Here is a 114,314-nt window from a genome sequence, read left to right as displayed (position 1 = left end):
TCGGCCAAGGTAACGCACCCGAAGAGCGCGAGCCCCAACAGCGTGAGAAAGAAGATCCCGGCGAACGCCAGATCAGGCCGCATGTTGCCGGTGACGATCTGGATGTAAAATCCGAGTCCCTCGTCTGATCCGATGAATTCGGCAATGGCCGCCCCGACCGTCGCGTTGATCGCAGCATACTTAAAGCCGACGAAGCACTGCGGCATGGCGGCCGGCAGGCGGATCTTGAAGAAGGTCGTCCAGGCTCCCGCTCCGGTCGAGCGGCAGAAGCGCGTGAGTTCTTCGCTCAAGGAATTGAAGGCGAGGATCGCGTTCAATACGACCGGGAAGAAACACACCAAAAACACGATGATAACCTTCGGGAGCAAACCGAAACCGAGCCAGGAAATAAACAACGGCGCAAAAGCGATCTTCGGCACCATCTCTATACAGACGAAAAAGGGATAGATCGTGCGCCGCAGGATAGAGGAAAAGGATATTGCGAGACCGAGCGGCAATCCCACAAGCAACGCGACGACGTAGCCGATCACGGTCTCGAGCCCCGTGACGTAAGTGTAGTAAATCAGCCGATCGATATCCGCCCAGCCCTTCGCGACGATCAGCGACGGCGGCGTCAGGATGTAGCGCGGGATGTCGAAGAGCTCCACCGACCATTCCCAGAACAGAAAAAAGCCGACGAAAAAGGCAATGAACATCCAGGAGCGCTGGACCCAGGCTCCGGTACGCTCGAATAGTCCCGGACGGTCAGATGACGCCATAGCCACGGAAAATCTCCTGGATATCGCGCACGTAGCGCGCAAATTCACTTGAGTTTTTGACGTCGAGATCGCGGGGAAACGGGAGGTCGATGGGAATGACCTCCTCAATACGTCCGGGACGTGGTGTTATGACTGCAACACGGCTGGAAAGCTGGACCGCCTCCTCGATCGAATGGGTCACGAAAACTACGGTCGGACGCTGCTGCATCCAGAGTGCCTGGAGATCCTTGCGGATACTCTCGCGGGTCATGGCGTCGAGTTTCCCAAGCGGTTCATCCAACAGCATGGTCTTAGGATCATGGACCATGGCCTGACAGAAGGCCGCACGCTGCTGCATGCCGCCCGACAGCTCGTAGGGGTGCCGTTCCGCAAAGTCTTTGAGATGTACGGAATCCAGCAGCATGTCGATACGCGCGCCGTGCTTGCTCACCGGCATGCCACGCATCTCGAGCTGCAATTCGATATTCCCCTGGACAGTCCGCCAGGGCACCAGGGTGTTATCCTGGAACATGATGCCGATGTCGGTTCGCGGGCCTGCGACTGTCTGGCCGGCGAGCCTGATGTCACCTTCGCTGACCTCCAGCAGACCGGCGATCATCAGCATCAGGGTCGATTTTCCGCACCCCGAAGGGCCAAGAAAAGAGATGAACTCTCCGTCCTCAATTGCCAGATCGACGGGTCCGAAGGCGTGCACGGCATCGGCGCCCGATCCGAAAGTCTTGGACACGGCCGTTAGTTCGATAAGAGAAGTCATTTTGGCTTCAGAACTCCGACGGCCGGAGGCACAACCCGCGTCCGGTCGTCATAGGCACAGTTATTTGACGAAGCTGTTGTCGTAGAATGACGCGGGTTCGGCCTTGGGATCGAGGTCATTGTACTTCTTCATTAGATCGACCATGTCATCCCAGTCGGAGGCAACATTGAGCCCCAGCTTCTTATCGCTGTTGGCCGAGGAGTAGAGGACACTCAGGGTCACGTCGAGCACGGCGCGTGCCTGTGCCTTTCCCTGTTCTTCCGCCATGGTTCCCCCGACGATGTCAGCCATGGAGTTGACAGCGGCATCGGGATCCTTCTCCGCCTCTTTGTAGGACTTCACGGTCGCTTCGACGAACCGTTTCACCAGGTCCGGATTGTTCTTGAGCGTGTCCGTGTGAGTCGAGATGCAGTATCCGACCTGATTCACGCCGAAGTCCGAATAGGGAAAGGTGATTGGCGTATCGCCGCCATTGGCCTTGATCTCGGCCGGTTTGTCATCGAGGCCGCCAAGGATTCCGATGGCATCTCCCGCCCCCTGCAGATAACTGGAGACCAAGGCACCGTCCGGGACGTTAGTCAGATTGATGTCGCTCGCCGAAAGGCCCGCATTTTCCAAAACGATCGGGAAGAAGGTGTTCACTCCGGCATTCGCTGTCGTCAGCAGCTTCTTGCCCTTCAGGTCTTTGATCTCTTTAATTCCGGCGTCGGGCCGGACGATGACGGCTTCCGTGCCCATGGCATCGATCACCGCGACAGAGACCAGCGGCGCACCTTGCGACGCCAAGTTGACCATGGCGCCACAGGAGCCGTAGGCGAAGTCGCTATCGCCATTTGCCACGAGACGATGTGCCGAGCTGGAACCGTTACCGGAGCGGATATCGATATTGATGCCCGCGTCCTTGTAGTTCCCCGTATCCTTACCGAGAGCGAAACCGGCGTGGGAGCCGTAGTACATCCAATTCAGGCGCAAGCGGACATCGTCCTGCGCGGCGGCGGTCGAAGCCAGCCCGATCAAGGCGGCCGTGGCCGTTCCGGTTATGAGGATTCTTAGATCTTTCATAGCTGCTCTCCCTTTCTTCTTTTTTTGCGCGGCTTTAAGGCGGCCGCCGGAAATTCGCTCCATATCTCGCTAGCTGCCGGAAGTCGGGATGGCCTGTTCCCACTTCCAGTTCGCTTCCTTGGCGGTTACGCCGCCGCCATCAGGCGCGGCACGCCGATCTGCTTCATCATTGCCAGCGTCTCTGTCCGATAGAGCTCCCGAATGTCCCGGGTTGGCGGTCGGCAGCGGCTGGACGGAAGACCCACCAACTCCATGCAGAGCTTGTCGAGGTAACCGTCACCGCTGGTGTAGTTCTGCTCAATCGAGAGCCAAAGCTTATAAAATGGCATGGCCTCATTTATGAGCATCCGCGCGATTTCGGGATAGTTACCGGCCCGCACCTCGTCGATCAGCTTGATTCCCCACTCCGGCCAAAAGTTACAGTTGTGCACTTCGAAGGCACGGGCACCGAGCGTCGGCATGGCGCTGTAGGGAAAAAGCAGATTGTTGTCGATGATGGTGAAGCGGTTTGAAAAGTGCGAGGTCACATCCTCGAACTCCATGGCATCCGAACGCGGCGTCGCCCACTTGAGGCCGACAATGCTGGGAATCTCCGCCAGGCGTTCAACCATTTCGAAGGAGATATTCTGGCTGGTCCAGAAGGTGTTGTAGATGATGATACCGATGTCCGGCTCCGCCTCTGCCGCCGCACGCACAAAGGCTTCAAAATCGCCCTCGGTGTGAGTGAAGTAAAACGGGCAGGAAACCTGAATAAACTGTGCCCCAAGCTCCTTCGCGGCGCGGGCGAGCCGCTTAAGTTCGAGCGTGCTCGTCGTCTGCGCGCCCATCGCGACGGGCACTCTGCCCCCGACCTCGTCAACTACGACAGACGCCACCTGAAGCCGTTCGTCGAAACTCATGGTCGAAAAGTCGCCCGCGGCACCGCCTGCCAGAAAGGTCGCGTAGTCCGCTGTCAAACCGGCGTCGAGCAGGAATCTTACATGTGTGCGGATAGCAGCCTCGTCGACAGGAAAGTCCGGACCATCCTGAAAGGCCGTGGGGATGGTGACATAACAGCCCTCGAGTGCGGACTTCAGTTGTTCTGGATTCACTTTCTACCTCGCTGCCACACCGCAGAACTTCCCTGTTTCCCGCCGGATGGACAGCGGAATTGGGCCGCTTCCGCGGCATAGAAATATCGGATCTAAATGCTGAGGACTGCGCTTGGGCCGTCCTTGATGCTGTCATAGTCTTGCATTGGAACAGCAACATAAATTGATTTTTTAAGCCATAATATATATAATTTCAGCCAGACTGCGCAGGTATTTACCTATGGACTCGCTCGAAGCGTCAAATTCCGGAGCCCCACCGCGATTCAATTTCCTGCTCCAGCCGGAGTTTCCACTCAATGCTCTGATCCTCGCCAGCGACGCCTTGCGGATTGCTAACCAGAACTCCGGGCGTCAGCTCTTCGACTGGTCGTTCATTTCGGAATCAGGTGAGCCTGTCCGTGCAAGCAACGGCATGTGGTTCGACGTCGATTCCGCGATTCAGGACATGCCCGTGGCCGACGTTTATCTGCTATTCGAAGGCAATCTGCCGACCCAGCGCAATTCGCAACGCCTCCTTGGACACCTCAGAGCCGCGGCACGCTTTGGCGCGATAGTCGGCGGTGTTGATACCGGCGCCTTCGCCCTGGCCCAGGCCGGCCTGGTGGGTGGTAGCGGGAACAACGAACTCGTGCTGCATTGGGAGGCCGTTCCCGCCTTTCAGGAGCGCTTCCCCACAGCCACCCTGAAAAACCAGATCTATCTGATCAATGACAATCAGGTACATTGCGCAGGTGGGGTCGCAACGCTCGACATGGTTCTGGATCTTATCGCCCGCTTTAACGGCGACGCCCTGGCAAATGAGGTCGCCAATGCCCTGGTACACAGCCGCCGCGAACCGATGGCGCAACAGCGCGACGACGGACAACTGGAATCGGAACAGAATTCGCCATCGGAGCGGATTGTTTCCCTGATGGAACGGAACCTCGATTTCCCACTTGGGCTCAACGAGCTCGCAAGCGAGCTTGGGCTTTCCCAGCGCTCACTCTCACGCCTTTGCAAGCGTACATTCGGAGAATCGCCAATGCGGCTCTACCTCCATGTCCGCCTGCAGGCCGCTCGCAATTTCCTCTTCTACGAAGAGTTCTCCATCAAGGACGTCGCCATTGCCTGCGGTTTTTCCTACCCGGCCGTCTTCTCCCGCGTCTTCAAGGCCCAGTTCGGACAGACTCCCAGAGCGTTCCGCGCAGCGCTACGCGAAAGCCAAAGCCTCGCCATGCGCCCGGAGATCCGCCGTCTGATATCAGCGCCGACTGCAGGAAGCCGGTTTGCGTGAAATCATCGTGCTCACCGCGGCGCAATCCGACGCGTGAGCTCGAAGGACGCGAGTGCCTCGCGCAGACTTCCTGTAATGAGATAATGAAGGCCAAAGCTCGCACCGGCAAAAATCGACGCCAGGGCGAGCGGCGCCGAGAGCGAGAGGGTGGCCATGCCGGAGATCCCCTGCCCGACGGTGCAACCCAGCGCCGTAACGCCGCCGACGCCCATCAGGCAGGCACCGATCAGATAGCGGCGCATCTCACGGGCGTCATCGAAGGCCTCTAAACGTAGCTCCCGCTTTTTGGCGGCCACGAGAAAAGCCCCCAGGATCGTTCCCGGCACGACGCCAATCCCGAAGTTGGCTGTCGCGCCGGTAAAGGTAATCAGATAAACGATCGCTTCGCCCGGCGGCAGAACATAGGTCAGGGATTCGATCTGCTGGGGATCGAAAGGATCCTGCCCCCAAATACCCGTTGCGGCAAAGCCGGCAGCCACGGCGAGACCGATCAGGCTGCCCGCAAGAACATCGGTAGGGGATGCGCGAAAGGCCGCATCACGAAAACACCAGAACAGAATAGCGCCGACGACGACCAGGCAACACCAAAAGCTCGCCGTTGCCTGAGAGGTTTCCAAGGACCAGGCAACAAGGTGGAAGAGCCCCTGTCCTCCGATCGCGCTCAGATCGAGACTGAGCGGTTCGATGACCGCTTCGCGCAACACACCTGTCAAGCCGCGGGCGGTCATGTAGGCGCTTAACCCAATGATCAGAGTGACCACGAAAGCGCGCAGGTCGCCGCCGCCGAGCCGAATCAGAGAGCCGTAACCACAGGTGCCGATCAGGGCCATACCAAAGCCGAACAGCAGTCCACCCACTATCGCCCCGGCCCAGCCGAAATCCGCCGAGAGATAAAAGCTCTCCTCGATGGGAACGATCCCAAAAACGTTGAGCAGTTGGACGACGGCCATTGCAACGGCAATCGCCAAACCCCAGGCCCGCACCCGCCGCGAGTCCTCCATCAGCACCCGGTCTTCGATCGCACCGAAGGTGCAAAAGCGCGCCGACCGCGCTACGGCACCGACAATAACGCCGATGGCCAGGCCGCAAATCGCCAGGAGCGTCGGGGTCGGCAGGCTATCCATGCAACAAGGTTACACCCCGCGACCGGCAATCACCAGACATCGGCCGTACCGCCCTCCGCTTCGATCCGCGCGAATTTATCCTGGAGATAGCGCTGAAAGGACTGGTCGGCGTAGCGCCCGTCCCGGACATATTCGAACATCGACAAAAAGTGGAACGGCTTAAAATAGCCGGGCATGCGTGCGACCTCGGCTTCGCGGCCGTTCTTACCCGCAACGGCGCCGGAATCCCTGGGAAAGAAAGAGATCGTCGGCGTGAAGTTGATTTGCCACTTGCGGGCGAGCGCACGCTCCTCCAACTCCTCGCCGTCGAAATCCGTGACCGCCCGGCTGCCCCAGAGATCGAGCTGAAGCACTTCGAAATTTTCCTTGAGATAGCGCACCAGCGTGGGGCGCATCAGGTTGACGGCATGTAGTTCCCGGCAATAGGGGCAGCCGGCCTGTTCCCACAACACCGCAAAGTGCTTGCCGCCGCTTTCCGCATCGCCCAGATCTTCCTGAAGGTCCAGAAAAGACTGGAGAAACCAGTCCTGGCTGTGCAGGCCGTTGTCCGCGAGTTCCGGCTCTGCTGCGGCCAAAGCCTGGCCTGGTCCGGCCCCAAGCCCGACAGCCGCCAAAGATCCAATGAGCACTGCTCTTCGATCCAACATCACGACATCCCTCCCCGGCTCGTGTTTTGTGTTCCTTGAGCCTTATTACATTCAATATTTTATATATATAACCACGCCCCGACAACCGGTAACTGCGGTTCTCTGAGCTTGTGGATTTCCAGAGGCGGAAATCCAACACTTGTATATTCAATTTTCTGAATATAATGTTTTGCCAAACAATCCGGGGTGAACTCAATGCGTCCTATCGGTTTCGCGGCAGTTGCTAAATTTCTTCTTCCGGCTCTCCTCTTTACGGCGCCCGCCACCTTCGCCAGTGAAGACATTCCCGATCAGTATCCACAGTCCCTGCTCTACGCCAAACCCGTCGAAATCATCCCCGGCGTCTGGTCTGCAATCGGCGCAACGGCGCCGCCGGGCTACGAAAACTCGGGCCACAACAATAATCTTTCCTTCATCGTGACCGGCGATGGTGTCGTGGTGATCAACGGCAGCGCCGCCTACCTGCTGGCCAAGGCGCTCCACGATGAAATCAAGGTCGTCACCGATCAGCCGGTCAAACTGGTGGTCAACGAGAACGGCCAGGGCCACGCCATGCTCGGCAATTCCTATTGGGCCGAGATAGGCGTTCCCATCCTCGCTCACGTCGAGGCTGCCGAGGAATTCGACGACCGTAGCGCACAGATCCTCGCCACCATGCAGCGCTACAACAAAGAGAAAGCCGACAAGACGACCCTGCAAGGCCCCAGCGAAACCTTTGAAGATGAAAAGCTGATCGAGATGGGTCGCTTCAAGATTGAGATTCGGAACCTTGGCCCGGCACATTCGCCGGGCGACATCGCGGTCTGGCTGCCCGAACAGAAACTGGTGATCGCCGGTGACATGGCCTTCCACGAGCGCATGCTGCCGATCTTCGACGACACCGACACCGCCGCCTGGCTGGAGAGCTGGGAAAACTTCGAGGCCCTGGGCGCGCACTATGTCATTCCCGGCCACGGCCATCCCACCAACATGGATCAGGTCCGCCGCTACACCAAAGACTATCTGGTTTATCTGCGAGGCAAGATCCAGGAGCATCTGGATAACGGCGGCGAACTGGACAAGGCCTATTACGTCGACCAGAGCCCTTATGCGCACCTGGACACCTACGAGCAACTGGCCACGCGGAATGCGGGACGGGTGTTCGAGCAGATGGAATTTGAATAGACACAGTCAGTTTGTTTCGGCCGAAAGCTATTCCGTAACAAACTCAACCACCAGATCTGCGGCGTCTTCGGCGTAAAAATCCAAAAAGAAATGATCGGCGTCCTCGACGACTTCGAGGCGAATCTTTTCGCCGTCGGCAATTGGCCCGATCTGCGCAGGCACCTGGGGCACTACCTCGTCGAGGGAACCTGCGATTACAAGAACCGGCATCTTGATTTTCCGGACAAGCCCGGCCGTGTCCCGCCGCGGCTCAACCGCGTAGTTCGAGACGAAACTCACCGCCGCAACTTCGGTCTTCCCACAGTAGATAAATCCGGGCACGGAAAGAAGCTGATCGCCCTTTCCCGCGGCGAGCAATTTTTCCGCTTCTCCCATAACGGGTGACAGCTGGGCACCATATCGCTTGGCGTAGTTGGCCTCGACGGCTTCCGGACCGGTCCACATGGCGGGCGCCAGGAGAACGGCCTTGGCCACGCCGTCTCCCGCCGCTGCTGCGGCAAACCAGGCCACCTGATTGCCACCACGGCTGTGCCCCATCAGCGTGACCGGTCCCGTCCCCTCGGATTTCAGCCAGTCGATCCAGGCAGCGAGCTCATTCTGCGCGTCTTCGTAGCGGTACCTGTGCGGTGTACCGCAGTCGTACATGCCCCGGCGACTGTCGATGGCGTGGGAGAGTGTCGGTGCGAGGCTGGCCACACCGCGCTCGGCCAAGGCGACCTGCAGCGTCTCGATCAGCTCCATGTCCTTGTGCGCCAAGGTACCATGCAGCAGCAGAACGGCGCCATCGCTGAGACTGCCATCATCAGGCATGACCAGATCGCCGAGCAGCGTAAGCCCGTCATGTTTCAGTTCGACCTCACGTGTCTCTTGTGCAAATGAAGAGGACGGCATAGCGGTCGCAAATCCCGCCAAAGCGAGGGCACAAGCGAAAAGATTCGATAACCTCATGGCGCGACTCCCCGGGACTAATTGGGTGGATAAGGTTTAGTCGAGCGCAGAGCCGGCGCTCTCGTCTTCCGGCGTCACGTCGATGATGCGGGCGCGGGCCGTGATCTCCACCTCGGCCTTGCAATCGGTCATGCAGGGTTCCTGCTGTGCCACCTTGGCCGTATCAGGGCGGGCATCCTCGACGAAATTCGCTTCGTTGGGCAGGCGAACCTCGGTGAAGTTGGCTTTCGAAAGTTCGAATTCCTCATCCTCGACGATGTCGTTCAGATAGAGCAGATAGGCAACGACCGCGTAGGTCTCGTCCGGCGTCAGCGATTGGGCATCACCGAAAGGCATGGCCCGGTTGACGTAGTCGTACACTGTTGAGAGATAGGGCCAATAGGAGCCGATGGTTTTCACCGGATCTTCCGTTGCCAGGGTTTCGAAACCGCCGGCCAGTACCGGCCAACGCCCCGTGCCCTCACCGAACTCGCCGTGACAATTTGCACAGCGTTCCTGAAAGACCTCCTCGCCTTCGGTCACAGTCCCACGGCCTTCAGGCAGGCCCTGCCCGTCGGGCCGCACGTCGATGTCCCAGGCGGCAATTTCCTCTGCCGTAGCCGGGCGGCCCAGCCCGAGAGACTCGGCCTGCGCAGACAGCGCAACTGGCGCGGACAGGATCAACGCAACGGCAAGAATTTTAACTGATCTCAACATTCTCGACCTCGCCGTTCTCGCGGATGTGCCAGGTCTGGATCCCGTTGTTGTGGTAGATCGAGTTGGTTCCGCGCACTGCTCGAAGCTCGTCCTTGGTGGGTTGCACGTAGCCGGTGGAATCGATCGCCCGCGATTGGACCAGCAAGGGTTCGCCGTTCCAGTCGAATTCGTAATAGAAGCGATGCACAGCCTTATCGAAGCTGGGTCCGTCAATCCGTGCATTGCGCCAGTTCTTGCCGCCGTCCAGAGTGACATCCACTCGATCTACCGTGCCGCGCCCCGACCAGGCAAGTCCGCTCAGGATATTATGGCCCTTGTGCAACAGCGGCGCCTGCGGGCTTGGATTGGTGACGATCGACTTGCAGTCCATGGCCCAGGTAAAGCGCCGGGACTGGCCGTTTTCCAGCAGATCGGTGTATTTCGACGTCTCTTCACGGGCATGCCAGGGTTGATCGCCGACTTCAATCCGGCGCAGCCACTTGACCCACATGTTCCCTTCCCACCCGGGCACCACCAGGCGCAGGGGATAGCCTTGTTCTGGCCGCAGCGCTTCGCCATTCATCTTGAAGGCAACAAGGCAGTCGTCGAGCGCTTTTTCCAGGGGGATAGAACGGTTCATGGCCGAAGCGTCTCCGCCCTCCGGCATGATCCATTTGGCGTTGGTCTTCAGCCCTGCTTCTTCCAGGATGAACTTCAGTGGCACACCGGTGTACATCACACAGTGGATCATACCGTGGGTGAACTGACAGCCGTTGAGCTGCGCCCCGCGCCACTCCATGCCCGAGTTCGCCGCGCATTCCAGAAAGTAGAGTTTGTTGGTGCGCGGGAAGCGTTTTATGTCATCCATGGTGAAGATGAGGGGCTTGTCGACCAGTCCATTGATCATCAACCGGAAGTCACTGGGATCGACCTCTGCGATCCCGCCGTGATGGCGTTCAAAGCACAGACCATTCGGTGTGATAATGCCGTCGAGTTCGTGAAGCGGCGTAAAATTGACCGAGCTCTCGGTCGAAGCGGTCAGCCAGGCGACGTTGCGCCGGACCACATGCTCTTCGAATTCCGAAGGCATGCCGTAGGGCCGTGCGTCAACGCCCTCGCCAAGATAGCGGGACCAGTCGGCAACATTGGGCGGCAGGTTTTCCGGGTCGCTCTCCGCAGCCGCAGGCCGGACCAGCCCGGCCGTCGCCAGCGTTCCACCGACCGCGGCCGCACCTGATAGAAATCCGCGGCGCGTTGTCCGGCCTTTTGCCTTCCCCGACTCACTCATAACGCTTCCTCTGACAGCAGCATTCTTCTGCAGGAATAATATTCGTTTTTTTGAATATGTAAAGTCGAGCCATGACAGGCGACTCTGATTCCAACTGTAATTTGTGGATTGGCCTCAGACACCGACGACCTTCACCGCATCGTTTGGTGCCACGGAAACGGCCTTATGCTTGGTGACGTAGGACTCCACCACATCCCAGATCGGCGGCCCTTCGGTTCCCTCGTTCACACTCGCCCAGCCGGTGACGGCATAGCTCTTGACCGGATCGATCGGCGCGCCGCTGGAGAGTAATGTCATGTTGGAAATGCGGCTGCCGATGCTCTCGGTCGGATCGATGGTGTAGCCGAAGCCGCCGACGCGGACCATGTCCCCGCCCTGCTGGTAGTAGGGATCGGGATTGAAGAGATTGTCGGCCACGTCCTCCATAACGGTCTTCAGGAACGCGCCCGTCATCTCGGTCCGATAGGCCGCCGGATAGGTGATGGAGGTCGCATTATGAACGTCTTCCATCGTGATCTCCTGGCCCGGCAGAAGGGACGCCCCCCAACGGAAACCAGGCGACAATGCGATCTCGGCGTCGCGCTCTTCCAGCAAAGCCTGACAGATCAGATCATCGAAGGTGCCGTTGAAATTGCCGCGGCGGAAAAGCAGCGAATCCGTTGTCCCCACCACCTTTTCCAGAAGCGCTTTATGGGGTGCCCGGATGTCTTCGACGAGCGCCGTCATTTCCGGGTCCGGTGCAATCACATCGGAAAAGACCGGCATCAACTTGTATCGAAAGCCCTTCAGTTCACCATCGCGTACGTCCAGATCCAGACGAGACAGAAACTTTCCATGCGACCCGCTGGCAACCAGGACCGTCTTACCGACCATGACCACTTCCGGCAGGGCGTCGTGCGTATGCCCGGTGAGGATCACGTCGATCCCCTTTACGCGGCTGGCAAGCTTCCGGTCAACATCGAAGCCGTTATGAGACAACAGCACCACCAGATCCGCCCCTGCAGCACGCACCTCTTCGACCCGTTCCTGGATGGCCTCTTCGCGGATACCGAACGACCAGGTCGGCACCTTGTAGCGGGGATTGGCTACCGGGGTATAGGGGAACGCCTGACCGATCACGGCGATCTTGGCCCCGCCCCGCTCGAACGTGCTGACACCCTCGAAAACGGATTCTTCCCATTCTGTGTCGCGCACGTTGTTCGCCAGGAAGGGAAACTCGATCATCTCGATCAGCTCCTCCACCCGGTCGCTGCCGTAGGTGAACTCCCAATGGGCGGTCATGGCATCGGTGCCCAGCGCGTTCATCACGCGCACCATGTCCCCGCCCTGAGATTCATGAGAGGTGTAGGAGCCCTGCCAGGTGTCTCCGCCGTCAAAGAAGAGAGTCTGATTCGGGCGCTCGGCCCGTACCGCCTTGATCAGCGTTGCCAGACGGTCGATACCACCGACCTTGCCATAGGCCTGTGCCAGCGCGCCAAAGTCCTGATCGGTCAGCGCATAAGCCGACGCGCTGCCACCCGAAAGGCCGTATTTTTTCAGAAAAGCTTCGCCGGTCACGTGCGGCGGTAATCCCTGCGCTTCACCAACGCCGATGTTGACGCTGGGCTCGCGAAAATAGACCGGCACGAGCTGGGCGTGAATATCTGTGATATGCAGCAGGGTCACATTGCCCAGAGGCTCGAATGCCAGGAGGTCGTCCTGAGTCAGTTTCTGCTGCGCCGCAGCCCGCGCCCAGGGAATGCCCGCACCCCAGACAGCTCCGGCCGCTAGACTGACCTGCAGAAAATCGCGCCTCGACAACATCCTTGTTCTCCTCCGGCAAAGCTGACGCCACCGCTCCGCCGAAGCAATCTGGCGCGCGCTGCCCTTGCAACCAAAATCAAATTGTTTTCAGGACTGCGCAGAAACGGGTGGCGCTCCTGCACACCACCCGTTCTCCGCATTCGTTCTACTGCCTCACGGCAGGTGCCTCGACCGGGAGCCCTTGCCCCCGCCAGGCAGTATAGAGTTCGAGTGCCAGGAACTCGTCGGACCCGACCTTATAAGGTGTCGCCCGGATGTTCTTCATACAGCCTTTGAAACGGCGGTGGAGCGAACCGATTTTCTGCCACTTGAAGCGATAGGTCGGAAAGCCGTTGGTCTGCCCCTGACTGAGCCGGTCGGCTCGGATCTGCTGACCGTAATAACCTTCGTGACAGGACGAGCAGGCCATATCCAGTTGGCCGACCCGGGTGTAGTAGATGTCCTTGCCCTTTTCGAACCAGGGCTTCATCGGGCCGTCGGTCTGAACCGCCACCGGCTCGCCGCGCGACTGATTCCGGACGTAGGCCGTCATGGCCAAGAGTTGCGTCGACTCCCACTTCCAGGCATCTGCTTCCATGCGCTCGGTACGGCAGTGATTGATCTGCTGCTCCAGGTTCACCGGCTTGCCCAGAGCTTCGTTCCACTTGGGCATATTCGCGCCCGCGGTGGCCATGGTCTCGGACGCATCGTCATGACAGCTCGAACAGGACTTGTTCGCGGCGCCTTCGACAGTCGACCAGAGTTCCTCACCCTGCTCGACCCAGAGAAACGCCGGATTTTCGAAGTCGTCTTCCTGAAGTGCCTGGGTTTCCGGCGAACGGAAGTGCCAGCCCGACAGAATCTCGTCGAGCGGATGATCTTTGGATGTCGGCGCGACCTTCACCGTCTCAATGCCTTCAGGCAAAGCCAGCGCTTCACCACCGGCCAGCAAGCCCGGCACCAGCAGGGCAGCAAAGGCAACCCCAAGCGCAGAAACCGTCGCTTTGTTCTTCAGTTCCATCTCATTCCTCCCCGTGCAGTTCCGCGATTGTTTTTGTTTGTCGCGGTAGAGCAGGTCTTATCCGACCTTTAGTTTTTGTTTTTTCGTGTAGACCGAGCCGTCATCATCATTCCAGATGAACTCGAACTCGCCCGGCTCGTCGACCCGCATCTTGAATTGCAGATAGGGGTTCGCCGAAATCGCCGGCTCGATATCCACCTCGAAGACCACCTCGCCGTTAAACTTGGCAGTAAAGTGGTTGATGATGCTGCGGGGAATCACGTTGCCCTGCTTATCCTTGCGCTGGCCCGATTCCATCTTGTGCGAGATCAGGGTCTTGATCGTGATCACCTCGCCCTTGGATGCAGACTTGGGCGCCTTCACGCGCGGCTTTGATTTTGCCATCGCTATAGTCTCCTTAACTCTTCGCTCAGCCGCCGCAGCCGCCGATCGTGACCTTGACCGTTGACTTCGTCATGTGGAACGAACCATCCGAAAGCTCGGCAACGGCTACGACATTCTGGGTGGTGGCGAGACGCATCCGCGTGGAAGCCTCCGCGACACCGCTTCTGGCAGTGAAGTGGAAGGTGGCAACTCCTGGATTTGGGTTCTTCTCCGCCAGCAGAATGACCCGTTTGACGTAGTTGTCCGCCGTCATGGGGCTGTCCACGGAAACCGAAAGCGGCACGGTGTTGCCGTTCTCAGCAATCTCCGGCACTTCCAGTTTGATGATCGCACTTTCGGCCGCCTCGGCGCCGCCGGTGAACTTCTTGATGTCTTCGTTCACTTCTTCGATCGACGCAGTGGCCGGCAGGGGTAACAGGGTGATGGCCACCAGCCCCGAACCCAGCGCAAGCGCTTGTCGACGTGACATTTCCTTCATAGTTTTTCTCCTAACAACCGGTGGCCCTTGGATCCGATGTGGCGTGCCGGTTCAACGCAGATTTCGATCTATTCGCCAAGCGTCTTCAGATAGGCGACCACATCCTCGACCTGCTCGGCCGAGAGGATGGTCTTATCCTTGAACGACTTCGCGATGCGGTGCCCAAAGTTGGCACGATAAAAGCTCGGCATGATCGTCTCGCCGCCGAACACCGCTTTGGAGTTTACCAGGATGGCGCGCAGCTGGCCTTCCGAATAGCGGCCGGCAACGCCGTCCAGCGAGGGGCCGATTTCACCATGAAAGGCTTCGCTCGCCATATCGCTGTTTTCGTGACAAGCCAGACAATTGCCGGCCTTGCGTCCCTTGAACCATTTTTTGCCGGCTTCGACATTGCCGGCAGCCCCGGTCAGCGATGCGTCGATCTTATGATCGACGATCTTGACATCCTGGGGCGCAATCGGCGCGGCAACGGCACCGGCCGCAAACCCGATCGATACGGCCAAAGCCCCGAGGCTAGCAAAAAGCTTGAGTCCTGTTGTGTGTCTGCTTTGCACAGCGTCCACCTCTCCCTGTCAGTTTGATCGGGCGCTTAGGTCTCGTCGGGTTGTCCCGCTCGCCTTGGCCCATTCGTTCTTTTTTCAACCGCGCTACTTCGCGACAGGTTGATAATGACCAGACATCGCTTCTTAAATCAAGAAACATATTGCAATATTTGAATGCGATGAGATTTAGACAGCTTTAACCGCTGCTGCCCAAACCCGGAAAAGTCTCCAATAACCAATAGGCTATCCAATTCATTGAACCCGTCATGATCAGAACACCGGTCAGGACCAGCAGCAGCCCACTGATCTTCTCGACCAATCCCAGATGACGCCGGAATCGGGACATCAGCTGCACGAATTGGCTGGCAAACAGGGCCGCCAGCAGGAAAGGCACGCCGATTCCCAGTGAGTAGACGGACAGAAGGCTTGCTCCTTGGACGACCGTATCCTCACTGCCGGCGATGAAGAGAATGGCCGCCAGCACCGGACCGACGCAGGGCGTCCAACCAAACGCAAAGGTCAGGCCGATGACAAAGGCACCAATCAGTCCCACCGGCTTACGCTCCAGGTGAAGCCGCGCCTCGCGGTACAGGAATGCAATGCGAAAGAGCCCCAGGAAATGGAGCCCCATTACGATAATCACCGCCCCCGCAAGGTAGCTGAGGACATCGACGTAGCTCGCAAAAAGCTGACCGATGGCGCTGGCACTCGCGCCCAAAGCCACGAACACGACAGAAAACCCGAGAACAAAAGCCAGCGCCGACCGCGCTGCACGGCCGGCAATCCCCTGTCCGCTGCCGTCCGCCAATTCTTCGTAGGACACACCTGAGATAAAACAGATGTAGGGCGGGACCAGCGGAAGGACGCACGGCGAGAGAAACGAGAGCAGGCCGGCAACAAAGGCTCCACCAAAGGTGACGTCGAAGCTCACGAAGATCGGTCTCCAATTCCATCACGGGGCCCGATTGCCATCATTCCGCCAACTGCGAAAACCGGCAGGACCCTGGGTTAACTTCTTTCCACAACCGCGGTCGCCCGCGATGCGTCCCGCCTTGTGGCGAGCAACGATCCCAGGCCGGATAAAACGATAATTGTGAGGCCGAGGAGCGAATAGATATCGGGCCAGTCACCAAACACCAGAATGCCCAGGAGCGTCGCCGAAATAAGCTGTGTGTAGACCAGTGGCGCAATCAGACTGGCTTCCGCTTTGCGATGTGCGATCACAAGCAGGTAATTGCCCAGGGTGGAACCGAAGGCGCTTCCCGCGATCAGCAGAGATACAGTGACATCGAGTTGCGGCAGTTCCGCAGATAGCGCTGCAGGCGTGAGAAGGATTGAACCGACCAGCAGCTGCGAGAACAAAAGCAAGCGCGGTCTGTAATCGCCCGCCGTCATCTTGGTTGTTACGAGATATGCCCCATAGCATACCCCGGCAACCAGTGCGAAGACGATGCCGGGTGTCACGCCGAAGCCGGGTTTAACAACCAGCATGACGCCAATAAACCCGAACCCGAGCAAAAATCCCCTGGTCTGCGAAGGTTTTTCACCAAGAAAGAGGATTGCCAAAAGATAAGACACGACCGGGCCGATAAAGAATGCACCGAAGACGTTGGCAATGGGTTCGGTCTTCAGCGCAGTCAGGATTGAGCAGATTCCGCCTGCAATAAAGGCTGCGCGCAGAAGAACTCTCCAATCCTTGAGACAAGACAGCTCTCCCAGCTTCAAACCACTGAAAGGCAGAAAGAAGACAGCCGCCAGCGCAAATCTCGTCCAGGCAATGATAAAAGGATCGACGCCGTCCGCCGTCAGCAATTTGCCGGCAGTGTCCCCCAACACAACAAAGGTCACCGCGGCGAACACAATCGAGATCACACGAAACAAATCTGAAGCCGACATAGGAGAAACAACCCGGTCATAAAGGGGAACAGGCGGATACATTATGCAGGTTTCCAACACAAGACCATGACCGGCACAAATGGTTTCCCGTTGCTTTCTATGATACTCTTTTGACTTCGAATCTGATGGACAGTCCTGATGGCTCAGAAGGCATGTTCTGATCGTCTGACGCACCTCGACCAGTATTCACTGGCACTCGCCTTCATATTCCATTTATCATATGTTTTATGATATGCATAGAAAACAGAAAGCCACAAGGATCGGCGGAATGAGGCTCCTTCAGGCACTTTGCTTGAGCTTCGCAGCTCTTTTTCTGATGCCAGCTGCTCCAGCAGGTGCGGCGCAATTGATCATGTTCGAGCAGGCCGGCTGCGAATGGTGCGAGGTCTGGGACGAGGAAATCTCTGAGATCTATCCCAAGACAACAGAAGGCAAGCGAGCCCCGCTGCGCCGTGTCGACCTTCACGCCACGCGGCCGGAAGACCTGCGCGACGTAAAAGCCGTGCGCTTCACCCCGACCTTTGTTCTGGTCGACGAGGGCCGCGAAATCGGACGCATCCAAGGTTACCCGGGCGAAGATTTTTTCTGGGGTCTCCTCGCCGAGCTCATCGACCGCCTGCCGAAAGAACAGGCCGCGGTAAAGTAAATGTGGCTGGTTCCTTAGGAGTCGTGAATGTGTTTTGCCGCATAGGCGATGGCATCCACGGTCTGCGAAATATCTTCATCGGTGAGCGCGAGCGAGGGATAGATCTTGCCGTCCGGTTTGAAGATGCCTTTTTGCCGCAACAGCTTGTTGAAGTTCTTCCCCAGGCTTGCCTCGCCACGTAACACACCGCGATAGCCGGTGATCTTGTCAGACGCGAAAACCACATCGAAAAGCACGGGGTCTCCCACAATCTGATGTTCGACACCCACCGCCGACAAGTGCTCGGCGAGCGCCGCCATGATGGCTTTGCCGTGCGCTCTCAAGCGATCGTAACTGCCCGGACGCCGGAGAATTTCCATGGTCTTCAAGCCCGCCGCAGAGGCAACTGGATTGCCGCTCAGTGTTCCGATCTGAAGCGTGAAGCCATCCTCCCCCACTTTAGCCTTGTCGAAGTGGGCCATGACCTCGGCCTTACCGGCGATGGCGGCCAGGGGAAGCCCGCCACCGATGATCTTGCCGAGGCTGCAGAGATCCGGCGTAACGCCGTAGAGTTCCTGCGCGCCACCGTAAGCCAGACGGAAACCGGTCACTACCTCGTCGAAGATCAGGAGGATGCCGTGCTTTTCGGTTTCCTCGCGCAGGGCCTCCAGAAAACCCGGCTCCGGCGGAATTAGCCGCTGCAAGGGTTCGGCGATCACCGCTGCAATCTCTCCGGCGTGTTCCGCGAGAAGCTGCCGGATAAACTCAATGTCGTTGAAGGGCGCGATCAGCATATGGTCCCGCACTGAATCGGGAATCCCCGCCGAATCGGGCACGGCCATGGGAAAGTTCGCCAGCCGCGTGGGCGCTAGGCTCATCAGAGCTTCCGCCGACATTCCGTGGTAGCCGCCCTCAAACTTCACGATCTTATCACGACCGGTATGAGCGCGCGCCAGGCGCATGGCGTACATATCCGCTTCGCCGCCGGTGCTGACAAAACGCACCTGGTCGGCGCAAGCAACCGCGCTGCAGATTTCCTCCGCCAGTTCGATGCCACGGGCATTGTTGGCAAAAAAGGTCATGCCCTTGGCGAGCTGTTCCTGCACCGCCTCGAGCACCTCGGGATGGCCATGTCCCAGCAGCATGGGGCCTGAGCCGATCAGATAATCGATATACTCGTTGCCATCCTCGTCCCAGACCCGCGAGCCGCGGCCTTCACGGATGACGATGCCCGGTTCGAAATTCCCAAAACCGCCTCCGGGCAGCACTTTTTGCGCACGGGTGATCCAGTCCTGCTGGGAAATATGGGCGTCCATGGGCGTGTTCCTCTTAATCAAAAACCCGGCAAGGTTCGCCGAGCGCATCCAGTTCGGGCGCGACACCGAGACCCAGCCCGTCCGGCGGCGCAATCCGGCCATTCTTCCTCACCGGCGCCGCCGGGTCCAGGCGCGGCGATACATAACCGGAAAGATCACAGACGTTGAGAACGGCATCCGGCGGGGTTGCGGCTGCGAGATGCAGGGCGGCCGCCGTGCAGATATCCGAACCCCAGGTATCCTCGATACAGAGCTTCGCGCCGAGATGCAGGCAGAGGTCCCGGGCGCGCCTCAACGCGCTCAGGCCGCCGAACTTGGAGAGCTTGAGCGCGACCGCATCCATACAGCCGAGCGCATGGGCTTTTAGCAGCGATTCTGTATCATGCGCGTTCTCGTCGATCTTCATGGGCAGGCCTGTCGCCGCCCGCACCGAGGCGCAATCCTCGAGCGTCGCGCAGGGTTGTTCCAACATGATGTCGAGATCCGCCACGGCCCGACCGACCCGTGTAGCCTCCAGGCGCTTGGCGCCGCAATTCCAATCACCATAGACCAGCGGCCCCGACCCGACCGCCTCACGCACCAGCCGCAGCCGGGCGACATCTGCCTGCCAATCCTTGTCGGCGCCCAGTTTCACTTGAAACTGTTTGATCCCAGTCCCCCGGGCTTCCTGCGCGATTTCCGCCATAACCTCAGGTTCGACGCAGGTGATCGAATGATAGAGTGGCAGGTCCTCCGCTTGCCGCCCGCCGAGAAGACGGTAGAGCGGCAGCTCTGCGGCCTTGGCGGTGAGATCCCAGAGTGCGATATCGATCGCGGACTTGGCGTAGGGATGCCCCTGTAAATGAGCATCCAGGCGTGTCATCAACGCTTCAGGACCGATGGGATCGGCACCCAACAACACCGGCGCCATTTCCTCGATTGCCGGTTCCACGCCACGCGCATAGGCCGGAAGGTAATGCGGGATCGGACAGACTTCCCCCCAGCCACTCAAACCCGAATCGCAGTCCAGGCGAACCACAACGGTCTCGATCGTCGCGCAGGCTTTGCCCGCCGCCATGTAGTAGGTCTCGTGGCTGGTCAGGGGCACGCGCCAGAGCGTGACACGAGTGATCTTCATGTCACGCCTCGTAAATCGCCACCGGCATGCCCAATAGATCGGGATCGGGCACAACGCCAAGCCCCGGAGCAACGGGCAGCGTGACAAAGCCATCCTGATTCCGTACGCCCTGACCGGGCACCGGATCGACGGCCAGATGATCATGGCAGAGCCAGCTCGCCAGTCGGTGTTCGTCGGGAGTCGAGGCCGCCAGATGAAGCGCAGCCGTATCGGCCAGTGCCGAGCCGCCGACGTCCTCGATGTGCATCTGCCAGCCGACCGAAATTCCGAAGTCTCTAATCTGCCGCGCTTTTGTGAGACCGCCAACCCGGTTCGGCTTCACCTTCACGCCCTCGCAGGCGCCGCGTCTCCAGGCTTCTAGATGGTTCTGAAAGGTCTGAAGGCATTCATCCAGCATGATCGGTTGGGGAACACGTTTGGCGACTTGGGCGCAGAGATCGAGGGTTTCGCAGGGCTGTTCGATCCAATCGCGTGCCGCGACAGAGTTCAGAACCTGAATGGCGACACCAGGCGTCCAGGCGCGGTTAACGTCGAAGGTCAGCTTTTCCACCGCCGGGAGAGCCGCAGAGATGGCCTCGATCCGGGCGATGTCCGCATGGGTATCACTGCCGCCGATCTTAGCGGAATGAGTACGATATCCCTTGGCGCTCGCTTTTTGGATGAGGCTTATCATCTCCTCGGGCGTGCCGGTCGAGATCGAGGAATTGACCGCGACCGGCGCGGCCTTCTGCGCGCCCATCAGCCGCCAGAGCGGCATGCCCGCGGCTTTGCCGAGAAGATCCCAACAGGCCACATCCAGCGCTGATTTGACGTACAAATGCCCCGGCAAAGTGATGTCCATCAGGCGATTGATGTGATCGAGCGCGCAGGGATCTTCGCCAAGCAACACCGGGGCCAGAATTTCCAGCCCGGCTCGGATACCCCGGCCGTGCGCCGGCAGGTAGGTCTCGCCCCAGGGACAGCCTTCTCCCCAACCGGAAAGACCTTGGTCAGTATCAAGGCGGACGAAGGTGGAATCCAGCTCTTCGAATTTCAGCCGCCCGCCCGAGAGCCAATAGGGCGCGGAAAGCGGGAGGTCCATCTGCCAGACGGTGATGCGCGTGATCTTCACGGCATTTACTCCAAGGTCACGACGATATTGCCGGTGTGCCTCTTGTCGATGAAAGCCTGTTGGGCCTCGACGAGCTTTTCCAGGGGATAACTAGCCGCCAGCAGCGGTTTGATTTCACCGCGCGCGATGTAACCGACCAGATCGGCGAAGACACCAGGCGGGACGACGGTGGCGCCGGTAAAGGTAAGGTCACGCAGATAGAAGGTGCGCAGATCCATGGTCACCATCGGTCCAGCAATAGCACCCGCACAGGTGTAGCGCCCGCCGCGCGCCAGAGCATCAATCAGGGCCGGCCAGCCTTCGCCGCCGACCACATCCGCGACCACCGTGACGCTTTCGCTTCCGATCGCCTTTTTCAACGCCGCCTTCAAATTTTCCGGCGCACGCGGCAACAAGGCATCGGCGCCCACGGCTTTAACAGAGTCCCACTTGGCTTCACTGGCCATAGCGATCGCGGTCGCACCCCGGCGTTTCGCGAGCTGGATGAGCGCGGAGCCGACGCCACCGGACGCCCCGGGAATCAGCACACTATCGCCCTGCCCCACCCGGGCCCGGTTCAGCATATTCTCCGCAGTCACATATGACGTCGCAAATGTTGCCAGCTCTGCATGACTCAGATTGCTCTCGACCGGATGCACGTTGCGCTGATCGGCCTTGGTAAACTCGGCAAAGCCGCCATCGCACTCCGAGCCGAAATAACCGCATTTGTCCTTGTTCAGGGGATCGACCCAATCCCGCAGCCAGACGTCGATAAGAACCCGCTTGCCGATCAGGCCGGCATCCGCGCCCTCGCCGGCGGCAACAACCGTGCCTGCCGCATCGGCGCCCTGAATGCGTGGAAAGGTGATCGCCGCCCCGCCCCAGGTCGCATCTTCCTCTTCGGCGGTTTCGAAAGCGCCACCGGTCGTCTCGTCGGTGACGCTCTTGGAGTACCAGGCCGTGCGGGTGTTGACATCAGTGTTGTTGAGGCCGCAGGCCTGCACCTTGATGAGCAGCTCTCCAGGGCCGGGCTGCGGTGTCGGCCAGTCCTCGCGGTAAACCAGCTTGTCGAAACCACCGTGGCCGGTCAGCACGACTGCGCGCATGGTTTCGGGAATTTGGGAACTGTCGGCCATCAGGCATCGCTCCGTGGCAGGAGGTTTTCCGGGTCGTAGGCCGCCGTCCCGAGCACCCGCGCCTTGCGGGCTTCGCCCATGATCACCACCTCGAGGTCCGTTTCCGTGTCGGCGGCTTCCGGCTTTACGTAAGCAAAGGCCAGAATGCTGCCGACCGAATGTCCGTAGGCGACGGAACTGGTCGTGCCCACGACCGCGCCATTCAACAAGACCGCCTCGCCACCGTGTCCGTCAGTCCGGTCGTCCGCTTCGATGGCCAGATAGGCACAGACCCACGGCAGAGCACTTCCGAGACTCACTTCCGTCTCAGCTTTACCCAGGAAGTCCTTGTCCAACTTCACAAAACGCATCACGTCAGCCTCTGGCAGGGTCACTTCGTTGGTCAGCTCGCTTGCCCCCTTGAAGCCCTTCTCCATGCGCAGGACATTCATGGCGAAGGAACCATAGTCAGCTATGCCGTGCGCTTCGCCCGCAGCCCAGAGAGCGTCGTAGACGGCCAGCATGTCTTCACGCGGACCATGAATCTCCCATCCCAACTCACCGGCATAAGACATTCTGAAGGCCCACATTTCTTTGCCTGCGATTTCGATCTCCCGGGCGCAGAGCCAACGGAAATTCGCATTGTTGAGCAGTGCCGGGGTGGCAGCCGCGAGCACATCACGGGATCTCGGCCCCTGGATCGTGATGGCCGCCCAATCGTCGGAACGTTTGATGATTTCCACCGTCTCGCCATCGCGCTGCTGCGCCAGATGATCGAGCAGGCGTTGTTCGAAAAAGGCCGCGCAGACCAGATAGAAACGATCCTCCACCAGACGCACGACGGTCAGTTCGATTTCAATGCGCCCGCGCCGGTTCAACAGGTGCGTCAGCGCAATCCCGCCAACTTTCTTCGGCAATCGGTTGGGCACCAGGCGATCGAGGAAGCTCTCAGCCTCAGGCCCCGATACCTCGACCTTCGTGAAGGCGGAAATATCCATAATTCCAACAGCTTCACGCACGACCTTCACCTCGGCCGCCACCATGTCGTGAACTACATTCCGGCGGAAGGAGTAGTGGTCTTCCTGCGCCGTACTCTCGCGCGCAAACCAGCGCGGACGTTCATGTCCATAGACCTCCTCATAGACCGCACCCTTTGCCTTAAGACGCTCGTAGAGTGGACTGGGTTTGACCGGCCGGCCCGCGAGGCGGTTGAAGTGCGGAAAGGGAATCTCGTGACGCAGACAGTAATCTTCCTCCGCCTTGATCACCTGCCAGTCCTTGTCGGCGTAATCGCCGAAACGGCGCGGATCGAACTCCCGCATGGAGATATCCGCGGCCCCGTGAACCATCCAGCGGGCCAGTTCGCGGGTCAGGCCCGGACCCCAGCCAATTCCGATCTGGGTGCCGCAGCAGCACCAGTAGTTCTTCACACCCGGCGCGGGACCGATCAGCGGATTGCCGTCCGGCGGATGGGAGATCGCGCCATGCACTTCGCGCTTGATCCCTAGCTCGGTGAAGATCGGCATGCGGTCGATGGCATTTTCCAGCCATGGCATGACCCGGTCGTAGTCCGCCTCGAAGAGTTCGTTCTCGGCCTCCCAGGGGCATTCGTCGAGCCAGACGGCGTTGGGGTTTTCTTTTTCGTAGATCCCGATCAGGCCTGACTTCTGCTCCATGCGGATGTAGCCGGAAACCAGTTTGTCATCGCGGATCACCGGCAGCTCCCTTTTCAGTTCCAGGAACTGGGGCACGGTGTCGGTCACGAAGTAGTGGTGGGTCATGGAGGTCATGGGGAGTTGGAGCCCGCTCCATTCGCCCATCTGGCGGGCATAGGTTCCGCCGGCGTTCACAACATGCTCGCAGGTGACGTCGCCCAGCTCTGTAGTGACTTTCCACTCGCCGCTCGGGAGTTGCTTGATATCGGTGGTCCGGCAGCGGCGGACGATCTTCACGCCCTGCTGCCGCGCACCGGTGGCCAGCGCCTGAGTGATGCCGGAGGGATCGGCATGGCCGTCGTCCGGCGTATGAAGCGCGCCCTGAACGCCCTCCAGGTTATAGAAGGGATGCAGTTCCCGGATACGTTCCGGACCGACCAGCTCAATGTTGAAGCCCAGTGCCCGGCCCACGCTTAGGGTATGACGCAGCCAGTCCATCTCATCGTCGCTGTAGGCAAGCCGGAAGGAACCGCAACCGTGCCAGGTCACCGATTGGCCGGTCTCCTGCTCCAGCTTTCCGGCATAGAGTCCGATGTTGTAGTCGACGCAGCGCCCGAGGCCGAAGCTGGAGGTGGAGTGGGTGATCTGCCCTGCCGCGTGCCAGGTGGAGCCCGAGGTCAGTTCTGCCTTTTCCAGCAACAGGATATCGCGCCAGCCTTCATGTGCCAGATGATAGGCCAGGCCGCAGCCCATGATGCCTCCGCCGACGATCACCACGCGGGCCGTAGACGGCAAATTCGAGGATTGATCTGACGGCACGCTGACTGTTCCCTGACCTGACAAAAAGACGCGAATTTCGATAGACAGGCTAAATGTATATTTGTACCATCGTCAATCATGAATAATACGAACGTACCATTTTCAGAACTTCCGACGCCCCGGGACCTGTTGCGCGAACTGGCCGTGGAGTTGGAGAGCCTGACGCCGGAGACCCGCAAGGCTGCCGCCTATGTGCTGGAAAATCCGAACGACGTCGGCGTGTCTTCTATCCGCGAGATCGCCGAGGCTGCGCAAGTCAAACCCAACACCTTCGTGCGCATGGCCCGCTCGGTCGGCTTCGAGGGTTACGACGATTTCCGTGAGCCCTTCCGCGAAGAGATCCGCAACGGACGGGCCGACTTCCCGGACCGCGCGCGCTGGCTGCAGTCCCTCTCCAAGGGCGGTAAACTCGGCGGCCTTTATGCGGATATGGCCGCCAGTGCCATCGCCAACATCGAGGAGAGTTTCGCCACCACCGACGCAGCGCACGTCCAGGCCGCAGCCGACATGATTGTGCAGGCGCGGCGCACTTATGTTCTCGGCGTCGGTGTAAACAACGCGCTGGCGCGCAATTTCGCCTATCTCGCAGGCATGGCGGTGGACACCATCGAGGCCATTCCGCGTAGCGGCAGCGTCGCCATCGACGACATCGCCCGCGCCGGACCCGACGACGTGCTGCTGGCCATGACCTTCAAACCCTACCGAAGCGAAGTCGTCGACGCGGTTGAAGTGGCACGGGAACAGGGCGTCACCATTATCGGCATTTCGGACAGCCCGGCCTCCCCCATTGTTGCCGGCAGCGACCACGGCTTCGTGGTGCAATCGGATACGCCGCAGTTCTTTCCCTCAACCGTCGCTACGGTGGCGCTTTTGGAAACCCTGATGGCCTTCGTCATCGCGGATGCGAGCCCCGAGGTGATCGCCAACATCGAAGCCTTTCACGAACGCCGCCACGCGCTGGGCATTTACCGGGAAGATCCGAGCGCTGAGCGGGCCGAACCAAAAGGAAACGGGAAGTGAGCGAGGCCGTCGACATCGTGCACTCACTTGACGCGCGCTATTACACCGACCCGGAGGTCTTCCGGATCGAACAGCAGGGCCTGCTGGCAAAGACCTGGCAGTTCGCAGGGCACAGTTCGCAACTGGAAAAGCGCGGCGACTACTTCGCCTTCGAAGTCGGTGGACAGAACCTTTTCTGCGTGCGCGGCCGGGACGACGAAATCCGCGCCTTCTACAACGTCTGTCAGCACCGCGCCCACGAACTGGTCGCCGGCTCGGGCAATGCGCGCAGCATCGTCTGTCCCTACCACGCCTGGACCTATGAGCTCACGGGCCAACTCAAAGCCGGACCCAACATCCGCGCAGTGCCCGGCTTCGACAAAGAGAAGGTCTGCCTGAGTTCCGTCCTAATCGAAGACTTCTGCGGCTTTCTTTTCGTCAACCTGGATCCCGGCGCGGCGCCCATGGACGAATGGTTCCCTGAAGCGCGCGAACAGCTTTCAGCCTTCGTGCCGGACATCGAGCGCCTGAAGCCGCTCGAGTGGGTCGAGATCCAGGAAAACTGCAATTGGAAAGTCTCGATCGAGAACTATTCCGAATGCTATCACTGCCAGCTCAACCACCCGACCTTCGCAACCGGCGTGGTCAAGCCGGAGACCTACGACATCCAGCCGCGGGGTTACTGCCTGCGCCATACCACCGAGTGCCAGAACCTGGATCAGATGAGCTACCCCATCGACCTCGAAGCCAACGAACATGCAGGTGACTATTCCTCCTGGTTTCTCTGGCCGATGTTTTCCTTCCAGGTCTATCCCGGCAACGTGCTGAACACCTATCACTGGCGTGCGCTCGACGAAGAGCACGTCGTGGTCTGGCGCGGCTGGTACAGCATCAACGGCGTGGACTCGGAGGTTGTCCGCCGCCTCGCCGTCCAGGATCGGGCCACCACGGTCGAGGAAGATATTCATCTGGTGGAATCGGTACAGCGCGGTCTCAAGAATCGCGGCTACCGCCCCGGTCCCCTGGTGCTGGACCCTAACCACGGTGTGCGATCGGAACATTCCTTAAAGTATCTGCAGAGCTGGATACGCGAAGCCATTGATGGTTAGAGATTTTTCCGTTTGCGTCGAGCCGGCATTGGTTGGCAGCCACACGAATGCATCCGAGTTGCGCGGAAGGTGCTGGAGGACAAGAAGGCATTGAGCGTATGAGGCGCGTGCGAAATCCAAAGACTACTTCGACGCTTTCGACGGCGGCAGGCTGTAGTTCCCCTGCTTTGTGCCGATGCCTTGGACGAAGCCTTCCCTGATCGGCTTTAGCGGACTGGTGCGGATTTCAAAGACCCCACTCAAATCCGTGTACTTACCAGTACCGCCAAGCCATTTGCCGGTTCCCACGCGAAGTGAGTCGAGAGGCTGAACATCGAAATCGGCCTTCTCGAAAACGGTGTCGCCGTCAGCATCGATGTAGTTGCAGTGACCGTGGAATTCATAAGACGCGCTGCTCTTGTAAACGATGAACCAGCCAATGCAGCGTCCCGTCAGATTGTGCAAGAGACCTTTGCCGCTGGCGTTGGTCGCGGTCATGAAATTCTCGGCAATGCCCATGTGACGATCATCGGACAGCGAGACCGGCGGCGTGGGACTGATCGCAATCGACGTGAAATTGACGGTAAATGGCCCTTCCCCCGAGATGTCCTCTGCCACGGCGTGACCTGCGCCGATTGCTCCTGCAGTCAAGATTGCCGCGACAAAGGCCAACCGGATTAGACCGTAATTTCGCGCGAACGATTTTGTCATGATCAGCACCCCGCTGGATAGAGATAAGCGTAATCGGGATCCAGTTGAAGCGCCCGCGAGATGGCTTCCCCCGCCGTGATCCGCTGGGCACTTCCGATCCTGGAAATCTCCGCCGAACGATTTGAAAAAACTGCGCTGCGTGTCTGTGGATAAGCTTCCGCCGCTCCCGTGCCCACCCAGGCAAGTGGAGCCGGCTCCTGTCGCGACACCGTCACTTTTGATTCATCTCTCAGAAATGCACCGGCAAAAATCGAGGCACTGAAGACGGCAACAACGGACAAAGCCACAGCACTGATATGCAAGTTAGCGGCAGGTTTCCCTGGCACCGCCACAGGGGGGAGCCGCCGCCCTGGAGTTGGCCGAAATTGATGAGGATCGGATTGACAACCGCGCCGGTCCAGCGCACGGGCCATTGCCGCGTGAACGCTTTCATCCGGCACCTCACCAAGCTCCCGTTGAAACAGATCGATACAACGGCGATAGGCCTTTCGGGCCGGGCCGGGCCAACCACGTTGCCCGTAAAGGTCGATCAGATCGGCATGCACCGAGTCGTCGAATGGATTGAGCGCAACGCAGCGCTGTGCTGCCTCGACGGCGGCTTCGAAGCGGCCGACGGACGCCTCTAAATTGGCGATGCGCCTGAAACCAATGGCGGCCAGTTCGTCCAATCGGGCACGTTCGCTGAGCAGCCAGCATTCGAAGGGTTCCGCACCCACATCCAGTCCGTCGCAGAAGGATCCGCGCCAGAGGCCGCAGGCACCGACCAAGCCACCATCATCCCCTGAGCGAAACGCATCTTTGAACTGCAGTAAGTCGACGTCGACGACATCCAGGCGCAGCTGCAGGCTCGTACGGTCCGACTTCAACAGGCTGTCCGCGTGATTGCCCAATTGAGTCCGAAGCGTCAGCAGCGCCTGACGTAGAGCATGTCGCGCCTCTGCCTGTGGGCGTGAATCCCAGAGCAGATTTGCCAGCAGGTCACGGTCCGCATTGCCGTGCGGCTGCATCGCCAGGTAAGCCAGGAGTGCTTTGGCTTTCACGCCGAGACGTCCGACACCTTTTCCGTCGGCGGTCTCCAGACGCACCGGCCCGAGGATCAGGAGCTTGAGATCAGCCATGACGTCTCACCCGTCGTCCTTTCACAGGAACAACTTGTTTGCAAGCATACATGACCGCGATGATTGTGTCGATTCACGTTCTTTCTCGCTGAAATCAGCATTCGTCTCGAACTGAACTGAAACCGTCAGAAAAACACCTCCGAATCGCGAGCCTGACGCTTCAAATGACGCTGTCGTGACGCTTGATGCGAAACACTCCCCAGGTCGCTGCGTGCCTTCTTGGCGCAGATCGACCGAATAAATCACGGGAGGAGTCCAAATGACCTATCGACAGATCTTGCTTGCCGCCGCAGTGGCTCTTGGCAGCCTTGCGACTGCACCCTTGGTATTGGCAACGCCGCAAGAAAAACTGATGGCCCTGAACGGCACAAAGTTGACCTATGTCGAAGAAGGAACCGGCACTCCGGTCGTTTTTGTCCATGGCGCGATTTCCGACATGCGTGCCTGGGATCCCTATCGGCCGGAGATCGCCAGCGAACGGCGTTTCATCGCATACACCCAACGCTACTTCGGGACCGCCGCCTGGTCTGACAAGGCGGAGCACTTTTCGCGCGAAACCCATATCGACGACCTGATTGCCTTTATCGAAGGACTCGACGCAGGACCGGTGCACCTCGTCACCTGGTCCTATAGCGGGGGGATCGGCACTTATGCATCACTCAGGCGGCCGGATCTGTTTCGCTCGATCATTCACTACGAACCCTCCGCGCGGGCTCTGCTTTCAGGCCTGCCCGGAAGCTCGGCAGCCCGCACCGAGATGTTCAAGAATTTTGGCCCCGCGATTACAGCCATGAAAGCGGGTAAGGCCGAGGACGCGGCACTCAGATTCATCGAAGCGGTCTTCAAGCTGCCCGAGGGCAACGCAGCCACTGAACCCGAGCCCTGGCCGAGTTACTGGCGCGCGAACGGACGCACCATTCCACCGTTTCTCGCCATGGCCCCGGGTGGCCCGATCTCGTGCGATCAGCTGGGCGCAATGACGGTTCCTACGCTCATCGTCCAGGGAAAGAACACCTACACACGCTATTCGATGATGGCGGAACGCCTCGCCAACTGCCAGGCAAACGCGTTGCTGATCACGTTATCGGGGGCTAACCATGACGGCCCCTACCGCAAACCCCGCGAGTTTACGACACTGATCAAAAACTTCCTCGCACTGGTGGAGTAAGCGAGGGGCCTGAAGTTTATGACGCCTCAGAAACCTGGTTGCTGATCTCCAGCAGATTGCCGTCAGGATCGCGCAGATAGATTGAGCGGATCGGCCCGGTTGCGCCGGTGCGGGCGACCGGGCCTTCCTCGATTGCGATCTTAAGCCCTTCCAGGTGCGCAATGACCTCCTCCAGGGGGACAGCCGTAAGCATGCAGAAGTCACCGCTGCCCGGGGTTGGGCGGTCCGCCTTGGGCAGGAACTCGGCCCCGGCCTGATGCAGATTGATCTTCTGCGCACCGAATGTCAGCGCCTTACGGCCTTCGCCGAAGGTCACGACCTCCATACCAAGCGCGCTGACATAAAACTCGCATGTCGCCTCGATTGAAGCGACCGTCAGAACGAAGTGGTCGACCCGGTCTATCTGCACCGGCCTCTCCTGAAAGCTGTGGGCGGCTATGATGCATTGTTTTCTTCCAAAAGAAAGCTGCCTGCCTTGGTGTTTGGTCGACGGTAATGAAAGTTGATCTCCAGATAGTGCGGAGAGAATTTTGTGACACCGGCATCGGAAATTGGGGTCAGACACTCGCGGAAAGGGTCAGGGCCAGGGAACGGGAGCCGTTCCGGAACGAAGGAACGCCGACTGCACCGCCTGTAGACGTGCGGTTGGAAAACAGCGATATAGGAGGCATGAACAAGTCAGCCCCGACCTCCGGCGATGTCGCCAAGCTGGCCAAGGTGTCACAGTCGGCCGTCAGCCGTACCTTCACACCCGGTGCCAGCGTATCCGCCGAAACCCGAGAGAAGGTCCTAAAGGCGGCAAGGGAACTCGGTTATCGCCCCAACGCCCTGGCACGCGCCATGATCAGCGGCAGATCGCGCCTGATTGCCATGATGGTTGCCTATCTGGACAATCAGTTCTATCCGATCGTGCTGGAAAAGCTCTCGCGAGCGCTGCAGGACCAGGGTTATCAGGTGCTGCTCTTCATGACCGAGACCGGCAAGCAGGACCGGGTCGTCCAACGGATCCTGGAGTATCAGGTGGAAGGCGTGGTCATGGCCTCCGCAACTCTCTCCTCCACCCTAGCACGCGAATGCGCGAAGACCGGCATCCCGGTGGTGCTCTTCAACCGCTACGTCCCCTCCTCGCCTGCCAGCAGCGTGACCTCGGACAATATCGAAGGTGGCCGACTACTTGCCAGATTCCTGGTGGAGGGTGGACACGAGCGCATTGCCTTCATCGCCGGCGCCGAAGACTCCTCGACCAACCGCGATAGGGAAGCTGGATTTTTCAAGGGGCTGGCGGAACACGGCATGACCGTCTGGGCGCGCGCGGTCGGCGGCTACAACTTCGAAGGCGCCGCAGCGGCCGCCCGCGAACTCTTTTCCAGGAAAGACCGGCCAGACGCGGTCTTCGTCGCCAATGACCACATGGCCTTTTCGGTCATGGACGTCCTGCGCGGTGAGTTGGATTTGCGCATTCCCGAGGATGTTTCCGTCGTAGGGTATGACGACGTCCCCGAAGCGGCCTGGAAGGGTTACGATCTTACGACAATCTCGCAGTCGTCGCAGAACATGATTGAGGCGACTGTGTCGATCCTGCTTGAGCAGATCGAGAAGCGCGTGGTCAAGAAACGTGCCGCCGTCGTGCCGTCGGAACTTATCGTCCGCAGTTCGGCCAGAAAACCGAAGAACTCCTAGATTCCGCCAATCCTACCAGGCGCCAAAGCTGACATCTATGGCACTGAACACAAGGCTGTGCTTGCGAAAATTTTTGCATGCGTATGCAAAAAGAGCTTGCGATTTCTACTTAGATGAGGTTGCATGCGTATGCACGATAAAAGAATTGAGACAGCGGCCGGCTGCGCTTCAGGTTATCCTGCCCCGGACCGCCATCCGATAATGAGTGGGAGGAAAAAAGATGAAACTGACCAGACGTGAGTTGATGGTATCGGCGGCTGGTGCCGCACTGGCTGCCGGCTTGCCCGCCAGTCTTGCGGGAACAGCGCAGGCAGCCGGCCAGATCAAGTACGGCCTGCTGGAAGGCAAGCCCTTCGCCGGAACCAAGCTGAACATTCTTTCGGTCGTGACGCCGCAGTTTGACGGCCTGATGCTGCGGGCCGGTGAGTTCAAGGAGCTCACAGGCATCGAAACGGAATGGACCTTCATTCCCTTCGGCTCCCTGCAGGAAAAGGTCGCTACCGAAGGCATCGCCGCGAACGGCCAGTTCGACGTGATCAATTATCTCGATTCCTGGGGGCCGCCCAATGCCCATTGGCTGACGCCGATCGACGAGATGATGGCGCGTGACGGAATCTCCATGGAGCGTTACCCGGCGGCCTTTGCCCGTTCTGCACAGTTCGAGGGCAAGACACTCGGCTTCCCGCTGCGTGCCCACGCCCAGCTGATGTTCCGCCGCCAGGATCTCATTCCCGAGGCGCCCAAGACCTGGGACGAACTGGTCGAGATCGGCAATAAGCTCAAGGTCGATCATCCGGATGTCGCGCCGCTGGCCCTCTACTACAACAACGACGGCAACCGGCAGAACCTCTTCATCTGGCTGAATTTCCTCTGGGCCGCCGGCGCGGATGTCTTCGACGAGGGCTTCAAGGCCGCTTGGGCCAGCGAAGCGGGACTGAAGGCGACCGAGGACTACATCGGCCTGCACACCAAGCACAAGGTCACCAACCCCTCCTCCCTCTCCTTCGTGGAGCAGGATGCACGCCAGTCCTTCATGCAAGGCAAATCAGCCATGATTCCGGTCTGGTGGTGGGCTTACTCGGGCTTCACCAATCCCAAGTCCTCGACCCTTACCAAGGAGCAGGTCGCCTTCTCCGGCATGCCGTCCTATCTGGGCAAAACCAAAACCTACGCGATCTCCATGCCCTTCTCGATCTCGAACTATTCGAAGCATCAGGATGCAGCCTGGGAATTCATGAAGTGGCTCTCCAATCCGGAAATGGACAAAGCCAACGCGACCGTCCGCAAGGTCGGCGACAAGGACATCGTGAACAACGTCGTTACCCATGTCTCGAGTCTTCAGGATCCGGAGGTCAATGCCGCCAACGACGGTATCCAGGCCGCCGCATGGGAGTCGCTCAAAGAGTCCGACATCATGCCGCAAATTCCGGAATGGCCGGAGGTAGGTGATCTGCTCTCCGCGGCCATCGCCAAGGCTGCAGCCGGCGGCGATACCCGCGAACTGATGATGGCGGCTGCCAAGCAGTCGGACAAAGTCCTGAAACGGGCTGGCCGCATCAAGTAGTTTTCCCTGTAGACTACAACTTACCGGGATGGGCCTAACGCTCATCCCGGACTTTACGCCCTCGGCAAAAATCTGTGCCCTGTTTGACTCAAACTGCTCTAGCAAGGCGGAGTCCTGAATGCGGGATCGACATCTCAAATACCTGCTGGTGCTGCCGGCGGTCATCGTGGTTTTCGCGACCGCGATCTGGCCACTGGTCGAGTCGCTGCGCCTTTCCTTCTATGAAGGCCGGCTCTCGCGCCCCGCCTTCCCGCAGAGTTTTCTGGGAGTGGAGAACTACACCTGGGCCTTCCTGGAGGAACCTGCCTTCTGGAACTCAGTATGGGTGACCGCAACCTATACTTTCTGGACCGTCCTGCTGACCACCCTGCTCGCCCTGGGCCTGGCACTTCTGCTCGCACCCGGCGGCCGGTTGCGGGTGACGGTTCAGTCTCTGCTGATCATTCCCTTCGCCATGAGCCCGGCGCTGATCGGCGTTTCCTTCCGCTTCATGTTCAATCCGGAGTTCGGCCTGTTCGATGCTTTTTTCGGCATCGTCTTCCCGCCTCTTGCCACCATCTCCTGGCTCTCCGATCCGACGCTGGCCTTCTGGGTCTGCATCATGGCCGATGTCTGGGGCTGGATTCCCTTCCTGACGCTGGTTCTGATCGGCGGTCTCGCCTCCATCCCGCGCGACACCATCGAAGCCGCCCAGGTCGACGGCGCCTCCGGCTGGCGCGTACTGAAGGACGTCACCCTGCCCCAGCTCGTACCTGTGCTCGCGGTGGTGCTGATCCTAAAGGCGATCTTCTCGCTCAAGACCTTCGATCAGGTCTATATGCTGACAAATGGCGGGCCGGGAACCGCAACCCAGACCCTCTCGCACTACGTCTACTTCAACGGCTTGAAGTACTCCCAGATCGGTTACTCCGCCGCCGTGGCCTGGCTGATGGTGATCCCGATGATCTTCCTCACCTACGCCTACGCCAAGTTCGTGTTTCAGAAGAAGTGACAGCGTCATGGCCCTGACCGGAAAACAGAAAAAGCAAAGCTGGAACGCGCTTCAGATCGTCTTGATCCTGATCGCGGCTTTCATCATGCTGGTGCCGATTGTCTGGATCGCCATGGCGGCCTTTAAGACCCATGTGGACGTCTACCAGCTCAAGCTCTTCTTTGCGCCGACTCTGGAGAATTTCAAGACGGTGTTCCAGGCGCCGTACCATCTTGAACAGAAGCTCTTCAACTCCACCATCGTCGCCTTCGTCACCGTGGTGCTCGCAATCCCGATCGCGACCTGCGCCGCCTATTCCTTCTCCCGCTTCACATTGAGGGGACAAACGGTCTTGCTTGTGATGATCCTGGCAACGCAGTTTGTGCCGGCGGTGGTCATCGTGCTGCCCTTCTTCGTGATGTTCCGGGATATCGGTCTGCTGGACACGCGGCTCGGTCTGATCCTGGTGAACCTGTCCATCGTCATGCCCTTCGCTATCTGGATGATCAAGGGCTTCATCGACGGCATTCCCATGGACACCGAAGAAGCGGCTCTGGTGGACGGTTCGACCCGCATGCAGGTCATCCGCAACATCGTTCTGCCCATGGCCGCGCCGGGCATCGTCACGGCCGCAATCTTCTGTTTCATAATCGGTTGGAACGAGTTTCTCTTCGCGCTCATTCTCACCTCCAAGGACGCCGTCACGCTGCCCATCGGACTGGCGCTTTTCAAGGCCGAGGAAGGCGATCTCTGGAACCTGCTGGCCGCCGCCGGGATTATCATCATGGTGCCCATGTTTGTGCTCGCCCTCATCATTCAGAAACACTTCGTACAAGGCATGACCATGGGAGCGGTACGCTAATGGCCAAGGTCGTTCTGACAAATCTGACCAAGCGCTGGGGCGATTTCGTCGGCGTGGACAACCAGTCCCTGGAAATTCACGACAAGGAATTCCTGGTGCTGCTCGGCCCGTCCGGCTGTGGCAAAACCACCACCATGCGCATGATCGCAGGCCTGGAGGATCCCACGGCAGGCGAGATCCGGATCGGCGATCGCGTGGTCAACGATGCCCTGCCCAAGGACCGGGACATCGCGATGGTGTTCCAGAACTACGGCCTCTACCCGCACATGACCATCTACGACAACATTGCCTATCCGCTGAAGGTCCGCGGCACCCCCAAGCCGGAGATCGAGCCCCGCGTTCAAAAAGCCGCCGAACAGGTAGAACTGACCGAATTTCTGCATCGTAAACCCAAAGCACTCTCCGGCGGACAGCGGCAGCGTGTGGCTCTGGCCCGCGCCATTGTGCGTCATCCCCAGGTCTTCCTGATGGACGAGCCGCTGTCGAACCTGGACGCCAAACTGCGGGTCTCCATGCGCGCGGAACTCAAACACCTCTCGCACATGCTGCAGGTCACCACGGTCTACGTGACCCACGACCAGATTGAGGCTATGACCCTGGCCGACCGGGTCGCCGTTATGAAAAACGGACGCATCCAGCAACTCGGCACACCCGATGAGATCTACAACGATCCGGCCAACCTCTTCGTCGCGGGCTTTATCGGCTCACCGGCGATGAACCTGATCGAGGGGCGGATCGAAAACGGTGTCTTCGTGACCCAGGGCGGGTTCGCCGTCACGAAGGTCGAGGCGCCGAACCGGAGCGGTCTGGTTCTGGGGGTCCGTCCGGAAGACCTGACCATCGTCGAGCCCGGCACGGGCGATTTCGACGTGCCGGTCTACGCCTTCGAAAACACTGGCGAGAGTGTTCAGATCACCGGTCAGTTCAACCGCCAGCGCGTGATCGCCAAGGGCGATCGCTACCTGAAGCGGGAGATCGAGGAGATGACCGGAATGTCGGTCGATCAAAAGCACCTCTATCTCTTCGATCAAAGCTCGGGAGAGCGAATCCGAAACTAGAAAGCGTCGTGAGATTCTATGGCAATAAACACCATCGGTTCTGAATACGTATGCATTGACCGGCAAGCAGAGAACAGAATTGAGTCATCGGAAAACGCCACCCAGATTGGAACGAAAGGTTTAACATGGCACGCCATCTGAAAACGGCGAAACCTCTTGAAGAACGGGCAGAAGATGACGCAAAGATCCGCGCCATCGTGGAAGGCATTCTGGCCGACATCGGCGGACGCGGCGACGCGGCGATCCGGGAGCTGTCGGAGAAGTTCGACGGCTACAGTCCGGAAAACTTCCGTCTCAGCGAACAGGAGATTGAGAACGCGCTCTCCAAGGTCTCGAAACGCGATCGCGACGACATCCGCTTTGCCCACACTCAGGTGCGTAACTTTGCGGAACATCAGAAAGCGGCCCTGCAGGACATCGAGGTCGAAACCCTTCCCGGCGTCATCCTTGGCCATAAGAACATCCCGGTGAATTCGGTCGGCTGCTACGTACCGGGCGGCAAGTACCCCATGGTCGCCTCTGCCCACATGAGTGTGGTGACGGCGAAGGTGGCGGGCGTAAAGCGCATCATCGCCTCCGCCCCGCCACATGAGGGTGCCCCTCACCCGGCCATCGTCACGGCCATGCATATGGGTGGCGCCGACGAGATCTACTGCCTCGGCGGCGTACAGGCGGTCGGCGCGATGGCAATCGGCACAGAGTCCATCGAACCGGTCGCCATGCTGGTAGGACCCGGTAATGCCTTCGTGGCGGAAGCCAAACGCCAGCTCTTCGGCAAGGTCGGGATCGATCTCTTCGCCGGTCCGACCGAAACCATGGTGATCGCCGACGAGACCGTGGATGCCGAGATCTGTGCCACCGACCTGCTGGGACAGGCCGAACACGGCCCGACCTCCCCCGCCGTGCTGCTGACCAACTCCGAAAAACTGGCGCGCGAAACCATTGCGGAGGTAGAGCGCCTGCTTTCCATCCTGCCGACCGCCGATATTGCGGCCAAAGCCTGGGAAGACTACGGCGAAGTGATCCTCTGCGAGACCTACGAAGAGATGCTGGAACAATCAGAATTCATCGCGTCCGAGCATGTCCAGGTCATGACCGACCGGGACGACTGGTTCCTGGAGAACATGACCGACTACGGCGCGCTCTTCCTCGGCCCCCGCACCAACGTTTCCTATGGCGACAAGGTGATCGGCACCAACCACACCCTGCCGACGAAGAAGGCGGGCCGCTACACCGGCGGCCTCTGGGTCGGTAAGTTCATCAAGACCCACAGCTACCAGAAGATCCTCACCGATCAGGCCTCCGCCATGGTCGGCGAATACTGCTCGCGACTCTGCATGCTGGAGGGCTTCGTCGGTCATGCCGAGCAGGCCAACGTGCGGGTGCGGCGTTACGGCGGCCGCAACATCCCTTACGGTGCAGCAGCGGAGCCACGGGAGGTGGCGGAGTAGTGCACCTTCCCCGCACTCCCTCCTTCCGGCTGGATGGCAAGCGGGCGCTGGTAACAGGCGCTTCGCGGGGCATCGGTTTGGGTTGCGCGGTGGCGCTCGCGGAAGCCGGTGCCCATGTGGTCTGCGCTGCCCGTGGTAAAACAGCTCTGAACGAGACGGTGAAGCAGCTGCACGCAGAAGATTGGAGCGCCGAGGCGCTGGTAATGGATGTCGCCGACCTTGCGGGCATGACAAACGCGCTGAAGACGCAGGCCGCATTCGACATAGTCGTAAATTCCGCAGGGATCGCCCGGCACGCACCGGCGCTCGAGACTGCGCCGGAGGACTATGATGCGGTGATGGACGTCAATCTGCGGGGCGCCTATTTCCTCTCGGTCGAGGCAGCGCGCGGTATGCAGCGCGAAAACAAACCCGGCTCAATCATCCAGATCTCCTCGCAGATGGGTCACGTCGGCGGCATCGACCGCTCGGTCTACTGTGCCTCCAAGCACGCCATCGAAGGCATGGTGAAGGCCATGGCGATCGAATGGGGTCCTAAGAAGATCCGCATTAACAGCATCTGTCCGACTTTCATCCGCACGCCCTTCACCGAAGCCACCTTTGCCGACCCGGAGCGGGTCGCCTGGATCGAGTCCAAGATCAAGCTGGGGCGCGTCGGCGAGGTTGAAGACGTCATGGGCGCGGTCGTCTATCTGGCCAGCGATGCCTCGGCCATGGTCACCGGCAGTTCGCTGCTGATCGACGGCGGCTGGACCGCAGGTTAAGGGAGCGGCGTCAATGTCACTCAAGGGCTTCGATCCCAAATGGAAGGATTTTCCCGACTACATCATCGGGATCACCCGGGAGATCTGGGAAGAGCGCGGTATCGCATCCCTCCACCACTACTACGCCAAAGACATTCCCATGCGTTTTCCTTCGGGTCTCGTGCAGGGCAATGAAGCTGTCATCGAAGGTACGCTGGCGACGCTGGCCGAATTTCCCGACCGCCAGCTTCTGGGCGAGGATGTGATCTGGTCAGGGAATGAGGACGAGGGTTTTCTTTCATCGCATCGGATCCTCTCGACGGGCACACATTTGGGCGATGGTTACTTCGGACCGGCCACGGGTAAGCGCTTCACGGCCCGCGCCATCGCGGATTGTGCCGCGCGGAACAATACGATCTACGACGAATGGCTGATCCGGGATTCTGGTGCGATTGTGCGTCAACTCGGAATGGAGCCGATGAACTTCGCCGGCGACCTGATCGCGCGCGAGGGCGGTCCCGAAAACTGCGTGAGGCCCTTCATGCCGGACCAGGACATTGACGGCGGCTACCACGGGCGTGGCAATGACAACGAATACGGTCTGCGCCTTGCGGAAATCCTGACACGTATCAGCAAGGCCGACGTCGCGGTCATCCGGTCGCATTACGACCGCGCTTGCCGGATCGAACATCCGGGCGGCCATGGCGGACATTCCTGGGACGCTGCCGAGAAGTTCTGGATGAGCCTGCGTTCGTCCTTCCCCTCCGCCGACTTTGAAATCCATCATCAGATCGGGCGCGAGGATCCTATGATGCCGCCGCGAGCCGCAATCCGCTGGTCCCTGACCGGCAAACACGACGGCTTTGGCCTCTTCGGTGCCCCGAGCGGCGCGCAGGTGCATGTGATGGGCTTCAGTCACGCCGAATTCGGGCCCTGGGGCCTGCGCCGCGAGTTCACGCTCTTTGATGAAATTTCGATCTGGAAGCAGATCCTCCTACACACCGGGTAATCAGGTATGACACCGCAAGATATGGAACGGCACATCGTTCGCTACGGCGATCTGAAACCCTGCAGGACGGCGTTCATCGACGCGCACACGCCCGGCTCGGATCAGAAGGAAAACTTCACCATCATCGGCGGCGGTGTCTCGGAGAGTCCCGACCAGCACGTGCACATCAAGGATACCCCCGGCTTTAACATCGGCGCCGCCGGGCAACCGCCCAAGTGCAAGAACTCCCTGCACACCCATCGCACTGCCGAGGTCTTCTTCGTGCTCAAAGGGCGTTGGCGCTTTTTTTGGGGCCGCTGGGGCACGGCGGGCGAAGTGGTGCTGGAAGAAGGCGATATCTTCAACATCCCGACAGGTGTCTTCCGCGGTTTCGAAAACGTCGGCACCGACTACGGTATGATTATGTCAATCCTGGGCGGCGACGATTCCGGCGGCGGCGTGATCTGGGCGCCGCAAGTGATTGAAGAAGCCAAAGACCACGGCCTGATCCTGGGTGAGAACGGGATCCTCTACGACAGCAAAAAAGGCGAAGGCCCGCCCGACAACGTAAAGCCCATGCCGCTTCTCACCGACGAAGAGCTGCAGGCTTTCCCGGAGGTTCCCGCCAGCAAGGTCGTACCGAACTTCGTACAGCGCTACTGGAACCTGATGGCAATGGCGTCCGGCGCCCCAGTCAAGGTCATCGGAGCAGAGGGGATCATCGCTGACCGCCCCGGTTTCGAGGTCGAGCTGCTGACCCGCGGCTCGATCCCGGAAACGCCCTACAGCAGTAACCGGCACGAAGTCCTGATGGTCATGCGCGGTCACTGGCGGCTGACCTGGAACGGCCGCGAAACCGTGCTCGCACCGGGCGACACCTGCTCATTGCCGCCAGGATTCGACAGAAGCCTGGTTCCATCCATGACCGGCGAAGCCAGTCTCTACCGCGTCGTAAACACAGACGATCCCGCCGGCCCCACCCACGCCCTGATGTGATCTTCGAGAGAGCTTTTACATGACCAAAATAACGACTACCCATGTGGGTTCACTCCCCCGGACGCAAGACGTCGTCGACTTCATCTTTGCGCGTGAACGCGGCGAGGAATTCGATCAGTCGGCCTTCGACTCGGCCATGACCGCAGCCGCTGACGAAACGGTCCGCAGGCAGGTGGAGGCCGGTGTCGACATTGTCTCGGATGGGGAAACCTCCAAGATCTCCTACGCGACCTACGTCAAGGATCGCTACAGCGGCTTTTCGGGCGACAGTCCGCGCAACGCGCCGGCCGACCTGAAGCTCTACCCAACCTTTCTGGAGCGGCTCGCCAAAGCAGGCGGCACACCGCAATATGCCCGCCCCATGTGCACCGGTGACGTCACGTCTAAGGGGCAGGACGAACTCAACAAAGATATCGCCAATCTCAAGGCCGCTATGGTCAAGCACGGTGCGGCGCGCGGATTTATGAACGCCGCCTCTCCCGGCGTGATCTCGCTGTTTCTGCAGAACCAGCACTATGCGTCGCGCGAAGACTATCTGGCTGCTCTCGCCGAGGCCATGAAGATGGAATACGAAACCATCGTGGCATCCGGACTGGACTTGCAACTGGATTGTCCGGACCTGGCGCTGTCCCGCCACATGCTCTTCGCCGATCTCTCCGATGAAGACTTCGTCAAAATCGCCGAGAGCCACGTCGAGGCTCTCAATCACGCCCTGCGCGACGTGCCACAGGAGCGTGTTCGGATCCATATCTGCTGGGGCAACTACGAAGGTCCCCATGTCTGCGATATCGATATGGCGAAAGTCTTTCCTGTGCTGATGAAGACGCGCGCGCGCTATGTTCTCTTCGAGACCTCGAACCCGCGCCACGCCCACGAATGGACCGTTTTCCGGGACCGCAAATCTGAAATCCCCGACGACAAAGTCCTTGTGCCGGGCGTGGTCGACACCACCACCAACTTCGTGGAGCATCCGGAACTGGTCGCTCAGCGTATTCAGCGCTTCACAAACATCGTCGGACCGGATCGCGTAATTGCCGGCTCCGACTGCGGCTTCGGAACCTTCGCCGGCTTCGGCGCCGTCGATCCCGAAATCGCCTATGCCAAGCTCAAAGCGCTATCCGACGGAGCCGCCATCGCAGGGCAGTGAGCTGAACCGAGCCCTCATCATGATAAACAATTCATGAAACGCCCGTCATGAAACCCGGCCTCGTCCTCCTGCCCGGCATGATGTGCGACGCACGTTTGTTCGAACCACAGATAGCTCACTTCGAACAGCGGTTCGACCTGCACGTCGCCAGCCTCGCGGACGGCGACACAATGGAGGCTCTTGTCGAAGCGGCGTTGAAGCGGATTCGGTTCGAGCGCTTCTCGCTCGCGGGTCTCTCGATGGGCGGGATCGCCGCCATGGAGATGATGTCCCAGGCCCCCGCGCGGATCGAACGGGTGATCATCCTGGACAGCAATCATCTCGCTGACACCGCCGAACGCCGCACCATTCGCGAACGCCAGATCGCCGACGTGCGGGCCGGACACCTCAGACAGATCATCGTCAAGGAGATGAAACCGCACTACCTCGCCGAAGGTAACCGAGGCGATCACGGGTTGCTCGATCAGCTGGTCGAGATGGCGATGGATCTCGGTGAAGAGGTTTTCATCGCACAGTCCCGAGCGCTGATGACGCGCCGGGATTACAGCGATGTCTTATCCCGTTGGCCGCAGCCGGTTCTGCTTCTCTGCGGTGCGGAAGACGCGCTTTGTCCACCCGCCCGTCACCAGGCCATGGCCGGCCTGCTGAAGGCAGCCACGCTCCATGTCGTTCATGGCGCCGGTCACATCTCAACGCTCGAACAAGCCGACTCCGTCACGCGCTTGATGGATGAATTTTTAACGAGCATATAAATAAGGAAAACAAAAGGATGTCGGATATTTCGGAGACATTGATCGAGCTTCTGCAACAGGTCGATACGCCCACGGTCTGTAACGCGATCGAGGTCGCCGAAGGCAAGCGCGGCTTTGACCGTTTCACCCGCGGCACGCTGCTCGCCGCAGATCCCGCCCTGCCCGCGATCTGCGGCTTCGCCCGCACGGCCCGTATCCGCGCCTTGGCGCCTCCCGATGACGCCCCCGAGGCTGTGCGGGAGCGGCGTATGAACTATTACCGCTACATGGCCGAGGGACCGCGGCCGGCGGTCGCCGTGATCGAGGACCTCGACCATCCGGATTGCATCGGTGCCTATTGGGGCGAGATCAACACCCAGGTGCACAAAGGGTTTGGATTGTCCGGTGCCTTCACCAACGGCGTGATGCGCGACCTGGGTGATCTGGCGCCGGCGTTTCAGGTTCTGGCCGGCTCCATCGGCCCGAGCCATGGTTTCGTTCACATCGTCGACTTCGATCAGCCGGTCGCGCTTTTCGGCCTTCAGGTTGCGCCGGGCGAGTTCGTCCACGCCGACCGGCATGGCGCCGTCGTCGTCCCTGAAGAGGTCCTGCCCCGGCTCGCCGACGCCATTCACAAGATGCAGTCCTCCGAAGCCCTGGTCCTGGGCCCTGCCCGCGAACCCGGCTTCAACTTCGAGAAATTCAAGGCCGCCTGGGAAGCGTTCGAGCGGGCGCGGGTGTGAGATCTCGTCGTCGATTCCCGGGCCTCAGATTGCCTATTGACGCCAGGACCAACTTCGATCAACTCTAAAGACCATGACCGACTTGGCACACATTGGATGCAACGACCGACGCGCGACAGGCTGCGATCTGGTCGTTTGAACTTGCGGGTTGGGCTTACCGCCCTCCGGTGACGGTCTCCTGAACGAGCGCCGCAACACCTTACCGTGCTCTGCTGTTCAGTCATTCAATCTAGTGTCTAATTCACATGGAATCTCCCACCCGCTTGCGGATCGCCGTTGATATCGGCGGAACCTTCACAGACGTTGTACTTGCCGGTGCCGGCGACAGGATCCTCGCCACCACCAAAACCCCGACCACATCAAGCAATCCGACGATCGGGGCCGTCGGCGGTGTTGAGCAGGTGATCGCCGAAGCCGGAATCGCGATGGGTGATATCGGTGGCTTTATCCACGGAACGACCCTGGCAACCAATGCGCTGATCGAGCGGCGCGGTGCAAAGGTCGCCGGGATCACCACGGCGGGTTTCCGCGATATACTCGAGATCGCCTATGAACGGCGTTACAGCCAGTACGAAATCAATCTCGAAAAACCCGATTTTCTGGTGCCGCGCGCCCGCTGCTTTACAGTACCGGAGCGCATGTCGGCGGACGGCGCGGTCATCACACCTCTGGACGAAGCGGCCATCGATGGACTGATCGACGAGCTGGATACCAGTGGTGCCGAGGCGGTTGCGATCTGCCTGCTGCATGCTTATGCAAACCCCGCTCACGAACAGCGTCTGCGGGACTTGCTGCAGGCGCGCCGGCCCGCACTTACCCTCTCGCTTTCCAGCGATGTCAGTCCCGAAGCCCGTGAGTTCGAACGGCTTTGTACGACCATCGCAAACGCCTACGTACAGCCCCTTATGTCGGCTTATCTCACGGATTTTGCCGAAACCTTTGCCGCCAAAGGTCTCTCCTGCCCGATCTTGATGATGACTGCCGGCGGTGGCATGACCACCATTGAGACCGCGTCACGCCTGCCGATCCGACTGGTGGAATCGGGACCGGCCGGCGGTGCGATCCTGGCCGCGCAGGTCGCGGCGAGCTGCGGTGCCGATAGCGTGCTTTCCTTCGATATGGGCGGCACGACAGCCAAACTCTGCCTGATCGACGACTACAGACCCCAGACCTCACGGCAGTTCGAGATCTCCCGAGCGGCGCGCTTTATCAAGGGCAGCGGCATGCCGGCGCGCATTCCGGTGGTCGAGATGATTGAAATCGGCGCTGGCGGCGGCTCCATGGCCTCGGTCGACCGCCTGGGCCGGCTCTCTGTCGGACCGCAAAGTGCGGGCAGCGAACCGGGACCGGCCGCCTTCGGCAAGGGCGGCACATCAGCAACGGTGACGGACGCCGACGTTGTTCTGGGCTTCATCGATCCCGATGCCTTTGCCGAGGGGCGCTTGAACATCGACGTACCGGCCGCCCAGGCGGCGCTGCAGATCGAGGTCGGCAACCCGCTTGAGACGGATGCCGCGGGCGCCGCCATCGGCGTCAGCCAGATCGTCGATGAAAGCATGGCCAGCGCCGGACGCATGCATGCGGTCGAGTCCGGCAAAGACCTCAGCGCACGTACCATGATCGCGTTCGGCGGCAACGGTCCGCTCCACGCGACCCGGGTCGCGCGCCGCGCCGGGGTGAGCGACATTCTGATACCGCGCGATCCCGGCGTCGGCTCGGCGGTGGGTTTTCTCTTCGCCCCGGTCGCCTTCGAAATCGTGCGCAGCCGCTACGCCCTGCTCGACAGGCTCGATATCGCCGACCTGAACCGCCTGTTCGATGCCATGATCATGGAAGCGGAGGACGTGGTCCGCATTGCGGCGCCGGACGACGAATTGCTATGCACGCGCACAGCCTTCATGCGCTATCACGGCCAAGGCCATGAAATCGAAATCGCGATGCCGGACCGCGAGGTCATGGCGGAGGACGTTCCCGCGCTGAGAACGGCATTCGAAAGCGAATACCAGCGCCAGTTTTCCCGCGCCGTGCCGGGCATGGAGATCGAGATACTGAATTGGGCGATACGGGTCTCCACCGCGGACCGGCAGCCGCAGGCCGTGGCTGCGGCTGACGATGCGCAGTATCCGGCCCCGAATCAGACCCGTGCCATCCGCTGCGAGATCAGCGGCGAAACCCTGACCGCCGGCCTGTTTCACCGTGCGCAACTCAAGCCCGGCGACCGCATCCCGAGCCCGGCGCTGATCGTCGAACCACAGACCACGACCCTGGTCAGTTCCGGATTTAGCGCCGAAGTCGACGGCGCCGGAAATCTGCGGCTGACCGCAATGGACGCCGAAGGAGTCCTGATATGACCCGCTTCACCGCATCGCAATATCAGGTTATGTGGAACCGGCTCCTCGCAGTCGTGGAGGAACAGGCTCAGGCCCTGATCCGTGCCGCTTTTTCCCCCATCGTGCGCGAGTGCGGAGACGTCTCAGCCGGAATTTTCGATTTCCAGGGCCGCATGCTCGCCCAGGCCGTCACCGGGACACCCGGCCACATCAACACCATGGCCGAAGCAGTCAAGGACCTGCGCGGGCGCTTCCCTCTGCAGGAGATGAAACCCGGCGACATCTATATGACGAACGACCCCTGGATCGCATCGGGACATCTGAACGATTTCCTGCTGGTCATGCCGGCGTTCCGCGACGGCCGCGTCATCGGCTTCACATCCTGCACCTCGCATCTGGTGGACCTCGGCGGCCTCGGGATGGGACCGGAAGGGTCTGACATCTACGACGAAGGCCTGCTGATCCCACCCTGCAAACTGGTTGATGAAGGTGAGGTCAACGCGTTGCTGCTCGACATCATCAAGGCCAATTCCCGGGAACCCATCGCCAACGAAGGCGACATCTATGCCCTTATCGCCTGCTGTGAAATCGGCGCCCAGCGCCTGAGCGGAATGATGCAGGAGTTCGGGCTTGATCATCTCGACCCCCTGTCCGAACACATCATCGAAACTTCGAGACGCGGTACGCTGGCCGCCATTGCCGAAGTTCCGGCGGGCACCTACCGCAATAGCCTGCGGATCGACGGTTACGAAACCGAGATCGAACTGAGCGCCAGCCTGACGGTTGCCGAAGACGGCATTGCTCTTGACTTCACCGGCACCTCCGGCTGCTCCTCGAAGGGCATCAACGTGCCCTTGAACTACGCCACCGCGTACTCCGTCTTTGCGCTGCGCTGTATCATCGGCCCGGATATCCCGAACAACGCCGGTTCATTGGAACCCTTCAAGGTGACGGCACCGGCAGGTTGCATCCTTAACGCCCAGCCCCCCGCCGCGGTCGCCATGCGTCACACGATCGGTCAGTTAACGCCCGATCTCGTGTTCGGCTGCCTGCACCAGGCTCTCCCGGACCGGATACCGTCCGAAGGAGCATCGTGCATGTATGATCTTCCCTTGCGCAGTGCGCCGGAAGTGGCCCGCGCCGGCGGCAGGGTCTTTGCCGTCGAACTGGCCCACAATGGAGGTACCGGCGCGCGGCCAAGCAAAGACGGCCTGTCGGCCACCGCCTTTCCAAGCGGGGTCTGGGGCAGTCAGGTCGAGATTACCGAATCCGTGGCGCCGGTTCTCATCACCAGGCGCGAACTGCGGCGCGACAGCGGCGGGCCAGGCAAATGGCGCGGCGGACTTGGACAGCGCATCGAACTGCGCGCCGCCAACGACAAACCCTTCCTGGTGTTCCTCTCCGTCGATCGAATTAAGTTTCCGGCACAGGGCCGCGGCGGCGGCGGTGCAGGTGCACCCGGCTCTATCAGGATCGGTGATGGCCCAAACTTGCCCGGCAAGGGGGAAGTGAGAGTCGAAGCGGGCGAGACGCTGGTTTTTGAAACGCCGGGCGGCGGCGGCTTTGGAGACCCTCGCTCCCGGCCGGGCGAGTTGCTGCGCAGAGACCTGGCCGATGGCCTGATCTCGCCCAAAAGTGCGCTGCTCGATTATGGTCTCGAGGAGGTGGAGGCAAGTGATGATCAAGCCTAACGACCACATCGCCGCCATGGCATCTTATGCTCTTGCCGATCTCACCGCGCCCGGCGGCAAAACCTTAATTTCCCTGGCACAGAATGAAAGCGCAGTGCCGCCGAGCCCCCGAGCCATCGCAGCGGCGCAGGACACCCTGGCATCTTCGCGGCTCTATCCCGATCCAGACTGGACCGAATTATGCCAGGCCATTGCACAGGTACATGCGCTTCCACCCCAGCAAATCCTCTGCGGTGCCGGGTCGATGGAACTGATTGGCTGCCTTGTCCGTTGCTATTGCGGGCCGGACAATCGCGTTCTTTCGAGTGAATACGGCTATGCCTTCTTCCGCACAGCGGCTCTGGCGGTCGGAGCTGCCTACGATGCCGCGGCGGAGTCGGATTTCACCCTGTCGGTCGACGCCCTGCTGTCAGTTGTCAGACCTGAGACCCGGATCGTCTTTGTCGCCAACCCCGGCAACCCGACCGGCACGCGTGTTGCCCGCAGTGAAATCTTGCGTCTGCGCGGCGGGCTTCCTGACAAGATTTTATTGGTCATCGACGAAGCCTACGGCGAGTTCGCCGACCGGCCCGGCGAAGCGACTTTCGATCTGGTCGGGGCCGGCAACACAGTGGTCCTCCGAACGCTCTCGAAGGCCTATGGCCTCGCGGGATCGCGGGTCGGCTGGGGCCTCTTCCCGCCGGCTGTCGCCGCCGAGGTCCGTAAAGTGTTGAACCCCAACAATATCAGCGTCGCCAGCCAGGCGGCTGCGACCGCCGCCCTGCAAGATCAGGATTACATGCGCGCCGTCTGCAGCAAGACAGCCGCGCAGCGCGACAGCTTTGCAGCGCACATGAGGGCGCTGGACCTCACGGTCCCAGCGAGCTTCACAAACTTCTTGCTCATCGCCTTTGCTGATTCCAGTGCGGCTCTGCGCGCAGACCACTTCCTGCGATCAGAAGGCATTTTGATGCGGAGTATGGCCGGTTACGGACTGGCCAACTGCCTGCGTGCCACCATCGGCAGCGAAGCCGACATGGAATTGGCAGCAAATCAACTGACCCTCTGGCATACAAAGGAGAAGCTGCAATGATGACCTCTTCGCGTGGCCGCGCCCGGATCGGCGTTCTGGTGCCCTTTTCCAATATCAACCTGGAAGCGGATAGTGCGTTGCTGAGGCCCGAGGGTGTTTCCATCCATTTCGCCCGGCTCGGCGGATACGATCTCGACGAGATTCCCGATGCCGAACAGATGGCAGGCCTGGGCGCCGCCTCGCTGGAAGAACCTCTGCGGCTCATCGCAGGCGTCCGGCCCGAAGTCATCCTCTACGGCTGTACTTCGGCCACTCTGACACACGGCACAGCTTTTGACCGCGACTTGGCGCAGCAGATCAAGGGTCGCACGGGCGCTCATACGGTGACGGCCGCCGGCGCGCTCGTTCACGCGCTGAAGGCACTTGGCGTGACACGGGTCGGATTTGCCTCGCCCTATGTCGACGACATCAACTCTCTCGCCGTCTCCTTCCTTACCGACGCCGGGTTTGAATGCGTCTCGCAGGCTGACGTCGGTGTCGCACTCGGCAACTACGGTCAAGGCGAACTGACGCCGGACGAGGTTTTCGCGCTGGGCAAACGCGCAGACTCGAATGATGCCGAAGCCATCGTGCTCTCTTGTACCGATATGCGCAGTGTCGAGATTATCGAACCTCTGGAAGCGGCGCTCGGCAAACCGGTCATCACCTCCAATCAGGCGATGTTCTTCGAAGCCCTGCAGTTGCTTGACATAGAGTCGCAACAAAAATCCCTAGGTCGCCTCTTTTGGCAACGAACGAACAATGAGAGTCGAGCAGAACCAAGTCATTGCATCGAGGCAGGACTAGAATCTTATTGCAAGCCGGCCTGACACAGAGAGGAACGTCATAGTGAATCAATCATCAGCTCCGCGAAGGGGCTCGTCACGCCGCGAACGCAGAAGCGCAGCTAAAAACCTCACTCAGTTGCCTTGGCGCCAGGTGATCAACCCCTACCCGCCCATGGAGATCCTGTCCGCAGACCAGTTGGAGACCATCCATCTCAGCTCACTGCGCATCCTTCAGGAGCTTGGGATCGAAGTGGTCAGCGACCACGCGCTCGATGTTTTCGAAAAGGCCGGCGGCGAGATCGATCGCGCCACCAACACGGTCAGGCTTGATCCCGAATTGGTCATGACCGCAATCAGCAGTGCTCCCGCAAAATTTGCGCTAACACCTAGAAATCCAGAACGCCAGATTCTACTCGGCGGCAACCATCTCAACTTTTCGATGGTCGCGGGACCGCCGAACGTCCACGACCGCGAGCGGGGCCGGCGATCGGGCAACTACGACGACTACTGCAATTTCATCCGCTTGGCGCATCACTTCAACGTCGTCCACCTGATCGGCAATCAGGTCGTCGCGCCGATCGAACTCCCGGCGAACTCCCGCCATCTGGACGCCTACGACGCCAACATCACCTACGCCGATCTTTGCTATCTGGTTTCGGCGATCGGGCGCAACCGGGCACTCGACGGGATCGCGATGATGGCGATTTCGCGCGGTTTGACCCTGGACGAGATCCGCAAGGATCCGGGCGTCATGACCATCATCTCGGTCAACAGCCCGCGCAAGTTCGACGATGCAATGGCCGAGGGCCTGATGACCATGGCCGAATACGGTCAGCCGGTGGCCGTCACACCCTTTACCCTGATGGGCGCCATGACGCCGGTGACGATCGCCGCCGGACTGGCGCAGCAGAATGCCGAGGCTCTCTTCGGGATCGCGCTGACACAGTTGGTCAATCCGGGCGCGCCAGTCATGTACGGCGCCTATACATCCAACGTGGATATGCGCTCGGGGGCGCCGGCCTTCGGAACGCCGGAAAACACCAAAGCCAACATTGCGAGCGGCCAATTGGCGCGTAAGTACAACCTGCCCTACCGATGCTCGCCGACGAATGCCTCCAACGCCGCTGACTCCCAGGCAACCTATGAAACCGAAATGGCGCTGTGGGGCTGTGTGCTGGGGCACGGCAATCTGCTTTATCACGCCGCCGGCTGGCTGGAAGGCGGGCTGACGGCTTCCTACGAAAAGTTCGTTCTCGACGTGGAGATGCTCCAAAACATGGTGGAGTTTTTGGAGCCCATCAAGGTCGACGAGGCCGAACTGGGATTCGACGCCATCAAGTCGGTACCCACGGGCGGCCATTTCTTCGGCACCGAGCACACCATGGAGCGTTACGAAGACGCCTTCTACCAACCCTTGGTCTCCAATTGGCAGAACTACGAGAACTGGGAGCAGGCCGGCAGCCAGACGGCAGAGGAACGCGCCACTGACATCTGGAAGCAGGCTTTACAGGAGTATGAGCAACCTGCGATGGATCCCGCCATTCGCGAAGAACTGGACGCCTATATGGCGCGACGGCGCGAAGAGATCGGCGACGGCGAACCATGACGGAAAGCACGAGACTCTCAGACCCGGACAGTTTCGCCCGGATCGCTGCCTTTGCACTTCATGCCTCCGAAGAAATACCTGACACGGCCCTGCAGATGGGGGCCTCTCTCCTGCTCGATACGATTGGCGTGGCCGCAGGCGCCGTCTCGCTGGAAGCCGGTCGCATCGCCCGTGACTTTGCGTTGGATTTTTACGGAGCGAGCAATGACAGCACGAGTGCGCGGCTGCTGTTCGATGGACGACGCGCCAGTCTCGCCGGAGCCGCTTATGCCGCCGCCACACAGATCGACAATCTCGATGCCCACGACGGCTACAACCCGACCAAGGGTCACATTGGCTGTGCCGTCGTTCCCGCCCTCTTTGCCTTTGCCGAAACCAATCGCGGCCTCAGTGGCCGGGACGCGCTTTCCGCGCTCGTGATTTCCTACGAAATCGCCGCCAGAACGGGCATCGCCCTGCACCAAAGCGTCTCCGATTATCACACTTCCGGTGCCTGGAATGCACTCGGTGTAGCGGCCCTCGGCTGCAGATTGATGGGAAGTGACAACAACACACTGCGTCAGGCTTTTGGCATCGCCGAGTATCACGGGCCGCGCAGTCAGATGATGCGTGAAATCGACAATCCGACCATGCTGCATGATGGCTCCGGTGTCGGTGCTCTGACCGGTGTCAGCGCAGCACTCTTGGCATCACGCGGTTTTCGCGGCGCACCGGCGCTCACCGTCGAGGCGGAAGACCTACGGGATATCTGGCAGGATCTTGCGCAGGTCTGGACCATTGAGGCGAACTATATCAAACCCTATCCGATCTGCCGTTGGGCTCATGCCGCGATCGATTCGGCACGTGCCTTGATGCTGGAACATGATTTCACCGACAACGACGTTGCCGCAGTTGAGGTTAGAACCTTTCACGAAGCCTCCCGCCTCTTTCCCGGCATGCCGGAAACCACGTCCCATGCGCAGTACAGCCTGGCCTTCGCGGTCGCGCTCATGCTTCGCCATGGCCGGATTGCGCCCGAGCACGTGGCCGGTGCAGCGCTCACCGATCAGTCCGTCGCCGAACTGGTCGGGCGCATCACAGTGATCGAAGACGAGCGCCACAACATAAGATTTCCCGCAAGCCGTTGGTCAGACGTAACCGTCACGCTGTCGGACGGCCGCCGTCTGGCGTCCGGAGACATTCATGCGCGGGGCGGTTTGGAATCCCCTATGACCAGGGACGAAGTCCTCGAGAAGTTCCACAGCATGACCGCCCAGGCTCTCGAGCCGGAACGGTCACGGCAGATCGAGTCCGCCGCTGAATGCCTACTCAAAGAGGGCATTGCCTTCTCTCACCTAAGCGATCTGGTTTATCCGCCAGCCAGAGGCCTGACATGAGCGAGCCCGACCAAGATGTTAAAGTTGTCGTTCACGATGCCGAGCCGGCGCCCCTGATCGACGAACTCCGGCGACATCATCCCGATGTTTCAGTGATGCCGTGCGACAGTTACGACGGCCTGGGCGCGGTGCTGGAAAGTTTCCGGCCGGATGTCGTATTCACCGTCCGCTTTGCCGGTACACCGAACTTTCCGACGCGTGAACTGTTGGGACTTTCGGGTCCAAAATGGATTTCCGTCGGCGGCTCCGGTGTCGATCATCTCGGCCAGTGGGACAGCAGAAAAACCACGGTCACCAACGCGGCCGGGGTCGCCGCCGGAATGATGGCCGAGTATGTCATGGGCTCCATTCTCCACTTCACGCTCGACGTGCCGGGGCTGGAGCGCGACCGCGAAAACCGTATCTGGGCGGGGCGGATGATGACCCCGATCGAGGGCAAAAATCTTCTTATCGTCGGACTGGGACACAGCGGCGAAGCCATCGCCAAACGCGCCAAAGCCTTCGGCTTGAGGGTAACGGGTGTGCGTGCCCACCCACGGGCGACAGCAAATGTCGATCAGGTCTACGCAACCGGCGAACTGAAAAATCTGTGGGCTGACGCGGACTTCATCGTCATCTGCGCTCCCCTGCTTGAGGCCACGCGCGGGCTGGTTAACGCGGCGGCCTTTAAGGTCATGAAACCCGGTGCCGTCCTGGTCGACATTTCCAGAGGCGGGATCGTTTGCCATTCGGCGCTACTGGACGCGCTGCAATCGCAGCGCCTCGCCGGTGCCGCCCTGGATGTTTTTGAAACCGAGCCCTTGCCTGCGGAGAACCCGCTTTGGCAACTGAACAACGTCCTGATCTCGCCCCACTGTTCCAGCGTGTTCAAAGGATGGGAACTGGCTTCGGTCCGGATGTTCGCCGACAACCTAACGCGTTGGCGCAAGGGCGAGGCCCTTTTCAATCTGGTCGATCCGGCCCGGGGTTACTGAGCTTCAAACCGCTTTCAACTGAGTGATGTCCATATCCAGCGGGTCGGGACGGACGAACATTTCGATGCTGTCACGGGACAGCTCCCAATGGTCGAATGCAAGCCGTCTCGCGGTCTCCCGATCTCGGTTTTCAATCGCGGCAATGAAGAGATCGTGGTGGTCGCAGGCTTCGCTCAGCCGCTCGCTCAGGGATTCATTGCGGGGACTGTAGAAGGTCTGGCCAATCCGCGCATGGTCGATCAACAGGCGTTGCAGGCTCGGCCAGAGGTACTGGTTGTCCGCCATCTCGCCCATGATCAGATGAAAGCGGTTGTTGTAAAACGCCATCTGATCCACGTCCGAAGCCTCGATTCCCTTTCGGAATCCCTCCTGGGCCTCTTTGAGCGCGGCAAGCTGCGCAGGCTTCCAATTGTCGACCGCGAGCGCCGCGATCGAAGCATAAACCGGTGGTGCGGTCAGAAAGAAATCACGCAGGGTTTTATGAGACATGGGAGCGACGAACGCCCCCCGGTTTTCTTCGATGATCAGATAACCCTCGCCGGCAAGTTGGCGCAGAATGTCACGGACCGGCGTGCGCGAAAGCGCGTACTCCTCCCCCAGCCTCGTTTCATCGAGGTTCGCTCCCGGCTCCAGATCCAGCGTCAGGATACGGTGCTTCAAGTCGTTATAGAGTTTTTCTTTTTTGCTCATCTTACCTGTCTTCAAGCCGGTCAAACCACCCAGGCTCCCGCCTGGATCCGCACCGTCGTTTCGGGTCCCGTCGCACCACTTTGAATCAAAATGAAACATGAATCAGCTTAATTCAATAAGTTAGAGCGGGACTCACCTTCTAGACTGTTCCCGGCGGCAACGATCGGGGCGTTTCTTAAAAAAACTCGTTGTCGTCTGTTGTGTCATATTGTACACAATAGTTATACAATAAACAAAAAGAACTGAGGCAACAATGATTAATGCCTCCGACAGGGCAGGCGACGCAGTGATAGAGTGCCGGAATCTATGGAAGATTTTCGGAAGCCGTGCGGACGAGGCCATGCAGGCCGTCAAGACGCACGGCCTCTCGAAAACCGAGATACGCGATCAGTTTGACTGCGTTGTCGGGGTCCAGGACGCCAGCTTCAGCGTCGCCGAGGGCGAAATATTCTGCATCATGGGACTGTCTGGTTCGGGTAAGTCGACGCTGATCCGGCACGTGAACCGGCTGATCGAGCCGACGTCCGGCGAAATGTTCATCGAGGGAAACGACATCAACGGCCTCGGCGCGGCCGCCCTGCGTGAGCTGCGGGCGACCAAAATCGGCATGGTATTCCAGAACATGGCGCTGCTGCCGCACCGCAACGTGCGCGACAATGTCGCTTTCGCCCTGGAAGTCCGCGGCATCTCCAAGGACGAGCGCTTCGCGATTGCCGATCGGGCGCTGGAATCGGTGGAACTGGACGGCTGGAACGATCGCTATCCTGACGAACTCTCGGGCGGCATGCAGCAGCGTGTGGGCCTGGCACGTGCCATCGCTGCCGATCCTCACATTCTGCTGATGGACGAACCCTTTTCGGCGCTCGATCCGCTGATCCGGCGTCAGCTGCAGGATCAGTTCATGCAGCTGGCCGCAGAGATGCGCAAGACCACCCTCTTCATCACCCACGACCTGGATGAAGCCATCCGGATCGGCGATCGCATTGCGATCATGAAGGACGGCGCTCTGGTGCAGATCGGAACGCCCGAGGAGATCGTGACGGAACCGGCAGACGAGTATGTCTCCGACTTCGTTGCCGGAATTTCCAAGCTCAATCTGGTTACGGCTCAGAAAGTCATGGAGCCGATTGACGCCTACGAAGGACGCATGGGGCCGGTCAATCAGTCCAACTGCCCAGTCGCCGACCTGCACGACAGCCTGGACAGCCTTGTGGACGCCTCGATCGACAGCGACCAGCCCATTGTCGTGCGCTCCGACGGCAAAAATGTCGGTGTCGTCACAAAACGGGCCCTCCTTCGAGGAATCCAGGGCCGCATGCATGAAGACGATGATGTTTTACAGAGGCAGCAAACACAGCAAGCCTCGGAAGATGAGCGGGAGTTGAGCCGTGGCTAAAAAGAGCACAGAGTTCGATTTTCTCGACCCCTTCCAGAGTTTGAACATCCCGATCGCCGGCTGGGCCGACGGGATCAAGGAATGGGCGATCTCCAACCGCGAGAACATTCAGCCGATCAAGAACCAGCTCAACTGGATGATCAACCACATCGAAGACGGGCTGCAGGCCGTGCCGCCCGTGATCATGCTGGTCATCGTCGGACTTTTGGCCTGGCAGATGGCCGGCCGGCGCGTCGCGATCATCGTGCTTGCCTGCCTGATCTGCATGGGATTGTTGGATCCGCGCGCCTGGGGTCTGGCAATGACGACCCTCTCCATCGTGGTCACCTCGGTCATTCTCTGCACCATCATCGGCGTGCCGCTCGGCATTCTGGCCGGCAAGAACAACATCTTTCAGACCTCCATGCGCCCGGTGCTCGACACCATGCAAACCATCCCCGCATTCGTCTATCTGGTGCCGGTGGTGCTTCTGGTCGGCATTGGCAACGTCTCGGGTGTGCTGGTCACGATCATCTTCGCATTACCGCCGATCGTCAGATTGACGGCGCTTGGAATCCGGCAGGTGAACCCCAGCGTGGTCGAGGCTGCGCGCGCCTTCGGCGCAACGCCCGGACAGATCCTGGTGAAGGTTGAACTGCCGCTGGCGACACCGACCATTATGGCCGGATTGAACCAGACCATCATGATGTCCCTCTCTATGGTGGTGATCGCCTCGATGATCGCCGTCAAGGGCTTCGGTAACGAAGTGCTGCGCGCCATGGGCCGGCTCGACGCCGGCAAAGCCATCGTCGGCGGCCTGGGCATCGTCATCATCGCAATCGTGCTCGACCGCATGTCGCAAGGCCTCGGGCAGTCGGAACGCGAACGTGGACACCGCCACTGGTGGCAAGGCGGTCCGGTTGGCGTGGTTCTCCGCGCTATCGGGAAGGATACAAGCCACTAGAGGGCGATCGTTTTTGATCAGAGCAGTCAGGAACGGGTTCGCCCTCTCAGACTCTAGATTTAGCTGCCGGAGCAGGCTCGCGACTGACGCGGGTCGGCAGCATACAGCAGGGAGAAAATAGGAAATGTCGTTAACGCGCAAACTGTTGCTGGGCTCGACGATTGCCGCAGCAATGTCATTCGGGTCCGTTTCGGCTTTTGCCGACGGGCATCTACCCGGCGAGGGCGTCACTGTACGCCCGGTCGAAGGCACCAATCTGGAAGAGAAGTTCCAGCACAAGATCCTCTATAAGGCGCTCCAAGCCCTCGGCTACGAGGTCGACGAACCCCAGGAAGTCGAGTACCAGACCATGCACTTGGCCCTTGGCCAGGGTGACGGCGACTTCACCGCAGTGCACTGGGATCCGCTGCACACTGCTTTCTACGAGGAATCCGGCGGCGATGCTGCCCTGAGCAAGGTCGGCAATCTGATCTCTGGCGCGCTGCAGGGGTATCTGGTCGACAAGGCTTCTTATGATTCGGGCGTGAAGAACCTCGGTGATCTCAAGGACCCCGAAGTCGCCAAGAAGTTCGACGCCGATGGCGACGGCAGCGCCGATCTGGCGGGCTGCCCTCCAGGCTGGGGCTGCGAGCGGGTGATCGAGCATCAACTCGACGCCTTTGAGCTGCGCGACACGATCACCCATAACCAGGGCGCCTATGCCGCCATCATCGCCGACACCATTGCCCGCAACAAGCAGGGCAAGCCGGTGATCTACTACACCTGGACTCCTTATTGGGTTTCCGGCGTGCTGGTCCCGGGTGAGAACGTCGAGTGGCTGGCCGTGCCTTTCTCGTCGCTGCCCGACGGCCGCAAGGCGAACACCTCCTTCGACGGCAAGGATCTGGGCTTTGAGGTCAACTCCCTGCGGGTGGTTGCCAACAACAACTTCCTGAAGGACAACCCGGCCGCCGCGAAGCTGTTCGAGGTTGCCGAGATCAACATCAACGACGTCTCGGGCCAGAACAACAAGATGCAGGCCGGCGAAAAGGACATCGCCGACATCGACCGTCACGTCGACGAATGGATCGCTGCAAACCAGTCGGCATTCGACGGCTGGATTGAAGCGGCCAAAGCCGCCGCGAAGTAAGCTGTCACTGACAGCCATGAAGAAGGGGATGGAGGGCCATCCTCTTCTTCAGCTACCCGCCCCATGAGGGCATTCTGAACATACTGAGTTGCTTGCAAGGAAGATCGCGATGCGGTTCGAAGGCATCTACACGCCCGTTGTCACCCCTTATCACGCGGATTTCTCGATTAATCGGGACGGCTTTGCCGAGGCGATCGAGCACCTGATTGCTACGGGCGTGCACGGCATCATCGTCGCGGGCACGACCGGCGAATACTACGCCCAGACCGCGGAAGAGCGGGTCGCAATGATGGGACTCGCGAAGGAGCTCATAAAAGGCCGGCTGCCGCTGATCATCGGCACGGGTGCAATCCGGACCGAAGACAGCATCGCCTTTGCCGAGGCCGCGAAAGCCGCCGGCGCAGATGCCCTGCTGGTCGCGACGCCACCCTACGCCTATCCGACCGGACGGGAAATCGCGCTGCATGCATTGGCCGTGGACCGGGCCGCCAACCTGCCCGTGATGCTCTACAACTATCCGGGCCGCATGTGCGTTAATATGGACGAGGATACGCTTGACCGTCTGGGGCGCAGCCCCAACTTCTGCGCTATTAAGGAGAGTTCGGGCGATCCCAACAGACTGCATATGCTGGCGCGGGACTATCCGCACATCCAGCTTTCCTGCGGCATGGACGATCAGGCGCTGGAGTTCTTTGCCTGGGGTGCGCGTTCCTGGGTCTGCGCGGGGTCCAACTTCGCACCGGAAGCACACATCTCCCTCTACAAAGCCTGTGCGCTGGAAGACAACTTCACCAAAGGCCGCCGGATCATGTCGGCCATGTTGCCGCTGATGCGGGTGCTGGAACAGGGCGGCAAGTTCGTCCAGTGCATCAAGCACGGCCTGACCCTGCGTGGTATCGATGCAGGACCGCCGCGCAAACCGCTGCAACCCCTGAACAAAGACGACAAGCGCGAACTGGCGGAGGTGATCCGTACCATGAACGCGTCGATCGAGATGATCGAGAAGGAATCGTGAGATGACCGATCTACTGACTCGCGAAGAATACGCCGCCATCGCCGCCGGGATCGATTTTCCCCGCACGGCCTTCATCGACGGGAAATTCCGCGCCGGACGTGGTGCCAAGCTCACGACCGTCAATCCCGCAACCGGTAAAACGCTCTGTGAGATCGCCGCCTGCAATTCAAAGGACGTGGATCTGGCGGTCAAGAAAGCCCGGGAGGCCTTCGAACAGGGGCATTGGGCAAAACGACACCCTGCGGAACGCAAAGACCTGCTGATCCGGCTGTGCAAGCTGATCGCGCGGAACCGGCGCGAGCTTGCGGTGATGGAGAGTCTCGACAGCGGCAAGCCGATCAGGGACTGCGAAGAGATCGACATTCCCGAGACCATCCACACCCTCAAGTGGCATGCCGAAGCCATCGACAAGATCTACGACCAGACCGCCCCCAGCGGCGAGGATGCGCTTGCAATCGTCGTGCGTGAACCTATCGGTGTCGTCGGCGCGGTGCTGCCCTGGAATTTCCCCCTGCTGATGATGGCCTGGAAGATCGGACCGGCGCTGGCGGCGGGCAATTCAGTGATCGTCAAACCGGCCGAGCAAACCTCCCTGACCGCTCTGCGACTGGCGGAACTGGCTATGGAAGCCGGACTGCCCAGCGGCGTGTTGCAGGTGTTGCCCGGTGACGGCCCCTCAGTCGGTGAACCTTTGGGCCTGCATCCAGATGTGGATATGGTCAGCTTCACCGGCTCGACGGAAACCGGCCGGCGCTTCCTGCGCTATGCCGCGGACAGCAACCTGAAGAAGATCGTGCTGGAATGCGGCGGCAAGAACCCGGCGATCGTGCTGGAGGATGCCGAGGATCTTGATCTGGTCGCGGGGCACATCGTCAACGCCGCCTTCTGGAACATGGGCGAGAACTGCTCGGCCAACTCCCGCCTGATCGTACATAAGGCGGTCAAGAAGCCGCTGATGGAGCGCATCCTGGCGCGTACCCGGGACTGGAAGACCGGCGATCCCCTCGATCCGGCGAATCATCTCGGCGCCCTGATCGACGGTGAGCACTGCAAAAAGGTGACGGGCTATCTGAAAGCCGGGAACAAGAGCGCGAAAGCAGTGGCCGGCGGCAAAGGCAAGGGCAGCTTCGTCGAACCGACGATCTATGACGGCGTAAAGCTCGGCGACAAGCTGGCAAAGGAAGAGATCTTCGGTCCGGTCCTCGCGGTCATCGCCGTGTCATCTTTCGAGGAAGCGATCGAGATCGCCAACGACACGGACTACGGTCTTGCCGCCAGCGTCTTTACCGCCAATGCCAAGAAAGCCATCCGGGCGGCGCGCGCCATCCGGGCCGGTACGGTGACGGTGAACTGCTACGGCGAAGGCGATATCTCGACGCCCTTTGGCGGCTACAAGCAATCCGGGTTCGGCGGCCGCGACAATGGCCTGCACGCCCACGACCAGTACACCGAGCTCAAAACCATCTGGATCGACCTGTCCGATTCTGCTCCCGAGGAAAACGTAGGATGACGGCCCAGGCCGAACCCCGCGCGTCCCGGCGCGGCGGGCGCAACGCCCGCCGAACCATCCGCAACGACGTCCGCGAAACCATGCTGCCGGGTTTGAAGCGCAACCTGCCGCTGGTCGAACCCATGTCGCCCGAGCAGATCGAACGGATCGATAGTGCTTCCATGGACATTCTGGAGAATGTCGGCGTCGTGTTCCGGGATCCGGTGGCGATCGAGGATTGGAAAAAGGCTGGCGCAGAGGTGCGGGACGAAGACCGCGTGCATCTCGATCGCGGACTGGTCCGAGAATTGATCAAGACCATCCCTTCAGACTTCACCTATCACGCGCGCGATCCGCAGAAGAACCTGCCGCTCGGCGGTCCGCACTCGATCTTCGTGCCCATGACCGGCGCGCCTTACATGCGCGATCTGGAAGACAAGCGTCGCGGCCCGACCCTGGAGGATCTGGCAACCTTTCACAAGCTGGCGCATATGGCCCCGGCGCTGCATTCCTCGGCGCACCATATCGTCGAGCCGATGGACCACGTGGTCGCACACCGGCACCTGCGCATCACCTATTCCTCCATGAAGTATTCCGACAAGACTTTCATGGGCATGACCACCTCGCCCAAGAACGCCGAAGACGCTCTCGACATGTGCGCGATCCTGTTCGGCGCGGATTTCATGGAAACCCATCCTGTGGTAACGGGTAACTGTAATGGTAATTCGCCGCTGGTTTGGGACGAAACCATGCTCGGGGCCATGCGGGCCTTCAACCGGCGCAACCAGCCTGTGCTCTGCTCCCCCTTCGTGCTGGGCGGGGCCAACACTCCGGCCTCGACCGCGGCGGCCGCCGCGCAGCTCAACGCAGAAGCGCTCTCGGCGCTGGCCTATACCCAGGTGATCCGCAAAGGCTGTCCGGCGATCTACGGCCACTATCTCTCCACCGTCTCAATGGCAAGCGGCGCGCCCATGGCCGGCACGCCGGAAATCAGCCTGATGAATTTCATGATCGGGCAGATGGCGCGTTACTACGGCGTGCCCTGGCGGACCTCGAACACCCTGGGCGGCGCAAAGACGTTCGACGCCCAGGCAGGTTACGAAAGCGCCAGCACCCTGATGGCCGTGCTGATGTCGGGCGCCAACTACATCTGGCATTCGGCAGGCTGGAACGAGGCCGGCATGCATTGCTCCATCGCCAAGTTCATGGTCGACGCGGAGCAGTGCGCCATGGGCTATCGCATGGCTGAAGGCGTCAAATGGGACGACTTCGACGAAGCTATCGCGACGGTCAGCGATATCGGGCCCGGCGGGCACTATCTCGGCCACGCCCATACCCTGGAGAACTTCCAGAGCGCCTTCTTCATGCCGAAGCTGTTCGACAACAACTCGGTCGAGCAATGGATGGCGGACGGCTCGAAGGAAATTACCGAACGGGCGCTTGAGGCGGCGAAGGCCACGCTCAAGGCCTATGAGGAACCGAAGCTCGATCAGGCGAAAGACGAAGAGCTGCTGGATTACATCGCCCGGCGGGAGCGGGAGATCCCGGCGGTCGACGCCCTCAACAACGAATACTGAGGACTCGCTGGTGCGGATCGCCGAACTTCATATATATCAGAAGGACCTGCCGGTGGTCGGCGGGCCCTACACCATGGCGCGCGCCAAGGTCGATGCGCTCGACAGCACCATTGTCCAACTCGTCACGGATTGCGGCCTGACCGGCTGGGGCGAAACCTGCCCGGTGGGGCCGACCTATCAGCCACAACACGCGTTGGGAGCGCGGGCGGCTCTGGCGCAAATGGCGCCCGGACTGATTGGCGAGCCGGCAAATGAAACGCTCACCTTGCGCCGGACCATGAACGCACTGCTTAACGGCCACAATTACGCCAAGGCAGCCATCGATATCGCCGCGATGGATCTGATCGGCAAGCAGACCGGCAAACGGATCTGCGACCTGCTGGGCGGCGCCACTGGCGATCGGGTTCCTTCCTACTACGCCACGGGCGTAGGTGCACCGGATGACATCGCCCGGCTTGCCGGCGAGAAACTGCGCGAAGGCTATCCCCGCCTGCAGATCAAGGTCGGAGGCCGCCCGGTGGAGATCGATATCGAGACGATCCGGAAGGTCTGGGAAACAGTCGGTCGTGACATGCGGCTCGCAGTCGACGGCAACCGCGGCTGGACCACACGCGATGCGCTCAGGGTCAGCCGTGAATGCCCGGAGATTCCCTTCGTCATGGAACAACCCTGCAACACGATGGAGGAGATTGCCGCCATCCGTGGCCAGTTGCGGCATGCCGTTTATCTGGACGAAAACACCGAGGACCTGAATGCCGTGCTGCGCGCTGTCTCGCTCGGCCTGTGCGACGGTTTCGGCCTCAAGGTGACGCGCCTCGGCGGCTTAACCCCCTTGGCTACGGTTCGTGATATCTGTGCGGCCCGGTCGATGCCTCATACCTGTGACGATTCCTGGGGGGGCGATATCATCGCCGCCGCCTGCGTCCACATGGCTGCCACCGTCAATCCACTCCTGCTCGAGGGCGTCTGGATTGCAGGACCCTATATTGCGCAGCACTACGATAGCCGGAACGGCGTGCGCATTGTGGATGGGCATATCCCCGTGCCCGGCGGACCGGGGTTGGGGATAGAACCTGACGACGGTGCGTTCGGAACGCCGGTCGCGTCCTTCGGATGATGAATTGGAAAGATGAAAACAATGCGGCTTGAAGGTCGTAACGCATTGGTCACCGGCGCCGCCGGCGGAATTGGACAGGCGCTGGTCGCCCGGCTCCAGGCTGAAGGGGCGAAGGTCGTGGCGGCGGATCTCGATCCGAGCGCCTCGACGGCGGATGTAAAGCTCGCCGGTGATCTGCGCGACCCGGCCTATTGCGAGGCCTTACCGAAACAGGCGGAGGACGCACTCGGGCAGTTGGACATCCTGGTAAACAACGCGGGTGTCATGAGGCGCGGCGCCATTACCGAAGCGACGGACGAAGACTTTGCGCTGACCATGGCGATCAACGTCGAGGCTCCCTTCCGGCTGTGCCGGGCGGCGATCCCGCTCATGGCGGAAAGCGGCGGCGGTGCCATCGTGAACCTCTCGTCCTGCTGGGGTGTGCACCCCGGACCGGCGCACCCCCTCTATGTCATGTCGAAAGCAGCCGTCGCCTCGCTGACCCAGTGCCTCGGGCGTGACCATGCCCATCAGGGGATCCGCGTCAACGCCGTCTGCCCCAACGAAGTGGACACGCCCATGCTGCGTACGGGCTTTACACTACGGGGTCTGAACCCCGACACGGCGATCGATGATCTAAACCGGACAGTGCCCATCGGTCGCATTGCCCAACCTGAAGACATCGCTGACGTGATCGTCTACCTGGCTTCGGATGAGGCGCGCTACATCTGTGGCGCCTTGCTTGAAGTCAACGGTGGAAAGCCCGTCGGATGAAGCGGTTCACCGATAAGGTCGCGCTGGTCACCGGCGGCCGCAGCGGGATCGGACTGGCCTGTGCGGAACGCCTGGCGTCGGAAGGCGCCCGGGTGTTCACGGCGCAACGGAAAGACGCCGCGCAGCTGGAAACGATCCCGGCCGACCTCTCTGATCCCAATGCGCCGGCGTGGATCATTGACGAGGTCATTGCCCGTGCCGGACGGTTGGACGTTCTGGTCAACAACGCAGGCGTGATGGCGGAAGGCACGGTTGAGGAGATGCCGATGGCAGCTTGGCAACGGACCTTGGCCGTCAACTTGACCGCCCCTTATCTGTTGATCCGGCGCGCCCTCCCCCACCTGCGCAACAGCGCTGGGGCGATCGTGAATATCGGCTCGATCGAAGGGCTCGGCGCCAACCCGCGCCATCCCGCCTATTGTGCCTCAAAAGCCGGACTGCATGGCTTGACCCGTGCCGTGGCGGTTGATCACAGTGCGGAAGGCGTTCGCTGCAATGCTGTGGCGCCTGGCTGGATCGATACGGATCTGAACATCGATTTCGTCGAATCCATGCCCGACCCCGCCGCCTTTCGCACACAAATCGGCAAGGTTCATCCGGTCGGCCGGACCGGCAAACCCGAAGAGGTTGCCGCTCTGGTTGCCTGGCTCGCTTCCGAAGAGGCTGCCTTCGTTACCGGACAGGTCTATACGGTCGATGGCGGCCGCACGGCCAAGCTGAGTCTGCCATGAAGTTGGACCTGCCATGAAATTGAATTGGCCATGAAAGTCCGCCGCCTCCCCAAGGATCCTGGACCTGCCGCCTGGAATGCGATCCTTCCCGCGCAGACCCACTACCCCGAGCTCAGCGGTCCGCAGAGCTCCGACTGGCTTGTCATCGGTGCGGGTTTCGCTGGATTGGCCGCAACGCGCCGTCTCAAGCAGCTGCGCCCCGGCGACCGCATCACGCTGTTGGAAGCCCGGCGGATCGCCGATGGCCCTGCCGGGCGCAACACCGGATTCATGATCGACCTGCCTCACGACCTGGCTTCGGAGGACTACGGCGGCGACCTGGAACAGGATCGCAAGCAAACCCGCCTGAACCGCGCAGGCATCGACTTCGCCCGGCAAACTGCCGAGGAATACGGCCTGAGCAGCGAAGCCTTCGTTCAGAGCGGAAAAATCAATGCGGCGGCGAGCGAAAAAGGGCTTAAGCACAACAGCGACTACGCTGCGCACCTCGTAACGCTGGGTGAGGCCCATGAATTGCTCGATGCGTCCGCAATGAACGAGCTGACCGGAAGCAACTATTATCGGGGCGGACTCTTTACCCCGGGTGCAGTCATGATTCAGCCGGCGCTCTTTGTCCGAGGGCTGGCGGGTGGACTGGGTTCGAACCTGGTCTCACTCCATGAGCAGACGCCGGTAACGGGCCTTGAACGAAAGGACGGAGCCTGGATTGCGACGACGCCCAAGGGCAGCGTTTCGGCGCCGAAGGTCATCCTGGCGGTCAACGGACATGCCGAGAGCTTCGGTTACTTTAAACGCCGCCTGATGCACGTCTTCACCTACGCCTCCATGACGCGCGCCATGAACGGGGAAGAAGTAAAGGCGCTGGGCGGACAGCCGGTCTGGGGATGCACGCCCGCCGATCCCATGGGAACCACGGTCCGGCGGATTTCGGGCACCGGCGGCGACCGGATCGTGATCCGCAACCGCTTTACCTACGACCCCTCCATGGAAGTGAGCGACCGCAGGATTGCCGCGGTCGGCCGGGATCACGATCGCGCCTTCGCAAGCCGCTTTCCCATGCTTGCCGGGGTCGGAATGGAGTACCGCTGGGGCGGCCGCCTGTGCCTGAGCCGCAACAACGTGCCGGCATTCGGCGAGGTCGACAGCGGTCTTTATGCGGCCTGCTGCCAGAACGGGCTCGGCACCGCTAAGGGAACTCTTGCCGGCATGCTGGCGGCAGAGCTCGCCACGGACACGCCCTCCGAACTCCTGCAGGATCTGCTCGCCGAAGCTCCGCCTCAGTCACTACCGCCCGAGCCCGTTGCCTGGCTCGGCGCCAACGCAGTCATCCGTTGGGGCGAGTTGAAGGCGGGCACAGAGCTTTAGAACCGTCACCGCTCTCGACCCGGATCACCATCGCACCGCATGACCGTTTCTTTACGGCATCGCCGCGCCGGTTTCGCTCACGGCAGCTTATGAGAAATCTTCAAGCAACGAGGAACCGAAAATACAGTAGTTTGTGTTCCTTGCTCACTTTGCGTTCGTTTATTCGGTCACGGCTATTCCCATGACCGGCACCACCCGTAAAACCGTCATCTATGTCGTTTGCTCATGCATGGTTTCCAGCCGCAGTGCAGACATCGCTACCGACATTTTTGCGCCTCCGACCTTAAGAAGAGCGATTTGAGAAGAGTTGTTACACATATGGCCTGAAGCCCTGGCCAGATCACAGATTGTCTCCAGAGACGAATTCTCGCTGGCATCAACACGCTGCAGTACGGCGATAATATCTTCGTGGATGCTTATGAGCGCAGTGAATAGACTCGAAGGCCGCTCCTGGTTCAATCGATTCAGAAACCCTACAAAAATCCTGTTCCGCGCAATGAGTTCTTCTACTGCTCCGGCAAGCTGGTCGTGGCGAAGATAGCGAGATTCGTCCAATTGGCGACGGATAAACGGATATGTTTTGGTCTCTGGCAAGGGATCTTCTCGAAGTCTTAGGTGCCTGTAGCGTTTGTCGCTTGTGAAGATTTGCAAATACTTTTGCATCCAACCACCAGGAACCACGTAGAGCTAAAGATCGATTCTACTGGCACAGCAAAATAATTGTCTTTTGTACTTGCCACGCGCTCTCTTGCAGAGGATACAAAGCAATTGAATACATAAATCTCGCTAAAAAAATACTAATATTGACAATTATGTGTATTTTATTGAAAACAATACTATAGTATGGTTTTTCTACGCGCCCCTTACTTACCACGACGACAAGGCGCGAGCCTGGGGTCGGCCATGCATTCAAGGTCTCGAACTGCCGTCCACGCTTAAAAAAGGAAGTGTATAATCGAGGGCGAAGCTGGAAATCGGCGCGCGTCGTGAAAACAAATTCTCAAGCAAAATGACCTGCTCAATGGACAGTTCACCTCTACTCTCCGGAAGGTTTCAATATGGCGCAATCAGGCTGAGACCTATTCAATTGTTCTTATGGAATGGCGAGAGTTTCGGGCGTGTGGTCTTCTATAATCTTTGGGGATCTGCCCAGAAGAAAAAACGACAAAAACATTCTAGTTTGAGGACTCATTTTTCTGGATGTGAATGAAGGTCTGCAATAGGAAAAAACTTTGATTATCGAGCCGTTGTTCAATCTCTAATTCGGCAGTATTTGTGAGAGGAACGAATCAAAAAGTGTTGCAGCTAGATCGAGCTTATTCAGCCGTCCTATTCGATATGGATGGAACGCTCTTGGATTCCCGAGTCGTGGTTGAGCGTGTATTGACGGATTGGGCCATTACCAACGAACTCGACCCCACTGCTTTACTTGCAGTTTCGCATGGTCGAAGAACAATTGACGTACTTCGAGAATTCGCGAAAGCGAGCACGGATTGCGAAGCTGAGGCTGCTAAAATTGAGGCGGCGGAAGCCACCGATGTCTGCGGCATAGTGGCGATCCCAGGGTCTGCTGATCTATTGAGCCAATTGCCGCCAAGGCGTTGGGCTGTGGTGACATCTGCTGGCCGTGATCTCGCTATCCGCCGGTTAACAGCAGCCTGCCTGCCTATTCCCGAAGTGCTAGTGACCGCGGAAGATATCGAACACGGGAAGCCTGATCCTTCAGGTTACGTCTTGGCTGCAGAAAAGCTCGGTACGAATGCCGAACAATGTTTGGTCTTTGAAGACGCACCTGCAGGCATTCAAGCGGGGCTAAATGCAGGAAGCGATGTGATCGCGATAGGCTTCGCCAGTCCGGGTGATACAAAACCAAATTGTCCGTTGATTTCAGATTTCCGAGCAATTGAATTCAGATTGAACTGAAAATCGCGGGCCGGCTCGTGCCCCTAACGACAAAAGAAAAATTGAACGCGGTAATCGACGTTTTATGAATACGCGCCCTAGCCGTTTACTCGACGTCCCGGCTGTTAAGCAGCATCGCCGCTTGGGTTCGGTTCTTGACACCGAGCACCCTGCAGGTCTGCATGACATGGCCTTTTACCGTTGCGAGTTTGATTCCGAGTTGTGCGGCAATCTGGGCGTTCGAAAGGCCTTGAATCAACATTGCGCCAATTTCTTTCTGGCGTCTGCTCAATCGCCCATACGCCACTTCGGCTTCCTTGCTCATCGGCGCGATCTTGTTCGATCTGTTCGAGGCGTCGATCTGTTCCCATGGCACGAAGGTGCCCCCGGCAAGCACCAGACGCAAGATCTCAATGAGGACGTCGCCGGCAGTCGTTATAGTAACGTAGGCGTTAGCTCCGGCCCGCATCGCAACGCGTAGCGGCCATTGATCCTGAGCAGGCGACAGAACGACAACCGGGACGGATGGCAGGAGCCTGCGTAACGCGGTCACTTGATCCGCGTTACTAAAATGCGGCGGTGTCAATTCGATGAGAATGAGATCCAGGTTCTTGTGCTTGGAGACTATCTTCACTGCCTGGGAATAGTCGGCTACTTCGCGGACCTCAGGCGTCTTGGCAAGAGAATTCAGGGCTTCGCGCAAACGGCTGCGCATATCAGCATCCTGGTGGATGATCATTGCGTTCAGCTTGGGGCGCAATAGGGACCGTTCGCGTTCCGGAACAGCATGCTGAACCGAAATCCAGTATTTTATGGCACCTTGTTCATCATGAAGTGGCGAAATGTACCACTCGAATGTGATCTCCTGGCCGTCCTTCGCATAGTTTAATATCGACCCGAAAAAGCGGTCCTCATCGCGCAAGGTTTCGCGCATACGCTTCAGTTCCATCCGGTCAGTCCCGGCGCCCTGTAACACCCTGGGGGTCTTGCCGATGACTTCTTCCTGCGAGTATCCGGTGGTATTCGTGAAAGCCGGGTTGGCGTAGACGATCTCCGGCCCCGGAAATTCCATCTCTGCAGTGGTGACCAGCACAGTGTCGCGAAGATGTTCGGCAAACGGCCGAATGAACTCAATCACAGAATCGGGATACATTTGCTCTTTGCTTAGATGGCTAAAATGATAGCAGGCTTAGGACGTTATTATAGTGGAGTGAGAAGATCTTGTCAGAGGAAACTGCACGGGCCGGCCAATCCGCTGAACCTCATGTGTCGCGCAGAGCAGTGCTTCCTTCATTTGTGCAGGGCAACGGAACGCTTCCGCGTGAAAATGTCTCGAATGACTGCCTATGGTCCGCGCTAAAGTTTGAGCGCTTCGGGAAAGATCGAGATATTGACATAGCCTTCGAAGAACCGAACACGCAGACCTATTCCCTCCCGAACAACGGTCTTGTGTTCCTTGAGCGAGTCCAATTCCTGCTCCGACACCTCGATGGCATCCTGCAACCATTCCGCCACGGCTGGCCGGCCAGGGAACGCATTCTCGATAAGACTGAATGCATAGAGGCGGTTTCTGTCGACCTCTGCCTGGTGATCGGTACGCAGCTGATAAGAGTACCTGACCGCGAGCACATCATCCGCAGTGCCGAGGGTTTGCAACTCCGCAAAAGTATTTTCAGAGAAAAACCGATCGCTGTGGCTCCCCGGCCCGGTAGAAAGCTGTCCCATCCCTTCTTCGCGCTGCGGGAATGCTTCGCCGAGCCCTTGAAGGAGCTGGGCTTGCGAAAGGCTTAGAGATAAAGGCAGGGCGCTTTGCGGGGCCGCGGTGCTAACGCGAAACACCAGACGGTATCGTGAGGTTCCCGCAATCTGCTCACGCGCAACAACGACGTCGTAACCCTCTTTCTCTTCTCTGTAGGTGTCGACACCGGCAACCGCTTCGAGTTCGAAGAGCCTACGCCGCACCCAGGCTTTGCCTCCCCGCCATTCAGGTAGTGTATTGCGAAGGATCCGGCCCGCCCAGGCGCGTGTTTGCTGGCTCTCTGCTTTGGATCCGGGTTCATAGCTGAAACGAAAGGTCGTTATCGCGCCGGGCGACCCGAGTGTCTCCAGGAATGCACCGTCAATTGTCGAAGGAAGGCGATCGCTCTGCATGCCCGTAGCCCCGGCCAGACTCCCTTCTCCCGCCAATACGACAGGAAACTGCTTCTCCAGACCGCGAATGACACCTTCCAACGTAAATTCGGCCGTGGCCGCTACTGTGGGACCATCTTGACCTCTACCCGTAACTTCAGCTCGTGCCACCTGCCTGCCTCCCTGATCCGCAATAATAAGATCGAATAGAAACTGAGACTCCAGTGCCGCAAACACTGATGGAGATTGCAGGGTGAGCCATAAAGCGATCGACAGCCTGCAGCGACAGACAACCCATAACATCGGGGACAAAGCTCTCACTTGTTCGGTCTCGCACTCCGCGTGTTTCAATCAGATTCGTTCAATTCAGAAGGTGAGTCGAAACATCCCATTGCGGGGTTCAAACATCTTCACACGCCCTCCTGCGCGGGTGATCCCTTCGTAAAATAGTTCAGGAAAAAAGCCTCGAACCCGTCTTCTTTTGAACGCCGAAACGAAGTGCCGCGACCAAGGAGGCAACAAACAATTCATTCGAGGAGCAGCGTTAAATGTTGAATAAAACCATCATGGCTTCGGCAGCAATTGCTGTCGCATTACCTATGCTTACGCAGGATTTGGTCGGCAGCTCTGAAGCAGAGGCAAAATCACCTGTGCAGCTGGCGGAAACCAAACAACTTAAGTTGGCGCCGAAGAAACCATCACCACCAACCCGAACGCCTATCGTCAAACCAGCTAAACAACATCCAGGCGTTGGGCCATACATCGATCTCTATGGCGAACCCTACTATCAAACCGGTATTGAAGGTCTACCCGGCAATTACTATTGCTCACCCCTTTTCGGTAACCATAAAAGACCCAACAGCGTAAGGATCAAAGTCCGCAATCAGGGCAATAAAACAGCGGGCCCTGTGCAGGTCGTCTTTGATTTTAACGGCGGTAAAAAAGAGATGCAGACCTTACCGATGAACCTTCTGGCGGCGAATTACATCTTCGAAGCAAAGATCCCGCCAAATGCCTGGAAGAACGGTTCCGCCAACTTCACGATCCGGATCGACCATCCCAACAAAGTCGCCGAGCGAAACGAAAAAAACAACACCTACAGCAGCCATTGCTTAGAACCGCAAACCTAAATCCAAGTTAAATCAATCGGGGCGCCATGATTACCTGAGGCGCCCCGTTTCTTTTGCTTACGCCTACGCCTTCTGAGTGCGATCATCCCATAAGACCTCGGCGCGTGCGCCTATGGGCAAAAAATGCGAACACGCTCACCCCGAAAGCGAACAGCCATAGAGTTCCCATCTCCGGAACGGAAGCGTGCGGTGTAAAATGACCATAAACCCCGCTGGATGACATCGCCGAATCGAAGTCCTTGACTGTCAATTGGCTGGTGAGCGAATCTGTATCAACACCTTCTTCATTGCGCGCCAAGACAACCCCGACCGCATCCGGCATGGGCGACACGGCGAATGGAATTGCGACCGCACAGTTCTGCGATGACGTACAGCCGAAGGTCAGGGCCGGGCTTGAATCAAACATGCCGTCCAGGCTATCCAGAAAGACAAGATTGAGCAGCGCCTGCCCCGCGCCGAAGGCTTCGGCTTCATTGCTGAAGACGAAATCCGAAGCCTCATCGCAACCATCAAAGATCGAGATACAGGATCCTTCCACAAACTGGACATCGAAGAGTTTGCCTCCGATCTTAAGATTCTGAGCGCCGGTAAGCTGCCCGCTCTCGATGTTCAAAATTGGCAGGGCCTGAGCGGTACCAGGGACAACAAGCCCAGCAGCAAAGCATGCGGCTTTAACCAACGGTTTCATCGATCTAAACGGCATCTTGTTTTCCTCTCGGCAAAATTTTTACGGATTAACTATGAGGCTGTGTCGGTTTTGACATGCATTTGGTTCAAAGTGATCACCCTTCCCATGACAGAGCAGAGGGTGGCACCAAGTCGGTTTTGCCTTGCGTGAGAACAAAAAAGGGCGACTGAACAGCCGCCCCTGCATTTTCTCATGCTGACTTCTGAAGCTACTTTCTGCGCAAGCGCTGTAGTTTGAAATCCTTCTTGATTGCCTTCGTCGGTGAAGCCTTGTTGTTGTTTTGAGGCTTCGCCGGACCCGTCATACTGCCGGCGCCGCTGGCACATGGAACACTCATCGTCGTCCAAGGAGTGGAAGCCGCATGGCCAATGACCGTCATCAGGTACTTCCGCGTCGTCGGCTGGTTGATGTTGTAGTGCTTACGCCACCTCAGCAATCCGCTATTTGGAATGTTGACGTTGACCCTTTGGCTCAGCCCGTCGTCCCGCGTGAGGATGAGCGTGGTCGGGCCGGCTTTATTCGCCCTCAAAGTTGCCGTCAAAGTTGCCTTCACCGGGCATTTGAAGCGGTCACCTTGGTAGGTGAAGTCCAGCTCGGCACTTGTAACTTTGAATGCGGCAGCCTTGCAGACCACATTTATTGGGAACAGATTATTCGCCACGGGAAAGAGGTAGGAAATCTGCCCAGGGTCTGACCATAGATTGGCGGGGCTGCCGTTATAGTTTTTGTGGCCATAGGCAATTGTGGCAACCATCCTTACATCAAAGGACTTCACGACCTTTTTATTCTGATTCCCATGACTTTCGCAGATCCGACGCGCCTTCCTCACAAAGCGTTTTAGATGCGGAAACTTGATCACACCCTGGATATTCTTATCGACTTTCTTCAGACCGAGCACCGCCGCGCCGGTACTCGATAAGACTTCCTCGGACTTGGGATCAGCCACCAAGCCTATTTTGTAACCGTGAACACGGGTGTAATGCTGCCGTGTTCCGATTTTCAAGCGCGCCTGAAAACCAAAACTCCCCTCCTCCTGGACGATCCACTGGCCGTCAATCGGTTCGAAAACCAACGCCGGATAGTCGTTCAAGGTGGAGTTAACCGATGTCAAAGATACGTTCTTGAGGTCGTAGTCCTTCGCCAACAGCGGCCCACTTCCGGCACTCGAACAACCGGCAGCAACGACGATCGCCGCCACAGCGAACTTTGCGCGCCTCAGAACTTCAGAATGCCTCATGGGGTCTCTCCTCAGACTTTGTTGTTGCGGCGGCTCCCTCGGAGCACATCTCCATCGAAGGCCGTAGCCCTTAGTCGGCGAGTGCCGCCGAAAGGTTCAATTGGTCGCCGTAAGTTTTTTTGAACCCGCGCAGCTTCCTTCCCGACTAACGCCAGAAAGCCGGGCTTCGTATCAGAAGCGCTTCATTGTTCTTTAGGCAGTGAACGAAGCACGCGGCCCTTCGGAAAAGTGCGTGCATTCATTTCAGATTGAACGCTCACCGCTCGGACAACGACATATGCAGCGAGATCACTTTGAAGAACCGGAAACCCGCCAGAGACAACAATGGACAACTGTCGCGACACAAACACCGCGAGAACGCGCGCATCACAGCGGGACGCATATCTGTTGCAGCCTTGCCCGGCACCTGGGAGCCCATTCATGACCGATAAACCAGATGAACCAAACGACCTTGAGCTCAGAAAACTCCTTCCGTTCTATGTCAACCGAACCCTGGATGAACAGGAGTTGGCAAACGTTGAGGACTATCTGATCCGGTCTGAAGAGGCGCGCGGGGAGGTCGCTTACCTGCAGCGGCTGCGGCAAGCCGTCAAAGGAGAACCCAGTGAGACATCGCCGGGTAAGCTTGGTCTGATCCGCCTGCAACGAGATATCGCTCTGGGGAAAGGCCTGCAGCCGGCCTCAACCGCCAAGACCGGCAAGCGAGCCAGCAATCTGGCTCGGGAGGCGCAGTTAAGCGCCCGGGGTCAGGGGGTAACAGTCTGGTGGCGCCACCTTGCGATCGCTGCTTGTCTCACGCTCGCCGTAATGGCCGGCCTTTCGCTCGCGACCGGGCAACGCCGCGACGATAATCCTCAACTCGCTGGTGCCGGATATGGCAGCGAACTGCAGATCACCTTCAAACCTCAAGCTAGCGAAGCGGCCATTCGCGCACTCTTGCTGGAAACCGGCCTTTCCATCAAGGAGGGGCCATCCTCGCTGGGTATCTATCGTCTCAACACCGGCGCCCTCGCCGGAGAGACGCTCGAGAATGTTTTGAAGAAGTTAAAGCAACGTCGAGATGTGGTCGAAACGGTGGAAGTCGAGTAGAGCGATGTTGATCAGGTCTCTCCTGGCACAGGTTCTTGCTGTGACTTTGTTGGTTTCGTCGCCATGGGCATCGATAGCACAAGATTCATCGGCATCACCATCGAGCACACCTCCCTTGCCCGGATCTTCCACGAAACTTCCTTCACCCACCGCGGAAGGGCTCGAATCACCGCCCACCGGCCCGGCGGACCTGCGTCGCCCTCAAAATAGGCCACGAAATCCTCCGGATAGTTCGAACAGACCGGAAGGGATTGGATTGCTGAGCCTCATCGGCCCACGGTGCTTTCGCCCGGGAGACCTGGTCATGATTGAGGGGAACGGCCTTATGGCCGCCCGCGGTCTCTCGCTACAGCTCGAGCTGCCAAGCGGCCGACTGCCACTCGACGTCGCTACCTGGCAAGGGTCCCGCCTTATCGCCAACCTTGGGAACTCTCCGGAGTTAAAGAGCGGTCATCGCTATAGCCTTACCCTCTTTGATGATCGCGGCCGCCGCACAGGTCAACCGGCCAGCATCGAACTTGAACTCTGTTCTTCCGCTTTGGCGGACGCCACCACCCCAACAGGACAGCAGGGAAACACGGCTGTTCCAGGCGAAGTTACTCTCCTGCTCGCAGATCGGCAGGAAGAGTCTCAAGGCACGATCGCCGCCCTTGGCTATCGCATCGCAGAGCGCGTGCCGTTAGCTGCTTTGGGTCAGGACATCTTTCGGGTTTCGCTGCCTGCCGGCACGACATTGGATGAAGCCGTCAGAGAGCTCCGGGCGGCATTGCCCGATGCCGTCGTCGATCGGAACTCACTATATGATCTGCAAACGGGACCCCGCTTTTACGCAAAGCACGTAATCAATTGGCCCGCAGACTTTCTACGCTGTGCGGGTGGGGGACTGGAGAGCCGCATCGGTCTGATCGACAGTGGCCTCGACCGGACCCACCCTGCCCTCGCCGAACAAAGCATCGTGCTGAAATCCTTCCTTAACGGGGAGAAGACTTCGGAAGGTCTTGAGCATGCAACCGGGATCGCAGCATTGCTTGTGGGGCGACCTGGCGTTGGAACACCGACCGGGCTGTTACCCGCAGCCCGGCTCTACATCGCCGAAGTCTTTCAACGAGATGCCAAAGGTACGACGCGTGCGTCCACATTGACCATCTCAATTGCCCTGAATTGGCTCGCCGAGGAAGGGTTGCGGGTGGTCAATCTTTCTTTTGCGGGACCGAGAAACGCTGTCTTCTCAGCGAATCTGGCTCAGGCCAGCCGTCAGGGCATGGTGCTGATCGCAGCGGCAGGAAATTTCGGTTCGGAGGCACCGCCGGCATTTCCAGCAGCCGAAGAATCAGTGATTGCGGTGACGGCCGTTGATTCCCGCCATCACCTCTATGTCAAAGCCAGCCGCGGCAGTTACATCGATTTTGCCGCGCCCGGCGTCGATATCTGGACGGCGAAACCGGGCGGCGGTGGCGCCTACCGCAGCGGCACCTCATTCGCGGCCCCCTACGTCACCGCAATCGTCGCAGCCGAACTGTCCCTCAACCCGCGCCTGTCCACCGGGTTGCTTTCCGAAAGTATGCGCCGGAACGCGCTGGATATCGGATTGGCTGGAAAAGACGATCATTTCGGCTGGGGCTTGGTACGTGCCCCAAGGGGCTGCAGTGATTGATGCCGAAGGACAGTAATTATTGAACGCAACAACGTGCATGAGCGACTCATGGAAAACGAATCTCGATCACTAGAGATAATACCTGCAGCGTTTTTCGAACTGATTTGTCTGGTGCCGCGCAATGTTCAAACTCAAAAAATCATCCGACTATTTTTTAGACATGGCCATATATGGCCTCATTATGTTCATCGTCGGCGGGGTCGTCTATTTCTACACCCTAAATATACCAAGCTTCGACATCGCCATACAGGGGAGCAGACTGGGCCTATTGGCCTTTCTCGGTTTTATCCTGGCCGCGACTGGGGCGCTCATCGGTTTCGTAGCAGCTATCTTTTGGTACCTGACAAAGTCGCACTCCACGGATACCTGAGATACTCTCATGAAGCTGGGACGTGGTAGCTGCATAATGATTGAAGGCAAAGGAATTACCAGAATGTTCAAGGCCGTTCTCTTGTCTGTGATTTCCGCCCTGGTCCTCTTCAGCGGGAATTCCACCGAAGCACAGGAAGTGTCGTCGCGCGACAAACCCTTTTTCGAGACCGTGACCGAACGTTGCATTCTAAAGGCCTCGATCGAGAAGAAGGACAGTTTGCTGCGCCTAACCATCGTTCACACCACCGCAGGTCAGGACTGTGCCTTCAGTGCAGAGGATACCGTCTCGCTCTTTTCCGACCTGCTGGCCGCGCATGAAGCGGCGGCTAGCGAGACGAGAATCAATTCGCTCATGCTGGGTTCGCTGGAAAATTACGACTGGATACAGCGGTACCTGATGAACACCGCCCGTGAAGATGAGGCTTGGTCTCAGGAAAGTGGAAAGCCGGCCTCGATGCACGCTAACCACTATGTCAATGCCATCTTGAGTCGACCGACGGTCCTGAAGGTCTTTGATCGAGCAGGAAAAACCCACGGCTACAGCTTCTCCGGCACGAGTTGTGAAAAGGTTTTCGTATCAGATGAAGGGCTGCCATTCGACGCCTTTTGCTGGCTTGAACTGGCGCCGGAGTAGGATGGTTTCGCAATTCAGCATTATCCGGCGGTGAACCATGCGGATGCTGTCGACAGTCGCTTTGCTTTTCAGTCTTGCGGCAACCTTTTTGTCTGTTTTTTACGGAATTGAGTTCGCTGTGGGGGCGTCTGCCAACCAGGTCCTGGCCTGGTGGTGGTCCCACGGAGAGGGTCAAGCAGCGGTTCTCTCCTTTTCCTTTGGTCTTCTTGTCTTTTCCTTTGTGTTTTCCCTCTGGGCAATGAGCTGGCTGCAGATTCTCTGGGGCCGGCCAGCACAATATGTCTGGCTTGGCCCAGCGTTGAGAAACAACAAAGACTACTACTTTGCCCTCGATGATCCCGCGAAAAAACGGCTGGTGGTGCAATCGCGAACGGCGCAGTACGGCAACAGTTCGGGGAGTGCCGTCGACATCCTCTTTACCATCCACACCATGCTGCGTTACGGGCCGCACGCCGAACAGGCCGAGAAACTCGCCAACCACAACACCCGGTCGCAGATTGTGCTGGTCCTGTTTCAATATCTGGCGCTGGCCTTTGGCCTAATCGCTGTAGGACAGGTGCTTTACCAATATGCAGAACAGCAAGGGCATGGCCTGACAGCCAGCCTGTTATCCGTCACGGGCAGCGTTGTTATCACGCCGCTGGTCGTCCTTCATTTTCTCGGACTCGTCAGCGGCCACCTGGTCCTTCGAAGAAAATCCACGTCGCTCAAAATTGCGGGGCATACAAAAGCCCGAAACCTCGATCTCAAACCCGGTGACAGAATTTCGGTCACGCTCATGGAAAATGCGAGGGAACGGGATTCAAGCGGGAACAAGCCGTTCAAGAGCTTCTATCGTGTGGAGTGGCCCGTGGAGCATGGGCTGGCGGCCAGCGCAGTGATCGCATTTCGCGCCACCTGGAAGCTCAGGTCTGAAATCGAAGAACTCGATCGAATGACCAAACGCCGCCGTAAAATCGATTGCCTTGTTGCCGACGACTACCGTCTTCACCCCCTCCTGCTTTCGAATGCCAAATCCGTCGACTGGATTTAACTGCTGCCGCAAAGACAAGACGCAGACATAAATCGTTCTGCAGTGGAGCCCGCACCCCTAATTTCAATTGTTTCAATATCTTAATTTGGATTTGAACCCAGGCACCCTCGCAACCGTCTTACTGATGAGTTTCGCAAAAGAGTGAATTTCAAGTAAGGAGAGAACGCAATGAAACGCAAGTTGGCGCTGCTTTTGGCAGCTAGCTGCCTGATCGGATCCGTGTCTGTGGGACCCATCGTATCCGCAGAAGGTCTGACTCCGGTACCGGCACAGCACAAGTCTAAGCCCAAACCGCAAACACCTGGTTTCAATACTGAATCCAACAGCACCAAGCCTGGCAAGATCATCGTTACTCCGGCAGTGTTGATCAGTTGCATGCCCGGTTACAGCAAAGTCGGCGAACACAAGACCGCCGGTGCCGTTGATGTCATGAAGTGCCAGTCACCGGTCTATGAATGCCCGCACAAAAGTAAAATCAAACGCAGCAACGGCTCGGACGCAAACGGCCAGGGAATTGAGATCAAGAAGATCCCGGTCGGCGCCGGCGATTCGAACCGCTTCAAGATCGAGTACACCTGCACCTACTATTGGGCCATGGGGTAACCGACACACACCTGCCTCCAAACCTTTCAACCGCTCTGGGAAACTGGAGCGGTTTTTTTTGACCCGGATCCTCGCGAAGGATTGATGCCCGGCAGGCATACGCGTTTTGACGGCACGGGCTCAAGCGCGCACCTGCAGGTAAGACAAACCATGTCCGAAACGGATACAGAGGCACCGAAGCGGCAGAATCATCCCCGTGAAAGAGAACGGCCGGATCGTGAAACACAACGCTTCGAGGGCGCCCGCAGGCTGTCACACGCGGGTCGTCAAGAGCACAATGTGGGCCACTACCAAGCAGGCCACAAGACTCCCTCCCATGATCAGCGGATACATGAGCGCATGCCAGAGATCACTGAAATCGAGGGTGAAGAAAGGGATAGCCACTGCCAGCAACGCGAGGAAGCACTGAAGCCAAACGACCACAAAGCCGGGCTGCTGATGCTGAACGAGCATGCCGTAAACCACGACGGTCACCACGAGGGTCAGGACGATCCCACTATAGGCGCCGTAGTAGGCAGGATGATAGACGGAACTGGGAATCAGGCCGAATAGAAAGCCCGCAATCAAATGCAGTGGAACAATCAAATAGGTTGCGTAGGTCGGCAAAGTCATGATCGAAAATAGCCCAGGTTATTGAAAGAGTCGGAACAGCCGGCTGCAATCGGCGGAGCAGCCGGCTGTACCACACCAGACCGAGACTACTTTTTCTTCATCTTGGCCGGTCCCGCTACCAACGGCAGTTGGAAGTCGGAGGTCTTGCAAGCCGTCTTAGTCCTTTGACCGCTTGGGCAAACTTCCAGTCGCCAATGACGCCCGCCCTTTAACGCTCTCAACTTGAACTTGGCAGAGGTGCCGGTCATCTTCTTAGGCAGACCGGCTGAACGCAGAGGCAGATAGCCGCCATTCGCCTTGCGGTAATAAGTCAAGAGATAGGCGGTTTTCGGCTTGCCTCCCGACAGGCGGATCTCTCCTTTCTTCGCCGAACCTTTAGGACTAAGGATCGCAAAGCCCGGTACTTGCTGAAGGACTTTCACTCCGCCCATCGCCTGCTGCGAATGAGTTGGCTTGGGCTTACCCGTGGTCATCCGGCCAGCACCGCCAATGGCATTGCCGGGCATCTTCGCTGGTCCCGCCGTCGAACCGTCGCGACTGCCGCCGCCGAGCGCGACTTCCTCCATTTTCGCGCAGTGAAAAATCTTCTTTTCTGTGCCCGATTTTAATAGGACGCCGCCGGGACCACCACTGACGAGGATCTCCAGGTCAACGGCCTGCTGCGGCGAACTGCCGGTCAGGCCCACGCCCTTCCAGGAAAGGTTCAATTCGATCGGGCCGAAAGGCTTGAGCTTGCCATTTTCAACACTGAAAGGAACCGGACCAATCACGGTCTCGCCAGCGTTCATGACAACCTGGCCGGAAACCGAAGCGCCGGCCTGAAGCAATCCACGGAGCTTGTAACGGACCGGGCAGATGTAAGCGCCGCCGGTTTTAGCCGTGCGGGAAACCTCGGCCGTGACTTTCGCGGTGGAAATCAGAGGCTTGCATGAGAATGTCTTTTTGACCGACGCCGTATCGACGATTTCGTTGGCGCTGTTGGTGACATTCATCTTGAAATCAACCGACTGCTGATAGCCGAGCTCTGCAAGAGAAGCCGCGTCCCAAACCAGGTCATGCGCCATTGCGATAAACTGCTTTTCGTCCTGCTCAAATTCGTAAAGCCTGGTTTCAGTATTCGTAAGATTGGCCAGCAAGGAAACAGCCCCCTGCCCCGGTCCACGGCCCTCAAGCAACCCTCTGTAGCGGATCTTGGACGGACAGGAGTGCCGGTCGCCGACAAGCGTTTCTCCGATCACGGATATTTCGAGGATAGTCGCCTTGGGCGGCAGCAAGGTGGTAACGGTATCCGAACCCGTATTCGCCGCACAATCGATCTCATAGTTCGCCCAGTTCGAAGTGAAGTATGAGCTCACACCGACCATGCGGATCTTACCGCTCGGCGCAGCATTTTTGGGCAGTTTGTAATCGTGCTTGAACGACACAGACTTGTTGTCGCCGGTCGTGACCTTGTGAAGGGCGCTTTCATTGCCGCTGTCACCGGCGTACCGAAATTCCACCTCTTCGTTCGCCTTCTTGGTCGTGATGCTCCCCGAAAACTCGAGCTTACAATCGCCGGTAAAGCCTTTTTTCACTTCGGCTTCGAGGCTCGCCGACTGAACCTCTTTCAACAACCCCACTGTCACAGGCCCAATCTTTGTCTTTTCGCACTTCACTTTGAAGGTCGGGTTTAGAACGGCTTCAACCGGCAGGTCTATAATGTTGTCCAGACCCGTCATTTCATACTGCAGCCCCCCCCAAACACCAATCTCGACGTCGTAGTCCGAACTGAAAATAGCGGCATCACTCATGCCCGAGCTTCGGAGATTTTCTGCAAGGCGATTGCACCCATCTATGACAAGATCGGCATAATCGGCCTGTTCAATGCGCATTGTTTCTGTTCGGTCAACTTTTTTTGGCCGATTACCGAAGGGATAGCTGACCGTCTTCCCGCTGGCTTTGAACTCGATCCATTGCAGGCCATACAAACCTGCTTGTTTGCCATAGATTTCCGGCCAAGCACTCCACGACTTAACCCGACCGGATACCTCGGCGTCCAATTGGATACGCAGTTTGACCACGATATCGGAGTATTGGCTCGACAGCGTGGTGTATTCCTTGCCATTGCTGACGACCTTAATGCTCGGAGCCGTGAGTTGCGCAACGCCGACGTCACCCGTATCCGCCAATGTTGCACCGGCAAAGGCGAAGCTGGCTGCTATCACGGAAGCGGTTAGCAATCCTCGCCCAGGCGAAGGCGTCCGGGTGCGAAGACCAGGGGGAATCCTTCCGAGAACTTGGGCGTCAGTGTTCAAATCACCTGACATGTTTAACTCCTATTTTCAAACTATCCGGAGGCGCGGCAGCAAGATGACGCCGCACCTCTCAGTCGGGCCGGCGCTGCGGAGCGTTCAATTTCACTGACGCCCCCTACGTCACCGAAAGTTCGACCTCCCGATGCAGAAATACGGATTCAAGATTTCGCTTTTTTTGAACCGGAAACCTCATCGCGCCGACTTCTGGTCAATGCGCGTGCGACTGCGGTCAAACGAAACACAGTCGAGGTTGAAGTTGGATGAGACGAAATGTTGCTCTGGTTGGACTGGCGTTCAGCTGGATCTGCCTGACCGGCATGGCGCTCTTTCTCTCCGCAAATGACGAGCTTTCCCGCAAGGAAATCGCGCGGATCTCAAACGCATGCGACGACCGGCTCCGGCCCTATGCCGATCCGGATATTTTTCCCGATAGCCTGGATGCGAAGGAACCCGCGTATTCTTTTGCAATCTACGCCCGCTGGGATTTCCTCTTAGGTCATCGCTGGGAGCGTCCTCGTCCGGACATTCGCCAAATCATCTTTTACAGAGGCGACCACTTCAGTTGCATCCTGTTCGATCATCAGGGCTACCCGATCGGCGAATACAGCCGGTTTACTCTCTTCGGCAGTCATGAGCGGCTCGCCTTTTGGCGCAGAGCCGGAAGCAACGAGGACTTTCAGCTTGATTTCGTCCTGATCGAAAAGGAGCAAAAACCGCAGGTTCGATATGTCCTGTCGTTTGATCCGGCCAAAAAGAATATCTGGCGCCACGCCCTGACGGGGCATGAGCGCGGGAAAACCTTACTCGACGCAGAAGTTCGTTTGGACCAGGAAACCAACCGGCTCACGCTGGCGGGGCCGGCCGTCGGCGATGCGCTGATTTCAGAGCGCGGCGATGTTCTGGAAACTCATCTGCGTTACTGCGCAGGTGAAGATGAGGGCTGCAAACCTCTAACCGAAAAATCAATTTATAACTACGACGCAGCGGGCAACCTTACACACACTCATCGCAGCTTCGGCGGCGAAGAAACCTATACGGCTTTCCAGCTCGATCTGAACGCCCGGGGCGATTGGGTCGCAAGAAGCCGGACGACCTTGCAGAACAGCACAAACGTCGAGCGCCGCGCCGTAATCTACCGTGAATGACGCACGCACGAGGCGTTCAAAACCGCCTCGCGGTTAGTCACCACAGAACGCGGCGGCGCAAATCTGCATCACCCTGGTGCGGCTCTGTGGCTTCATGCGCATCGCATTCATCTGTATGACAAAACGAGTTGTTGATACGGCTCTGCGCATACCACCTCCCAGTGTATTGGCCTGCTGTTCGCCAAGCCGTCAACAGTGACTGAAATGACAAATTCGGCGAAGGGAGATCCGGCAGACAAGTTGAATCCTAGCGCGTTGTCTTGACGTTGCGCCTCCAGAACGGAGATCGACAGACAGTGGAACTGACACAACGGGAAATCGACCTTGTCAGAAGTAGCTTTCGCATCGTGCTGCAGGACACCGAGCGCGTAACCGACCGCTTCTACAGGAACCTGTTTAAACAAGCACCGCAGACCCGCGCCCTGTTTGTCAATGATCTGGGGAATCAAAGCGTCAGAGTCATGAGTCAACTCGGCCTCGTGGTTTCGCAGTTGCAGAGCCTGGAAGATCTCACGCCCGTCTTGAGGAGCCTTGCCATCCGCCATGTGGGCTACGGCGTAAAACCGGAACACTATTCCCTGGTTGGGCGCGCACTGCTGCAAACCCTCGCAGAGGTACTTGATGAGCGCTTTACGTCGGAAACACGTTTGGCCTGGATCACCGTCTACAGCGGACTTTCCACCCTCATGAAGGAAGCTGCGTACGGCAGTTATGAACCTTCGCGCTACGCCCCTTAATGAATGAACGGGAAATTTACTTTGAGTTCAATATTCAATGAATCATTACTCGGAATGAAACGAAATCAGTAAATACAAAAACTAAGCTAAAACAATTATTTAAATTTTTATTTGTTATTGACGCCTATTTATCGATCACATCAGAGGTGAATTGTGGGATTGCTGGGGACCTGCCTAGGCACGAAGTTCAGTTTAGCGCCGAGGACTCTGCGCACAGTCGGAGCAAAAAACGTGGTGTGGGGGGCTTTGACGAAAATGCTCCGATGTACTGCTTCGAGTCTGCTGCTTTTAAGCTCAACGGCCTTCGCTCAGGATTTGGTCGCGCCAACGAACACAACTGTCACCGACCAGGATGACTGGATTGGAATTCTCATTCAATCTGCCAACGGCAGCAGTTACGGCCCGCTCGAAGACCTCATCGTCGAAGTTCCGGACCATGTCCCATTCGAGACATTGCCCCGGCTGGGGCTCGAGGTCGACGCGATTGACGTAACGCCCTTACTCGCTTTTGAAAATCAGCGGTTTAACTACCGCCCCCCCCAGGCTCTTCAACCCGGACAGCACCAACTGCGCCTCATAGAAGTCACCCTGGACGGTGATGTCGTTGAGCGCGGAAGTTGGGATTTCACTGTCTCCAGCGAGGCCGCTATAGCCGATAACGGTCCGGACGAAAGCGACGCCTCAATTTCCGCAACAAACGCCGTGGAATTCAGCCAGAGGCTGGCGGACAAAGGCTTCGAAGACACGCCTGCGCGTGGGCAGGTATCGGGCGGAGGTTACGCGGACGCAGCTTACAGCCATGGACAATGGTCGGTAACGAACAACGCAAATTACCTGATCGAAACGCAGAAAGACCGCGCGGTTAGCGGCCGCGGATTCGATCTCGGCGAGTATACATTTAACACCCGCTTTGATGATGAGGACTTTTTTGGGCAGGTCGCGCTGGGCCATCAAAGCCTCAACACAGATAGCTTCATCATGTCGAACTATAGCCGTCGCGGTCTCTCCGCGAGCCTCGGCAGTGGAGACGAATTGCTCTCCGTTACCGGCTTCAGTTTTCACCCCGAAAGCGTCGTCGGCAGCGAGAACATCACCGGTCTGAACGATAGCGACAATCGGCTGATGGGGTTCCAGGCGACCGCGCATCCCGTACCAGCCTGGGGCAAGGACTTCTCGGTCACCGGAGTTTACTACAGCGGCAAGGGAACCGAGGGCGGTGTCGGCATCGGTGGCGATAGCAATACCAACCAAGGCGATGGCTGGAGCGTCATCGCCGAGCGGCTCCTGTTCGAGCGAAGCGTCAAGATTACCGGACAGTTTGCGCGCAGCAACTTCGAGCAAAGCGGAGTGGTTCTCGGCGACGACGAGGTTTCGGGAGATGCCTGGTCGCTGGCTCTTTCCTATACCCCCTTTCAGGCCGAAGAAATAGCTGGTCAGTATCTGAACCTTACTCTGGGTGGTCGCTACGAGCGGGTCGACACCTTTTTCAGCAGTCTCGCCAACTCTTCCCTGGCGGCCGACCGGGACAGCCTGCTGCTCTATTCGGATTTGTACTGGGGAAACATCTCCGCAAACGCACAAGGACTCTACCAGACCAACAACGTGGATGACCTCTCGGGTCTGCCGACGGACAGCCTGCTCAGTCTTCAGTTTACCGGGAGCTACTATCCAACGATCGAGCCGCCCGCGGAAGACGAAACCGATTGGCTGGGGCAACCGTACTTAAACCTGAATATTGGGGCTGTGGACAACGAGCGGGTCGAAACTCCAGAGGATTACTTCGGCGGCAGTACAGACAACAGTCACCTCTCGGTCACACTGGGCGGCGGATCGAGCTACGGTGCATGGGGTTGGCAGATTTCGGAAACCTTTGCACGGTTTCTGGACCGTACGGACGCCTCATCCGATACAAAAAGCTATTTCACCGATGTCTCAGCCAACTGGACGATCAGCGATGCTGTCCAGTTAAGCGGCGGCGTTCAGTGGGGCCTGTTCACAGATACAGATGCGGACACCAGGACGCACAATGTGAACGTGAACCTTGGAGTCCAGGCTGAAATCCTGCCTGAAACCTTGAGGACATCCCTCAACTACAATTTGAACCTCCTGACCGGCGATGGCGACACACCAGACAACACGGTCGCGAACGGCGAGATCGAATGGACGATCCTTCCCCCGACGGAAAACAACGTCGGCATCGCGCTCGCATTCCAAGGTCTTTTGGAGAACAAAGATGGCAACGGCGATACGAGTATCGACGGCACGGACTGGCAGCTGTTCAGCGTTTTGCGGGTTTCCGCTCCCATTAGCTATTGATGGATGCGCAGCCATGATCGCCAACTCAGTTAAATCCCTTTCCCGTCATATTTTGCTGTTGGCCATCGCCTGCATGGCGACTTTCACGACGGGCGCACAGGCAAACATCGTCGGTGTGACAACCGCGCCCGGCAGCGCACAAGTCGCCGTACCAAACGGATCGGCCGTGACCTTTACATGGCAGGTCAGACGCGCAAACACCACGCGCTCGCCGATACAGACAATCACGTCAAACGCCGGAACGCTTGAAATAGGCGGAACCGTCGTTGCCACGATTTCAACGGTTTTGTCGCAGATCAACAACACGCCGGCCAATTTGGCGACGACGGAAATCATCAGCGAAACACTGGTTGTACCGCGAAATGTCGCTTTTCAGATGGCGCGGAATGCCGATCTGACTGTCATTTACCGTCGAACTTTTGACGATGGATCCGGCTTTACCTCGAGTGGATCGATCAGACTGGTTCCCTCGACCGGCAGCAGTGTGCCCCTGGGAATTCGGCGCTTGGATCTCTTCTTCGAGGATCAGAGCCGCGTGAAGGTATTGCCCAGCGGTGCAGGACTGGCGGCCCTGGCTGATCTCAATTTCGACGGTTCCGGCACCGCACAGTTCGAATGGCAGATTGCCGAACCAAGTTCGACGCGGGGCGCGTTGGTCTTTCGGCGGCTGCAGGTCTTCCGGCGCAGCCTCGCAGGCCGAGGCCGGGTCACGTTGAAGAGCCCGCCGCTGCCGACCACTTCGCAGGGCCTCTACATTGTCCGTCTGATCGCAACCGACCCGGAATTTAACTTTAGTCCCCCAGAGCTGAAATACTTCGTCGTCCCACGCAGTGAAGCAACCACTGCGCCGGCCGGACAACGGGTCGTACTCTCGGGGCCAGCCGAAGGCGCCTTGTTAACCGGCAAAACCGAATTTTCATGGCAAAGGACTCCGGGCGCGGCAGTCTACCAGCTCGAAATCTATCCGGTTCGTCCAGACGCACCAGTCTCACCCGGAAAAGTGCAGTCGATCGGTGGCGAGCTGTTGATCGACCCGGACGAACTGGCCAAGCAGCCGATCACGGGAATCGTTCTGCCGTCGGATGAAAACAAAACTTCGTTGCAACGCTACAGCCTGGCGCGCCTCGATCCGGGCCGCACGTACCTCTGGCGCGTCAAGGCAATCGCCGGCAATGGGGCCGTCATCGGATTGTCTCCCTTGCGGCAAATCTCGATAGATCGCTGATGCGAATCCTCCATTCAACCCTCGATGAGGAGTGCCCGAAGTTGGAGCAGGAAAGTCCGACGGTTCTGATCGAACGTGTTGCTCAGGGCGATGAAGAAGCCTTCGCGTCGCTTTACAGTACGCTGGAGCCGCGCGTCTACAGATTTATTTATTCCAAGTTGAACGACTCGTTCGAAGCGGCTGACATCCTCAACGAAACCTTTCTGGAAGTCTGGAAATCTGCGGGAAAGTTCCAGGGACGCTCTAAAGCGACCACGTGGATCTTCGGCATTGCCTACCACAAGGTCATGGATCATTACCGCAAAAAGAAGCCTGTGCAGCTGGACGGTCTTGATCAAATCGAACCGATTGACGAAACCGCCGATCAGGCGGCGGCCATGGCGGCGTTGGAAGAAGGCGATCACCTGCGAACCTGCCTCGCCAAACTAAAGCCGGCGTTCCGCGCCGTCATCGAGCTGTCGTTCTTCGAAGATCTGCCTTATCGGGAAATCGCGGAAATCGTCGCCTGTCCCGAAGGAACAGTAAAAACCCGGGTCTATCACGCCAAGGAAGCGCTACGGCATTGCCTGACCAAACAGATGGGCGATACCTTCTGACCCCATGAGCGAGCAAAAAGATTGCTGGCGTGCGGACAACCTGAAATCTGAGCGCGGTCTATATTATCGACGACTCATTTCGAAAAGGGCCGCAGTCAGACAGCCAATGCTTTGAAAGATATCTGGGCCTACTGAAAATCAGGATATTACGCCGAGATCGACGTCTTGCGTGAAAGCCCATTGAGCGCATCTTCATTCATCGTGACCCCCAGACCATGCGAGAATGGGAGACTCGCGTATCCGCCCGCAATGTCGAAATCCACGTCGGCAAACCGACGGCCGGCATCAAGGTAGTCCGGGTAGAGTTCCGCGGTCAGCAGGTTGGGAATGACCGCCGACACCTGCAGCATCGCCGCCATGGCGATCGTCGTGCTGTTGTAGTTATGAGGCGAGACAGCGACGGAAAAGGATTCGGCCAAGGCCGAAATCTCCAGCAACTCCAAAATCCCGCCGCAGCCCACGATATCCGGGTTCAGGACATCCGCGACCCTGGCAGTCAGCATCTCGCGGAACTTAAACTTGCCGCCATGACGTTCGCCGGAAACCACCCGCATAGGCACCTGTGAGCGTATTTCACCAAGCAGGTCGAGATCGTCTGACGTGACCGGCTCTTCGAACCAAAAAAGATCATAAGGTTCGAAGCGTCGGGCTGCTTGCAACGCCAGATAAGGATCGTTCAACGCATTCAAATCGACCATAACATCCGTTTCAGGCCCAACCGCTTCTCGAACAGCGCGCAGAAAATCTTCGGCCTGATTCAGGTCCGGATACTGCATTGGATAAACCTTGACGGCCCGATAGCCGTCGGCCTTTAGTTTTCGAGTTCGCTCGACAACCATTTCGGCACTGGGTAACTGATCACTCCAGGTGTTCACGTAGAGTGGAATCGCATTTCTCAAAGCACCGCCGAGCAATTCGTGGACAGGCGCACCGATCCTCTTACCTTGCAAATCCCAGAGCGCCAGCTCAAGCGCGCTCAACGCGCAGAAGAAATCTATTCCTGTCCGCTTATCCGCAAAATCGAGAATAGCCGTTTGACGCATGGTCCGAGGGCCAATGACCTCTTGCCCAAGGAAGCCGCGTGTAAGGGACAGGATGATTTGCTCAATCGCGGTCTCACGTCCGGCCAGGGCATAGGCCTCACCCCACCCCTCGATGCCGCTGTCGGTTTCGAGTTTTACGAACAAAAAAGGTTTGATGCCGGACCATCCATCAGGACTTTCCGACGCGGCCACCAGATATGTCGAAACAGCTGTAAGTTTCATGATCGTTTTCAGTGTCTCGGCCGCTGCGTCACTATCGCAAGCCGGCGATTGGGTAGGAATGTTGCCGCATCCTGCGCTTTACAATGGCTGGCATGCAGTCTGCGGTTTACCGCCAATCGGCACAGCCACCTGCTTGCCCGCCGGACGGAAAACAGCGCCAAAGGAATCACGCAGCCAACGGAGCGTCGACTGAATCCGATGAGTCTGCACTGTATCATAGTGGGCGTGCAGATAGAGCGAGCGAACAAACTCGGGTTCGCCGGCACCGACACGGACCAGGCCCTCGTCCTCTTCCGCAAGACACATAGGCAGCAACCCCTTCCCGACGCCTTCCCGGATCGCAAAGAGCATAATGCCCGCGTCCGTCGCGGTCATGCGTATCGTCTCGGAAGGCCCGCGCAGGCGATCGTTCGCGCGGACAATCAAAGGATGCGCGCCTTCTTCATCATGAAACGATATCCAATCCAAACTGTCACTTTCAATTCCCTGTGGCCTGTAGAGAGCATAGGGCATCTCACCGAGTTGGATTGCGAACTCTCCATCTCTGGGTTCGACTTCAAACCAGAGAGACAACGTGGCCTCACTCCGAACGGGCCCGCGTGGCGCATCGTTCACGAGCCGTAAATCGAGCCGCGGATGGGTCGCCAGAAACGACGGCATGGCAATACGTGTCAAACGTTGCAGCATCCAGGCATGACCGACAAGACGAACGACACCGACCGGGCCTTCATCGGACCCGACGACCTCGTCAATCATGAGATCGATACAATTCTGCACTTCTGCCGCGCGCTGTACGGCGGCTTCACCAGCGTCTGTCAGCGCGAAACCCGTTTTCGTCCGAACAAAGAGAATGGATCCGAGATCTGCCTCAAGCGCCGTAAGTCTGCGTCCAGCGGTCGACTTATCGATGCAAAGCATTTGAGCGGCCTGCGTAAGAGATCCAGCTCGGCTGACCGCGAGAGCGACCTTAAGGTTATCCCAGTCCATCGTGCACACCGTTCGCCGTTTTACGTCGAGATTGCATTCCTGATTGCCTTCACATTCCTGTCGGGATCGCTGAGCAAACAGGAAATTTAACTCCTATACCGCGTTAGTCGGCACGAGATCACAACGCGTTCAAAATAGACCTCGTCAACTCTTCTGGCGAAAGGCTCAGCTTGCTGACGCCCTATCGGTCCCGTCGCAACAAAGCCTTGACTAACGCCATTGCATAATTTAGGCGAATTAAGATTGCTTTAGCAGATTAAGAATTGCTAATCGATGTTCGATTACCCTCTCCTGGCTGCCCTTGCAGCCGTAATACGGACCGGAAGCTTCGAACAGGCGGCGCGAGAGCTGAATGTCACCTCGTCCGCCATCTCTCAGCGAGTCAAACTGCTGGAGGACCGGCTGGGCGCGGTACTCGTCGTGCGGGCTCATCCCTGCACCGCAACCCCGGCAGGACTTCGTTTGTTCCGACATGCGGAAGACGTCGGACTGCTGGAACACGCCACGCGGAAAGATCTCGCAAACTTCTTGCCCATCGAAAAGCCGACAAGCGTGCGGCTCGCGGTCAACGCTGACAGCTTGGCAACATGGTTCATCGATGCCGTCGCCGCCTGCGACAACATGCTGTTCGATCTTGTGCTGGATGACCAGGATCACAGCGCCGACTGGCTGCGCAGAGGTGAAGTCGTTGCTGCAGTCTGTTCGCATTCAGGGCCGATTCAGGGCTGCGACAGCCGGGCACTCGGCGCTTTGCGTTACATCGCTTCCGCCAGTCCGGAATTCATTGCCAAATGGTTTCCCGACGGCGTAACTCCCGCCGCGCTTCAGCAGGCGCCGGCCGTCAGCTTCAACACCAAGGACATGCTGCAAACCGAATGGATTCAACGCGCGTTTGGCTGCAAACTCAGTTTCCCTTCGCACCGGATGCCCTCCACACACGCCTTCGCAGACGCAACGCTCGCCGGGATAGGTTGGGGCATGAACCTTGAAGTGTTATCCGCCAAGCACTTTGAGAAGGGCAATCTGGTACCGCTGATACCTGATCAACCGCTCGACGTGTACCTGTACTGGCAATTCAGCCGAATGGTCGCCAGCTCCATCGAAGACCTCACCCATTCAGTGCGTCAAGCCGCACAGAAAGGGTTGATGACTGGATCACTTTCAGATCCCGCGCAAGCCGTATAAGGGTGTTGCCACGAAAACTAACACCAGCCCATAGGGTATTGTTCGCGTGAGCCGCTGCGACCACAAGCCGCCCCACATGGCCTCTGAACGAGATGTTGTCTCGATCAATGGCTGCGAGGGACCTCTGACGACTCGTTAGGATCAGGCGCGCTTCAGTCTCTCGATACTGCGGCGCAGGTTTGACCGCGCCTGCTGTTCGAGAAGGTCATGGAAGTAACTTGTGAAATAAAGTCGATCCCGGTCCAGAAAACCTTGAAGGATGGCGCTTCGCCCTTTTCGATAATCGTCAGGCGGGACGAAACGGTACTCCATCGAAATCGCCTCTTCGTACACGTCGAAGACTGCGGATGACGTCCCGAGAACGGACAGGTCCATATCGAGGAAGAAAGCGCAATCGGAAACAAGCAGGTCATCGCTGCTGCTTGGCAGCCGATGCCCGGCGGTCGCAAGTACAAGTCTGTTCGCACGCTCAAGAGTCGCGTCGGGAACCAGATCCTCAAGCTCCGACATTAAGAGCGCGGCACTCTGGACTTCGTTGTCTGCTGAATGCGGATCATAGATGGCGTCGTGAAAAAGGACGGCAAGTTCCACCGCATGCGGATCATTGATCTGCCCGACTATCTCTTCCAGCCACTTCAGCAACGCCTCTATATGCGCCCATGTATGATAGTGCCGATGGACCTCGGCGTGCCGCACCTTGAGGTCGTCAATTATCTCGGCTGGAACAAGGCCATTCGTCATGAGATCCGTTCTATCATATTTAGGGTGAAAATCAGCCAACTTCGGTCATTTGCGGCGCTGGCAGCGAAGGCCGGTTTTGGAGTTGAAGTCGGCTCTCTCGGGTCAATGCAGAGGAATGATGTCGCAGTGACAGCGGCACCGGTGGTAGATAGCGTTATGCACTCTATGAAGGCGTTAAAATACCTAGCATTGTAAAAGAATAGAGGCGTACCGCGTGTGGGTGACGTAAATTTAAGCAATATCACCAATTATTTCTAACGATTCAAACGCCCGAAACATTACGCCCATGCCAACCGCATCGAGATTATCACGCGAAAATACCGTTTGAAAAACAGCGCATTAGATAGAGCACCTCCCCCTTCGAACCATGTTTCAGTGGGAAAATTTCCTATGGAAGGCATTTTGAAATGATCCTTTTCGGAGTACGCAGTCCTCTTGCGGTCGAGTATGAAGAAGCCTGTCGTTGCGCTGGTATCACCATATCGGCCTGTGTCAGCGTCAACGGTGCCCCACGCGTCTTTTCCATGGATAAGGTGGTGGAGCTCACAGAATTTGACAACGACCCGGTAGACGATTCCTTCGTTGCTTGCGCGTTCTACCCGCCACGCCGCGAGGAACTGACTGGATTAGGCCTTGCAAGGGGATTGGAGCTCGCCGAAGCGCTGTCCCATCCCACTGCAGTCACGGCGAGTTCCGTTCGGGTTGGCGAGGGAAGCTTTATCAACGCAGGCGTCATCATCGGTGCCGCCTCGATGCTGGGGAGGGGCGTCCTGGTCAATCGGGCTGCAAGCCTTGGACATCACACCGTCCTTAGTGACTTCGTCAGTGTCGGTCCGGGGGCGACGCTGGCCGGCAACATCCATGTGGGCCCGGGCGCAACGATCGGCGCAGGAGCGGTCATTCTGCCGGACATCAGAATTGGTGCCGCAGCGGTGATTTCCGCGGGCTCCGTCGTGCGCCGCCACGTTCCCGAGAAAACGATGGTTGCCGGCAACCCTGCCGTGGAACATCGCTACGACCCCAAGCGGGGATCTTTGAACGTGGAGGACGGAGAATGACCGGATCCCCCCTCTCCTCCGCCGCCCTTTACGACGGCATTGTCGCAAGCGGAAAGGCGGAATTCTTAGTTCAGACGGACGGTGTGCTGCGCTACGATCAGTTCCTCCGCGACCTTCACGGCTGTTGCGGCTTGTTCGATACACGCGACTTAACGCCGGGTGAGCGCGTGTTGATTGTAACCGCCGACGAAGCTGCCGCAATCACGGCCTTTACCGCCGCCCTGCTTGATGGGCTGGTTCCCGTAATGCTGACCCCGGATACACCCGCGCCACGGGCCGGCGCCGTCGCGCGTAAGGTCTCGCCCGGGCTGATCGTGGCCGACGCAGCGCGTTGCGCAGAGGATTGGATTGAGGACTGGCTTGAAGACCGGGCCGGGAACGCGGTGCCGGTGATGCAGACGGCTAAGGGTTTTTTTGGCGCTAAGCGCTTGCCGAAGTCCGGCTTCCAGGCGGAGATAGCAGTTAAAGGCCGCGCCCCCCGCCTGCCTGAGGATCAGGATGCGCTCGCGTACATCCTTTTCACATCCGGCACGACATCGGCACCCAAGGGTGCAGTGATCACGCACCGCAACCTCTTTTCCCATCTCGACACGCTCTCGCGTTTGTTCGGCTATGACAAAGACAGCCGCATCTTCAACGGCATGGTTCTCGCCCACGGGGACGGTCTGGTGCAGGGACCGCTGCTGGCGCTCGCCAACGCCTGCGCATTGATCCGCCCGGCACCCTACTCGGCGGCGAAGCTGGAGGATTGGCTGAACTCGATTCGGGCATTCCGGGCAACGCATGTCCTCTCTGTGCCGACGATCTACGCTTTCATCGATCGCTACGCCGCACATGACGACTACTTCGATGCCGCCGAATGCCAATGCCTCATCTCTGTCGCGGCGAAGCTGGACGAGGCACTGTGGCGGCGGCTGGAGACACGCTTCAGCCGCCCTGTCTTCAACCAGTATGGCCTGACGGAAACCGTCGCAAGTGCCCTCTACGCCGGCCCGCATCCCGAGATGGGAGCCACCGGCACGATCGGAAAACCAGTGGACATCAAGGTGCGGCTTGTCGGTCAGGACGGGGGTGATGTGCCGGACGGCGAGACCGGTGAGGTATGGCTCTCCGGAGACAATGTCTTTTCGGGCTATTGGGATGATGCGGAGCAGACGGCCGAAGTGCTAAGCGGAGACGGCTGGCTGCGCACAGGCGACCTTGCAGTTAAACGGCCCGACGGTGCCTTTGAGATCCGTGGCCGGATTAAAACAGCAATCATGTGCGGCGGTTTCCTGATCCAGCCCAGCGAAGTGGACGAGGTTCTCATGACCCACCCTGCCGTGTCCGAGGCCGCCACGGTGGGTATTTCGGACTCGGATTTTGGCGAAATCCCAGCCTCGGCCGTTGTTCTCGACGGCGCGTTCGACGAGGCCGCGCTGAGCGAACATTGCCGCGCACGGCTTGAACCGATGAAGGTCCCTAAACGTATTGTTGCGGTGGAGGCCATCCCACGGGGCGATGCAGGCAAACCGCAGCTTGAGGCTCTCCGCGTCCTCTTAGTCGCAGGCACGCCCGTCGCCTCTCTGCAGAGCTCGCTCACCGAAGCGGTTCTTGAGATCGCCAGCCGGACCTTCCGGATACCTGTCGACTCCCTCTCGCCTGATTCCGGGCCAGAGGACGTTTCGGGGTGGGACAGCTTCGCCCACATCAATCTTGTGCTCCAGGTAGAGCAGAGCTTCGGCTTACGCATTCCCACCGCCGAGGTGGTTTCGATCGCGCGGCTGGCCGACCTTATCGCTGCGGTCGAACGCCTCAAATGAGGGCGATTTGGATCGGGGCCATAGCGATTTCCAGCGCGTTGATTTGCGCCGCGTTCATCGCCGTCCCGCAAGAGCAGCCGCCGGATATGGCTGCAGCCATTCCGGGTTTGGCCGAGGCCAAAATCGTCTTCATCGGATCTTCGCTCATGCGCTACGGAATTCCGCAAAAATCCGAGGCGGAAGGTCTGTTCGAGGACGGGCGGCACCATTCGAGGCTGACGATGAGCCGTATCACAGAGCAGCAGTCGACGGAATTTATGCGTGCTGCGATCTCTGCGGGAAATGAAACCGCGGCAAAAGACCGCTATGTCTTTATTGAGATCTACCCCTACATCCGTACATTCCGAGATGAGCATCTCTACGGTTGGACCTGGGGCGTTACGGCGCCCTGGGAGGACAGGCTAAGAAACTTTGGACGGCGGATACGGGGGATAAAGGAACTTGCGCTTGGCGGGACACGCCAAAGAGCAACGAAAGCGAAAGCCTCGGTACCCAATGTCACGGATTTGAGGCTTTCCTACGATGGCAGTCGGGAAACCTTCAATAAGGTCTACCCGGAGCTCATCCATCCCCCGCGCGACCCTCAGACGCTGGAGAGCGCCTTGTCCGAGGCGCGTTCCCGCGGCGTTAGAGCAGTATTCGTCGTGCTGCCGAGGTCGCAGAGTGTCCTCGACCATTTGGGCGCCACAGCCAAGCAGGAGTTTACCGACGCCATCGCAGCCTTCGGCCGGCAGTTCGATGTGGAAGTCTGGAGCCCTGCACTTTCCTGGCCCGATGATCATTTCAAGGACAGGGCCCATATGAACGGCCTTGGCCGTGTGCGCTTCATCGAGGCGCTGCGCGCCCGCTTCGGAGGCCCGGATGAACGCGATTGAGGTGGCTCTGGTCCTCGGTTCACTGCTTTCCGTCGGGGCTCTCTGGGCCGTACCGCGGGCCATGGCGCAAAACGCAAGCGCAGCGATCACTGCGGGAGTACTCGCGCTTGTAGCGCCGGCCGCGGCGCTCTGGCTGCTTGGCTCGGTGGCGGTGATCCCGCTCCTCATGCGGCTTGGCGAACTGGCTGGCCGGCGCGGCGCGGTGGTCATATTCTGTTCAGCGCTGCTCGCCACACTCCTCATTGCCTCCCGGGAGATTGAGGGCGTGGCCGGCCAGCCGATCGCGCTCGTTGGTGGTGCCTACTTCACGCTGCGCCACGTCCACGTCCTGATGGAATGGTGGCTCGGGCGGCTTTCCATCCCTTCCATCGCCGCTTACGCGCGCTACCATCTGTTCCTGCCGGTGCTGATGGTCGGACCGATCCACCGTCTGCCCCATTTCGAGCGGCAGTGCGCCCGTCGCCGTTGGAGTGCGGATGAGTTCTTTTCGGGCGCAGAACGGGCATTGTTTGGTCTCGCGCTCGCGGTCGTGGTCGGTGGTTACTTACACGCGCGCCTGATTGACCTTCTCAAAGCACACGAGCTTTTTGCCCTCAGTCCCTTCCTCGAGAGCTGGATCTTCTCGGCACTCGACTGGGTACGGATCTATATTACCTTCTCAGGCTTTACGGATCTGGCGCTGGGTTTGAGCCTGATGATGGGCCTCAGGCTTGAAGAGAACTTTGATCGCCCCTGGCGTGCCCGCAACCTGATTGAGTTTTGGACCCGCTGGCACATGACGCTTTCGCACTGGTGCCGGGACTACGTCTACGTGCCGATTGCGGCAAGCTTTCGTGCGCCTGTAATCGGGGTCTTCGCGGCGATGCTGGTGCTTGGCCTTTGGCATGAAACCTCGGCCTACTACATCCTCTGGGCCTTTTGGCAGGCGCTCGGTATCGTACTGACACAGCTCTATCTGAACAGGGAAGATCCTCTCCGTCTCCAACGCCTGCCCGCTCTGGCGAAATCCGTTTTCGGGCCGCTCGCTGTTCTCATCTGGCTATCCGGCGCCCGCCCCGTCCTCGAAACCGCGCTTGAGGTTCTTATCCCATGACACCGGCCTTACGCTTCCTGGAACAACGGCTCCCGCCTATCTGCGCCCGCGTCGTGTTGATGCTGATTTATGCCGTCCTGCTGATCTCGATCATCATGCTCGCAGGCAGCGGATGGATCGAACCGATCCTCTACGAGGACGTGCAGTGAGGGTGGCTCATCTCCAGGCCGATGGGTCGACAGCTGTAAGCACTCTTGCTGATGATCTTCACGCGCGGGCTCATTCCGGTAAACCCGCAGCGATTTCCCGCACGGCCTGTTCGAGTTCGCTGCGGCGTCCCTGCGCATGCTGGACCAAGACCAGTTTGCGTTGCTCAGCCGGTTGACAGAAGGGAATGCGCACCAGCTTTTCCGACAGAGGTTGGGCCAGCAATCGCTGCGGGACGATGGACACGCCGAAGCCATCCAACACCAGCTTTTCGATGGCATCGAGCGAATCAACCTCCATGATCTCGTCGACGTAGATTCCGCGCGACTGCAGCCGGGCGGCAATCTGCTGGCCCAGCCAGGTTTTCTTGCTGAAGGAAATGAACGGCATGGAACGCACCAGCGCCGCATCGCCTGTCACCTCGGCCCGCGAGGGCGGGCCGATCGCATAGAGTAGCTCCGACGCGATCTCGGTGATTTCGAGGTCGGGCATCGCCACGACGGGCGACGTCAGGATTGCGAAATCAAGTTCCCGCCCCAGCACCAGGGCCGCCAGTTCGCTGGAGAGTCCCGACTTTACGATCACCTGGAGTTGAGGAAAGTGCACGCGCAGCTCATTCAGCACACCCGGTACGAGGCTGTAGAGCGTCGTCGGCACAAATCCGATGGAGAGCGAACCCGCCACATCCTGCCCGGAGGCAACCCTGCGGATGGCTTCAACCTGGTCCAGAACCTCTCGCCCAAGCAAGGCGATCTGCGCACCCGTGCCTGTCAGCACCGGCGGCCGCGAACTGCGGTCGAAGAGAGCCGTCCCCAACTCTTCCTCGAGCTGCTGCATCTGAACGCTTACCGCAGAATGACTGAGCCCGACGTGATCTCCGGCAGCCGCAAAACTTCCCCGTTCGTAAAATGCCGCAAGCGTATGAAGCTGGCGCAGGTTCATGTTTCCCTTCACGCGATTTCATTAATAAAACGAACGATCATGTTCAGATTAATTCATTATCATCATAAAACATAACGCTATATCTTTTCGTCCAGACAAAAGCCAAACGAAACAAGCTGATCGGAACAGACTGATCGCTGTGCGGCAAAAGCCCGCAACACAAAATGAAAGGCCCCTCCTCATGAGCCAACTCAGCGATGCGCAGATCGCACTGCAGCTAGCTGCCAGGGATCTGGCCGAGACGGAAATCAAACCCAGAGCAGCGGAAGTCGACCGCAGCGAGGCCTACCCCTGGGACAACGTCGAGAAGCTCACCAAGGCCGGCTTCATGGGCATGACCATCCCCAAAGCCTATGGCGGCCGCGGGCTGAGTTACCACGATGCGGTTCTGGTGATCGAGGAGATGGCCCGGGTCTGCGGCGTGACCGGCCGGATCGTGGTAGAGGCCAATATGGGCGCGATCGGCGCCATCATGAAGTATGGTGCGGAGGCGCAGAAGGAGCTGGCGGCAAGGTTGGTGCTGGCCGGCGACAAGCCCGCGATCTGCATCACGGAACCGGGTGCGGGAAGTGCGGCCACCGAGATGACCACGACGGCCGTAAAAAGCGGAGACCGCTACATCATCAATGGCAAGAAGCACTGGATCACGGGCGGTGGTGTCTCAAAGTTCCATCTGATCTTTGCACGGGTAGTGGAAAACGGCGTGTCGCAGGGGATTGCCGGCTTCATCGCCGTGCGCGGCGAAGCGGAGGGCTTGATGATCGGAACACGCGAACCGGCCATGGGCCTGCGGGGCATTCCGGAGACCGAAGTCGTTTTCGACAACCTGGAAGTACCGGAGGAGATGGCACTCATTCCGCCGGAGGGACTCAAGCGCGGCTTTGCCGGCCTGATGAACGCTTACAACGGACAGCGGGTCGGAGCCGGCACCGTCGCGCTCGGTATCGCCCAGGGTGCCTACGAGCTTGCCCTGTCCTACGCCAGGGAGCGCGAGCAGTTTGGCCGGCCGATCGCCGAGTTCCAGGGATTGCAGTGGATGCTCGCCGATATGTCGATCGGGCTGGCAGCGGCCCGCGCACTGATCCACAACGCCGCCGCAGGTGCCGGCGAGGGCTTTCCGGATATGCGTGCAGCGGCGCAGGCCAAGATCCTGGCCTCGGAAACCGCAATCAAGGTCACCAATGACGCACTGCAGATCCACGGCGCCGCCGGATATTCACGCAACCGCCCTTTGGAGCGCATGGCGCGCGATGCCCGTATGTTCACCATCGGCGGCGGCACCGCCCAGATCCTGCGCACGCAGATCGCCGGATCGATCCTTGGAATCAAGACACCGCAGAGCCGCGACGGATACCTTAAGCAGGTAAAAGTCGCCGCGGAATAACCGGGTGCCATGCCCCTCAGCCAGGGCGTACTGTGCGAGAGTGTGAGGCGCCAAACGCCTAGGGAGAGTTCATGTCATACTTTGTAAATCACCTCATGGGTAACGCGAGCGTGGAGTTTTCTTTAGATTCTCTGCCTTCTCTGTATGAAGAACTCTCCAAGGCAGATGGTGAGCACAGCGACGTTTCCCTAACGCATGAATCCGAGTGGTGCCTCGCAGCGTTTTCCTCAGGCCTCGTCACCTGGGAAAACCTGGCTGGCGAGGGCGAACCCAAACACATGAGGGACGTGCCGCAGGACAAAGTTCTCGCGCTTTGGTCCTTGTTGTCCGAAGGTAAAGTCTCCGAAATCGACAGCGAAAACTGGCTTGCCGGCTATGGATGACGTGAAGCCTTTGATCGAGCTCAATTCGGGTTGACGATTTCCCGTTAAATTGAACATCGGTCTCGTCTCAGCATCATGTTATCGAGTCATATGTTGTTTGGTGCGTATTCCCAGCTAAGAGACTTATGTTCCGAACCTGACCCAACTTACATCAACCGATTTGACGGATCTCAAAACCACACCCCGCCTCATACATAACATTACGTTCAAACGCCTGTGCTGATTGCTCATGGCCAGCAGGATTGGCGAAGCACGGCATGTACTTCTCCTATGTCACCGGCAACTCACGCCGGCAGGTCCAACTGAGCATGCATTGTTGTATTTCGGACAAAATTGAACGCGTATCGGACAAATTGCGATGCACGCCTTCAAATTTCCCTTCGGACGTGAGCTAAATTGCGATCTCAGGCGGACAGCCGGCAATTCGTCGCTTCTCTTCTGACAGGTGTAGGCAGAAACGAAGGCCACAGTGTGGGATCGGCAGACACAAAAAACACTCGAAGAGAGCGGAACAACGAGGCAGACCTATGGCTTTTCACACGCAGGCAATCGTAGGCTCACCGATCGCGTACAGCATTTATGATGACGTTCGAAATCTCCTGAATTTTGTTTTTACCGATCAAACGGGACTTACTGTTTTAAAGAACAGTGTTGACCTTACGGATGCAAAGGATGTCAACAAACCCTCAGATACCAGCGAACACATGGCGTATCACATACAGCTGGATGGAGAGCTGGTAACTAACGGCGCGCCTCAATTGATCAACTCCCAAACATCTGGTCACTGCCATTTGGAAATGGCACCCGATAGCGGTAACCGATGCGGGTTTCCAATGCTCTTAAGGTCAGCAAAATTGATTACCAACAGTCAAGCAAAGTTGCTGATCCAGGATTTGGCGAGGTAACGAGGGTCAGGTTCTGAAATATCAGCGTCTTCGATCGAGCGACTCTCATTATTCAGTCTGCCTAGAATAGTCCCAACTCGCTTGATGGACGCACCTAACAAGGCGTGACGCCAACCTCACGCGAGGCGAACACCGGACCGCAACAGCGATTATCAGCAGCGGCGATTATCCGGAGCAGCCGGTCGTCAACTCCGGCCCATGCAGCCAACACATGAAAACATCGCCGAAAGCGAATGCGGCGCCGCAAAAAATGGCGACCGAAAGGCTGACGATCCGACAGGTGACGAAGGTTGTCCAGCGAGTCCGAAAGACTTTTTTCTCCTGAGACCGGGCCGTCGCCTGGTCCGGACGTTCCATACGCTTCATGTGCAGGGCGGTCCTCACATCAATAACGATCCCGATGATCGCCAAAACCAATCCCGCGTTTTCCAGGAGGGTTGGATCTCTTTCCACCACCGAGAAGAAGATCAGCAGCGCCACGCCACCAAAGGCATAGAGACCGCTGTTGGCGCGCACCTGCCTGTCTTTTCTGACGTCGCCGAGTTCCAATTCACCACCGTCGGGCGCTATTGCCGGAGCCGTCATTGACGATAACATCGCCTATTGTGTGCGCATAGATGAACCTGGAGCGACCGTTGCCGGCGGGTCAGTTAGCAGCATTGACAGCCGCGGCCAGCAATACCTGAGCGGAACTCCCGATTGTTCCGGATTTTCGAGAGCGTCGTCCCGATCACCAGAATTTTAAAGGCTGTTCAATATAGTTGGAGGGCGATCGCGCGTGACTGTTTCCGTCGAAGCGATCGCCCTCCAGTGCATCGGCCTTAGCGGTTCAGGAACTCCAGATCATACTTATCCTGCACATCCGGAACCGGATGATCCTCATGCAATGATCTGACGGTACCGTAGATCATGAACAGCAGGATCACAGCGATCGGAAGACCGGCAACGATCGAGGCAGTCTGAAGGGCGCTCAGGCCGCCAGCCAGCAACAATACTGCGGCCACGACACCAGCTGTCACGCCCCAAAAAATCCGGAACTTGATCGGCGGGTGTTCGTCACCCATCGACAGCATGGTGCACATAACCAGCGTGCCGGAATCCGACGATGTCACGAACCAGGAAATCAACAGGACCGTGATCAAAACAGTGATCGGATATACCAGCCAGGCATACCCAAATCCTGCCACCGTCTGAAATACGCCGGACGCGTAATCGTTGTTCACGGCATCGACGACGCCGGCATTGTTGAACAGATCAACACCTGCCGCCGCGCCGCCAAAAACCCCCATCCAAAGCATCACGACCGAAGTCGGGATCAGCAGCACGCAAAAGCAGAATTGCCTGATCGTACGTCCTTTGGATACGCGGGCAATGAACAGGCCGACGAAGGGACACCATGCAATCCACCAGCCCCAATAAAAGATCGTCCACCAGCTTTGCCACTGGTTGTCGGGATCGCCGTTGATCCAGAATCCCATGGGAATGACATTCCATAGGTAGTCGCCAAAACCCGAAATAGTGATCCCCAGAAGAAAGGCGGTCGGACCAAGAACGATGAACAGGACCAAAAGGCCAAGGCTCGCCATCACGTTGATCTCACTTAAAATCCTCACGCCCTTGCCGACACCGGACGCCGCCGAGGCCGTTCCCATCGCGGTGATGATCGCAATCAGAATGAGTTGATTGGTCTGGGAGTTTTCCATCCACCCCAAATTTTCCAGACCTGCGGCAATTGGGGTGATCCCGAGGCCCAACGACGTTGCAAGGCCAAAAATTGTTCCAAATACGCCGATGAGATCGATCAAGTGGCCCCACGGACCATAGATCCGGTCTTTCAGAATCGGATAGAGCGCCGTCCGCAAAGTCAGAGGAAGGTCCCGCCGGTAAGCGAAATAGGCCAGACTCAGGCCCACCAAAACATAGAGTCCCCAGCCGTGGAATCCCCAGTGAAAAATCGTTACGCGCACTGCCGAGATTGCGGCTTCCGTGCTGCCGGGTTCAATGCCGCCCTGTTTCAGGAATGGACTGTCCTGAATGTGGTACATCGGCTCTGCCACGCCCCAGTAGATCAGACCGGACCCCAGACCTGCACTGAACAGCATGCAGATCCACGAGAATGTAGAGAAATCAGGTTCGTCGTCATCTTTGCCCAGCTTAACGTCACCGAAGCGGCTCATCATAAGCCAGAACACAAAGAACAGAGCTATGTTGACGACTAAAACGTAGAACCAGTCCATGGTTCCAATAATGAAATCCTTACCAGCGGCGAAGATCGCACTGGAGCTCTCGACGTCCCGAATCGTGAACAACACGAAGCCGATGATCATAATCATCGACGCAATGCCCATTATCTGATTCATGCCCGCAAACAAGCCGGACTTCGCAACAAGATTTTCGGGTTTATTAGATGTTTCGTTACTCATTTTTCTGCCTCTTGATCCTGTTGGTCCATCCTACCGGGTTGACCCGGCAGCGCCTTGTCTTGCGGAAACTGCAAGCCAGGCCTTGAACGTTTCTTCGAGACGTCCGTGATTGACGGCCCACCACCCGGCATCCGACAGAATATGCGCGTTGTTCTCGTACGCCGGACCATTCGGAATCTGGTTCAGAACGTCATCTGACAAAAGCGTCAATGAGGAATTGCGCGTGGGCCCGTTGGGCAAGTTGGCAACCATGTTGGCCAGCGATTCAGTGCTGCTGGCGAAGCGAATGAACTCAATCGCCTCATCTTTGTAGCGGCTGCCTTTGGGGATACCGAATAAATCCAATTCGATTACCCGGCCATCCATATTGACGGCAAAATCCGCACCTTCTTCCTGCGCAGCGGTTGCGCCGGTTGTGGCCCAGATTGACGACATCACAACCTCGCCAGCATTCAGCAGGCGCACTGGCTGGCGTCCCGATTCCCAGATTTGCAGACCGGGTTTAATGGCATTCATCTTTGCCAGAGCACGCTCGACCCCCTCATCAGTCTCCAGAGTCGCATAGACATCTTCGCGTGCCACACCGTCGGCCATCAACGCCCATTCCAATATCACGGTCGGATCGTTGCGGATTGCCCTGGGACCCGGATAGGTCTCCGTATCGAAAAAATCGGAAATGGTTTTGGGTGGACTATCGCCGAAAACCGTTTTGCTATAGGCAAAGGCAGTTCCCCAGACAATGACGCCCACACCGCAATCGTTCAACGCGCCTTCCACGAAATCTTCGCGGAATGGCGTCCCATCGGCACCATTGGGCAGATCGATGTCGGAAAGATCTTCCAGCAGGCCTTCTTCGCAGGCGCGTAGTGAATCGGCCTGCGTCAGGTCCACCACGTCCCAGACGACATTCGCACTTTCGACCTGATCGCGTAATTCAGTAATGCCGCCATTATAGTGTTCTACATGAACACGGGTTCCGTTCGCTTCTTCATATGGGCGGACAAAACCAAGCATTTGGCTGCGCATGTAAGGCCCCGTCCAGGAAGTGAAAGTTATCTCCGGTTTGTCTGGTTTGACTGTTGTATCGGTGTCTTGTGCTTCCTGCGCATGGGCAAGACCGATCGGTATCGTCAACAAGAGAGCTGACAATATGGCGGGGCGCCAACTGGAAATTTTGGTTCGATTATGACTCATTAAAAAGGTCCTCCCTTGACAGGCATTCCGCCTTTTTGGTCCTGTTAATTTATCGCGCACCGCTCCAGCGTAGCATGATCAACGGCTTATCACGCCATCCCCCGCGTTCGCGGCCTTCTTCATCGTTGCGTTCATGCCGCGGCATTCTTGTTGTTGGCGGCACAGGTGACATTGCCTTTTCTGCTCTGCAAACCGCAGGCTCGCACCCAAGCGTCTCAAATCTGCTCAGCTCGGTTACGGTCACTGCGTGAACCTGAAATGAATACAATAACGTATTTTGACGCGCGGACAGGTCCGGCTGCAAGAGCGGTCTTTTAGCGGTATGGGGTTGTCCCTATTGAGCTACCGGGTTGCGTAGGGTGCGGGCAACGATTCAATTAAGACACAAATTCAGATTGAAGCATTCACTGTTTCTGCCATATTCGATACAAATGTCGTCACATCCTCAGTCATATTTCGAGTTTCTACTGTTCGACGGCTTCTCCAATATGGTGCTCGCCAACGCCATGGAGCCGTTAAGAGACGTCAAACTACGTTCCGTCGGCACTGGGCCGGATTGGGTGGTGTCGACACTGAATGGTGCCCCTGTCAAAAGCTCCAGCGGGTTGCAGATCGCACCGGATTGCGTCTTCGACCCGGCCCGCAAAGGCCGGAGACTGGTGCTTGTGACCGGCTACCATATGCGCAAGTGGGCCACCCCGGCTGTTCTTGCAAAGCTTCGCAAGGCGGCCCGCAGGGCGGAAATGATTCTGGCACTGGATACCGCGTCATGGCTGCTTGCAGAAGCCGGCCTGCTTGACGGGCAAGTCGCCACGATCCATTGGCAAGAGGTCGATGAGTTTAGTGAAGTCTTTCCCAAGGTGAGAGTTTCTACCGCCCGCTTTGTCCGTTCTGGTTTATTTTTGACATGCGGCGGCGCCAGCACGGTGCTCGACTTGATGCTGGAACTGATCCGCGACCTCTATGGGCCAGCGGCGGCTTTTGAGGCCTCAACAATGTTTGTTTACGACCCTGAACGTCAAAACGAATTGCATCGTGGGGCGAAACGTCTGCGTGACAAGGGGTCTCCGGTACTTCTCTCTGCACTTGACGAAATTGCCAGGAACGTTGAGGCGCCACTCTCGACCTTTGAGCTGGCCAAGCGTGTCTCGGCCTCGGAACGCACGCTCAATCGCTTATTCGCGCGTGAGCTGGGAATCACGCCTGGAAAGTACTACAGAATGTTCCGCCTGCAACATGCCCGCTACCTCGCGCAGGAGACTAAAATGAGTATTGAACAAATCGCATTACGCTGCGGATTTTCTTCGGCGTCTTCGCTCAGCCGCTCCTTCAGCATGATCATGGGTTATCCAATCCGACGCGCCCCAAATTTGTCTGTGTCAGGTAAAATTTCTTAAGCCGCAAGCTGCTGGCGTGGCGGGGCTATAAAATGCGGGGGCGTTCAACACAAAAACCAAACCCGTCCCCGTACAGAGGTTAGCGCTGAGACAAACGCCACCTCATCAGGCCTGCCGGGCCTTGTAAGCGCATGACCCCGGTCGTCTTTTGCGCCTCATCAGCAGTCCCGCGAGTCCGGAAAGCTTGTAGGGTCCAGAGCCTTCAGGCCCGGCAGCACCCATCGCCCGAATCGCATTCTGTCCGCTCTGGGCACGGCGAAGGAAAAGCCGGATTCCTTCTAGTAGCCGCGCACGGCATCCGCAACGTCCGGGCAGGTCCCCGTCGCCCTAAAGATTTTGAGATTCTCAGCGATCAGGCGCCCCCCTGTCTCAGCATCGATCCGCGAGGCAATATGGGGGGTCACGGTAATCGCCGGATGGGTCCAGAATGGATGCGCGGACGGCAAAGGTTCCTGGTGGAACACATCCAGCGTCGCCTGCTTGAGATGCCCGCTGTCCAGAGCCTCCAGCAGATCGTCATCCACCAGATGTCCGCCCCGCGCGCAATTGATCACGCAAGCTCCGGCCGGCAATTTCGAAAACAGATCGGCGTTCAGAATTCCTTTGGTCGCCGATGTCAGCGGCAACAGGTTCACGAGAATCCCACATCCGTCCAAGAACTGCGCCAGCCCTTCTTCGCCGGCGAAGGTATCGACGCCCTCGATCGCCTTGGGAGACTTGGACCATCCTCGCGTTGCGAAGCCGACCTGCGACAGGATGCGCGCCGCAGCGGCGCCGAGGTTGCCCAGCCCCATCACACCAACGACCCGGTTTGGTGCCACCGGAACGACGATGGAATGCCAATCCCGCTCTGCCTGCGCCTGAAGCTGTCGGGGCATGTCCCGGTGGTGGCGCAGGACGTGCAGTGTCACGTACTCCAGCATCCGCTGGGTCAGGTCCTGCCCCACGGTCCGGATGATCGGCACACCCAGCGGCAACTCGGCATCGGCCAGTACATGGTCGATCCCTGCGCCGACAGAGACAATCGCCTTCAGGTTGGAAAACCGCGCGATATCGCCGGTGCGTGGCCGCCAGACCACGGCATAGTGAACGGCGGCCGGGTCGGTAACCGCATCCATCGAAACGATGTCCCAACCGGGCAACAGGCCCTGCATCAGCTTAACCCACCAGTCGGTGTTGTCCTGCGAGGGAAGATAAATGGCGACTGTCACGGGGCGATCCTTTTTTGCTATCCGGGTCAGTCGGCGGTTCGGGCACGGACCATGGCACTGGCGCCCGATACCTCGCCCAGGTGGGTGCCCGCGGCAATCTTCGCCTCACCGATCCGACCCTTCTCTGTCTTCTCCTCGCCGGCCTCCAGCACTTCGTCCAGATCCTCCGGCGCGATGAAGAGCACACCGGAATCGTCGGCCAGAACGGCGTAGCCGGGCAGAACAGCGGCGCCGCCGATCGATACGGGCACATTGAACCCGCCGCCAGTGTCATATAACCGCGTTGTCACGGGCGAGGCGCCGCGCGACCACATGGCGAAGTCCTGTTCGGCGACCTCTGCGGTGTCGGTATGCGGACCGTCAACGCAACCGCCTGCGAGTCCCACCAGCGAAGCCATACGCGTCACTCCGCCGCCCCAGCAGGCATACTTTGTGTCGCCGAGACGGTCGACCGCCAGGAAGTAGCCGGGGCCCACCTGGCTCAGGCAGTGATGTAACAGCGTGCTGTCCGGCCCCGGGATTGCCAGCGTCGCTACCGTTGCGGCCACAACCTTGCCCGGCAGCACAGGTCTGATCGCGCCGGCAGCGAATCCGTAGTGATAGAAATGTCCAATGGTCGCCGTTTCCAGCTTCGCCAGACGGTCAAGCTTGTCCTGCGGCAGCAGCGCGGGCATCGGGTTCAGCTTATAAACGAGATTGCTCATGACAGTCCTGTTAGTCGGATCCAAGAAGGAGATCGGGGAGGAAAGTAGCGGTTTGAGGTACGTAGGTCAGCAGCACCAGCACGGTAATCAGGGGCACAAGCATGGGCAGCACGGCCATCGTCACCTTCTCGAAGCGGACGCGTCCGACCTCGGATACAATGTAAAGACCGATGCCCATCGGTGGCGTCGCGATGCCGATCAGCAGGCCCAACTGCATGATGATTCCAAAATGCACCCGGTCGATGCCATAGGCGTCGATAACCGGAAGAAGGGTCGGCACGAGGATGAGCTTGGCCGGAACGCCTTCCACAACGCAGCCCACGATGATGATGAACACCAACAGCAACGCAAGAAAGACATTCTTGTTTTCGGTCAGGGCAAAGGTCGCCTCGGCCATTTTCTGCGGAGTTTGATCGATGGCCAGAAGCCAGCCCATCGCGATGGAAAAGGCGATGATAATCATAATGACCGCAGTCATCATGGCACTGTCGGTCAAGGCCTGAAGGAACTTCTTGAGCGTCAGTTCGCGGTACCAGACACCCAGGCCTATGCAATAAAGACAGGCCAGCACACCGGCTTCGGTCGCGGTGACGAACCCGAACATGATCGAACCGAGGATGATCGCCGGCGCCAGCAGGGCGAGGAAACCGTGCTTGGCGGTACCGGCGACTTCACGCCTCGAGGCACGCGGCTGGGTCGGGAAGTCGCGGAACTGCGCAACGATACGGACGTAGATCATCAGCGCCAGGCCGACGATGATGCCGGGAATAAGACCGGCGAGAAACATCCGTTCGATGGATTGTTGCGCCAGGAAAGCATAGAGCACGAGGCCGATCGACGGCGGGATCAGCGGACCGACGACCGATGAGGCGACGGTGATCGCAGCTGCAAAATCGGACCTGTAGCCACGTTCGCGCATGGCCTTGATCTCGATAGCGCCGAGACCCGCACAATCGGCCACGGCCGCGCCCGAGATACCCGCGAAGATCATCGAGCTGAGAATGTTGACCTGCGCAAGCCCGGCGCGCAGATGCCCCACCAGCGCATTGGCGAAATTAAAGATCCGCTCTGTCACGCCGGTGACGTTCATCAGGTTGCCGGCCATGATGAAAAACGGCACGGCGGTCAGCGAGGCCTTGTTCACCCCTTCAAGCATCTGCTGCGGGATCACCTGCAGAAAGGTCGAAAATTCGGACGTCAGGAAGGTGACCAGCGCGGCGACGCCGATAGCGATGGAGATCGGCACTCTCAGCAGAATCAGCACCATAAAACTGCCGAAGAGGATGTAAGCCATGGCTCAGGTCTCGGGGTGATGTTCTGTGAGGTTTTCAGGGAGCCCGACGATCATCTTGCCCAGATCTACGAGCGCTGAAACGATGATCAGCGCGGCCGAGACGAACAGCGGTACGGACAACGCCTGGCGGAACAGTTCTTCGCCGCCCGGCAGGATCGCACCGTCGACGAAACCGCGCGAAGTGGCCATGACCATGGGCATCTGCTGCATCAGCACACCGCAGATCGCCAGAGCAGAAAGGTCCGAAACCAGCCGTGTGACCGGAAAGCCGTAACGGCCCATGTGATTGGCGATAAAGTCGATCCGCACGTCCTTGAGACGGACGAAGATCGCGAAGAAGCCGAAGAAGGACAGCCATACGAAAAACACCATCGTCCAAGGCCATATCCAGTAGGCCGAAAACCCCAGAGGGCGGCCGATGATTGTGACCGTGGTCAGGCCCAACATGACGAGAAGGCAGATGTTGCAGATCAACTGGAACACACCACCCAGCCCCCAGGTCAGACGATCCGCCGCAAGAAGGGCGCCCTGCAGGGCGCCCTTCGGCTGGTGGTCGCGGAATGCGATCATTTGGCGCGCGCCGCCTCAACGGCTTCAAGGAAGCCGTCAGGCAATTCGCCCGTCTCGTCCATCTTTTCGTAGAAGCTCTGCATTTTTACGACGAAGGGTTTAGTGTCGAGCTCCATGTAGGTCGCGCCGTTAGCGACCATATTCTTGATGCTCTTGTCCGCGACTTCACCCATGATTTCGCGCGACAGGGCGCCCGCCTCATCATACGCGCGCAGCAGGCCGTCCCGCGTCTTGTCATCCAGCGCATCGTAGGCGGCGATATTCATCATAAAACCGATGGACTGCCAATATTCGTTGTGACGCGAGATATGCGGCGCAACCTCGTTGAAACGCATCGATTCGACCAGCGCGATGGGCGAATTCACCGACTGCACGATGTCCTTCTGGATCGACTGGTAGACCTCGGTCCATGGCAGAGTGATGACCTCGGCGCCCAGATGGCTCCAGGTTGCGATGGCCAGCTTGTTGGGGTGCATCCGCAACTTCAGCGCAGCGACGTCGTCGATCGTTTCGATGGGCTTGTTCGACACGATCACCCGGAACGGTCCGCGCAGAACGGCGGTGGGGTTGCCCAGAGGCCCCACGCCGGATTCGGCGGTGGCCTTGGCGAACCAGCTTTTCACCAGCTCGGAATCCATGAAGCGCACCCAGTGATCGTAGTCGTCGAAAACGAAGGCGGGCGAGATCCAGGAGAGCTCGGGTGCCCATTTCCGCATGTAGCCGAAACCCTCGGCATAGATGTTGACGATCCCGGTCTGCATTTGTTCGAGCACGGCGTCTTCCTTGCCAAGCTGCTCGTTCGGAAACACCTGAATCGTTAACTCACCGCCGGTGTACTCCTTGGTCAGGTCCGCGAAGCGCTGAAAAACTTTCCCCTCGGGACTGTCCACAGGCATCTTGGTGGCCATACGCCATGTTGTTTCAGCCTCCGCCATGCCGCTCACGCCTACGACCATCGCGGTGGCGAGGAACACTCTAATCAGTCGGTTCATCTTAATTTCCTCCGGTTGTTAGCAATGCGCCCGGCCAGCCATGATTTGTCATGTTGCGGCACAGGTGGATGCGCCGATGACAGTGCGGTGGGGTGGGGTCTACCCAAGCATTTCCGCCGCAGCGACTTTTGCGCACCCCCTGTTGAATCTTGTTCTTGTTATTGCGTGCACACCAAGTATACAAGAGAAGGACGGTCTGTTTGTCCAGCAGAATCGTTGCCCGTTTACCGACGCCATAGCGAGACGATCAATGAACCGAACGGCAACAATTTCCGACAGTCCGGCCCCCGCGCATGCAATCGGTGGCGGCAAGGACGCGGTCAAATCGGCACGGCAGCGGGCGTACGATGGGCTGCGCGCGGGAATTCTGCGTGGGGACTTTCCGCCAGGAGAATTCATCGAGGAAGCCTCGGCGACGAAGGCAACCGGCGTTTCCCGCACACCGGTTCGCGAGGCGCTGAGCCGCTTGGCAGCCGAGGGGTTTCTGGTGCTGCACCCGCGCCGCGGTGCGATGGTCAAACCGATTTCCACCAACGAACTTTTCGACCTCTACGATGTCCGTCTGATGGTCGAAAGCCATGCGATACGCAGGATCTGCCGGGATAAGCAGCCGATTCCACAGCTGCTCTTCGATCTTTGCGATGAGCATGAGGAAATTGCCGACGGCGACCACCTGGCTTTCGCGGATCTCAATCACCGATTTCACGAAACGGTCGTGGCTGCCGCGGGCAATGCCGTGCTGTGCCAGGTGTTCGAGAATCTCAGGGCAAACCTGACCCGGGTCGCCATGCTGTCCTTTCAATTGGGGGTTCCCAGGGTGCGGGAAGGCACCTCGCACCGCTCCATTGCCGAGGCGCTGGCTGCCTACGACGAAGCGAAGGCGCTGTCGCTGACGCAGGAGCATCTGAGTTCGATGCCCCGGGTTGTCGCCTCGCTGTCCGACTTCGGGCAGTCGAAATAGATAAGCAACCGGAATAGATAAACATCCGGAATAGGCAAACAGCCGGGTTAAGCAATCCGCGGAAAGAGACACACGCATGCGACGGCTTCCATTCACTTGCGAAAAGACCCCGGCACGGGGACAGGGCGGAATGGTGGTCACGAACCACCCCTTGGGAACCGCCGCCGGCTACGAAATTCTTGCGGCGGGCGGCAACGGGATCGATGCCGCAGTCGGCGCCCTTCTGGCGCTGTGCGTCGTCGAACCGATGATGGTGGGGATCGCGGGCGGCGGGCTGGCCCATGTACGTCTGTCGGACGGCAGCCACAGCGTGATCGACGGCCTGGCCCACGCCGCAGCCGGCACCTCGACGGACATTTACGAACCCGTTTCGGACGAGCCCCCCAATCACATGGAAACGAGGGACCGGCGTTCTGCACTTGGGCCGTCGGCAGTGGCCGTGCCGGGCAATCTGGCCGCCTGGTGCGAAATGCACAGCCGCTGGGGCAAGCTGCCGTTTGCCGACGTGATTGACCCCGCCGTCCGCCTGGCCGAACGGGGCTTTGTCGTGACCCCCTACCTGGAAGGCGCCATTACCGAAGCAGCAGAGGATCTCGTACAGGACAAGGTGATCGCCGACCTGTTCCTGGCTGGCGGATCCCCCTGCCCCGCTGGAAGCCGCCTGGTGCAAAGCGACTTCGCCCAGTCACTGCGGCTCATCGCCCGCGAAGGTGCCGCTGCGCTTCACGGCGGTGCTCTGGGAGTCGCACTGGCAGAGCGCATAGCAACCGGCGGTCCGGACGCCGGCTGGGTGACGCAGACAGATCTGGCAGGCTACAGCCCGCGGGAACGCTCCGTGATCCGTGGCAGCTATCGAGGATTCACGGTCGTCGGCCCCCCGCCTCCCGCCTCCTCGGGCGTACATATTGCGCAGATGCTCAATCTTCTGGAACCCTACGACGTCGCGGCTCTGGGTTTCGGCAGCGAGGCCGCCCTGCATCTGATGGCCGAGGTTCTGCGCGTTGGCTTCGAGGACCGGCGTGCAGCAAGCGGCGATCCGGATTTCATCGACATTCCGGTCGAACGCCTGATTTCCAAGGCCTATGCCACCGACTGCCAGGCGCGTCTTCGGGATGTGGCGGATCTCCGGGATGTGGCGGGTCTCCGGGGCGTGGCGGGCCCGACCGCAGCAGCAAGTGCCCCCGAAAGCTCCGACACCACACATGTCACGGTCGCGGATGCCGACGGCAACGTTGTCTCGGCCACGCATACGATCAACGGAATTTTCGGCGCACGCTTCATGGTTCCAGGCACCGGGATCATCCCGAACAACTACATGATGAACTTCGACCCGCACCCCGGCCGCGCGCTGTCGGTTGCGCCGGGCAAACGGGTCCCGACCTCGATGGCCCCCATGATGATTCTGCAGGACGACCGTCTTCGCTGGGCGCTTGGCCTGCCGGGAGGTTTGCGGATCTTTCCCTCGGCGTTCCAGGCCATCGTCAATCTGATCGACCATGGCATGACGCTGCAACAGGCCATCGAAGCGCCGCGTATCTGGACTGAAGGCCACGACTTGGAAATCGAGGCGGCGCTGAAGCCGCAGGCCGAGGCCCTGCGCGCGCGCGGCCACGACGTGCGCGTGATGCCGCACGTGGGCGGCGGGATGAATGCGATTTCAGTCTCACCCGACGGGACGATGGAGGGTGCCGCCTGCTGGCGTGCCGACGGCACCGTCGCAGCGCTGGGCGGCGGCCGCGCACGCCCAGGTGTCCGCTTCTGGCCCGGCCGCGCCCCGGATGACGCGCCTGAACATTAGTCGACGCCGAGCCATTGCCCCCTACCCGGTCCGAATAACAAAGAAACTCCCACATGCAACGCAACCCGGTTTAAACCTGTTCGGGCGATGAGCGGGATAGCGGACAGATGATGCACCACATAGCCGACCCGATAATCAAACTCACTGTCGGCGCAGGGGACTTGATCGCTTTCGCCATCGGTCTTGCCTTGATTGGCGCGTGCATAGCGCGGCTTTGGAAAAGGACAAAGCGCCGGCAGGAACATAAAGCAGGCAGCGAGCCACTTTAGACCCGATGCAATCGGAACTGACGCGGGCGAATTCGGGTTTCCAAAACGACTGCCTACAGAGTACCGGATCCTGCGGGCACGGAAGCGGACGTTCATGGTCGTCGCAGCGAATTACTACTCGGGGCCCATTTTACCGATCTTCCGCAACGCATTCGACCAAGGCCCGCTATCCTGAATTTAATCCATATCTCTCAACACTATTTCTAATAGTGTTAAGCGCGAGCTTCGAGAAGGTGCATGATGCGGCTTGCCCTCATCTGAATGAGCGGGGGTGCCGCGGATATACATGATCAAATTATCCGTTATCCAAATTAGGCAGTTCGCCATCAATCAATTATGCCGGAGAAAGTAACTTATGAATGATGATATGTCAGAGTCGTCTGAGTACATTCATGGCAGTTCACCGGAGGAACAACACCGGTTATCCTTACTTAATGACATTTTGAATGAATCTTGCTTGAAAGAACTTAATCTCCAGCCGGGAGAGAACGTCTTGGACGTTGGCAGCGGGCTTGGTCAGTTTACGCGTCTTATTGCACGGACAGTGGGCAGCGAGAGGCAGGTCGTCGGAATTGAGCGGGATCGGGATCAGATGTTGCAAGCGAAAAGACTCGCCGATAGTTCAGGGGAGTCGGAGCTTGTGGAGTTTCGCAAAGGTGATGCGCTCGAGCTCCCGTTGAGTGAGCCGGAATTAGGAACGTTCGACGTTGCGCATGCCCGCTTTCTTCTGGAGCATGTTCCCCGTCCATCATTGGTCATTGCACAGATGGTCCGGTCGGTTCGTCCCGGCGGACGGGTTTTTGTCACTGACGATGATCATGGTAACTTTCGCCCATGGCCCGAACCCCAAGGTTTCCAGGCCCTTTGGCAGGCTTACGTTCGTTCCTACGACAGGCTTGGCAGTGACCCCTACGTTGGGCGCCGCCTCGTCTCGTTACTTCGAGGTGCTGGGCTGACCTCTATTCGTAACAGTTGCGTGTTCTTTGGTGGCTGTGCAGGAAATGAAGTATTTCAGGCTGTCGCCGACAATTTGATTGCCGCTCTTGCGGGCACTAAAGACGCGATATTGAACGGAGAACTTCTGGACGAAGAGTCTTTCGACAGTGGCATAGACGGGCTTCAGCAGTGGAAAGCGAACTCCTCTGCTGCTCTGTGGTACTCCGCGTGTTGCGCTGAGGGGATCGTACCAAACTAGATTTGGCGAGATCGATTAATACCAAGGAGCGTTGAGAATGCCCCATAGCGATTGATTGATTATAGGTATTCGTTCCGATCAGTCGCGCCAGCCGGGGTCATCGCGATCCAGCATTCGTTTGATCGCATCGAAATGCGCCTGAACCTGGGTCATATCGCTTTCTTCAAGGATCTGGCGCGCGGTCTGCTCCACCACCTGCCGTGGGATCTCCCTGAACGGCTTGCCGTGCATCCTGGCCAGTGTCTGCACCTGCGCGGCGCGTTCCAGGTAATAGAGATCGTCAAACGCCTTGGCCATAGTCGGTGCCGTCACGACAACGCCGTGATGGCCGAGAAACGCGATTGGCTTATCAGCCATCGCATCAGCGATCCGATCGCCTTCCTGATGATCCAGCGCCAGTCCGCCATAACCATCGTCGTAGGCAATGCGGTCGTGAAAACGCAGCGCACCCTGCTCAACCATCTCCAACCGGCCATCCTCGACGATGGTCAAGGAAGTTGCGTATGGCATGTGAGTATGGAGCACAGCTTTGGCGGCTGGTCGTCCTGCGTGGATCGGCGCATGGATGAAGTACGCCGTCGGCTCTACCGTGTGCTCGCCGTCCAGCACCCGGCCATCGCGATGGCAGAGCACGATGTCCGAGGCTTTCAGCTCCGACCAGTGAAAGCCCTGCGGGTTCACCAGAAACTCCTGCCCATCGTCCGAGATGGCGAAGGAGAAATGGTTGCAGATGCCTTCACTCAGACCCAGTTTGTCGGCATAGCGCAGCGCGGCGGCCAAATCTTCACGCGCTTCCTGCAGATCGGTTCTCATAAACGTGGATTTCCCATATGATCCTCCACCCCGACCTTATGACTCGAACAGAGACGCCTTCAAGCATTTTGCGTCCCCTTTGAACGATGTTGATTGCGTTTTGGTGCCGCAGTGCAAGCAACTGCCTCGCCCGAAGTGGTTGTTGTGCCACGACGCTTAGTTTGCGCGCACCGAGCCATTCGGAAGCGTCATCGGATTTCATCCCGGCAGAAACACTGGCACTGTGACCAGCAGGCACGGTTTCCGGCTGGCGCTCCCGCAGAAGGAATGTCCTCCAGCGCCGCGGTCGGCCTCTCCTTGATACCTGAAGAGGCTGTCGCCTTAACTTGCCTGCCGCCGTCCAAAACGCCGTTTCTTTCCCCAAATTACCCAATCGTGTGTCGCGCTTAATCGGAAATGCCTATTCGAAGACGCATCCGAGGCAGCGTTTGCGGAGCACAACGCGTTCTGATGCGCGTAAGAATGCGATCCAACGCGACATGCGCTATAGGGTTATTCATCAAACCCGAGCAGGCAGCTTAGCGCATTCCGGCGCGCGATACACACCGAAAGGCTGAATCGGATTATTATCCTGTCGCAATCAAGAAGTTAGAGGTGGTTCGGTTTGTTTGAGCAGTTTCTTGTCGTTTCTTAAGTGGATTCCCTGCTCGGTTACGCCGCGACCAGG

At 58.7% G+C, this 114,314-nt stretch carries 107 protein-coding genes (1 of these 107 running past the window's edge); 61 read left to right on the top strand and 46 right to left on the bottom strand.

Annotation, left to right across the window (positions count from 1 at the left end; genetic code table 11):
- The 4 genes from QMZ18_RS22305 to QMZ18_RS22290 form a co-directional block, all read right to left on the bottom strand.
- A protein-coding gene (locus QMZ18_RS22305; protein WP_282608571.1) for an ABC transporter permease crosses the window boundary here: on the bottom strand, window positions 1–758 show its 5' portion. Its footprint begins 49 nt before the window's first position; 758 of the gene's 807 nt are visible here — the first part of the coding sequence; its start codon is at window positions 756–758; its stop codon lies beyond the left edge, outside the window.
- The gene (locus QMZ18_RS22300) at window positions 745–1,512 is read right to left on the bottom strand and encodes an ABC transporter ATP-binding protein (protein ID WP_282608570.1); all 768 of its coding nucleotides are present in this window, start codon (window positions 1,510–1,512) and stop codon (window positions 745–747) included. Before QMZ18_RS22300 ends, QMZ18_RS22305 begins: the two co-directional genes overlap by 14 nt.
- 60 nt (window positions 1,513–1,572) lie before the next feature.
- Window positions 1,573–2,574 (bottom strand): ABC transporter substrate-binding protein, encoded by a 1,002-nt coding sequence (locus tag QMZ18_RS22295; RefSeq protein ID WP_282608569.1) that lies wholly within the window; start codon window positions 2,572–2,574, stop codon window positions 1,573–1,575.
- Window positions 2,575–2,699: 125 nt separating this feature from the next.
- The gene (locus QMZ18_RS22290) at window positions 2,700–3,665 is read right to left on the bottom strand and encodes a dihydrodipicolinate synthase family protein (protein WP_282608568.1); all 966 of its coding nucleotides are present in this window, start codon (window positions 3,663–3,665) and stop codon (window positions 2,700–2,702) included.
- A gap of 220 nt (window positions 3,666–3,885) precedes the next feature.
- Here QMZ18_RS22290 and QMZ18_RS22285 point away from each other — a divergent pair, with 220 nt between their 5' ends.
- Window positions 3,886–4,938 carry a GlxA family transcriptional regulator gene (locus QMZ18_RS22285; RefSeq protein WP_282608567.1) on the top strand — a complete coding sequence of 351 codons (1,053 nt, stop codon included), beginning with the start codon at window positions 3,886–3,888 and terminating at the stop codon, window positions 4,936–4,938.
- Window positions 4,939–4,949: 11 nt separating this feature from the next.
- Here the strand turns inward: QMZ18_RS22285 and QMZ18_RS22280 are convergent, their stop codons facing one another.
- Together QMZ18_RS22280 and QMZ18_RS22275 are read right to left on the bottom strand one after the other, a co-directional pair.
- Window positions 4,950–6,062: a YeeE/YedE family protein gene (locus QMZ18_RS22280; RefSeq protein ID WP_282608566.1), complete on the bottom strand. Its 1,113-nt coding sequence runs from the start codon at window positions 6,060–6,062 to the stop codon at window positions 4,950–4,952.
- 29 nt (window positions 6,063–6,091) lie between these two features.
- Window positions 6,092–6,709: a thioredoxin family protein gene (locus QMZ18_RS22275; RefSeq protein ID WP_282608565.1), complete on the bottom strand. Its 618-nt coding sequence runs from the start codon at window positions 6,707–6,709 to the stop codon at window positions 6,092–6,094.
- 195 nt (window positions 6,710–6,904) lie between these two features.
- Between QMZ18_RS22275 and QMZ18_RS22270 the strand changes: the two genes are divergently transcribed.
- A complete protein-coding gene (locus tag QMZ18_RS22270; protein WP_282608564.1) occupies window positions 6,905–7,873 on the top strand; it encodes an MBL fold metallo-hydrolase in 969 nt (322 codons plus the stop codon).
- 27 nt (window positions 7,874–7,900) lie between these two features.
- Here QMZ18_RS22270 and QMZ18_RS22265 read toward each other — a convergent pair whose 3' ends face one another.
- The 10 genes from QMZ18_RS22265 to QMZ18_RS22220 all read right to left on the bottom strand — a co-directional run bounded on the left by QMZ18_RS22265 (window position 7,901) and on the right by QMZ18_RS22220 (window position 16,887).
- Complete coding sequence (locus QMZ18_RS22265; RefSeq protein WP_282608563.1) at window positions 7,901–8,821, bottom strand: alpha/beta hydrolase; 921 nt, start codon at window positions 8,819–8,821, stop codon at window positions 7,901–7,903.
- A gap of 36 nt (window positions 8,822–8,857) precedes the next feature.
- Window positions 8,858–9,517: a c-type cytochrome gene (locus QMZ18_RS22260; RefSeq protein WP_282608562.1), complete on the bottom strand. Its 660-nt coding sequence runs from the start codon at window positions 9,515–9,517 to the stop codon at window positions 8,858–8,860.
- Window positions 9,501–10,784, bottom strand: a complete 1,284-nt coding sequence (soxC, locus tag QMZ18_RS22255) for a sulfite dehydrogenase (RefSeq protein ID WP_282608561.1) — start codon at window positions 10,782–10,784, stop codon at window positions 9,501–9,503. The genes QMZ18_RS22260 and soxC overlap by 17 nt, the downstream gene beginning before the upstream one ends.
- A gap of 114 nt (window positions 10,785–10,898) precedes the next feature.
- Window positions 10,899–12,587: a thiosulfohydrolase SoxB gene (gene soxB / locus QMZ18_RS22250; protein ID WP_282608560.1), complete on the bottom strand. Its 1,689-nt coding sequence runs from the start codon at window positions 12,585–12,587 to the stop codon at window positions 10,899–10,901.
- Window positions 12,588–12,732: 145 nt separating this feature from the next.
- Window positions 12,733–13,587: a sulfur oxidation c-type cytochrome SoxA gene (gene soxA / locus QMZ18_RS22245; RefSeq protein WP_282608559.1), complete on the bottom strand. Its 855-nt coding sequence runs from the start codon at window positions 13,585–13,587 to the stop codon at window positions 12,733–12,735.
- Window positions 13,588–13,644: 57 nt separating this feature from the next.
- Window positions 13,645–13,971: a thiosulfate oxidation carrier complex protein SoxZ gene (soxZ, locus tag QMZ18_RS22240; protein WP_282608558.1), complete on the bottom strand. Its 327-nt coding sequence runs from the start codon at window positions 13,969–13,971 to the stop codon at window positions 13,645–13,647.
- Between the two features lie 25 nt (window positions 13,972–13,996).
- Window positions 13,997–14,449 (bottom strand): thiosulfate oxidation carrier protein SoxY, encoded by a 453-nt coding sequence (gene soxY, locus QMZ18_RS22235; RefSeq protein WP_282608557.1) that lies wholly within the window; start codon window positions 14,447–14,449, stop codon window positions 13,997–13,999.
- Between the two features lie 68 nt (window positions 14,450–14,517).
- Window positions 14,518–15,003, bottom strand: a complete 486-nt coding sequence (gene soxX, locus QMZ18_RS22230; RefSeq protein WP_282608556.1) for a sulfur oxidation c-type cytochrome SoxX — start codon at window positions 15,001–15,003, stop codon at window positions 14,518–14,520.
- A gap of 184 nt (window positions 15,004–15,187) precedes the next feature.
- Window positions 15,188–15,922 (bottom strand): cytochrome c biogenesis CcdA family protein, encoded by a 735-nt coding sequence (locus QMZ18_RS22225; RefSeq protein WP_282608555.1) that lies wholly within the window; start codon window positions 15,920–15,922, stop codon window positions 15,188–15,190.
- Between the two features lie 77 nt (window positions 15,923–15,999).
- A complete protein-coding gene (locus tag QMZ18_RS22220; RefSeq protein WP_282608554.1) occupies window positions 16,000–16,887 on the bottom strand; it encodes a DMT family transporter in 888 nt (295 codons plus the stop codon).
- Between the two features lie 268 nt (window positions 16,888–17,155).
- Here QMZ18_RS22220 and QMZ18_RS22215 point away from each other — a divergent pair, with 268 nt between their 5' ends.
- The gene (locus QMZ18_RS22215; RefSeq protein WP_282608553.1) at window positions 17,156–17,533 is read left to right on the top strand and encodes a hypothetical protein; all 378 of its coding nucleotides are present in this window, start codon (window positions 17,156–17,158) and stop codon (window positions 17,531–17,533) included.
- A 14-nt stretch (window positions 17,534–17,547) separates the two neighbouring features.
- Here the strand turns inward: QMZ18_RS22215 and QMZ18_RS22210 are convergent, their stop codons facing one another.
- From QMZ18_RS22210 to QMZ18_RS22190, 5 genes are read right to left on the bottom strand one after another with little or no spacing between them, the layout of a single operon-like run.
- On the bottom strand, window positions 17,548–18,930 hold the full coding sequence (locus QMZ18_RS22210; RefSeq protein ID WP_282608552.1) for an aspartate aminotransferase family protein: 1,383 nt from the start codon (window positions 18,928–18,930) through the stop codon (window positions 17,548–17,550).
- A complete protein-coding gene (locus QMZ18_RS22205; protein WP_282608551.1) occupies window positions 18,842–19,945 on the bottom strand; it encodes a mandelate racemase/muconate lactonizing enzyme family protein in 1,104 nt (367 codons plus the stop codon). The genes QMZ18_RS22210 and QMZ18_RS22205 overlap by 89 nt, the downstream gene beginning before the upstream one ends.
- Before the next feature lies 1 nt (window position 19,946).
- Complete coding sequence (locus QMZ18_RS22200; protein ID WP_282608550.1) at window positions 19,947–21,056, bottom strand: mandelate racemase/muconate lactonizing enzyme family protein; 1,110 nt, start codon at window positions 21,054–21,056, stop codon at window positions 19,947–19,949.
- A 5-nt stretch (window positions 21,057–21,061) separates the two neighbouring features.
- On the bottom strand, window positions 21,062–22,171 hold the full coding sequence (locus tag QMZ18_RS22195; protein ID WP_282608549.1) for an alcohol dehydrogenase family protein: 1,110 nt from the start codon (window positions 22,169–22,171) through the stop codon (window positions 21,062–21,064).
- Window positions 22,171–24,624: an FAD-dependent oxidoreductase gene (locus QMZ18_RS22190; protein WP_282608548.1), complete on the bottom strand. Its 2,454-nt coding sequence runs from the start codon at window positions 24,622–24,624 to the stop codon at window positions 22,171–22,173. The genes QMZ18_RS22195 and QMZ18_RS22190 overlap by 1 nt, the downstream gene beginning before the upstream one ends.
- Window positions 24,625–24,702: 78 nt before the next feature.
- On the opposite strand from QMZ18_RS22190, the gene QMZ18_RS22185 reads away from it, so the two are divergent.
- Window positions 24,703–25,644 carry a MurR/RpiR family transcriptional regulator gene (locus QMZ18_RS22185; protein WP_282608547.1) on the top strand — a complete coding sequence of 314 codons (942 nt, stop codon included), beginning with the start codon at window positions 24,703–24,705 and terminating at the stop codon, window positions 25,642–25,644.
- Entirely contained in the window at window positions 25,641–26,732 is a 1,092-nt protein-coding gene (locus QMZ18_RS22180; protein ID WP_282608546.1) for an aromatic ring-hydroxylating dioxygenase subunit alpha, read from the top strand. The genes QMZ18_RS22185 and QMZ18_RS22180 overlap by 4 nt, the downstream gene beginning before the upstream one ends.
- 123 nt (window positions 26,733–26,855) lie before the next feature.
- Here the strand turns inward: QMZ18_RS22180 and QMZ18_RS22175 are convergent, their stop codons facing one another.
- On the bottom strand, window positions 26,856–27,422 hold the full coding sequence (locus tag QMZ18_RS22175) for a hypothetical protein (RefSeq protein WP_282608545.1): 567 nt from the start codon (window positions 27,420–27,422) through the stop codon (window positions 26,856–26,858).
- 2 nt (window positions 27,423–27,424) lie between these two features.
- Window positions 27,425–28,540 carry a BTAD domain-containing putative transcriptional regulator gene (locus tag QMZ18_RS22170; protein ID WP_282608544.1) on the bottom strand — a complete coding sequence of 372 codons (1,116 nt, stop codon included), beginning with the start codon at window positions 28,538–28,540 and terminating at the stop codon, window positions 27,425–27,427.
- A gap of 259 nt (window positions 28,541–28,799) precedes the next feature.
- Here QMZ18_RS22170 and QMZ18_RS22165 point away from each other — a divergent pair, with 259 nt between their 5' ends.
- On the top strand, window positions 28,800–29,708 hold the full coding sequence (locus QMZ18_RS22165) for an alpha/beta fold hydrolase (RefSeq protein WP_282608543.1): 909 nt from the start codon (window positions 28,800–28,802) through the stop codon (window positions 29,706–29,708).
- A gap of 16 nt (window positions 29,709–29,724) precedes the next feature.
- Here the strand turns inward: QMZ18_RS22165 and QMZ18_RS22160 are convergent, their stop codons facing one another.
- Window positions 29,725–30,117 (bottom strand): VOC family protein, encoded by a 393-nt coding sequence (locus QMZ18_RS22160; RefSeq protein WP_282608542.1) that lies wholly within the window; start codon window positions 30,115–30,117, stop codon window positions 29,725–29,727.
- A 260-nt stretch (window positions 30,118–30,377) separates the two neighbouring features.
- Between QMZ18_RS22160 and QMZ18_RS22155 the strand changes: the two genes are divergently transcribed.
- The 19 genes from QMZ18_RS22155 to QMZ18_RS22065 all read left to right on the top strand — a co-directional run bounded on the left by QMZ18_RS22155 (window position 30,378) and on the right by QMZ18_RS22065 (window position 52,457).
- Window positions 30,378–31,388 (top strand): LacI family DNA-binding transcriptional regulator, encoded by a 1,011-nt coding sequence (locus QMZ18_RS22155; RefSeq protein WP_282608541.1) that lies wholly within the window; start codon window positions 30,378–30,380, stop codon window positions 31,386–31,388.
- A gap of 220 nt (window positions 31,389–31,608) precedes the next feature.
- On the top strand, window positions 31,609–32,952 hold the full coding sequence (locus tag QMZ18_RS22150) for a sugar ABC transporter substrate-binding protein (RefSeq protein WP_282608540.1): 1,344 nt from the start codon (window positions 31,609–31,611) through the stop codon (window positions 32,950–32,952).
- A gap of 118 nt (window positions 32,953–33,070) precedes the next feature.
- Window positions 33,071–33,943, top strand: coding sequence for a carbohydrate ABC transporter permease (locus QMZ18_RS22145; protein ID WP_282608539.1), 873 nt, complete (start codon window positions 33,071–33,073; stop codon window positions 33,941–33,943).
- A gap of 7 nt (window positions 33,944–33,950) precedes the next feature.
- A complete protein-coding gene (locus QMZ18_RS22140; RefSeq protein WP_282608538.1) occupies window positions 33,951–34,784 on the top strand; it encodes a carbohydrate ABC transporter permease in 834 nt (277 codons plus the stop codon).
- On the top strand, window positions 34,784–35,842 hold the full coding sequence (locus tag QMZ18_RS22135; protein WP_282608537.1) for an ABC transporter ATP-binding protein: 1,059 nt from the start codon (window positions 34,784–34,786) through the stop codon (window positions 35,840–35,842). The genes QMZ18_RS22140 and QMZ18_RS22135 overlap by 1 nt, the downstream gene beginning before the upstream one ends.
- A gap of 125 nt (window positions 35,843–35,967) precedes the next feature.
- Window positions 35,968–37,293, top strand: coding sequence for a histidinol dehydrogenase (hisD, locus tag QMZ18_RS22130; protein WP_282608536.1), 1,326 nt, complete (start codon window positions 35,968–35,970; stop codon window positions 37,291–37,293).
- A complete protein-coding gene (locus QMZ18_RS22125) occupies window positions 37,293–38,057 on the top strand; it encodes an SDR family NAD(P)-dependent oxidoreductase (protein ID WP_282608535.1) in 765 nt (254 codons plus the stop codon). The genes hisD and QMZ18_RS22125 overlap by 1 nt, the downstream gene beginning before the upstream one ends.
- Before the next feature lie 13 nt (window positions 38,058–38,070).
- Window positions 38,071–39,045 carry a nuclear transport factor 2 family protein gene (locus tag QMZ18_RS22120; protein ID WP_282608534.1) on the top strand — a complete coding sequence of 325 codons (975 nt, stop codon included), beginning with the start codon at window positions 38,071–38,073 and terminating at the stop codon, window positions 39,043–39,045.
- A gap of 6 nt (window positions 39,046–39,051) precedes the next feature.
- Window positions 39,052–40,020 (top strand): cupin domain-containing protein, encoded by a 969-nt coding sequence (locus QMZ18_RS22115; RefSeq protein ID WP_282608533.1) that lies wholly within the window; start codon window positions 39,052–39,054, stop codon window positions 40,018–40,020.
- Between the two features lie 19 nt (window positions 40,021–40,039).
- Window positions 40,040–41,167 (top strand): cobalamin-independent methionine synthase II family protein, encoded by a 1,128-nt coding sequence (locus QMZ18_RS22110; RefSeq protein ID WP_282608532.1) that lies wholly within the window; start codon window positions 40,040–40,042, stop codon window positions 41,165–41,167.
- A gap of 47 nt (window positions 41,168–41,214) precedes the next feature.
- On the top strand, window positions 41,215–41,919 hold the full coding sequence (locus QMZ18_RS22105) for an alpha/beta fold hydrolase (protein WP_282608531.1): 705 nt from the start codon (window positions 41,215–41,217) through the stop codon (window positions 41,917–41,919).
- A gap of 17 nt (window positions 41,920–41,936) precedes the next feature.
- Window positions 41,937–42,641, top strand: coding sequence for an RraA family protein (locus QMZ18_RS22100; protein ID WP_282608530.1), 705 nt, complete (start codon window positions 41,937–41,939; stop codon window positions 42,639–42,641).
- Window positions 42,642–42,886: 245 nt separating this feature from the next.
- Entirely contained in the window at window positions 42,887–44,992 is a 2,106-nt protein-coding gene (locus QMZ18_RS22095) for a hydantoinase/oxoprolinase family protein (RefSeq protein ID WP_282608529.1), read from the top strand.
- Window positions 44,989–46,662, top strand: a complete 1,674-nt coding sequence (locus tag QMZ18_RS22090) for a hydantoinase B/oxoprolinase family protein (protein WP_282608528.1) — start codon at window positions 44,989–44,991, stop codon at window positions 46,660–46,662. Before QMZ18_RS22095 ends, QMZ18_RS22090 begins: the two co-directional genes overlap by 4 nt.
- The gene (locus QMZ18_RS22085) at window positions 46,649–47,734 is read left to right on the top strand and encodes a histidinol-phosphate transaminase (protein ID WP_282608527.1); all 1,086 of its coding nucleotides are present in this window, start codon (window positions 46,649–46,651) and stop codon (window positions 47,732–47,734) included. The genes QMZ18_RS22090 and QMZ18_RS22085 overlap by 14 nt, the downstream gene beginning before the upstream one ends.
- The gene (locus tag QMZ18_RS22080) at window positions 47,731–48,543 is read left to right on the top strand and encodes a hypothetical protein (RefSeq protein WP_282608526.1); all 813 of its coding nucleotides are present in this window, start codon (window positions 47,731–47,733) and stop codon (window positions 48,541–48,543) included. The genes QMZ18_RS22085 and QMZ18_RS22080 overlap by 4 nt, the downstream gene beginning before the upstream one ends.
- A 19-nt stretch (window positions 48,544–48,562) precedes the next feature.
- On the top strand, window positions 48,563–50,107 hold the full coding sequence (locus tag QMZ18_RS22075) for a trimethylamine methyltransferase family protein (RefSeq protein WP_282608525.1): 1,545 nt from the start codon (window positions 48,563–48,565) through the stop codon (window positions 50,105–50,107).
- On the top strand, window positions 50,104–51,483 hold the full coding sequence (locus QMZ18_RS22070; RefSeq protein ID WP_282608524.1) for an MmgE/PrpD family protein: 1,380 nt from the start codon (window positions 50,104–50,106) through the stop codon (window positions 51,481–51,483). The genes QMZ18_RS22075 and QMZ18_RS22070 overlap by 4 nt, the downstream gene beginning before the upstream one ends.
- Window positions 51,480–52,457 (top strand): D-2-hydroxyacid dehydrogenase, encoded by a 978-nt coding sequence (locus QMZ18_RS22065; RefSeq protein ID WP_282608523.1) that lies wholly within the window; start codon window positions 51,480–51,482, stop codon window positions 52,455–52,457. The genes QMZ18_RS22070 and QMZ18_RS22065 overlap by 4 nt, the downstream gene beginning before the upstream one ends.
- Before the next feature lie 3 nt (window positions 52,458–52,460).
- Here the strand turns inward: QMZ18_RS22065 and QMZ18_RS22060 are convergent, their stop codons facing one another.
- Window positions 52,461–53,147, bottom strand: coding sequence for a GntR family transcriptional regulator (locus QMZ18_RS22060; protein WP_282608522.1), 687 nt, complete (start codon window positions 53,145–53,147; stop codon window positions 52,461–52,463).
- A gap of 253 nt (window positions 53,148–53,400) precedes the next feature.
- On the opposite strand from QMZ18_RS22060, the gene QMZ18_RS22055 reads away from it, so the two are divergent.
- From QMZ18_RS22055 to QMZ18_RS22010, 10 genes are all read left to right on the top strand, one after another.
- A complete protein-coding gene (locus tag QMZ18_RS22055) occupies window positions 53,401–54,543 on the top strand; it encodes a glycine betaine/L-proline ABC transporter ATP-binding protein (protein ID WP_282608521.1) in 1,143 nt (380 codons plus the stop codon).
- Entirely contained in the window at window positions 54,536–55,486 is a 951-nt protein-coding gene (locus tag QMZ18_RS22050) for a proline/glycine betaine ABC transporter permease (RefSeq protein ID WP_282608520.1), read from the top strand. The genes QMZ18_RS22055 and QMZ18_RS22050 overlap by 8 nt, the downstream gene beginning before the upstream one ends.
- A 124-nt stretch (window positions 55,487–55,610) precedes the next feature.
- Window positions 55,611–56,615 carry a glycine betaine/L-proline ABC transporter substrate-binding protein ProX gene (proX, locus tag QMZ18_RS22045; RefSeq protein WP_282608519.1) on the top strand — a complete coding sequence of 335 codons (1,005 nt, stop codon included), beginning with the start codon at window positions 55,611–55,613 and terminating at the stop codon, window positions 56,613–56,615.
- Window positions 56,616–56,724: 109 nt separating this feature from the next.
- On the top strand, window positions 56,725–57,630 hold the full coding sequence (locus tag QMZ18_RS22040) for a dihydrodipicolinate synthase family protein (RefSeq protein ID WP_282608518.1): 906 nt from the start codon (window positions 56,725–56,727) through the stop codon (window positions 57,628–57,630).
- 1 nt (window position 57,631) lies between these two features.
- Window positions 57,632–59,140, top strand: a complete 1,509-nt coding sequence (locus QMZ18_RS22035) for an aldehyde dehydrogenase (protein WP_282608517.1) — start codon at window positions 57,632–57,634, stop codon at window positions 59,138–59,140.
- The gene (locus tag QMZ18_RS22030; RefSeq protein ID WP_282608516.1) at window positions 59,137–60,696 is read left to right on the top strand and encodes a trimethylamine methyltransferase family protein; all 1,560 of its coding nucleotides are present in this window, start codon (window positions 59,137–59,139) and stop codon (window positions 60,694–60,696) included. The genes QMZ18_RS22035 and QMZ18_RS22030 overlap by 4 nt, the downstream gene beginning before the upstream one ends.
- A 10-nt stretch (window positions 60,697–60,706) precedes the next feature.
- On the top strand, window positions 60,707–61,813 hold the full coding sequence (locus tag QMZ18_RS22025) for a mandelate racemase/muconate lactonizing enzyme family protein (RefSeq protein WP_282608515.1): 1,107 nt from the start codon (window positions 60,707–60,709) through the stop codon (window positions 61,811–61,813).
- 12 nt (window positions 61,814–61,825) lie between these two features.
- The gene (locus QMZ18_RS22020; protein ID WP_282608514.1) at window positions 61,826–62,566 is read left to right on the top strand and encodes an SDR family NAD(P)-dependent oxidoreductase; all 741 of its coding nucleotides are present in this window, start codon (window positions 61,826–61,828) and stop codon (window positions 62,564–62,566) included.
- Complete coding sequence (locus QMZ18_RS22015) at window positions 62,563–63,297, top strand: SDR family NAD(P)-dependent oxidoreductase (protein WP_282608513.1); 735 nt, start codon at window positions 62,563–62,565, stop codon at window positions 63,295–63,297. The genes QMZ18_RS22020 and QMZ18_RS22015 overlap by 4 nt, the downstream gene beginning before the upstream one ends.
- A gap of 30 nt (window positions 63,298–63,327) precedes the next feature.
- Window positions 63,328–64,662, top strand: coding sequence for an FAD-binding oxidoreductase (locus QMZ18_RS22010; RefSeq protein ID WP_282608512.1), 1,335 nt, complete (start codon window positions 63,328–63,330; stop codon window positions 64,660–64,662).
- Window positions 64,663–64,872: 210 nt separating this feature from the next.
- On the opposite strand, the gene QMZ18_RS22005 is transcribed toward QMZ18_RS22010, so the two are convergent.
- Window positions 64,873–65,325: a hypothetical protein gene (locus QMZ18_RS22005; RefSeq protein ID WP_282608511.1), complete on the bottom strand. Its 453-nt coding sequence runs from the start codon at window positions 65,323–65,325 to the stop codon at window positions 64,873–64,875.
- A 633-nt stretch (window positions 65,326–65,958) separates the two neighbouring features.
- On the opposite strand from QMZ18_RS22005, the gene QMZ18_RS22000 reads away from it, so the two are divergent.
- Entirely contained in the window at window positions 65,959–66,585 is a 627-nt protein-coding gene (locus QMZ18_RS22000) for an HAD-IA family hydrolase (RefSeq protein ID WP_282608510.1), read from the top strand.
- An 85-nt stretch (window positions 66,586–66,670) separates the two neighbouring features.
- Here QMZ18_RS22000 and QMZ18_RS21995 read toward each other — a convergent pair whose 3' ends face one another.
- Together QMZ18_RS21995 and QMZ18_RS21990 are read right to left on the bottom strand one after the other, a co-directional pair.
- Window positions 66,671–67,717, bottom strand: a complete 1,047-nt coding sequence (locus QMZ18_RS21995) for a LuxR C-terminal-related transcriptional regulator (protein ID WP_282608509.1) — start codon at window positions 67,715–67,717, stop codon at window positions 66,671–66,673.
- 203 nt (window positions 67,718–67,920) lie between these two features.
- Entirely contained in the window at window positions 67,921–68,865 is a 945-nt protein-coding gene (locus QMZ18_RS21990; protein WP_282608508.1) for a hypothetical protein, read from the bottom strand.
- 377 nt (window positions 68,866–69,242) lie between these two features.
- On the opposite strand from QMZ18_RS21990, the gene QMZ18_RS21985 reads away from it, so the two are divergent.
- On the top strand, window positions 69,243–69,824 hold the full coding sequence (locus QMZ18_RS21985; protein ID WP_282608507.1) for a CARDB domain-containing protein: 582 nt from the start codon (window positions 69,243–69,245) through the stop codon (window positions 69,822–69,824).
- A gap of 82 nt (window positions 69,825–69,906) precedes the next feature.
- Here QMZ18_RS21985 and QMZ18_RS21980 read toward each other — a convergent pair whose 3' ends face one another.
- Together QMZ18_RS21980 and QMZ18_RS21975 are read right to left on the bottom strand one after the other, a co-directional pair.
- Window positions 69,907–70,527: a hypothetical protein gene (locus tag QMZ18_RS21980; RefSeq protein WP_282608506.1), complete on the bottom strand. Its 621-nt coding sequence runs from the start codon at window positions 70,525–70,527 to the stop codon at window positions 69,907–69,909.
- Between the two features lie 193 nt (window positions 70,528–70,720).
- Window positions 70,721–71,710: a hypothetical protein gene (locus QMZ18_RS21975; RefSeq protein WP_282608505.1), complete on the bottom strand. Its 990-nt coding sequence runs from the start codon at window positions 71,708–71,710 to the stop codon at window positions 70,721–70,723.
- Window positions 71,711–72,169: 459 nt separating this feature from the next.
- On the opposite strand from QMZ18_RS21975, the gene QMZ18_RS21970 reads away from it, so the two are divergent.
- From QMZ18_RS21970 to QMZ18_RS21945, 6 genes are all read left to right on the top strand, one after another.
- Window positions 72,170–72,838, top strand: coding sequence for a hypothetical protein (locus QMZ18_RS21970; RefSeq protein WP_282608504.1), 669 nt, complete (start codon window positions 72,170–72,172; stop codon window positions 72,836–72,838).
- 304 nt (window positions 72,839–73,142) lie between these two features.
- A complete protein-coding gene (locus QMZ18_RS21965) occupies window positions 73,143–74,492 on the top strand; it encodes a S8 family serine peptidase (protein ID WP_282608503.1) in 1,350 nt (449 codons plus the stop codon).
- 121 nt (window positions 74,493–74,613) lie between these two features.
- Window positions 74,614–74,862 (top strand): hypothetical protein, encoded by a 249-nt coding sequence (locus QMZ18_RS21960; protein WP_282608502.1) that lies wholly within the window; start codon window positions 74,614–74,616, stop codon window positions 74,860–74,862.
- Window positions 74,863–74,925: 63 nt separating this feature from the next.
- Window positions 74,926–75,498, top strand: a complete 573-nt coding sequence (locus tag QMZ18_RS21955) for a hypothetical protein (protein ID WP_282608501.1) — start codon at window positions 74,926–74,928, stop codon at window positions 75,496–75,498.
- A 43-nt stretch (window positions 75,499–75,541) separates the two neighbouring features.
- Window positions 75,542–76,531 carry a hypothetical protein gene (locus QMZ18_RS21950; RefSeq protein WP_282608500.1) on the top strand — a complete coding sequence of 330 codons (990 nt, stop codon included), beginning with the start codon at window positions 75,542–75,544 and terminating at the stop codon, window positions 76,529–76,531.
- Between the two features lie 168 nt (window positions 76,532–76,699).
- Window positions 76,700–77,134, top strand: a complete 435-nt coding sequence (locus QMZ18_RS21945; protein ID WP_282608499.1) for a hypothetical protein — start codon at window positions 76,700–76,702, stop codon at window positions 77,132–77,134.
- A gap of 252 nt (window positions 77,135–77,386) precedes the next feature.
- On the opposite strand, the gene QMZ18_RS21940 is transcribed toward QMZ18_RS21945, so the two are convergent.
- Both QMZ18_RS21940 and QMZ18_RS21935 read right to left on the bottom strand, forming a co-directional pair.
- Complete coding sequence (locus QMZ18_RS21940; protein ID WP_282608498.1) at window positions 77,387–77,746, bottom strand: hypothetical protein; 360 nt, start codon at window positions 77,744–77,746, stop codon at window positions 77,387–77,389.
- Window positions 77,747–77,832: 86 nt separating this feature from the next.
- On the bottom strand, window positions 77,833–80,052 hold the full coding sequence (locus tag QMZ18_RS21935) for a hypothetical protein (RefSeq protein WP_282608497.1): 2,220 nt from the start codon (window positions 80,050–80,052) through the stop codon (window positions 77,833–77,835).
- A gap of 248 nt (window positions 80,053–80,300) precedes the next feature.
- Between QMZ18_RS21935 and QMZ18_RS21930 the strand changes: the two genes are divergently transcribed.
- The 5 genes from QMZ18_RS21930 (at window position 80,301) to QMZ18_RS21910 (ending at window position 86,059) form a co-directional block, all read left to right on the top strand.
- Entirely contained in the window at window positions 80,301–81,185 is an 885-nt protein-coding gene (locus QMZ18_RS21930) for a hypothetical protein (RefSeq protein ID WP_282608496.1), read from the top strand.
- A 296-nt stretch (window positions 81,186–81,481) separates the two neighbouring features.
- The gene (locus QMZ18_RS21925) at window positions 81,482–81,922 is read left to right on the top strand and encodes a globin domain-containing protein (RefSeq protein ID WP_282608495.1); all 441 of its coding nucleotides are present in this window, start codon (window positions 81,482–81,484) and stop codon (window positions 81,920–81,922) included.
- Between the two features lie 255 nt (window positions 81,923–82,177).
- Window positions 82,178–84,238: a hypothetical protein gene (locus QMZ18_RS21920; protein WP_282608494.1), complete on the top strand. Its 2,061-nt coding sequence runs from the start codon at window positions 82,178–82,180 to the stop codon at window positions 84,236–84,238.
- Between the two features lie 13 nt (window positions 84,239–84,251).
- Complete coding sequence (locus QMZ18_RS21915; RefSeq protein WP_282608493.1) at window positions 84,252–85,463, top strand: hypothetical protein; 1,212 nt, start codon at window positions 84,252–84,254, stop codon at window positions 85,461–85,463.
- Complete coding sequence (locus QMZ18_RS21910; RefSeq protein WP_282608492.1) at window positions 85,463–86,059, top strand: RNA polymerase sigma factor; 597 nt, start codon at window positions 85,463–85,465, stop codon at window positions 86,057–86,059. Before QMZ18_RS21915 ends, QMZ18_RS21910 begins: the two co-directional genes overlap by 1 nt.
- A gap of 146 nt (window positions 86,060–86,205) precedes the next feature.
- On the opposite strand, the gene QMZ18_RS21905 is transcribed toward QMZ18_RS21910, so the two are convergent.
- Window positions 86,206–87,324: a mandelate racemase/muconate lactonizing enzyme family protein gene (locus QMZ18_RS21905; protein ID WP_282608491.1), complete on the bottom strand. Its 1,119-nt coding sequence runs from the start codon at window positions 87,322–87,324 to the stop codon at window positions 86,206–86,208.
- A gap of 78 nt (window positions 87,325–87,402) precedes the next feature.
- Window positions 87,403–88,311, bottom strand: a complete 909-nt coding sequence (locus tag QMZ18_RS21900) for a LysR family transcriptional regulator (protein ID WP_282608490.1) — start codon at window positions 88,309–88,311, stop codon at window positions 87,403–87,405.
- Between the two features lie 273 nt (window positions 88,312–88,584).
- On the opposite strand from QMZ18_RS21900, the gene QMZ18_RS21895 reads away from it, so the two are divergent.
- Window positions 88,585–89,496, top strand: coding sequence for a LysR family transcriptional regulator ArgP (locus QMZ18_RS21895; RefSeq protein WP_282608489.1), 912 nt, complete (start codon window positions 88,585–88,587; stop codon window positions 89,494–89,496).
- Between the two features lie 141 nt (window positions 89,497–89,637).
- Here the strand turns inward: QMZ18_RS21895 and QMZ18_RS21890 are convergent, their stop codons facing one another.
- Complete coding sequence (locus QMZ18_RS21890) at window positions 89,638–90,237, bottom strand: hypothetical protein (RefSeq protein ID WP_282608488.1); 600 nt, start codon at window positions 90,235–90,237, stop codon at window positions 89,638–89,640.
- A gap of 407 nt (window positions 90,238–90,644) precedes the next feature.
- On the opposite strand from QMZ18_RS21890, the gene QMZ18_RS21885 reads away from it, so the two are divergent.
- The 5 genes from QMZ18_RS21885 to QMZ18_RS21865 are packed head-to-tail and all read left to right on the top strand — an operon-like array spanning window position 90,645 to window position 95,214.
- Complete coding sequence (locus QMZ18_RS21885) at window positions 90,645–91,295, top strand: acetyltransferase (protein ID WP_282608487.1); 651 nt, start codon at window positions 90,645–90,647, stop codon at window positions 91,293–91,295.
- A complete protein-coding gene (locus QMZ18_RS21880) occupies window positions 91,292–93,097 on the top strand; it encodes an AMP-binding protein (RefSeq protein WP_282608486.1) in 1,806 nt (601 codons plus the stop codon). The genes QMZ18_RS21885 and QMZ18_RS21880 overlap by 4 nt, the downstream gene beginning before the upstream one ends.
- On the top strand, window positions 93,094–93,972 hold the full coding sequence (locus tag QMZ18_RS21875; RefSeq protein ID WP_282608485.1) for a hypothetical protein: 879 nt from the start codon (window positions 93,094–93,096) through the stop codon (window positions 93,970–93,972). The genes QMZ18_RS21880 and QMZ18_RS21875 overlap by 4 nt, the downstream gene beginning before the upstream one ends.
- Window positions 93,959–95,065 (top strand): MBOAT family O-acyltransferase, encoded by a 1,107-nt coding sequence (locus QMZ18_RS21870; RefSeq protein WP_282608484.1) that lies wholly within the window; start codon window positions 93,959–93,961, stop codon window positions 95,063–95,065. The genes QMZ18_RS21875 and QMZ18_RS21870 overlap by 14 nt, the downstream gene beginning before the upstream one ends.
- Window positions 95,062–95,214: a hypothetical protein gene (locus QMZ18_RS21865; RefSeq protein WP_282608483.1), complete on the top strand. Its 153-nt coding sequence runs from the start codon at window positions 95,062–95,064 to the stop codon at window positions 95,212–95,214. Before QMZ18_RS21870 ends, QMZ18_RS21865 begins: the two co-directional genes overlap by 4 nt.
- Before the next feature lie 70 nt (window positions 95,215–95,284).
- Here QMZ18_RS21865 and QMZ18_RS21860 read toward each other — a convergent pair whose 3' ends face one another.
- Window positions 95,285–96,154 carry a LysR family transcriptional regulator gene (locus QMZ18_RS21860; protein WP_282608482.1) on the bottom strand — a complete coding sequence of 290 codons (870 nt, stop codon included), beginning with the start codon at window positions 96,152–96,154 and terminating at the stop codon, window positions 95,285–95,287.
- A 181-nt stretch (window positions 96,155–96,335) separates the two neighbouring features.
- Between QMZ18_RS21860 and acdA the strand changes: the two genes are divergently transcribed.
- The 3 genes from acdA to QMZ18_RS21845 all read left to right on the top strand — a co-directional run bounded on the left by acdA (window position 96,336) and on the right by QMZ18_RS21845 (window position 98,826).
- The gene (gene acdA, locus QMZ18_RS21855; protein WP_282608481.1) at window positions 96,336–97,538 is read left to right on the top strand and encodes a 3-sulfinopropanoyl-CoA desulfinase; all 1,203 of its coding nucleotides are present in this window, start codon (window positions 96,336–96,338) and stop codon (window positions 97,536–97,538) included.
- Between the two features lie 71 nt (window positions 97,539–97,609).
- The gene (locus QMZ18_RS21850; protein ID WP_282608480.1) at window positions 97,610–97,921 is read left to right on the top strand and encodes a hypothetical protein; all 312 of its coding nucleotides are present in this window, start codon (window positions 97,610–97,612) and stop codon (window positions 97,919–97,921) included.
- Window positions 97,922–98,448: 527 nt separating this feature from the next.
- Window positions 98,449–98,826, top strand: coding sequence for a hypothetical protein (locus QMZ18_RS21845; RefSeq protein WP_282608479.1), 378 nt, complete (start codon window positions 98,449–98,451; stop codon window positions 98,824–98,826).
- A 165-nt stretch (window positions 98,827–98,991) separates the two neighbouring features.
- Here the strand turns inward: QMZ18_RS21845 and QMZ18_RS21840 are convergent, their stop codons facing one another.
- The 3 genes from QMZ18_RS21840 to QMZ18_RS21830 form a co-directional block, all read right to left on the bottom strand.
- Window positions 98,992–99,411, bottom strand: a complete 420-nt coding sequence (locus QMZ18_RS21840) for a hypothetical protein (RefSeq protein ID WP_282608478.1) — start codon at window positions 99,409–99,411, stop codon at window positions 98,992–98,994.
- 236 nt (window positions 99,412–99,647) lie between these two features.
- Window positions 99,648–101,249, bottom strand: a complete 1,602-nt coding sequence (locus QMZ18_RS21835) for a BCCT family transporter (RefSeq protein ID WP_282608477.1) — start codon at window positions 101,247–101,249, stop codon at window positions 99,648–99,650.
- 30 nt (window positions 101,250–101,279) lie between these two features.
- On the bottom strand, window positions 101,280–102,443 hold the full coding sequence (locus tag QMZ18_RS21830; RefSeq protein WP_282608476.1) for an extracellular solute-binding protein: 1,164 nt from the start codon (window positions 102,441–102,443) through the stop codon (window positions 101,280–101,282).
- Between the two features lie 431 nt (window positions 102,444–102,874).
- Here QMZ18_RS21830 and QMZ18_RS21825 point away from each other — a divergent pair, with 431 nt between their 5' ends.
- Window positions 102,875–103,840, top strand: coding sequence for a GlxA family transcriptional regulator (locus tag QMZ18_RS21825; RefSeq protein ID WP_282608475.1), 966 nt, complete (start codon window positions 102,875–102,877; stop codon window positions 103,838–103,840).
- Between the two features lie 278 nt (window positions 103,841–104,118).
- On the opposite strand, the gene QMZ18_RS21820 is transcribed toward QMZ18_RS21825, so the two are convergent.
- Genes QMZ18_RS21820 through QMZ18_RS21800 form a run of 5 tightly spaced genes read right to left on the bottom strand, consistent with a single transcriptional unit; the run spans window position 104,119 to window position 108,611 of the window.
- Window positions 104,119–105,051: a glyoxylate/hydroxypyruvate reductase A gene (locus tag QMZ18_RS21820; protein WP_282608474.1), complete on the bottom strand. Its 933-nt coding sequence runs from the start codon at window positions 105,049–105,051 to the stop codon at window positions 104,119–104,121.
- A 26-nt stretch (window positions 105,052–105,077) separates the two neighbouring features.
- On the bottom strand, window positions 105,078–105,755 hold the full coding sequence (locus QMZ18_RS21815; RefSeq protein ID WP_282608473.1) for an RraA family protein: 678 nt from the start codon (window positions 105,753–105,755) through the stop codon (window positions 105,078–105,080).
- Window positions 105,756–105,765: 10 nt separating this feature from the next.
- Entirely contained in the window at window positions 105,766–107,049 is a 1,284-nt protein-coding gene (locus QMZ18_RS21810) for a TRAP transporter large permease (protein ID WP_282608472.1), read from the bottom strand.
- Window positions 107,050–107,052: 3 nt separating this feature from the next.
- On the bottom strand, window positions 107,053–107,619 hold the full coding sequence (locus tag QMZ18_RS21805; RefSeq protein WP_282608471.1) for a TRAP transporter small permease: 567 nt from the start codon (window positions 107,617–107,619) through the stop codon (window positions 107,053–107,055).
- The gene (locus QMZ18_RS21800; protein ID WP_282608470.1) at window positions 107,616–108,611 is read right to left on the bottom strand and encodes a TRAP transporter substrate-binding protein; all 996 of its coding nucleotides are present in this window, start codon (window positions 108,609–108,611) and stop codon (window positions 107,616–107,618) included. The genes QMZ18_RS21805 and QMZ18_RS21800 overlap by 4 nt, the downstream gene beginning before the upstream one ends.
- Window positions 108,612–108,861: 250 nt before the next feature.
- On the opposite strand from QMZ18_RS21800, the gene QMZ18_RS21795 reads away from it, so the two are divergent.
- Window positions 108,862–109,572 carry a GntR family transcriptional regulator gene (locus QMZ18_RS21795; RefSeq protein ID WP_282608469.1) on the top strand — a complete coding sequence of 237 codons (711 nt, stop codon included), beginning with the start codon at window positions 108,862–108,864 and terminating at the stop codon, window positions 109,570–109,572.
- A 76-nt stretch (window positions 109,573–109,648) separates the two neighbouring features.
- Entirely contained in the window at window positions 109,649–111,370 is a 1,722-nt protein-coding gene (gene ggt / locus QMZ18_RS21790; protein ID WP_282608468.1) for a gamma-glutamyltransferase, read from the top strand.
- Here the strand turns inward: ggt and QMZ18_RS21785 are convergent.
- Window positions 111,367–111,615: a hypothetical protein gene (locus QMZ18_RS21785; protein WP_282608467.1), complete on the bottom strand. Its 249-nt coding sequence runs from the start codon at window positions 111,613–111,615 to the stop codon at window positions 111,367–111,369. The two genes, ggt and QMZ18_RS21785, sit on opposite strands and share 4 nt — an antisense overlap.
- A 379-nt stretch (window positions 111,616–111,994) precedes the next feature.
- Between QMZ18_RS21785 and QMZ18_RS21780 the strand changes: the two genes are divergently transcribed.
- The gene (locus QMZ18_RS21780) at window positions 111,995–112,834 is read left to right on the top strand and encodes a methyltransferase domain-containing protein (protein ID WP_282608466.1); all 840 of its coding nucleotides are present in this window, start codon (window positions 111,995–111,997) and stop codon (window positions 112,832–112,834) included.
- 78 nt (window positions 112,835–112,912) lie between these two features.
- Here QMZ18_RS21780 and QMZ18_RS21775 read toward each other — a convergent pair whose 3' ends face one another.
- Window positions 112,913–113,647 carry an aldolase gene (locus tag QMZ18_RS21775; RefSeq protein WP_282608465.1) on the bottom strand — a complete coding sequence of 245 codons (735 nt, stop codon included), beginning with the start codon at window positions 113,645–113,647 and terminating at the stop codon, window positions 112,913–112,915.
- Window positions 113,648–114,314: the final 667 nt, after the last annotated feature.

It is taken from the genome of Pelagibius sp. Alg239-R121 (genome assembly GCF_947331435.1).
Classification (GTDB): domain Bacteria; phylum Pseudomonadota; class Alphaproteobacteria; order Kiloniellales; family Kiloniellaceae; genus Denitrobaculum.
The sequence above is the reverse complement of the archived record's forward strand: the minus strand, read 5'-3'. Positions and strand labels throughout refer to the sequence as shown.

Excerpts from the sequence above, each read along its gene's own strand:
- QMZ18_RS22300 (WP_282608570.1), bottom strand. The coding sequence starts at position 1,512 with ATGACTTCTCTTATCGAACTAACGGCCGTGTCCAAGACTTTCGGATCG.
- QMZ18_RS22295 (WP_282608569.1), bottom strand. The coding sequence starts at position 2,574 with ATGAAAGATCTAAGAATCCTCATAACCGGAACGGCCACGGCCGCCTTG.
- QMZ18_RS22285 (WP_282608567.1), top strand. The coding sequence starts at position 3,886 with ATGGACTCGCTCGAAGCGTCAAATTCCGGAGCCCCACCGCGATTCAAT.
- QMZ18_RS22280 (WP_282608566.1), bottom strand. The coding sequence starts at position 6,062 with ATGGATAGCCTGCCGACCCCGACGCTCCTGGCGATTTGCGGCCTGGCC.
- QMZ18_RS22275 (WP_282608565.1), bottom strand. The coding sequence starts at position 6,709 with ATGTTGGATCGAAGAGCAGTGCTCATTGGATCTTTGGCGGCTGTCGGG.
- QMZ18_RS22270 (WP_282608564.1), top strand. The coding sequence starts at position 6,905 with ATGCGTCCTATCGGTTTCGCGGCAGTTGCTAAATTTCTTCTTCCGGCT.
- QMZ18_RS22265 (WP_282608563.1), bottom strand. The coding sequence starts at position 8,821 with ATGAGGTTATCGAATCTTTTCGCTTGTGCCCTCGCTTTGGCGGGATTT.
- QMZ18_RS22260 (WP_282608562.1), bottom strand. The coding sequence starts at position 9,517 with ATGTTGAGATCAGTTAAAATTCTTGCCGTTGCGTTGATCCTGTCCGCG.
- soxC (WP_282608561.1), bottom strand. The coding sequence starts at position 10,784 with ATGAGTGAGTCGGGGAAGGCAAAAGGCCGGACAACGCGCCGCGGATTT.
- soxB (WP_282608560.1), bottom strand. The coding sequence starts at position 12,587 with ATGTTGTCGAGGCGCGATTTTCTGCAGGTCAGTCTAGCGGCCGGAGCT.
- soxA (WP_282608559.1), bottom strand. The coding sequence starts at position 13,587 with ATGGAACTGAAGAACAAAGCGACGGTTTCTGCGCTTGGGGTTGCCTTT.
- soxZ (WP_282608558.1), bottom strand. The coding sequence starts at position 13,971 with ATGGCAAAATCAAAGCCGCGCGTGAAGGCGCCCAAGTCTGCATCCAAG.
- soxY (WP_282608557.1), bottom strand. The coding sequence starts at position 14,449 with ATGAAGGAAATGTCACGTCGACAAGCGCTTGCGCTGGGTTCGGGGCTG.
- QMZ18_RS22220 (WP_282608554.1), bottom strand. The coding sequence starts at position 16,887 with ATGTCGGCTTCAGATTTGTTTCGTGTGATCTCGATTGTGTTCGCCGCG.
- QMZ18_RS22215 (WP_282608553.1), top strand. The coding sequence starts at position 17,156 with ATGAGGCTCCTTCAGGCACTTTGCTTGAGCTTCGCAGCTCTTTTTCTG.
- QMZ18_RS22210 (WP_282608552.1), bottom strand. The coding sequence starts at position 18,930 with ATGGCCGGATTGCGCCGCCGGACGGGCTGGGTCTCGGTGTCGCGCCCG.
- QMZ18_RS22205 (WP_282608551.1), bottom strand. The coding sequence starts at position 19,945 with ATGAAGATCACTCGTGTCACGCTCTGGCGCGTGCCCCTGACCAGCCAC.
- QMZ18_RS22195 (WP_282608549.1), bottom strand. The coding sequence starts at position 22,171 with ATGGCCGACAGTTCCCAAATTCCCGAAACCATGCGCGCAGTCGTGCTG.
- QMZ18_RS22185 (WP_282608547.1), top strand. The coding sequence starts at position 24,703 with ATGAATAATACGAACGTACCATTTTCAGAACTTCCGACGCCCCGGGAC.
- QMZ18_RS22175 (WP_282608545.1), bottom strand. The coding sequence starts at position 27,422 with ATGACAAAATCGTTCGCGCGAAATTACGGTCTAATCCGGTTGGCCTTT.
- QMZ18_RS22170 (WP_282608544.1), bottom strand. The coding sequence starts at position 28,540 with ATGGCTGATCTCAAGCTCCTGATCCTCGGGCCGGTGCGTCTGGAGACC.
- QMZ18_RS22165 (WP_282608543.1), top strand. The coding sequence starts at position 28,800 with ATGACCTATCGACAGATCTTGCTTGCCGCCGCAGTGGCTCTTGGCAGC.
- QMZ18_RS22155 (WP_282608541.1), top strand. The coding sequence starts at position 30,378 with ATGAACAAGTCAGCCCCGACCTCCGGCGATGTCGCCAAGCTGGCCAAG.
- QMZ18_RS22150 (WP_282608540.1), top strand. The coding sequence starts at position 31,609 with ATGAAACTGACCAGACGTGAGTTGATGGTATCGGCGGCTGGTGCCGCA.
- QMZ18_RS22145 (WP_282608539.1), top strand. The coding sequence starts at position 33,071 with ATGCGGGATCGACATCTCAAATACCTGCTGGTGCTGCCGGCGGTCATC.
- QMZ18_RS22140 (WP_282608538.1), top strand. The coding sequence starts at position 33,951 with ATGGCCCTGACCGGAAAACAGAAAAAGCAAAGCTGGAACGCGCTTCAG.
- QMZ18_RS22135 (WP_282608537.1), top strand. The coding sequence starts at position 34,784 with ATGGCCAAGGTCGTTCTGACAAATCTGACCAAGCGCTGGGGCGATTTC.
- hisD (WP_282608536.1), top strand. The coding sequence starts at position 35,968 with ATGGCACGCCATCTGAAAACGGCGAAACCTCTTGAAGAACGGGCAGAA.
- QMZ18_RS22120 (WP_282608534.1), top strand. The coding sequence starts at position 38,071 with ATGTCACTCAAGGGCTTCGATCCCAAATGGAAGGATTTTCCCGACTAC.
- QMZ18_RS22115 (WP_282608533.1), top strand. The coding sequence starts at position 39,052 with ATGACACCGCAAGATATGGAACGGCACATCGTTCGCTACGGCGATCTG.
- QMZ18_RS22110 (WP_282608532.1), top strand. The coding sequence starts at position 40,040 with ATGACCAAAATAACGACTACCCATGTGGGTTCACTCCCCCGGACGCAA.
- QMZ18_RS22105 (WP_282608531.1), top strand. The coding sequence starts at position 41,215 with ATGAAACCCGGCCTCGTCCTCCTGCCCGGCATGATGTGCGACGCACGT.
- QMZ18_RS22100 (WP_282608530.1), top strand. The coding sequence starts at position 41,937 with ATGTCGGATATTTCGGAGACATTGATCGAGCTTCTGCAACAGGTCGAT.
- QMZ18_RS22095 (WP_282608529.1), top strand. The coding sequence starts at position 42,887 with ATGGAATCTCCCACCCGCTTGCGGATCGCCGTTGATATCGGCGGAACC.
- QMZ18_RS22090 (WP_282608528.1), top strand. The coding sequence starts at position 44,989 with ATGACCCGCTTCACCGCATCGCAATATCAGGTTATGTGGAACCGGCTC.
- QMZ18_RS22085 (WP_282608527.1), top strand. The coding sequence starts at position 46,649 with ATGATCAAGCCTAACGACCACATCGCCGCCATGGCATCTTATGCTCTT.
- QMZ18_RS22080 (WP_282608526.1), top strand. The coding sequence starts at position 47,731 with ATGATGACCTCTTCGCGTGGCCGCGCCCGGATCGGCGTTCTGGTGCCC.
- QMZ18_RS22070 (WP_282608524.1), top strand. The coding sequence starts at position 50,104 with ATGACGGAAAGCACGAGACTCTCAGACCCGGACAGTTTCGCCCGGATC.
- QMZ18_RS22065 (WP_282608523.1), top strand. The coding sequence starts at position 51,480 with ATGAGCGAGCCCGACCAAGATGTTAAAGTTGTCGTTCACGATGCCGAG.
- QMZ18_RS22060 (WP_282608522.1), bottom strand. The coding sequence starts at position 53,147 with ATGAGCAAAAAAGAAAAACTCTATAACGACTTGAAGCACCGTATCCTG.
- QMZ18_RS22055 (WP_282608521.1), top strand. The coding sequence starts at position 53,401 with ATGATTAATGCCTCCGACAGGGCAGGCGACGCAGTGATAGAGTGCCGG.
- proX (WP_282608519.1), top strand. The coding sequence starts at position 55,611 with ATGTCGTTAACGCGCAAACTGTTGCTGGGCTCGACGATTGCCGCAGCA.
- QMZ18_RS22040 (WP_282608518.1), top strand. The coding sequence starts at position 56,725 with ATGCGGTTCGAAGGCATCTACACGCCCGTTGTCACCCCTTATCACGCG.
- QMZ18_RS22035 (WP_282608517.1), top strand. The coding sequence starts at position 57,632 with ATGACCGATCTACTGACTCGCGAAGAATACGCCGCCATCGCCGCCGGG.
- QMZ18_RS22030 (WP_282608516.1), top strand. The coding sequence starts at position 59,137 with ATGACGGCCCAGGCCGAACCCCGCGCGTCCCGGCGCGGCGGGCGCAAC.
- QMZ18_RS22020 (WP_282608514.1), top strand. The coding sequence starts at position 61,826 with ATGAAAACAATGCGGCTTGAAGGTCGTAACGCATTGGTCACCGGCGCC.
- QMZ18_RS22015 (WP_282608513.1), top strand. The coding sequence starts at position 62,563 with ATGAAGCGGTTCACCGATAAGGTCGCGCTGGTCACCGGCGGCCGCAGC.
- QMZ18_RS22010 (WP_282608512.1), top strand. The coding sequence starts at position 63,328 with ATGAAAGTCCGCCGCCTCCCCAAGGATCCTGGACCTGCCGCCTGGAAT.
- QMZ18_RS22005 (WP_282608511.1), bottom strand. The coding sequence starts at position 65,325 with ATGCAAAAGTATTTGCAAATCTTCACAAGCGACAAACGCTACAGGCAC.
- QMZ18_RS21995 (WP_282608509.1), bottom strand. The coding sequence starts at position 67,717 with ATGTATCCCGATTCTGTGATTGAGTTCATTCGGCCGTTTGCCGAACAT.
- QMZ18_RS21985 (WP_282608507.1), top strand. The coding sequence starts at position 69,243 with ATGTTGAATAAAACCATCATGGCTTCGGCAGCAATTGCTGTCGCATTA.
- QMZ18_RS21980 (WP_282608506.1), bottom strand. The coding sequence starts at position 70,527 with ATGCCGTTTAGATCGATGAAACCGTTGGTTAAAGCCGCATGCTTTGCT.
- QMZ18_RS21970 (WP_282608504.1), top strand. The coding sequence starts at position 72,170 with ATGACCGATAAACCAGATGAACCAAACGACCTTGAGCTCAGAAAACTC.
- QMZ18_RS21965 (WP_282608503.1), top strand. The coding sequence starts at position 73,143 with ATGATTGAGGGGAACGGCCTTATGGCCGCCCGCGGTCTCTCGCTACAG.
- QMZ18_RS21960 (WP_282608502.1), top strand. The coding sequence starts at position 74,614 with ATGTTCAAACTCAAAAAATCATCCGACTATTTTTTAGACATGGCCATA.
- QMZ18_RS21955 (WP_282608501.1), top strand. The coding sequence starts at position 74,926 with ATGTTCAAGGCCGTTCTCTTGTCTGTGATTTCCGCCCTGGTCCTCTTC.
- QMZ18_RS21950 (WP_282608500.1), top strand. The coding sequence starts at position 75,542 with ATGCTGTCGACAGTCGCTTTGCTTTTCAGTCTTGCGGCAACCTTTTTG.
- QMZ18_RS21945 (WP_282608499.1), top strand. The coding sequence starts at position 76,700 with ATGAAACGCAAGTTGGCGCTGCTTTTGGCAGCTAGCTGCCTGATCGGA.
- QMZ18_RS21940 (WP_282608498.1), bottom strand. The coding sequence starts at position 77,746 with ATGACTTTGCCGACCTACGCAACCTATTTGATTGTTCCACTGCATTTG.
- QMZ18_RS21935 (WP_282608497.1), bottom strand. The coding sequence starts at position 80,052 with ATGTCAGGTGATTTGAACACTGACGCCCAAGTTCTCGGAAGGATTCCC.
- QMZ18_RS21930 (WP_282608496.1), top strand. The coding sequence starts at position 80,301 with ATGAGACGAAATGTTGCTCTGGTTGGACTGGCGTTCAGCTGGATCTGC.
- QMZ18_RS21920 (WP_282608494.1), top strand. The coding sequence starts at position 82,178 with ATGCTCCGATGTACTGCTTCGAGTCTGCTGCTTTTAAGCTCAACGGCC.
- QMZ18_RS21915 (WP_282608493.1), top strand. The coding sequence starts at position 84,252 with ATGATCGCCAACTCAGTTAAATCCCTTTCCCGTCATATTTTGCTGTTG.
- QMZ18_RS21910 (WP_282608492.1), top strand. The coding sequence starts at position 85,463 with ATGCGAATCCTCCATTCAACCCTCGATGAGGAGTGCCCGAAGTTGGAG.
- QMZ18_RS21905 (WP_282608491.1), bottom strand. The coding sequence starts at position 87,324 with ATGAAACTTACAGCTGTTTCGACATATCTGGTGGCCGCGTCGGAAAGT.
- QMZ18_RS21900 (WP_282608490.1), bottom strand. The coding sequence starts at position 88,311 with ATGGACTGGGATAACCTTAAGGTCGCTCTCGCGGTCAGCCGAGCTGGA.
- QMZ18_RS21895 (WP_282608489.1), top strand. The coding sequence starts at position 88,585 with ATGTTCGATTACCCTCTCCTGGCTGCCCTTGCAGCCGTAATACGGACC.
- QMZ18_RS21890 (WP_282608488.1), bottom strand. The coding sequence starts at position 90,237 with ATGACGAATGGCCTTGTTCCAGCCGAGATAATTGACGACCTCAAGGTG.
- QMZ18_RS21885 (WP_282608487.1), top strand. The coding sequence starts at position 90,645 with ATGATCCTTTTCGGAGTACGCAGTCCTCTTGCGGTCGAGTATGAAGAA.
- QMZ18_RS21880 (WP_282608486.1), top strand. The coding sequence starts at position 91,292 with ATGACCGGATCCCCCCTCTCCTCCGCCGCCCTTTACGACGGCATTGTC.
- QMZ18_RS21875 (WP_282608485.1), top strand. The coding sequence starts at position 93,094 with ATGAGGGCGATTTGGATCGGGGCCATAGCGATTTCCAGCGCGTTGATT.
- QMZ18_RS21870 (WP_282608484.1), top strand. The coding sequence starts at position 93,959 with ATGAACGCGATTGAGGTGGCTCTGGTCCTCGGTTCACTGCTTTCCGTC.
- QMZ18_RS21865 (WP_282608483.1), top strand. The coding sequence starts at position 95,062 with ATGACACCGGCCTTACGCTTCCTGGAACAACGGCTCCCGCCTATCTGC.
- QMZ18_RS21860 (WP_282608482.1), bottom strand. The coding sequence starts at position 96,154 with ATGAACCTGCGCCAGCTTCATACGCTTGCGGCATTTTACGAACGGGGA.
- acdA (WP_282608481.1), top strand. The coding sequence starts at position 96,336 with ATGAGCCAACTCAGCGATGCGCAGATCGCACTGCAGCTAGCTGCCAGG.
- QMZ18_RS21850 (WP_282608480.1), top strand. The coding sequence starts at position 97,610 with ATGTCATACTTTGTAAATCACCTCATGGGTAACGCGAGCGTGGAGTTT.
- QMZ18_RS21845 (WP_282608479.1), top strand. The coding sequence starts at position 98,449 with ATGGCTTTTCACACGCAGGCAATCGTAGGCTCACCGATCGCGTACAGC.
- QMZ18_RS21840 (WP_282608478.1), bottom strand. The coding sequence starts at position 99,411 with ATGACGGCTCCGGCAATAGCGCCCGACGGTGGTGAATTGGAACTCGGC.
- QMZ18_RS21835 (WP_282608477.1), bottom strand. The coding sequence starts at position 101,249 with ATGAGTAACGAAACATCTAATAAACCCGAAAATCTTGTTGCGAAGTCC.
- QMZ18_RS21830 (WP_282608476.1), bottom strand. The coding sequence starts at position 102,443 with ATGAGTCATAATCGAACCAAAATTTCCAGTTGGCGCCCCGCCATATTG.
- QMZ18_RS21825 (WP_282608475.1), top strand. The coding sequence starts at position 102,875 with ATGTCGTCACATCCTCAGTCATATTTCGAGTTTCTACTGTTCGACGGC.
- QMZ18_RS21815 (WP_282608473.1), bottom strand. The coding sequence starts at position 105,755 with ATGAGCAATCTCGTTTATAAGCTGAACCCGATGCCCGCGCTGCTGCCG.
- QMZ18_RS21810 (WP_282608472.1), bottom strand. The coding sequence starts at position 107,049 with ATGGCTTACATCCTCTTCGGCAGTTTTATGGTGCTGATTCTGCTGAGA.
- QMZ18_RS21805 (WP_282608471.1), bottom strand. The coding sequence starts at position 107,619 with ATGATCGCATTCCGCGACCACCAGCCGAAGGGCGCCCTGCAGGGCGCC.
- QMZ18_RS21800 (WP_282608470.1), bottom strand. The coding sequence starts at position 108,611 with ATGAACCGACTGATTAGAGTGTTCCTCGCCACCGCGATGGTCGTAGGC.
- QMZ18_RS21795 (WP_282608469.1), top strand. The coding sequence starts at position 108,862 with ATGAACCGAACGGCAACAATTTCCGACAGTCCGGCCCCCGCGCATGCA.
- ggt (WP_282608468.1), top strand. The coding sequence starts at position 109,649 with ATGCGACGGCTTCCATTCACTTGCGAAAAGACCCCGGCACGGGGACAG.
- QMZ18_RS21785 (WP_282608467.1), bottom strand. The coding sequence starts at position 111,615 with ATGTTCCTGCCGGCGCTTTGTCCTTTTCCAAAGCCGCGCTATGCACGC.
- QMZ18_RS21780 (WP_282608466.1), top strand. The coding sequence starts at position 111,995 with ATGAATGATGATATGTCAGAGTCGTCTGAGTACATTCATGGCAGTTCA.
- QMZ18_RS21775 (WP_282608465.1), bottom strand. The coding sequence starts at position 113,647 with ATGAGAACCGATCTGCAGGAAGCGCGTGAAGATTTGGCCGCCGCGCTG.